The organism is Ancylobacter sp. GW821-FHT10E12 (assembly GCF_058809335.1).
In genome coordinates this window covers 1-111,770 of record NZ_JBXASN010000018.1, presented here as the reverse complement: position 1 = coordinate 111,770, position 111,770 = coordinate 1, and the positions used below count along the sequence as shown (strand labels likewise).

Here is a 111,770-nt window from a genome sequence, read left to right as displayed (position 1 = left end):
TAGGCCGGGTGACGTAAGCTGGATGACTTGCCTGTGATCGATCGCGAATCAGCGCCGTCCGACTGGGACGCGCCGGCCGGCCCGAATCCCGTCGGGCGACTGGTGACGCTGGCCGCCTGGCTGGTGACGGCGGCGCTGGCGCTGCTGCTCGCCGGGTTCCTGGTGTTCCTGCTGCTCATCGCGGGGCCGGAAGACCGCACCGGGCGCACCGCCGACGGCATCGTCGTGCTGACCGGCGGCGCCGACCGGGTGGCGGAGGCCGCCAGCCTGCTCGCCGCCCGCCGCGGGCGCCGGCTGCTGATCACCGGCGTGCACCCGGAGACCACGCTGGTGGAGATCGGCCGCACCGTGCCGGTGGCGCAGGCGGTGCTGGATTGCTGCGCCGAGCTTGGCCGCTCGGCGCTCAACACCCGCGGCAATGCCATCGAGGCGGCGCAGTGGGCGCATCGCCTCGGCTTCCGCTCGCTGATCATCGTCACCTCCGGCTGGCACATGCCGCGGGCGCTGGTGGAGATGGAGCGGGCGATGCCGGGCATCGAGCTGCTGCCCTATCCGGTGGCGGGAACCGTCGCGCGCCCCGGCGCGTGGGGGACGCTCGGCTCGGGAAAGCTGCTGTTCCTCGAATATGTGAAATATCTCGCCGCCTGGATCGGCGTGCGGCCGTGGCCGGCGACCACCGACGAACTGGCGGTCAATTCCTGAGCGTCGCCGTCCAGGCCTCGGCGTCTCGGGCATCGCCGTCCCGAGGGTCACTCGCCGAAATCGACGACCTGGTCGTTCAGCGGCAGCGTTTGCGTCTGCGGGCCGGCAAGACGGCTGGTGTCGATCGCCAGCGGCCGGCCGCTCTCGATGGCGTCGTCCTCCTCCGGCGGCAGCACGCCCTGCCCGGTGAAGCGCTCGAACACATAGGGGCGGCCGTCGGCGTCGAGCGGGGAGGAGCCGTCCATCACATGGAAATGCAGGTGCGGGGCGCTCGAGTTGCCGGTATTGCCGAGCAGGCCGATCACCTCGCCGGCCTTGACCCTGTCGCCGAGCTTCGCCCGGAGGCTGCCGCGCTGCAAATGGGCGTAGAAGGCGAAATTGCCGCCGCCGATGTCGGTCACCAGCATGTTGCCGCCGATATTGGCGGTGGTGATGCCCGTGGCCGGCCGGCCGGGCACCTGCTCCTGCGCGTCGTCATAGAGATTGACCACCGTGCCATCCGCCACCGCGTGGATCGGCGCGCCGTAATAGGCGTAGCTGCCGAGCGCGCCCGGCTCGCCCTTGAACAGGCGGCCCTCGGCGTCGAGCTTCACCCAGTCGATGGCGAACCGCTCCGGCACGCGCAGCAGCCCGTTCACCGCCATCACTGCCCCGCGATGCGAGGTGATGGCGTCGCAGCAGCCATTGACCGCCACCCAGCCCTTGCCGCGCAGCGGCGGCCGGATCACCACCGCCTCCTTGCCGACGGCCACCGCGGCGGTGGTGAAGCCGTAGCGGGCCGGCACCGGTGAATCGGCCGGGATCGGCACCGGCTTGCCGTCCGCGTCGGCCGCCTGCCGGGTGGCGCCGATCCTCGCCGCGATCTGCGCCGGCACCGGCGCGCCGGACGGCAGGCTGGCATCGATGAATACCGTGGCGGTGGTGCCGGGGGCGAGGGTGGGGCCGGTGCCGCCGAAGCGCTGCATCATCGCTACGAGCCGCTCGCCCTCAAGCGTGGCGAGGCCGGCGCCGTCGGGCGAGATCGCCTCGACCTTGTCGAGCGTGACGAAGAGGCGGGTCGGATTGGCGACCAACAGCTCATAGGCGAGATGGATGCGTCCGTCGGCTCCGCGCACCGGATGCGGCGTGGCGACCGGCGCCACGCTGATCGAGCTCAGGGTCTCGCCCTCTCGCAGCGACTGGGCCGCCGCCGGCACCGCGACAGCGAGGAGCGGGACGAGAACGACCGCAGCGATGCGCGACATGGAGGCACTCCGGCGCTGACCAAGCGTCACCCTCGCGCAACGCCGGTGCGACGGCAAGATTGCCGGCCGGTGCCTATCTCCCCGCGAGCTCGCCGAACCGTGCCGGCCGAACCCCGGCGGCCGCGAGGTCGTCGCCACATTCGCGCGAGGCGAGATAGGCGAGCTCGCGCTCGCGCGGCGCGGTGAGCGGATCGAGTGCCAGCAGCTCGGCGTCGACCCGGCCGGGGTGGCAATGCACCAGCACCCGCCCGCCGGAAGCGGCGCCGGCGAGACTGCCGCGGAACACCTCGCCATAGGGTACGCGGTCGGAGAAATCATAGAAGCCGCGGAAGCTGTCATTGGTGGCGATGCCGGCACGCGCCGCTGCGCGGCGCAGGCCGAGATCGAAGGCGCCGACCGCTGCCGCCTTGGCAAAGCCGATGCGCCGCCGCGCCATGAGGTGCAGCTTTTCGCCGCAGGAGCGCAGCCAGGGCCGCGTCGGGTAGCGGCGGGCAAGCTCTTCCAGCACCACGCCGCGTATGCCCGGCAGGATATGGGCGTGCTGGTGGCCGTCGAGGAAGTCGGGCGGTGCGCCGCGCACATCCTCGAAGGCGTCGAGCTGGGCGTTGAGCTCGGCCCGTACCGCCTCCAGCGGCAGCGTGCGGGTCAGCGCCGCCACGGTGAGCGCGCCGATGCCCGGCAGGCGGTCATTGCTGGCAAAGCCATGCGCGGCGGTAAGCGGGCGCTGCCCGGTGAGGGTAAGGTGCAGCCCGATGTCGGCCGGGTGAGCGCGCACCAGGCCGGCGAGTCCCGCTCCGCGCCGGCGCCAGCCCGGCATGCCGCTCATCGCCCCGGTGGCGGAGAGGCGTCCGAGGACGATGAGTTCCTCGATGGCGTCGGATACGCCATCGCTGAGGCCGTAGTCGTCGGCGCAGATGACTATAGGTGAAGGTTGGATGACGGCCATTTCTTGAGCCCAAAAAATATCGCAATTAATTTATACTTTACCTGAGAATGAGGACCAAATAAGTACCCCTCAATCTATTTGAGTTTCGCGCCGGAAATTCCCCAGATGATGCACAGCACCCTAGCAAGCACGGCGGAGAAGCGGGTCGCCCGGCGGATATCGCTCGTCATTCCGGTCTATAATGAAGCGGGCAACCTCGAGGAACTGCATCGGCGGATATGCCGGGCGCTCGACGTCTATCCCGATCTCGCCCGCGAATTCGTCTTTGTCGACGACGGCAGCCGCGACGACAGCTTTGCGCGCATCGCCGCGATCGGGGCGGGGGACGCCGGCGTGCGCGGCCTGCGATTCGCCCGCAATTTCGGCAAGGAAGCGGCCATGGCCGCCGGGCTGCGCGCCGCCACCGGCGATATCGTGGTGCTGATGGATTCCGACCTCCAGCATCCGCCGGAAGTGGTGCCGCAACTGGTCGAGGCCTGGAGCCAGGGTGCGCAGATGGTGACGGCGGTGCGTCGCTCGCGCCGTACCGACCCGCTCGCCCGGCGCCTGTTCAGCCAGGGCTTCTACCAGTTCTTCAAGCTGATGTGCGAAGTCGACATCCCGGAGGGAGCCGGCGATTTCCGGCTGTTCGACCGGCGCGTGGTCGACGCCATCAACGCGCTGCCGGAGCGCAACCGCTTCATGAAGGGCATCACCGCCTGGGTCGGCTTCCGCCAGCAGGAGATCGACTTCGAGGTGGCCGAGCGCTCGAGCGGGGTGAGCTCCTTCTCCTTCATCCGGCTGCTGCGCTATGCGGTGGACGGGCTTTCGTCCTTCTCCATGGTGCCGCTGCGCGTGTGGTCGCTGATCGGCGTCGGCCTCGCCGCGCTGTCGGCTCTCTACGGCCTCTATCTGATCGGCGACGCGCTGTTCTTCGGCGTCAAGACGCCGGGCTTCGCCACCATCATGGTCAGCACGCTGTTCCTGTCCGGGGTGCAGCTCATCAGCCTCGGGGTGATGGGCGAATATATCGGCCGCATCTTCACCGAAGTGAAACAGCGGCCGCTCTACATTGTCGCCGACGAGGTCGGCCATTCCCAGATAGCCTCGCTTTCCGCTCCTCTCCTTCCCCTGGTCGAGACGCACTCGTGACCCTTGCCGCTTCCGAACCGATGCCGGCTTCTTTCGTCGGTCGCGTCGGCGTGCTCGCCGCGCGCGCCTGGCATTCGCCGACGCTGGTGCGCGTTGCCAGCATCGCGCTGTTCGCCGGGCTGGCCGCCTGGGTGCTCGTGGTGTTCCGCGACTACGGCATCAGCAATGACGAGCCGGTGCAGCATACCTACGGACAGCTGCTCTGGCAGTGGTACGGCAGCGGGTTCAAGGACGACCGCGCCTTCCACTACATCAACCTCTATCTCTATGGCGGCCTGTTCGACCTGATCGCCGCCGGGCTGGAGCCCTATGTAAGCCTGCCGGTCTACGACCTGCGCCACCTGCTCTCGGCCGGCTTCGGCCTTGCCGGGCTGTTCGCGGTGTGGCGCTGGGCGAAGCTGCTGGGCGGCGAGAGGACCGCGATCCTCGCGGTCGCCCTGCTGGCCGTCACCGGCATGTATGGCGGGGCGATGTTCACCCATACCAAGGATGTGCCCTTCGCCGCCGCGATGGCGTGGAGCCTGTATTTCGTCACCTGCGTGGCGGCCGCCCTGCCGGGCCTGCCGGGCTGGCGCACCGTGGCCGGGCTCGGCCTTGCCGTCGGCTGCGCGCTGGGGCTGCGGGTCGGCGGCGTGTTCGCGGTCGCCTATCTCGGCGTGACCATGCTCGCCGCCGGCGCGATCCATCGCGATATCCGGCTGATGATGCGGCTGGTGCTGCGGCTCATCCCGGCCGGGCTGCTCGCCGTGGCGGTGACGGCGCTGGCCTGGCCGTGGTCGCTGCTGCCGCCGACCAATCTCGTCGCGGCGATGAACGCCTTCAGCCATTTCAGCTTCGACCTGTCCACGCTGATCAATGGCAAGGATGTGCCGATCGGCGAGGTGCCGGGCACCTATATGAGCGAATACCTGCTCATCAAGCTGCCGGAAATCTCGCTGGCCGGCCTCGTCGCGGCGCTGCCTTTCGCCATCCTTGCCCTGGTGCGCGCCGACGCGGAAGCACGGCGGCGGGCGCTGGTCTTCCTGCCGCTGGTGCTGGCGCTCGCCGTGCCGGTCGTCTTCACGCTCGCCGAGCATCCGCCGCTCTATAACGGCATCCGCCACTTCCTGTTCGTGCTGCCGCCGGCGAGCCTCGCCGCCGCGCTCGGCCTTGCGGCGCTGTGGCGGGCGGCGCAGCGGACCTCGCCGGCGCTCGGCCTCGCGGTGGCGGGGGTGGCCGGCAGCCTGTTCGCCTTCGACGCGGCGACCTTCGTGGCGCTGCATCCCTACGAATATGTCGGCTACAACCAGCTGGTCGGCGGCCTTGCCGGGGCCAATGGGCGCTTCGAGGGCGACTACTGGTCGTCGAGCATGCGCGAGGCGGCCAATGCACTGCGCACCGGCATCGCCGTGCATCCGCCGGCCAAGCCCTACAAGGTGGCGATCTGCTCCGAGGACGGCCAGGTGCAGCCCTTCCTCGGTCCCAATCTCGAAATCACCGAAAGCTGGGACGACGCCGACTTCCTACTCACCGCCCGCAATATCGGCTGCGACGATCTGGTGCCCGGCCTGACCTACCGCACCATCAGCCGGCTCGGCGTGCCGCTCGCCATGGTGGTGGACCTGCGCGCGCGCCATATGCCGGTGGCCGAGCCGCTGCCCTGGGACGACGATGCCGACCCGGAAACGCCGGCGGTCTCCTTCAACGGGCCGGGCTCGGTGACCGTGGCCCGCAGGGCACCGTGAGGAGTTCGCCGTGACGATGCCCCTCGCAGCGACACCGATGGCGGCCCGGCTGCGGCATTTCCTGCTGTTCGCGGCGCTCGGCGCGCTCGGCACGCTGGCGCAATATGCGGTGCTGGTGGCACTGGCGAGCGGGGCGGGCATCGATCCGGTCGTCGCTTCGACCTGCGGCTTCCTGACCGGCGGCGTGGTGAACTACCTGCTCGCCCGCCGCATCGCCTTCCGCAGCGACCGCCCGCACCGGGAGGCGGCGCCGCGCTTCTTCCTGGTGGCCGGTTGCGGGCTGGTGCTGAACGCGCTGATGATGACGGGCCTCACCCGCGGGCTCGGCCTGCCCTACCTGCCGGCGCAGCTGATCTCGACCGGGCTTCTGGTGCTCTGGCACTATGCCGGCAATCTGCTCTGGACCTTCCGGCCCGCCCGACCCTGATCCCGCGAACGAGGGGAGCGGCGTACCGCTCTCCCTCTCGGCATGGCCGAATGCCGCGAGCCCCGCTCAGTGGCAGCAGGATTTGTCGCCGGCCTTGTCCGCGGCATCGCCGGCTTCCGGCTGGTCGCGGTTGTCGCGGGAATGGGCGTTCCTCTCGGGCGGCAGGTCCATGGCGATGTTGGAGGCGAAGAAGCCGTTCGGCTTCAGCATGAACCCGGCATATTCCACCGGCATGATCGGGAAGTCCTCCGGCTTGCACACATGGGTGTGGCCGAACGAGTGCCACAGCACCAGGTCGGCATTCTCGATCGGCCGATCCTGCTGCACATAGCGGGGCAGGCCGTCACCACCGGCATTGACGTTCGGATAGTCGCCGCTGGCATATTTTTCGGCGGGGTCGAAGGCGGTGACCCAGATGTGCTTCCGGGCGAAGCCGCCGCGTTGGGCGACGGTCGATTCTTCCTGCGCCAGCATCAGCGGCGAGGCCGAGACGATCATCTTGTAGCCCGGCGGCTTGCCGACGCTGTTGGCGACGTTGGGATTGGAGACCTTCCAGTAGCGGCCGGTCTCGCCATTGGCGAGCGCCGCCGCCTCGCTCTCTCGCGCGAGCACGCGTGTCCTGGTATCGAAGACATTGCCGTAGGGATTGTCGGCGCCGAACGGGCGCGGGGCGAATTCGTGCTCGGTCACGGTATTGCCGCCGCCGTCGACATCCATATGAAGCCGCGCGTTGAAGAAATGCTGGTGGGTCGGGCCGCCGAGCCCGTCATCCACCATGCCGCCCCACGGATAGGTCTCGCCGGGGGTGACGGCGGCGGTCTGGATGATGCCGGTGAGCTTGGCTTCCAGCTGGATGGTGCCGTCCTGGTAGAGATACCAGTAGAAGCCGTAATCGTAATTGCCGACGGTGGCGAAGAAGGAGATCACCAGCCGACGCGAGCGGCGCACCTCGAAGATGCCGTTGCGGAACTCGTAATGCTTCCAGAGGATGCCGTAATCCTCCTCATGCATGCAGATGGCGTTCTTCATCACCATGGGCTGGCCGAGATCGTCCGCCGCCGGCACGTCGAAATAATGGATGTGGCCGAGGCAGTCGCAGCCGAGCTCCAGGCAATTGGCCAGCCGGCCGAGGCCGTATTCGCCGGCATCGAAGGCGCTCTTCCAGTAATGGTTGGCGGTCGGGTCGGCATAGGGCACCACCATCTCGGTGACGCTGGCGCGGAAGATGATCGGCCGCAGCCGGCCCTGGTCCTCGATGCCGAGCTCGTGCAGCACCAGCCCCTCGCGCGGGGTGAAGCCGACGCGGAAGCTCCAGTTCTGCCACTCGACCTTCCAGCCGTCGACGGTGAAGCCCGGTCCCTCGGGTTGCACGATATGCAGCGGCTTCACGCCTTCGCGGGTCGCGGGGAAGGCCTCGCGGCCGTAATTGCGCTTCTTCCTCGGCACCGGGATGATCTTCTCGTCGTCGACGAGGTCGACCACCCGGTTCTCGACGAGGTCGACCACCGCCACCACGCCCTCGATGGGGTGGGCGTAGCCGTTGTCGCGGATGTCCTCGCGCCAGTAGGCGACGGCGCGGACGATGCGCTTGCCCCGCTCGAACTCGCGGCCGAAATAGCCGGAGGAGAACGGGTCGATCTGCACCATCGGGATGTCTTCCTCGGTGAGGCCGCGCTTCTTCACCGCCGCGCGCCAGCGGGGGTCGTTCTTGACGATCTCGTCGGCGCGCAGGAATTCCTCGATCATGATCGGCGGCTGGCCATGGGGCAGCTCGTCGGTCGGCAGGCGCTCGAAGGCGGCGACGCTTCTGGCCGAGAGGTCGACGATGGCCTCGAAGCTCGCGCCGCTGGTGATGTCCAGCGCCAGCAGGAAGGCGCGGCGCGGCACCGAGGCGCCGGCGTGCCAGGCCCTGATCTCGGCCTTGGCCGGCTCCTCCAGCCGCACGATCGGGAAGCGGATGGTCTCGCCCAATGCCTTTGCTGCCTTGAGGATGGCGACGGCGGCGGCGATCTCGTCGAGGCTCAGCGGATCGAGCGGGTAGGTGAGGGTGACTTTGGCGTCCATGGGATATGTCTCCGGAGAAGGGAGCCGTTCACGGCGTGAGGGCTTGGCCGCAGATCGGGCCCGGCATGAAGGCCGACGGCGTGTGAGCGGACGCCATGGCGTCGTGCCCGTGGATGCAGAAGATCGAGCAGATGAGGTGCGCCTCGCTCGCCGCCGCGAGGGCGAGGAGGATGGCGAGAGCAGGCAGCAGCATGCTGGCCGCCCGGCGGTTCGGGAAGGGAAGGGCGAGCATGGTCATTCGAACACCGTTCCAAGCGTGGCGTAGAGGTCCGGGCGGCGGCGCTTGATCGCCAGCGCAAATAGTGCGCCAGCCACCCCGACAAGCGCCATGCCATAGGGGAAGGCGGCGACGATGGCGCTCTCGCTGCCGGTGAGCAGGGCGAGGTTGGAGATGACGAGCGCCAGCGCGCCGATGAGGCCGGCCAGGCCGAGCGCCGGGGCGATGGTCGTGGTCCAGACGCCGTGGCGGGTCGGCGTGCGGCGGAAGAAGCGGATCACCGCGATGGAGACCAGCACCTGCACGGCGAGGATGCCGATGACGGCGAGCGCCGACATGAAGGAGAACACCACGGTATAGGGATCGGCGCCGCCGGCGATGAAGCCGGTGAGCACGGCCGCCGCCGTGGCGCTCTGCACATAGCCGGCGATATGCGGCGAGCCGTGCGTCTCGTGCACCGTGCCGAGCGCGCGCAGCGCCAGCCCCTCGCGGCCCAGCGCGAAGAAATAGCGGTTCAGCGTGTTGTGGAACGACAGGATGCAGGCGAACAGGCTGGTGATCAGCAGCAGGCTCATCACCTGCACCGACCAGTCGCCGAGCACCGCGCCGGCGGCGTTGAAATAGAAGCTCTCCAGTCCCTTCTCGGCGACGGCCTGCACCTGCGAGGGGCCGTAGAACTGCACCGCCGCCCAGGTCGAGAAGGCGTAGAACAGGGTGATCAGCAGCACCGCCACATAGGTGGCGCGCGGAATGGTCTTCTCCGGTTTCTCCGCCTCCTCGCCGAAGATGGCGGTGGCCTCGAAGCCGATGAAGGAGCCGATCACGAACACCAGCGCCACGCCGAGGCCGGGGGCGAACACCGAGGACGGGGCGAAGGAGGAAAAGCCGATGCCCTCCGGCCCGCCGCCATGCAGCAGGATGCCGATGTCGAGCAGCAGCAGGATGGCGATCTCCGCCACCATGCACACGCCGAGAATGGCGCCGGAAAAGGCGATGTTGCGCTGGCCGCACACCATCACCACCAGCAGCGCCACGAAGGCCCAGACCCACCAGGGCAGGGCGATGCCGAACGGGGCGAGCGCGCCGGCGACGAAGACTCCGAACAGCGCGTAGACCGCGATCTGTACCGCGCTGTAGGTGACCAGCGCCATCATCGCCCCGCCCACTCCGGCGGGCCGGCCGAGGCCCTGGGCGATATAGGTGTAGAAGGCCCCGGCGCCGCCGATATGCCGGCTCATCGCCGCGAAGCCCACCGAGAACACCAGATAGAGCAGGCCGGCCAGCACGAAGGCGCCCGGCACCCCGGCGCCGTTGCCAAAGGCGAAGGCGGCGGGCGAGGCGCCGACCACCGCGGTCAGCGGCGCGGCGGCCGCGACGACGAAGAACACGATATGGGCGAGCCCGATGGAATTCCTCGCCAGGCGGTCGGATGCCGCGCGGTCGGAGGCCGCCATGGGCACTGCGTCATTCACGGACATGTTGGACCCCTCGGTGATGGTGACGATTTATTTCCTGAGAGGAATATCGGGATGCCGATGGTCCCTGAATTGCTTGACATGCCTAGAATTCGATAAATCGCGCCAGCGACGGCACGGGAGATGGCGAAGGGGGCAGATGCATTGAATTTGAACCGCCGCGTGCCTGAAATCGCTGCAATCCGCGCCTCTGTTCTCCTCAGCGTGGTGCAGCAACTGGACCGTGTGAGCGGCAAGACCGACATGCTGCTCGCCGGCCACGGCATTCTGCGCTCGCAATTGGCGGATCCCTACGCGCTGGTGCCGATGGCGCGCTACATCGCCGTATTCGAGGACGCCGCGCTTCACACCGGCGATCCGACCTTCGGTGCCCGGCTCGGCGCCGAATTCCGCCCGGCCGATATCGGGCCGATGGGCATGTTGTTCTCGCTGTCGGCGACGCTGAAGGCCGCTTTCCAGCGCATGGCGAAATTCATGAACGTGGTGCAGGGCGCCACCGATATCGGCCTCGCCGAGGAGGGCGAGTTCCTGCACTGGAGCTACCGGCTGACCGATCCGACGCTGTGGCCGCGCCGGCAGGACAGCGAATACACCCTCGCCGCCTCCTGCCAGATGGTACGCAGCTCCTTCGGCGCCGGCTGGAATCCGGTCGAGGTGCATTTCGAGCATGGCTCCCCGCCCGATGCCGCTGCCCTCAGGCGCATCTTCCGCTGTCCGCTGCTGTTCGACCAGCCGGCCAATCGCCTCGTGGTGGCGCTGGCGGATGCGACCCGCGTCTATCACCGCGAGGACCAGGACCTTATCGCCATCCTGGAGCGGCACATCGCCGACCTTGCCGCGCGCACCGGTCATCCGCCCGGCATCAAGGAACAGGTGCGGGCGCTGATCGGCATCTATCTCGGCCACAAGCCGATCAATCTCGCCGACATCGCCCGCGAGCTCGGCCTGCCGCCGCGCACCCTGCAGCGCCGGCTGGCGCAGGAGGGCGCCTCGCTGCGCGAGCTGGTGCGCGAGCATCGGCAGAGCATCGCCGAGTATCAGCTCGCCGGTGCGGCGACGCCGAAATCGAGGCTGGCCGAGACGCTGGGCTATGCCGACAGCACGGTGTTCTGGCGTGCCCGCAAGTCCTGGGCCCGCCGCGCCGGCTCCTGAAGGCGCGGCGCGCCATGCGGGCGGCCACGCGGCCGGCCTGCTCGTGATCGTTAAGTCAGGCTAACAAGTCGGACTGACTTTCTAAATGGAACTAACGGACGTCCGGTCCTATGGTCCGTGTCGAGCAGCACGACAGATCGCTGCCGCGCCGAGAGCCCCGGGGACATCCCGCGGTTCAGGGCGGAGGACAAACGCCGCTTCGAACCAACCCGCACCGTCCCCGACGCCGGCCCCACGGCCGCGCGTGGCCGTGATCGACGCCTCATGCGCCGCCTCCCGAACGGGTTGCCGCGCCGGCGCGACCCCATGGCCCGCGCCGACCCCGGCCGGACGCCAGTGACAACAGGACCGCATCTGAGGATCGCACGATGAATCTCTCGACCTTGCTTCAAGCCCGCGCCTCCAAGGGCCGTCCGGTCCGGGCCGGCCTGATCGGCGCCGGCAAATTCGGCTCGATGGTGCTCGCGCAGGCGCAGCGCATCGAGGGACTGCAGATCGTCGCCATCGCCGACCTCAATGTCGGCAAGGCGCGTGAATCGCTGGCCCGCGTCGGCTGGGCGGCGGAGCGTTATACGGCGACCAGCGCCGGCGACGCGGTGAAGACCGGCAAGACCTTCGTCACCGACGACGTGGCGGCGATGCTGGCCTGCGACGAGATCGAATGCGTCATCGAGGCCACCGGCCATCCCATCGCCGGCACCCGCCACGCGCTCGCCGCCATCGACGCCGGCAAGCACGTGGTGATGGTGAATGTCGAAGCCGACGTCATGGTCGGCCCGATCCTCGCCGAGCGCGCCCGTAAGAAGGGCGTCATCTATTCCATGGCCTATGGCGACCAGCCGGCGCTGATCTGCGAACTGGTCGACTGGGCGCGCGCCACCGGCTTCGAGATCACCGCCGCCGGCAAGGGCATGAATTTCGAGCCGCGCTACCGCTATTCGACGCCCGATACCGTGTGGGGCTTCTTCGGCTGGACCGAGGAGGAGGTGAAGGCCGGTGACTTCAATCCCAAGATGTACAATTCCTTCACCGACGGCACCAAGGCGGCGATCGAGATGGCGGCGGTCGCCAACGGCACCGGCCTCGATTGCCCCGATGACGGCCTCACCTTCCCGCCGGCCGGCCTGCACGACCTCGCCAAGGTGTTCCGCCCGGCGGCGGATGGCGGGCGCATGGCGCGCTCCGGCCTCGTCGACATCGCCGCCAGCCAGGAGCCGGACGGGCGCGAGGTCTACAACAACATCCGCTACGGCGTGTTCGTCACCTTCAAGGCGCATAACGAATATGCCCGCGCCTGCTTCAAGCAATATGGCCTGCTCACCGATCCGTCGGGCTGGTACGCCTCGATGTGGCGGCCCTTCCACATCATCGGGCTGGAAACCTCGGTGAGCGTGCTCTCGGCCTGCCTGCGCAACGAGCCGACCGGCTGCTCCAGGGAGTTCCGCGGCGATGCCGTCGCCACCGCCAAGAAGGACATGCAGCCCGGCGAGATGCTGGACGGCGAGGGCGGCTATGCGGTGTGGGCCAATGCCATTCCGGCGACGCGCAGCCTCGATCTCCGGGCGCTGCCGATCGGCCTCGCGCACAATGTCAAGCTGAAGCGGCCGATCAGGAAGGACCAGATCGTCAGCGTCGACGATGTCGAGCTCACCGCCGATCTCGACGTGGTGAAGCTGCGCCGCGAGATGGAAGACCGCTTCCGGCCCGGCACCAGCGTAGCCGCCGAGTGATAATAAGGCTGGGGCGGCGCGTCTGCCGCCCCAGCCTTCGATGAGGAGCACGACATGACCCAAGCCAAAGGCGAGCCCTTCGTCGTCATCGCCGAATTCCGGGTGAAGCCCGGCGCGCTGGCCGCCTTCCTCGCCGCCGCCAAGGACGACGCCAGCCACTCGCTCGCCGACGAGCCGGGCTGCCGCCAGTTCGACGTGGTGATACCGCAGGGCGAGGACAGCGTCCTGTTCTACGAGGTCTATGACAGTCGCGCCGCCTTCGACGCCCATCTGGAAACGCCGCATCTGGCACGGTTCCGCGAGGCGTTTCCGTCGCTGATCGTCGAGGAACGGCCGGTGCGCTTCGGCGCGCGGCAGCATCCGTGACGACCGACCCAAGGGGAGAGATCACCATGCAGGCCACGCTCCGCCAGATCGGCTTCATCGGCACCGGTATCATGGGCGGCCACATGGCCCGCCGCCTCGCCCGCGCCGGCTTTGCGGTGCGCGCCTGGAACCGCACGGCCTCGAAGTCGGAGGCGCTCGCCGCCGACGGCGTCGAGATCGCGCCCTCGGCCAAGGCAGCGGCTTCCGGCGCCGATGCGGTGGTGTGCATGCTCTCCTCCGGCCCGGTCTGCGATGCCGTGCTCGGCGGGCCGGAGGGAGGCATCGCCGCCATGCGCACCGGCGCGGCGCTGGTGGTGATGAGCTCGATCCCGGTCGAGACCGCCCGCGCCCAGGCCGATGCCTGCGCCCGGCGCGGGCTGCGCTACCTCGACGCCCCGGTCTCCGGCGGCGAGAGCGGTGCGCGCGAAGGCACGCTTGCCATCATGGCCGGCGGCGAGGCCCGCACGGTCGCCGATCTCGCCCCGCTGTTCGAACCGCTCGGCCGCGTCACCCATGTCGGGCCGGCGGGGTCGGGCGAACTCGCCAAGCTCGCCAACCAGCTGATCGTCGCCTCGAATATCTGCGCGGTGGCGGAAGCGCTGCTGCTCGCCGAGCGCGGCGGCGCGGATCCGGCGCGGGTGCGCGAGGCGCTGCTCGGCGGCTTCGCCGATTCCGCCGTGCTGCGCCAGCATGGCGAGCGCATGGTGAGGAGCGACTTCACGCCGGGCGGCCCGGCCAAGTACCAGGTGAAGGACACGTCGACGGCGCTGCGCTTCGCCCGTTCGCACGGCCTCACCTTGCCGGTCGCCGCCGCGGTCGACCTGCTGTTCCAGCGCCTCGTCGACCATGGCGGCGGCGACCTCGATCACAGCGCGGTTCTCGTCGAGATGCGCCGCGCCAACCAGCCGGCGGAGGCCCGCGCCGACGCCTGACACTCTCAAGCCGCCGGCGAAGGCCCGCGCCGACGCCTCATACCCTCAAGCAACGTCTGAAAACCGGGACATAGAATCCCGTTACGGAGGAAACGACATGAACGCCTTCTCGATCCGCGGCCTCCTGGTCGCCGCCTCGCTCGCCCTCGCGGTTCCCGCCGGCGCCGAGACGCTCACTCTGTCCACGCCGGACGCCGACACGTCGGAAATCACCCTCGCCGCCAAGCATTTCGCCGAAGTGGTGAAGCAGAAGACCAATGGCGAACTCGAGATCAAGGTGTTCGCCAACGGTACCCTGTATGGCGGCGACCCGGCGGCCGGCGTGAAGCAGCTGGCGGGCGGCTCGCTCGACATGCTGCTCAACGCCACCTCGCTCTACTCGACCTTCAATCCGAAGTTCACCGCCATCGCGGTGCCCTACCTGTTCGACAATGTCGACCAGCTGCGCGCCTATCTCGACAGCGAGCTCGGCGAGGAATTGCGCGGCGATCTCTCCAAGATCGGCATTGTCGGCCTCGACCTGTGGTCGCGCCCGCTGCGGCAGATCACCAATTCCAAGCGGCCGATCGCCTCGCCGGACGACCTCAAGGGCATGAAGCTGCGGGTGCCGAACAACCCGCTCTGGGTGAAGTTCTTCGGCGCCATGGGCGCGGCCCCGACGCCGATGGCCTTTGCCGAGGTCTATAACGCGCTGCAGCTCGGCGTGGTCGACGGGCAGGAGAACCCGGTCAACGTGCCGGTGAGCGCCCGCCTCTACGAGGTGCAGAAATACCTCACCATCTCCAACCACATCGCCGACGCCTGGGTGCTCGGCATGAACCCGCGCCGCTACCAGGCGCTGCCGGACAAGTACAAGGCCGCGCTTGCCGAGGCGGCGAAGGAGACCGAGGACTGGAAGGCGAAGAACGACGCCGCCGACATCGCCGCCTCCATCGCGCTGCTGGAGAAGAACGGGATGAAGACCAACGTGCTGACCCAGGAGCAGCGTGCCGGCTTCGTCGCGGTGTCGAAGAGCCTCTACCCGGTGTTCGAGGGACTGGTGAAGGATCCGTCCTTCTTCCAGCGTACCACCTCCTTCGCCGGCAAGAGCTGACGCGGGCGAGCCGAACCCCGGCGGCGGCCCGGTGGCCGCCGCTCCCCCCTTCGCGGATACGTGGTGTTCTCATGTCCTCGCCCGATACGCCCCCGGCCGATACGTCTCGGTCCGATACGGCTCCCCGCGGCTTCTCGCTCGGCCGGCTGGTCGAGGTGGTCGCCGACTATGCGGCGGGCCTTGCCTGCGGCGGCATCCTCGTCGTGGTGCTGATGCAGGTGGTGAGCCGGCTTATCGGCTATCCGCTTCCGTGGACCGAGGAAGCGGTGCGCTTCCTGTTCATCTGGATGGTGTTCCTCGGCCTCGCGGCAGGGTTCCGCACGGTGGAGAGCGCCCGCGTGGTGGTGTTCCTCGCCATGCTGCCGAACCTGTCGCGGCGCATCGCCGTGCCGATCTATGTCGTGTTCTCGGTCGGCTTCTTCCTGCTGGTGGGCTGGACCGGCATCACCCTCGTCCAGCAGCAGATCATGATGAACGAGGAAGCGGCGACGCTGCCGCTGCCGATGTGGGCGGTCGGCCTCGTCATGCCGGTCTCCTCGGCCATCGCCATCCTCGCCATCATCGATTCGCTGCGCCGCCGGCGCGACCTGATCGCGCTGCCGGAAATGGGCCTGCCGCCGGACGAGATCGTCCATGCCGACGTCTCGATGACCGGCGGTCATCACGTCACCGGCGGCCACACCGTCACGGGAGCGCACTACCAATGATGAGCGTCATCCTCTTCACCATCTTCTGCGTGCTGAGCGCGCTCGGCGTGCCGCTCGCCATCGGCCTCGGTCTCGCCGGCGTCGCGACGCTGCTGATGTTCACGCCGATGCCGCTCGACCTGCTCACCCAGACGATGTTCTCCTCGATGAACTCGTTCCTGCTGGTGGCGGTGCCGCTGTTCATCCTGGTCGGCGCGGTGATGGAGCGCGGACGGGTCGCCGAGCGCATCTTCGACTTCGCCGAATCCATGGTCGGCTGGATGCCGGGCGGGCTCGGCCATGTGAACGTGCTGTCCTCGGTGATCTTCTCCGGCGTCTCCGGCTCCTCGGTAGCCGACATCGCCTCGGTCGGCGCCATCGAGATCAAGGCGATGGAGCGCCACGGCTTCCCCAAGGGCTATGCGGTGGGCATGACGCTGTGCACCGCCACGCTGTCCTCGATCATCCCGCCCTCGATCCTGATCGTCATCGCCGGCTCCATCGCCAACGTGTCGATCGGCACGCTGCTGGTCGCCGGCCTGGTGCCGGGCCTGTTCATCGCCTTCGCCTTCATGGTGTTCAACCACTTCTATTCGATACGCTACGGCTATAATCCGCCCTCGCCGTTCAACCTGCGCCTGGTGGTCGTCACCGGGCTGCGCGCCATCCTGCCGATGCTGACCCCGCTGATCCTGGTCATCGGCATCGCCTCGGGGGTGTTCACCCCGACCGAGGCGGCGGCGATCGCGGTGATGTATGTGCTGATGCTCGGCGTGGTGGTCTACCGCACCATTCCGCTCGCCGAGGTGCCGGAGATCCTGGTCTCGACGGCGCGCATCTCGGGAACCATCCTGTTCATCGCCGCCACCTCGCAGATCGCCGCCTGGGTGTTCACCTATGAGGGGCTGCCGGAAAAGCTGACCGGGCTGCTCGCCGGGATGAATCTCGGGCCGACCTCCGGCCTGCTGGTGATCTTCGTCTTCCTGCTGCTGATCGGCATCTTCATGGAGGCGATCCCGGCGATGTTCATCCTCATCCCGGTGCTGATGCCGCCGGTGGCGGCGCTCGGCATCGACCCGATCCACTTCCTGATCGTCACGGTGATGACGCTCACCCTCGGCCTCGTCACGCCGCCGGTGGGGGTCTGCCTCTTTGCTGCGGCGCAGGTCTCTGGCATGAGTGTGGACGAAGTGGTGAAGGGCTCGCTGGCGCCGATGACGGTGCTGACGCTGGCGATCTTCGCGCTGGTGCTGTTCCCGGTGCTCACGCTCGGGCCGCTGCACCTGCTCGGGCTCTATTGAGGAATTGCCGATGGCGTTGCCGGATTTCGTGGTGGTGATGGGCGTGTCGGGCGCCGGCAAGAGCGCCATCGCCGAACAGCTCGCCGGCGCCCTCGGTGCCGCCTTCATCGAGGCCGACCTCCTGCACGGCCCGGAGAATGTCGCGCTGATGAGCCGGGGCGTCGGGCTCACCGACGCCCAGCGCTGGCCCTGGCTGGAGGCGGTGTGCGCGGCGGCGAATCTGGAGCCGCGCCGGCCGGTGGTGATCGCCTGCTCGGCGCTGCGCCGCGCCTATCGCGACTTCCTGCGCGAACGGCTCGCCGGCGTGCGCTTCGTGTTCCTCGACGGGCCGCGCGAGCTGATCGCCGAGCGCCTGCGCGCGCGGCCCGGCCATTTCGCCGGCATCACGCTGCTCGACAGCCAGCTGGCGACGCTGGAGCCGCCCGAGGCCGAGGAGGGCGCGGTCACGGTGTCGCTGACGCTGGGCCTCGACGCCATCGTCGCCGCGGCGCTGCGCGATCTGGCGACGGAGAATTTCCCGGCCTGAGCGTCAGTCGGCCGGCGCGGGCCTGCGGGCGCCGGCGCGCTGGGCCATCGCCTCGGCGGTGGCGCGGGCGTTGCGGCGGCGGGCCTCCCATCCGGCCCGCTCGGCGCGCAGCCAGTCGAGAAACAGCCGAACCTTGCGCTGGCGCAGATGCTCGTGCGGGCAGACGATCCACTGCGTCACCAGGCGGATGGGCGGCGGATCGGCGACCGGGCAGATCAGGCGGCCGGTCTCCAGCTCGCGCTCCATCATCAGCGTGCTTTCCAGCGCGATGCCCATGCCGCCGGCTGCGGCGTCGATCGCCATGTGGCTGCGGTCGAACAGCACCCGCGCCCAGCGCTCCGCCGACGGGACGCCGGCAAGCGCGAACCAGCGCGGCCATTGCGCCTGCGACTTCACCGAGTGGATCAGCCGGAAGCGCGGCAGCTCGGCGGCGGCGAGGCTCTCCGGCGGCGCATAGTCGGGTGAGCAGGCGGGCAGGAAATCCTCCTCCGCCATGCCCTCGACGAACAGGCCGGGCCAGCGGCCGTCGCCGTGGCGGATCTCGACATCCACCACCTCGCGCTTGAAGGCGGTCGGCTCGTTGGTGCCGTCGAGGCGCACCTCGAGATCGGGATGGCGGTCGAGAAAGGCGCCGAGCCGCGGCAGCAGCCATTTATTGGACAGGGTCGGGGTGGCGCGCACCGTGAGGGTGGTGACCGAGCGATAGCCGCGGATCAGGTTGGTCGCCTCGGCGATGCGCTCCATCTCGTCGGTGATGGTGGCGAAATAGCGCTCGCCGGCCTCGGTGAGCACCACGCGGCGCCCCACCTTGCTCATCAGGGCGAGGCCGAGCTGCACTTCCAGCGCCTGCACCTGCTGGCTCACCGCCGAGGGGGTGACGGCCAGCTCCTCCGCCGCCTTGGAGATGCTGCCGAGGCGGGCGACGGTGTGGAAGACGAGGATGGCGCGGATCGGGAGCTGCATCGCACACCGTCGGTTCGGGGAGGTTTCCCGCGGCGGGCATCATAGGAGCGGGCGGGCGCCCGCAGCAATCGCGTCCGGTGCGGGGAACCGGCCGATGCGGCCCGCTACCCCGCGAGGCTCACGGCAGCGGCTTTTTCTCCAGCTTGCGGGCCAGCGTGCGCCGGTGCAGCCCGAGCCGCCGGGCGGTCTCGGATATGTTGAAATCGGTATCGACCAGCGTCTCGTGGATGCACTCCCATTCCAGCGTCTTCAGCGAGGTCGGACGTGCCGCCACCGCGATCGATGAATCGCCGTCGGCGCGCTCGAAGGCCGCCTCGATGTCGTCGGTATTGGCCGGTTTAGCGAGGTAGTGGCAGGCGCCGAGTTTGATCGCCTCCACGGCGGTGGCGATGCTGGCGAAGCCGGTGAGCACCACGATCTTCATCGCGGGATCGCCGGCGTGCAGCATCTTCACGCATTCGAGCCCGGAGCCGCCGGCGAGCTTGAGGTCGACCACCGCATAGCCGGGCGACGCGCCCTCCAGCGCCGCCTCGACGCCTTCCACGCTCTGGCTGATGCGCACGACATAACCCCGGCGCTCGAAGGAGCGGTGCAGCGCCTTGGCGAAGGCGGCGTCGTCCTCGACGATCAGCAGCAGCTTCTCGTCCATGTCTGTGCCTCGACTCATGCTTCGACCGAAAGCGATTCCAGCGGCAGCGTGAGCGTCACGCGGGCGCCCTGCGCCTCGTTCGCCGCCTCTACGCCGCCGCCGAGCTTGCGGACCACGTTCACGACCAGGAAAAGCCCGAGCCCGCCTCCCGCCCGACCCTTGCTCGAGCGATAGGGGGTACCGAACGCGGCGAGCATTTCCTTGGTAAAGCCGGGTCCGCGGTCGCGCACCTCCAGCCGGATCACGTTGTCGTGTCGCCGGATCGACACGCCCACCCAGCCGGGCGAGGCCTCCAGCGCATTGTCGAGCAGGTTGAAGATGACCTGCTTCAGCGCGATGTCGGAGATGATCGCCTCGTCCTCGTCGAACGCCCGGTCATAGTCGAGGCGTTGCGGCGAGCGGCTGGCCTGCCATTCCGCCATCAGCTCGTCGAAGAAGGCGGCGGCGGTGGTGCGCATCGTGCCCTCGCCGCGCGCCTCGCCGGAGGACATCAGGATGCCGGAGACGATCGCCTTGCAGCGCTCCAGCTCGCGCTGCATCTCGGCGATCTCCCCGGCGAGGTCGGGATTGTCGGTGAACAGCTTCATCCGCCGCCAGTCGCTGAGGATCACCGAGAGCGTGGCCAGCGGGGTGCCGAGCTCATGCGCCGCGCCGGAGGCGAGCAGGCCCATGCGCACGATATGGTCCTCTTCCGCCGATTGCTGGCGCAGCGCCGCGAGCCTTGCGTCGCTGTCGCGCAGGTTGCGGCCGATGCGGGTGATGAACAGCACCAGCAGCATGGCGGCGAGGACGAAGCAGATGAAGGTGCCGCTGATATGCAGGCTGAACAGGTCGCCATGCAGCGCTTCCGACAGCGGCAGCGGCCGGAACTTCCACATCATCGCCACGAAGCAGCCGGTCACCACGCTCGCCAGCACCCAGGCCGACCAGCTCTGCAGCAGCACCGCGGCGAGCGCCACCTGCAGCAGGTAGAGCGAGATGAAGGGATTGGCGGCACCGCCGGCGAGATAGAGCTGGATGGTCAGCGCGGCGGCGTCGAGCAACAGTTCGAGGAACAGCTCGGTATTGGTGATGGCCACCCGCCGGGAGTGATAGAGCAGGCTGGCGAGGTTGAGCACCACCAGGAAGCCGAGCACCGCGCCCATCTCGCGAAGCGGCAATTCGATGCCGAGCCCGTATTGCACCACGAGGACGGTGACGATCTGGCCGACCACCGCCAGCCAGCGCAGCTGCACCAGCAGGAACAGGTTCTTCTTGTTGGCGCTGTCGCCGATCGCCGTACTCACGAGGTGCCGGCTCCCGACGCTTCCATGCCCGGCCGGCGCCACAGCACCCGGAGCGCCGCCGCGCTCATGCCGGCAAGCGCGAACCAGGTCAGCGCATAGACGAGATGGTTGTTGGAAAACCGCACCACGGTGAGGCCGCCGACGGGAAAGCCGCCTTCATTGGCCGTGGCGTCGGCATCGACGAAATAGGGGGCGACCGGGCCAAGGTCGCGCGCGGCGGCGATGGCGGCGACGTCGCGGGAGAACCAGCGCCCGCCGGCGGGGTCGTTGGCACGCAGGAAACCGCCGCCGGGCTCGGCGAGGCGGAGGAGGCCGACCAGCGTCGTCGGTCCATCGACCAGCCCGGCGGCGCGGCTCGCGGGATCGCGGCGCTCGGGCGGGACGAAGCCGCGATTGACCAATATGGTGACGCCGTCGCCGGTGACGAAGGGCGTCACCACCCAGAAGCCGCCGCCGAGCTCGGTGACCGCCTGCACCAGGGTTTCGCGGTCGTTGAGGAAGCGGCCGTCGAGCCGCACGCGGCGGTATTCGTCCGCGGGCGAGAAGGCGGCGGGCCGCGGCGCGGCCACCGGATCGGCATGGATGCGCGTCTCCACCCGCTCGATCAGGTCGAGCTTCCAGGCGAGGCGCTTCAGCTGCCAGATGCCGAGGGCCGAGAAGCCGGCGACCAGCACGGCGCAGGCCAGGATCAGCGCCGTCCGCGCCGGGCGGCGGGCCTTTGCCGGAGACGGCTCTCCGCCGGCCCCGGCCGTGGGGGACGCTGCCGCGCCAGCCTTGGCCGCATGGGACGGTGCCGCGCCGGCCTTGGCCGCATGGGACGCTGCCCCGCCGGCCTTGGCCGCATGGGACGCTGCCGCGCCGGCCTTGGCCGGCGGCGAGATCACAGCATCTGCCTCATGTCGTGGCCGGGCATCATGTTGGTGTTGAGGTGGTACATGACCCAGAACGAGCCGGCGAGCGCGATCACCACGATGATGATGGTGAACACCAGCGCCAGCATGCTCCAGCCGCCTTCCGAGCGCACGTTCATGTGCAGGAAGTAGATCATGTGCACCACGATCTGCACCACCGCGAACGCCATGATCGCCGCGGCGGTCAGCGTGGCGCTTCCGAGCACGCCGCTCATCACCAGCCAGAACGGAATGGCGGTGAGGATGACCGACAGGATGAAGCCGGTCATGTAGCTGCGCAGCGAGCCATGCGCCTCGCCGGAATCATGGGTGTCGTGACCGCCATGCCCATGCGGGTCGGGAATGGCGGCGGTGGGCGTGACGGCGGTCGGGGTAGTCGCGCTCATCGCAGCATTCCCATCAGATAGACGAAGGTGAACACGCCGATCCACACCACGTCGAGGAAGTGCCAGAACATGGAAAGGCACATCAGCCGGCGGCGATTGGCGGCGACCAGCCCGCGCTGGTGCACCTGCACCATCAGCGTCACCAGCCAGACGATGCCGAAGGTGACGTGCAGGCCGTGGGTGCCGACCAGCGTGAAGAAGGCCGAGAGGAAGGCGCTGCGCTGCGGGCCGGCGCCCTCGGCGATCATGTGGTGGAACTCGTAGAGCTCGATCGACAGGAAGGCGAGGCCGAACAGGCCGGTGATCACCAGCCAGAGCTGGGTCTGGGCGCGGCGGTCCTTCTCCATCGCCAGCATGGCGAAGCCGTAGGTGATGGAGGACAGCAGCAGCATGGAGGTGTTGAGCGCCACCAGCGGCAGGTCGAACAGGTCGCGCGGGCCGGGGCCGGCGGCGAAATTGCTGCCGAGCACGCCGAAGGTGGCGAACAGCACCGCGAAGATGAGGCAGTCGCTCATCAGGTAGATCCAGAAGCCCAGCGCGGTGCTGTGGCCCTCGGGATGCGGGTGCTCGTCGACTTCGTAGAAGACGGGCGCCTCGGAGAGGGAAGCCGCGCCTTGGGTCATCACGGTCGTGTTCATGCGTTCACCTGCGCGACGAGGAGGCGGGTCCGCTCCTCCTCGGTGCGGACGACCTCGTCGGCGGGGATGTCGAAGTCGCGGTTGTAGTTGAAGGTGTGGTGGATCGCGACGGCGAGCAGCGCGATGAAGGCGAGCGCGGCCAGCCACCAGATGTACCAGATCAGCGCGAAGCCGAGCACGAAGCTGATGCCGGCGAGGATCGGGCCGGTACCGCTGTTGCGCGGCATGTGGATGGGCTTGAAGCCGCCGAGCGGACGCACATAGCCGCGCGCCTTCATGTCCCACCAGGCGTCGCTGTCGTGGATCACCGGCGTGAAGGCGAAATTATAGGCCGGCGGCGGCGAGGAGGTCGCCCATTCCAGCGTGCGGGCGTTCCACGGGTCGCCGGTGGTGTCGCGCAGCTTGTCGCGGTTCTTGATGCTGACGGCGATCTGGATCAGGAACGAGGCGATGCCGAGTGCGATCAGGAAGGCGCCGAAGGCGGCGATGATGAACCAGATGTGCAGCGAGGGGTCGTCGAACACGCGCAGGCGGCGGGTCACGCCCATCAGGCCGAGCACATAAAGCGGCAGGAAGGCGAAGTAGAAGCCCACCACCCAGAACCAGAACGACATCTTGCCCCAGAACGGGTCGAGCCGGAAGCCGAACGCCTTGGGGAACCAGAAGGCGATGCCGGCAAACAGGCCGAACACCACGCCGCCGATGATGACGTTATGGAAATGCGCGACCAGGAACAGGCTGTTGTGCAGGATGAAGTCGGCCGGCGGCACCGCCAGCAGCACGCCGGTCATGCCGCCGATCACGAAGGTCAGCATGAAGGCCATCGTGTACATCATCGGCAGCTCGAACCGGATGCGGCCGCGATACATGGTGAACAGCCAGTTGAACATCTTCGCGCCCGTCGGGATCGAGATGATCATGGTGGTGATCCCGAAGAACGAGTTCACGCTGGCGCCCGAGCCCATGGTGAAGAAGTGGTGCAGCCACACCAGGTAGGACAGGATGGTGATCACCACGGTGGCGTAGACCATCGAGGTGTAGCCGAACAGCTTCTTGCCGGAGAAGGTGGAGGTCACCTCGGAGAAGATGCCGAAGGCCGGCAGGATCAGGATGTAGACCTCCGGGTGGCCCCAGATCCAGATCAGGTTCACGTACATCATCGGGTTGCCCCCGAAGTCGTTCGTGAAGAAGTTGAAGCCGAGATAGCGGTCGAGCGACAGCAGCAGCAGGGTGGCGGTCAGCACCGGGAAGACCGCCACGATGAGCACGTTGGTGCAGAGCGCGGTCCAGGTGAAGATCGGCATCTTCATCATGGTCATGCCGGGGGCGCGCATCTTCACGATGGTGCATATCAGGTTGACGCCCGACAGCAGCGTCCCGACGCCGGCGACCTGCAGCCCCCATATGTAATAGTCGACGCCGACATAGGGACTGTAGCCGATGCCCGACAGCGGCGGGTAGGCGAGCCAGCCGGTCTTGGCGAATTCGCCGACGAACAGCGAGGTCATCACCAGCAGCGCGCCGCTCACCGTCATCCAGAACGAGAAATTGTTCAGGAACGGGAAGGACACGTCGCGGGCGCCGATCTGCAGCGGCACCACGAAGTTCATCAGGCCGGTGACCAGCGGCATCGCCACGAAGAAGATCATGATCACGCCATGGGCGGTGAACACCTGGTCGTAGTGATGCGGCGGCAGGTAGCCCTCGCTGCCGCCGAAGGCCCAGACCTGCTGCAGGCGCATCATGATGGCGTCGGAGAAGCCGCGCAGCAGCATGATGATGCCGAGCACCATGTACATGACGCCGATCTTCTTGTGGTCCACCGAGGTGAACCATTCGCGCCACAGATAGCCCCACAGCCGGAAATAGGTGAGGGCGCCCAGCAGCGCGATGCCGCCCAGCGCGACCACGGCGAAGGTCCCGACCAGGATCGGCTCATGATAGGGAATCGCCTCCAGGGTGAGGCGGCCCAGCAGGAAGTTCGGTTCGATCACGGGAGATTCGTTCATGGGGCCCGTCAGGAGTTGGAGGGCCGGCGCGGGCCGCTGACGGCCTCGCTCGACGGCAGAAGGATCGGCGTGAAGGCCGGCGACAGTGTCGGCATGGGCAGGCCGGCGCCGAGGATCGGGCCGGATTCGCCGGCGCGCGCCGGTGCGGCCGAGAGGGTCAGCGCGGTGGCGAGCTCTTCCGGCGTGCAGATGCCGACCACGTAGGACGGCTTGCCGCCGAACACCGTGCCGCGCCGCGCGTGCTTGTCATAGGTCAGCGGCAGTACGTTGGCGGTGGCGCTTTCCTTGCCGGCGCCGCCCCTGGCGTCGATGGCCATCATCTCGCGCATGCACATCTTGCCCGGCTCGACGCACATGTTGAGGATGGCGTCGAACAGCGTCGGGTCGATTTCGCTGAAGAAGGTCGCCGGCACCGCCTCGCTCGGCTTTTCGAGGTCGAGATAGGTCTGGCGGCTGAGCGGGTCGGGGCTCTCCTTGGCCTCGCGAACCCAGGCGGTGAACTCGGAATCGGACATCGCCTTGAAGGCGAAGAACATCTTGGAGAAGCCGGCGCCACTGTAATTGGCGGAGAAGCCGCGCGATTCGGTGCGCTGGTTGGCCACCGCGTGCAACTGCGTCTCCATGGCCGGCATGGCGTAGATCATGCCGGCGAGCGTGGGAACGTAGAAGGCGTTCATCACCGATGACGAGGTGATGCGGAAATGGATCGGCCGGTCGACCGGCACCGCTAGTTCGTTGACGGTGGCGACGCCTTCCTCGGGATAGATGAACAGCCATTTCCAATCGAGCGCGACGACCTGGACCTCGAGCGGCTTGTCATCGGCCGGCAGCACCGTACCGCTGGCGATGCGGTCCAGCGGGCGGTAGGGATCGAGCAGATGCGTGCCCATCCAGGTCAGCGCGCCGAGGCAGATGATGATCAGCAGCGGCGCCGACCAGATCACCAGTTCCAGCTGGGTGGAGTGGTGCCAGTCCGGCTCGTAGGTCGCTCCCGTGTTGGACTGCCGGTACTTCCAGGCGAAGAATATCGTCAGCGCCATCACCGGGATGATGATCAGCAGCATCAGCAGCGTGGAGACCACCAAGAGATCGCGCTGTTGCGCTGCGATATCGCCGGTCGGGGCCAGCACCTCGAATTTGCAGCCGCCGAGCGCGGCCATCAACGGGAGCAGGACGATGAGATGGAGGCGGCGCAATGGAAAACCTGCTATGGTTCTTGCCAGAAGGCGAACGGTTAGCTGCGGTGCAGCAAAGCGGCTATTGGACAATTTGTCCAATGCCGGCTTGCTGCATCGCACGCAATAAACGGCATCATGCGGATCGGGTAGCCTCAAGCGCCCGGGACGTTACCACCTATCCTATCCGGTTCTGATTTGAGTGAGAACGATGGCGCTACCCACGTCGACCCTTGAACGCGACGCGCGGCACATTCACGCCGACGGCCACCAGCCCGAACAGGTGGACCCCGGCGAGATCGCGGTCGGCGTCGTCATCGGCCGGGCGTCGGAATTCTTCGACTTCTTCGTCTACGCCATCGCCTCGGTGGTGGTGTTCCCGAAGCTGGTCTTCCCCTATGTCGATCCGCTCACCGGCACGCTGTATTCCTTCGGCATCTTCGCGCTCGCCTTCATCGCGCGGCCGTTCGGCACCGCGCTGTTCATGGCGATTGATCGCCGGCACGGGCGCAGCGCCAAGCTGACCATCGCCCTGTTCCTGCTCGGCACCTCGACGGTGGCGATCGCCTTCCTGCCCAGCTACGACCGGATCGGGGCGGCGGTGATCTGGCTGCTGGCGGCGCTGCGCATCGGCCAGGGCCTCGCCTGGGGCGGCACCTGGGACGGGCTGGCGCCGCTGCTCGCCATCAACGCGCCGGAACAGCGCCGCGGCTGGTATGCCGCGCTGCCGCAGCTCGGCGCGCCGATCGGCCTCATCGTGGCGAGCGCGCTGTTCGCCTTCTTCATCGGCAACCTGTCCTCGGCGGATTTCTTCAGCTGGGGCTGGCGCTATCCGTTCTTCGTCGCCTTCGCCATCAACGTGGTGGCGCTGTTCGCCCGCCTGCGCATGGCGGTGACGCCGGAATATGTCGAGCTGTTCGAGCGCGGCGACCTGCAGCCGGCGCCGGTGAGCGAGACGCTGCGCGCCGAGGGCAAGGGCATCGTCGTCGGCGCCTTCGCGCCGCTCGCCACCTTCGCGCTGTTCCACATGGTCACGGTGTTCCCGCTGTCCTGGGTGTTCCTGTTCACCTCGGAAGGGCCGACGCGCTTCCTGCTGATCGAGGCGATCGCCGCCTTCTGCGGCCTTGCCGCGGTGTTTGCCTCCGGCGTGGTGGCCGACAAGATCGGCCGGCGCAACCTGCTCGGCGGCTCGGCGGTGGCGATCGCGGTGTTCAGCGGCTTCGCCCCGCAGCTGCTGAACGGCGGCTTCATCGGCGAGGCGGTGTTCATGATCCTCGCCTTCACCCTGCTCGGCATTTCCTTCGGCCAGTCCTCGGGCGTCGTCGCCTCGAATTTCGCCCCGAAATACCGCTACACCGCCTCGGCGCTGACCAATGATTTCGCCTGGCTGTTCGGCGCCGGCTTCGCGCCGCTGGCCGCGCTGCTGCTGTCCAGCCATTTCGGCCTGCTCGCCGCCGGCGCCTACCTGCTCTCCGGCGCGGTGTGCACGCTGCTGGCGCTGCGCTTCAACAAGCGGCTGGAAATGGCGACGTCCGGCTGAACCGACCGCCTCCGCCCAATCCGCCGGCTTCCCGGAAACGCGCCGATCCGCTTGCGCCGCAAGCCGGTCGGCGCGTTTTTCTTTTCAGCGACCCGGCTCGGCCCCGCCGGGCTGTGGGCCCGCCGGCCGATGCCGCGCCGCCCGCCGCGGCGCCCATGGGATTCGCCTCCCGGTTCCAGCACCTGTCCGCCATCTGCCATGCCGGCGCTGCGACGCTGCGGCGCAGCATCGAATTACGCTTGCAATGTTGAGCGATCGCGACATAACTAAACATAAAACTAAACGCGCTCGGACAATGAACCGTGACGCGGACATCAATTGAGGGGGCATTCGACCCGCCTCGTTCTCTGGGAGGAGAGCATGCAGAAGAAGTGGATATCCCTCTTCGGAATGGCGGCCGTGTGTGCGGCCGTATCGGTGCCGCAGGCGGCCAAGGCCGAGCAGCTGACCCTGTGCTGGGCGGCGTGGGACCCGGCCAACGCGTTGGTCGAACTGTCCAAGGACTTCACCGCCAACACCAAGATCGACATGAAGTTCGAGTTCGTCCCGTGGACGAGCTATGCCGACCGGTTCCTCAACGAGCTCAATTCGCACGGCAAGCTGTGCGACCTGATCATCGGCGACAGCCAGTGGGTCGGCGGCTCGGCGGAGAACGGCCATTACGTGAAGCTGAACGACTTCTTCGCCAAGGAAGGCATCAAGATGGATGACTTCGTGCCGGCGACGGTGGTCGGCTATTCCGAATGGCCGAAGAACACGCCGAACTACTGGGCGCTGCCGGCGATGGGCGACGTGGTGGGCTGGACCTATCGCAAGGACTGGTTCGAGCGGCCGGAGCTGCAGAAGGAATTCAAGGCCAAATACGGCTGGGACCTCGCCGCGCCGAAGACCTATGACCAGCTCAAGCAGATCGCCGAGTTCTTCCAGAAGCGGCAGATCGACGGCAAGACCGTCTACGGTGCCTCGATCTATACCGAGCGCGGCTCGGAAGGCATCACCATGGGCGTGACCAACGTCCTCTATGACTGGGGCTTCCAGTACGAGAACCCGAAGAAGCCCTATGAGATGCAGGGCTTCGTGAATTCGCCGGACGCCATCAAGGGCCTCGAATTCTACAAGGCGCTCTATGATTGCTGCACCCCGCCCGGCAGCTCCAACGTCTACATGGTCGAATCCGCCGACGCCTTCAAATCCGGGCAGGTGGCGATGCAGATGAACTTCGCCTTCACCTGGCCCGGCCTCTACAAGGACGAGAAGGTCGGCGGCAAGCGCATCGGCTTCTTCGCCAATCCGGCCGAGAAGTTTCACTTCGCCCAGCTCGGCGGCCAGGGCATCTCGGTGGTGTCCTATTCGGAAAAGCGCGACGCGGCGCTGAAATACATCAAGTGGTTCGCCCAGCCGGAGGTGCAGGCCAAGTGGTGGCAGCTCGGCGGCTATTCCTGCCTGAAGGCGGTGGTGGACGCGCCCTCCTTCAAGACCAGCCAGCCCTATGCCCCGGCCTTCCTCGAATCCATGGCGATCGTGAAGGATTTCTGGGCCGAGCCGAGCTATGCCGAGCTGCTGCAGGCGATGCAGAAGCGCGTCCATGACTACGTCATCGCCGGCAAGGGCACGGCGAAGGACGCGCTCGACGGCCTGGTGAAGGACTGGACCGAGGTCTTCAAGGACGAAGGCAAGATCTGAGACCCGACGATCGAGGGGTGCCCTCCCGGTTCCCCTTTCCTCTCCCCGTCGGGGAGAGGTGACTTGCCCACGGGTCTTGCCTTCGGCGAGCCCGGGGACAGGCTCCGCGGGTCGGCGAGGGGAGGCGCCGGGGGCAACGCTCTCGCGGAGCGCCGGAAGCCCCTCGCCCCATTCCTCTCCCCCGGCGGGGGAGAGGAAGCTGCCGGAACCGGACGCGTCCGGCTTCTCCTGCCGGGTCCCGGCCCTCGCAGCCCGCCCTCGGCTCCGAGCCGGCCCCATCGCTCATCAACTCGGGTGTGCCAGTGACCACTTCCAACAACACTTTTGCCGACAAGGCGGTCCAGCGGGCGGCCGACGCCGCCGCCCGCTCGACCCCGGAACCGCTGGCCGTCCGGGTGCGGGGTCTGTCGGACCGTGCCATCGCCTGGCTGTTCATCGCGCCGACCATCGTGCTGCTGCTGGCGATCAACATCTTCCCGCTGTTCTGGGCGATCTACCTGTCCTTCACCAATTTCCGCGCCAATCGGCCCAATGCGGTGGTGCAGAATGTGGGCCTGAGCAATTATTCCCGCATGCTGAACGATCCCGACATCTGGGTCGCGATGCAGACCACGGCGCATTTCGTGTTCTGGACCATCGTGCTGCAGACGCTGATCGGCTTCACGCTCGCCTATCTCATCGACCGCAAGTTCCGCGGCCACGCCTTCTGGACCACGCTCATCCTCATCCCGATGATGCTGTCGCCCGCCGTGGTCGGCAATTTCTGGCGCTTCCTCTACGAGCCGCAGATCGGGCTGTTCGCCTATGCGGTGTCCTTCGTCTCCGGCATCCCGACCTCCGACATCCAGATGCTCGGCAGCGTCAAGCTGGCGCCCTGGGCCATCGTCATCGTCGATACCTGGATGTGGACGCCCTATGTGATGCTGATCTGCCTCGCCGGGCTGCGCTCCATCCCCGACTACATCTACGAGGCGGCCGAGGTCGACCGCGCCTCCAACTGGCGGCAGTTCTGGTCGATCACCGTGCCGATGGCGCTGCCCTTCATCATGCTGGCGGTGCTGTTCCGCGGCATCGAGAACTTCAAGATGTTCGACATGGTCAACCTGCTCACCGGCGGCGGGCCCGGCTCGACCACCGAGGTGGCCTCGATCGCGCTCAAGCGCGAGGCCTTCGAGGCCTGGGCGACCGGGCGCTCCTCGGCCTTCGCCATCGTGCTGTTCGTCGCGGTGTTCGGCCTCGCCAACATCTACGTCAAGGCCCTCAACAAGGTGAAGCAGAGATGAGCGCCGCCAAGACCACGTCCATGACCGCCGCCCATTCGGTCGTCGAGCCGAGCTCCACCTCCAAGCGGGTGGCCGGCGCCATCGTCATCGTCTACGCGCTGATCACCCTGGTGCCGCTCGCCTGGATCTTCCTCACCAGCATCAAGTCGCCGCCGGACTCGATCTCCTATCCGCCGAAGATCCTGTTCACCCCGTCGCTGGAGGGCTACTGCAACCTGTTCACCACCCGCACGCGGCAGACGCCGGAATACATCGCCGCGCTGCCGGCGCCGGACGGGGTGTGCGACGCGGTCACCCGCGAGCGCAACATGGTGATCGCCGGCCCCTCCAACTTCCTGCCGCGCTTCGCCAATTCGCTGATCATCGCCTTCGGCTCGACCTTCCTCGCGGTGACGCTCGGCACGCTGGCCGCCTATGGATTCTCGCGCTTCAAGGTGCCGCTGGCCGACGACCTGCTGTTCTTCATCCTGTCGACAAGGATGATGCCGCCGATCGCGGTGGCGATCCCGATCTACCTGATGTACCGCCAGCTCGGCCTGTCCGACACGGCGCTGGGCATGATGCTGCTCTACACGGCGGTGAACGTCTCGCTGGCGGTGTGGCTGCTCAAGGGCTTCATCGACGAGATCCCGCGCGAATACGAGGAGGCCGCGATGATCGACGGCTACACCCGCCTGCAGGCGTTCTGGAAAGTGGTGCTGCCGCAGGCGACGACCGGCATCGCCGCGACCGCCATCTTCTGCCTGATCTTCGCCTGGAACGAATATGCCTTCGCGGCGCTGCTCACCTCCGGCAGCGCCCAGACCGCCCCGCCCTTCATCCCGACCATCATCGGCGAGGGCGGGCAGGACTGGCCGGCGGTCGCCGCCGGCACCACCATCTTCCTGGTGCCGATCCTGGTCTTCACCATCCTGCTCCGCAAGCAGCTCTTGCGCGGCATCACCTTCGGGGCGGTGCGCAAATGACCGACCACATCCTCGCCAAGCCCGAGAGTCCCGGCAGGAAGCCGCGGCGGCCGTTCCTGCTGCGCCGCGGGCCGATGGAGAACATCGCCATCACCCTGATCGGCCTCGGCTTCCTGATGCTGTTCCAGTCGGTGGCGCTGGTGCTCTACACCTATTCCTTCATCACCCTTCTCGTCGGTACGCTCATGTTCATGATCGTGTCGAAGTTCCCGGAGTAGGTCATGGCCGAGATCAAGGTCGAAAACCTCCGCAAGGCCTTCGGCGATTTCGTCGCGGTGCAGGATTCGAGCTTCACCGTCGCGGATGGCGAGTTCCTGGCGCTGCTCGGTCCCTCCGGCTGCGGCAAGACCACCACGCTGCGGATGATCGCCGGGCTGGAGCTGCCGACCGGCGGCACCATCCGCCTCGGCGGCGAGGACGTCACCTACAACCGCGCCAGCGAGCGCGACATCGCCTTCGTGTTCCAGCTGTTCGCGCTCTACCCGCACATGAACGTGCGCAAGAATATCGGCTTCCCGCTGCTGTCGCAGGGGGTGGCGAAGGCGGAGATAAGAAAGCGGGTAGAAGAAACCGCGCGCCTCCTGCAGATCGACCATATCCTCGACAAGTCGGTCTCCGGCCTCGCCGGCGGCGACCGCCAGCGGGTGGCGCTCGGCCGCGCCATCGTGCGCCGGCCGAAATGCTTCCTGATGGACGAGCCGCTCGGCACGCTCGACGCCGAGTTCCGCGACGTGATGGTGCGGGAGCTGCGCGAGCTGCACAACCGCATCCACGCCACCACCGTCTACGTCACCCACGACCAGATCGAGGCGATGGCGATGGCGGACAAGATCGCGGTGATGAATCACGGCATCATCGAGCAGTTCGCCACCCCGCGGGAGATCTATAACCGCCCGGCCTCGATGTATGTCGCCGACTTCATCGGCTCGCCGCCGATGAATTTCCTACGCTTCTCCGCCGGGTTGCAGAAGGGCGCGCGCATTGCGCGCATCGGCGGGGCCGACGTGCAGATGCCGGAGCTCCGCGCCGATGTCGCGCCGGGCGAACTGGCGCTGGGCGTGCGGCCCGAGCATGTCCGCTTCTCCGACGCCTCGCCGTTGCGCGGGGCGATCTATGGCAGCGAATATCTCGGCACCAACCAGATCGTCACCGTGGAGACGGGCAGCGGCCTCGTCCGCGCCCGGCTGCCGGCCGATCGCAACTACCATATCGGCGACCGGGTCGGCCTCACCTTCGCCAGCGAGCGCCTGTCGCTGTTCGAGTGCCGCACCGGCCGCGTCATTCCATCCCAGCTTCACGAAGGTGCGGTGATGCAGCGGGACGTGCCACATCTGGAGGCCCATCATGGCTGATGTCACCCTGAAGGGCGTCACCAAGCGCTTCGGCGACAAGCGTGCCGTCGACAGCCTCGATCTTCATATAGCCGACGGCGAGTTCGTGGTGCTGCTCGGGCCGACCGGTGCCGGCAAGACCACGACGCTGCGGCTGATCGCCGGGCTGGAGAGGCCGGATGCCGGCACGGTGAGCATCGGCGGCAGGCCGATGAACGGCCAGGCGCCGGCGAGCCGGGACGTCGCCTTCGTGTTCCAGCAATATTCGCTCTACCCGCATCTCACCGTCTACGAGAACCTCGCCTTCCCGCTGCGCTCGCCGGCGCGGCGCATGGATGCCGCATCCCTCGACGCGCGGGTGCGCGAGGTCGCCCGGATGGTGCGCATCGACCACAAGCTGCAGAACCGCTCGACCCGCCTCTCGGGAGGAGAGATGCAGCGCGTCGCCATCGGCCGGGCGCTGGTGCGCCGCCCCTCGATCTATCTCATGGACGAGCCGCTCTCCTCGCTCGACGCCAAGCTGCGCGGCGAATTGCGCCTCGAACTCAAGCGCATCCAGAAGGAGCTGGGCTCGACGCTGCTCTACGTCACCCATGACCAGATCGAGGCGATGACCATGGCGGACCGCATCGGCATCCTCGCCGACGGCAAGCTGGTGCAGATCGGCACGCCGCGCCAGATCTACAGCGATCCCGCCAATCTCCACGTCGCCGCCCGGCTCGGCCAGCCGCATATCAACCTGCTGCCGGCCGATCTGCTGCCCGGCGGCCCGGTGCCGGCCGGCACGCGCACCGTCGGCGCGCGCACCGAGCATCTGGAGATCGCCCGCGCCGGGGACGGCAATGCCGAGGTCGATTGGGTCGAGCATCTCGGCGACCAGAACCACCTGCACATCAAGGTCGGCGGGCACAAGCTGGTCACGCTCGCCGATCCCGATCTGCCGGTCGGCGCGGGCGACCGCATCAGCCTGGCGCTCAAGCGCCCGCTTTATTTCGGTCAGGACGGGCAGCGGCTGGCGTGACATGAACGGGGCGGCGGCGAAACCGCCGTACCGCGTACAGTGCCGATAGGAATTGGAAGGCAGCGATGAAACATTTCTTCAACCGCCGCGAAAGCATCGTCACCGAGGCGCTGGATGGCCTCATCCGCACCTCGCCGCCGGGCCGGCTGGCGCGGCTCGACACCTATCCCGACATCAAGGTCGTCGTGCGCGCCGACTGGGACAGGTCGAAGGTGGCGGTGGTGTCGGGCGGCGGTGCCGGCCATGAGCCCTCGCATGCCGGCTTCGTCGGCCGCGGCATGCTCACCGCGGCGGTGTCGGGCGAGATCTTCGCCTCGCCGAGCGTCGAGGCGGTGCTCACCGCCATCCGCGCGGTGACCGGCGAGCCGGGCTGCCTGCTCGTGGTGAAGAACTATACCGGCGACCGGCTGAATTTCGGCCTCGCCGCCGAGCGCGCCCGCGCCGAGGGCTTCAAGGTGGAGATGGTGATCGTCGCCGACGATATCGCCCTGCCGGATATCGCCCAGCCGCGCGGCGTCGCCGGCACGCTGTTCGTGCACAAGATCGCCGGCCATCGCGCCGAGGCGGGCGAGGATCTCGCGGCGGTCGCGACCGCAGCCCGCGCGGCCGCCGGCGACATCGCCTCGCTCGGCGTGTCGCTGTCCTCCTGCTCGATCCCCGGCCAGCCCCATGAGGAGCGGCTCGGCGAGAACGAGGGCGAGCTCGGCCTCGGCATCCATGGCGAGCCGGGCGTGGAGCGCATTCCGCTGCAGCCGGCCGACAGCATCGTCGCGCTGATGGCCGAGCGGCTCGGGGCGGAACTCGCGCCCGGTGCCTCCTACGCGCTGCTGATCAACAATCTCGGCGCGGTGCCGCCGCTGGAGATGAGCCTGATCGCCGACAGCGTGCTGCGCTCCCGGCTCGGCCGGCAGGTGAAGCTGGTCATCGGGCCGCAGGCGCTGATGACGGCGCTCAACATGAACGGCTTCTCGCTGTCGCTGCTGCGTCTCGACGCCTCGCGCGAAGCCGCGCTCGCCTCCCCCGTCGAGCCGCTGTCCTGGCGGCCGGTGGTCGTCGCGGGCGAGGTCCAGGTGCTGCCCGCCCCGCCGGCGCCGCGCGAGGCGGCGGTGCCGGCCAGCGCGGATTCGGCGCATGAGGCGGTGATCCGCGCCGTCTGCGCCACGCTGACCGGCCTCGAAGCGGAACTGAACCGCCTCGATGCCCGCGCCGGCGATGGCGATACCGGCTCCACCGTCGCCGCCGGCGCCCGCGCGGTCGAATCGCGGCTGCCCGATCTGCCGCTCGCCGATACCGGCGCCACGCTCAAGGCCATCGGCGAGATGCTCGGCTCGGCAATGGGCGGATCGAGCGGGGTGCTGATGTCGATCTTCTTCACCGCGAGCGCCAAATCGATGCGCGAGACCGGCGACCTGCCCGCCGCGCTGCTGGCCGGCCTCGACCGCATGACCTTCTATGGCGGGGCGACGCCCGGCGCGCGCACCATGGTCGATGCGCTGGATCCGGGCCTCAGGGCGCTGGCGCAGGGGGGCCTCGTGGCGGCGGCCGGCGCCGCGCGCGCCGGGGCGGAAGCCACCAAGGCGATGACCCACGCCCGCGCCGGCCGCGCCTCCTATGTCGCCGCGCGCGAGCTCGAAGGCTCGCCGGACCCCGGTGCGGTGGCGGTGGCGAGCGTGTTCGAGGCGCTGGCGCGGCGGGGATGAGCCCGTCGCGGGCGAGGCAGGGAGACATGCCGATGCAGTTGCGCGCCGCCGATCTCGCCGAGCTGATCGCGCTGTGCCGCGCCGAGATCGACCGGCATGGCGAGCATCTGAGCGTGCTCGACAGCGCCATCGGCGACGGCGACCACGGCGCCAACATGCGCCGCGGCCTGGAGGCGGTGTATCGCGAGCGCGACTCCATCGCCGCCCTGCCGCTGCCGGCGGCGCTGGAGGAAATCGGCCTCGTCCTGGTGATGAATATCGGCGGCGCCGCCGGCCCGCTCTACGGCACGCTGCTGATGGAGCTCGGCCGCGGCCTGGCGGAGGACGCGCAAGCCGATGATTTCGCTGCGACGCTGGAGCGGGCGATCGACGCGGTGGCCCGCCGCGGTCGTTCCGGGCCGGGCGACAAGACGCTGCTCGACGTGCTTTACCCGGTGCAGGCCGAGGTGCTAAGGCGCTCGGCGCCGGATCGCATCGCCGCCTGCGCGCGCGTCGCGGCGCATTCCACCGGGGCGATGCAGGCGCGGCGGGGGCGGGCCTCCTTCCTCGGCCCGCGCTCCATCGGCCATGAGGATCCGGGCGCCTCCAGCTGCGCCCTGCTCACCGCCACCATCTGCCTCTATTTCGAGGAGCATGTCGCTTCATGACCGCAGGCGTCGCTTCGGATGTCGCTTCGGGTGCTGCCGCTTCGGCCGCCAATGTGGGCATCGTGATCGTGTCGCACTCGCCGCTGGTGGCACGGGGGGCGGCCGACATGGTGCGCCAGATGGTCGGCGACTGCGTGCCGCTCGCCTTTGCCGGCGGCAATGCCGAGGGCGGGCTCGGCACCCATGTGGCCGGCATCCAGGCGGCGATCGAGGCAGCGTGGTCGGAGGCCGGGGTCGCGGTATTCGTCGATCTCGGCGGTGCCGAAACCAATAGCGAGATGGCGGTCGAGCGCCTCGGCAAGTCCCGCGCGGCGAAGGTCGCCATCTGCAACGCGCCGCTGGTGGAAGGCGCGGTGGTGGCGGCGGCCGAGGCGTCGGGCGGCTCCAGCCTCGCCAAGGTGGTGGCGACGGCCGAGGAGCTGTCGCCCTGATGAGCGAGCTCCGGCCCCCATTCCCGCGCGAGCGCGCCGGCAAGAGCTGGCAGACCGAGGTCGAGGTGACGCACGGTATCGGCCTGCATGCGCGGCCTTCCGTCACCTTCACCCGGCTCGCCAAGAGCTTTCCCTGTTCCATCGAGGTGGCGGTGGACGGCTCGTCGGAATGGCTGAACGGCAAGAGCATCGTCAAGATCATGGGCGCCCGCATCCGCCGCGGCATGCGGCTGCGCATCCGGGCGGAAGGCTCGCGGGCGGAGGAGGCGATCGTCGCGCTCGGCGAGCTCGTCCGGCGCAATTTCGACGAGGACCGCAAATATGGCCGCGCCGATGGCCGGCCCGGTTGAATCCCGCCCGCGCGAGCCGCGCGGGCTGAAGGACGTGCGCGGCCGGCCCGCCTCGCCCGGCCGGGCGCTGGGCCCGGCCTTCTGCGCGCGCGATCCCGATGCCGCTCCCGCCGGCCCGGCGCAGGGCGACGCGCGCGGCGCCCTCGCGGCGGCGGTGGCGCTGGCGGTCGACGAGCTCCGGGCGCTGTCGGTGCGGGCGGATGCGCAGAGCGCCGGCGTGCTCGACTTCCAGATCGAGATGCTGCTCGACGCGGAGATCCTGACCCCGGCCTTGGAGCGTATCGCGCGCGGCGAGGGGGCGGCGCTGGCCTGGGCCGGCGCGATGAACGCCTATATCGACGCCTTCGCCAACGATGCCCATGCCGCTTCCGGCGACATGGCCGGCGACGATGCCTTCGCGGTGAAGGCCGCCGACCTGTCCGACCTGAAGAACCGGGTGCTCGACGCGCTGGCCGGCCGTTCCCGCGTCGATTTCCCGGCAGGGTCGGTCTATGTCGGGCGCGACATGCCGCCGAGCCTGTTCCTCGCCCATGACTGGTCGAAGGGCGGCGCCATCGCGCTCGCCGCCGGCAGCGCGGTCAGCCATGTCGCCATGCTGGCGCGTGCGCGGGGGGTGCCGATGGTCATCGGCCTCGGTGCGCTGCCGGCGACGGGCGGGCAGGTGCTGCTCGTCGACGGCGGCGAGGGCCTCGTGCGGCTGGATCCGGTCGAGCCGGCCCCGACCCCACCAGTTCTCGCCCCGCCGATCTTCGCCCTCCCGTCGCCCACCGCCGCGCCGTCTTGCCCGCCGGAGCCGGGCGCGGGCGGGAAGCTGCGGCTCTGCGTCAATCTCAACAGCCTGTCCGACCTCGAAACGGTCGATCCCGCCGCGGTGGACGGCGTCGGGCTGGTGCGCACCGAGTTCATGTTCCTGTCGCCGGCCGAGGCGCTGAACGAGGAGCGGCATCTCGACTGCTACCGGCGCATCGTCACCCGGCTCGGCGGCCGGCCGGTGACGCTGCGCATGCTCGATCTCGGCGGCGACAAGGCGCTGCCGGGGCTGGTGGACGGCAACCCGTCCTCGTTCCTCGGCCAGCGCGGCATCCGCCTGCTGCTGGCGCATCCCGAGCTCGCCCGCATCCAGGCGCGCGCGCTGATGCGGGCGGCGGTGCTGGGGCCGGTGAGCGTGCTCCTGCCGATGGTCACCCTGCCGGAGGAGGTCGAGGCGATGGCGCTTCTGTTCGAGGAAGAGGCGGCCCGGCTCGCCCGCCTCGGCGTGCCGGCCGTGCGGCCGCCGCTCGGCATCATGGTGGAGGTGCCCGCCGCGGCGCTGACCCTCGACCTGTTCGGCGAGGTGGCGTTCTTTTCGGTGGGGACCAATGATCTGATGCAGTATCTGTCGGCGGCGGCGCGCGACAATCCCGCCGTCGCCCATCTCAACGCGCGATCGGAGACCGCCTTGTTCCGCCTGCTGGACCAGGTCAGCGCCAGCGCCCGCGCGCTCGGCAAGCCGGTATCGGTCTGCGGCGACCTTGCCGGCGACCCGCAGGGCCTCGCCCGGCTGCTCGCGGCCGGGTTCCGCGACTTCTCGGTGGCGCCCTCGCGCCTTGCCGCCGTGCGCGGGATGCTGCGCGCGGGCGGGGCGGAGGGCTAGATATGGCGCGCGAGACCAGCGACGAGGCGGTCATCGCCTACAAGACCATCCTGGCGAGCATCCTCGACAACCGGCCGTCGGGCACCCGCCAGCGGCTGGCGGCGGCGCTGGGCAAGCATCGCAGCTTCGTCACCCAGGTGACCAGCCCGGCCTATGTGACGCCGCTGCCGGCCCGGCACCTGCCGACGATCGTCCGCGTCTGCCATTTCAGCCCGGCGGAGCAGGAGCGCTTCCTCGCAGCCTATGAATCCGCGCATCCGGGCAAGCTGCCGGACATAGGCGGCGGCGAGAAGCTGCGCCCGCTGACGCTGATGGCGCCGGATTTCGGCGACGAGAAGAAGAACCGCCTGTTCGACGATGCCGTCGTCGAGCTGGTGCAGAAGATGGCGGCGCTGGTGAACGCCGGTGAGTGAGAGGATCGCCAGAAGCCGCTTGTTGCGCCGCCTGCCGATGACGGCATTCGCCCGGAGCGCGGGGCGATGAAGAAGATCATGAACGCGCCCGACAGTTTCGTGGCGGAAAGCCTCGCCGGGCTGGTGCGCGCGCATGAGGGTCAGCTCGTCTTCGGCGAGGGGCGGAAATTCGTCCGCCGGCGCGACCTCGTGCCCGGCAAGGTGGCGGTGATCTCCGGCGGCGGCGCCGGCCACGAGCCGCTGCATTCCGGCTTCGTCGGGCCCGGCATGCTGGACGCCGCCTGCACCGGCCATGTCTTCACCTCGCCGACGCCGGACCAGATCGTCGCGGCGATGGACGAGACCGATACCGGCGCCGGCTGCCTGCTCGTGGTGAAGAACTATGACGGCGACGTGATGAATTTCGAGATGGCCGCCGAGATGGCCGCTTCCCGCCATGCCATCGAGACGGTGATCGTCGAGGACGACGCCGCCACCGGGCCGTCGGTGCGCAGCCGCGGGCGGCGCGGGGTGGCGGGCACCGTCGTGGTCGAGAAGCTGATCGGCGCGGCCGCCGAGCGCGGCGCCGGGCTCGCGGCGCTGAAGGCGCTGGGCGACGGCCTCAATACCCGCATCCGTTCCATGGGGGTGGCGCTGCGCGGGGTGACGATGCCCAACAATGCGCGCGAGACCTTCGCCCTCGGGCCGGAGGAGATGGAGATCGGCGTCGGCATCCATGGCGAGCCGGGGCTTCACCGCACCCGGTTCGAAGGCGCCGACGAGATCGTCCGCCTTCTGGGCGAGGCGATCCTGGCCGAGTTCGATCCCGCGATGCCGGGCGCGCCGGGCATCCGGCCGCTCCTCCTGGTCAACGGCTTCGGCGGCACCCCGCCGATCGAGCTCTATCTCGCCTATGGCCTGGCGCGCAGCTTCTTCGAGGCGCGGGGCATCGTGCCGGCGCGCTCGCTCACCGGCACCTTCGTCACCTCGCTCGACATGGCGGGGCTGTCGATCACCCTGGCGCTGCTCGACGAGGCGCAGCTCGAGCTGTGGAACGCGCCGGTCGCGACGCCGACGCTTTCCTGGTGAGCGCCGGCCGGCGTCAGGCGGCGCGCGGCTCCACCTCGACCGTCACATGCGACAGGTCGTGGATATGGGCGAGCTTGGCGCGGTAATAGGCCGGCGGGCGCGGATCGGCGCTGCGCAGCGCCACGATGGCGCCGTGATGGCCGGGGCCGAGCTGCCAGACATGCAGGTCGGTGATTTCGTCGCCATCGGTCTCCACCGCCTCGCGGATCTCCTCCGGCAGGTCCTCGCCCGGCTGGATATAGTCGATCAGCACCCCGCCGGCCGCCTTGATCAGGCCGAAGGACCAGCGGGCGATGACCAGCCCGCCGACGATGCCCATCATCGGGTCGAGCCACAGCCAGCCATACAGGCTGCCGAGCGTCAGCGCGGCGATGGCGAGCACCGAGGTCAGCGCGTCGGCGAGCACGTGCAGGTAGGCGGCGCGCAGGTTCAGGTCGTGCGAACCCTCCCCCTCGTGCGGGTGATGCCCGTGGCCATGGTGGTGATCATGCCCGTGGTGATGCTCCTCGCGCAGCAGGAAGGCGCTGGCGAGGTTCACCGCGAGGCCGAGCACGGCGACCGCGATCGCCTGCGGGAAGTCGATGGCGATCGGGCTGTAGAGCCGCATCAGGCTTTCCCAGCCGATCAGCAGCGCGATGATCGCCAGCACCACCGCGCTGGCGAAGCCGGCGAGGTCGCCGAGCTTGCCGGTGCCGAAGGTGAAGCGCGGATTATGCGTGTTGCGCCGGGCGTAGAAATAGGCGAGGGCGGTGATCAGCATGGCGGCGGCGTGGGTCGCCATGTGCCAGCCGTCGGCGACCAGCGCCATCGAGCCGAAGGCGGAGCCGGCGGCGATCTCTCCCACCATCATGGTGGCGGTGAGGCCGATCACCAGCCAGGTGCGGCGCTCGTTGCGGGCGTGGTTGTCGCCGAGGAAGACATGGTCGTGCGGATTGTTTAGCCGGCTGTCATTCATTTCAGATAGGTCCGTATGACGTCGATCAGCTCCTCCGCGCCCGTCTTGCGGGCGGCAGGGTCCTCGGCGCCGAGCACATGCTCGTGGATATGGTCTTCGATCAATTCGGCGGTCAGGCCGTTGATGGCGCCGCGCACCGAGGCGACCTGGTTCAGCACGTCGGCGCAGGGCGCTTCGGTCTCGATGGCGCGCTCGATCGCCTCCATCTGGCCCTTCAGCCGGCGGATGCGGGCGAGCAGCTTGGTCTTGTTGTGGGCAAGGTGGCTCATAGGGCATAGGGGTATACCCTATATTTCCGCCACGCAAGCCGCTGCCGGACGGAATGCCGGCGCCATCGACCGCCGGCGCGGCGTCGCGCCGAGTTGCGCATGCACGCCGTCCCCGGCCATCATCGGTGCCGGAACACCCATGCAGGGAGACACGCGATGCGGGCGATGGTGCTGCGGGCGCCGGGCGAGCGCCTGGTGCTGGAGGAGCGTGCCGTGCCGGAGCCCGGCCCCGGCGAGATCCGCCTGCGGGTCGAGGCCTGCGCGGTGTGCCGCACCGACCTGCACGTCGTCGACGGCGATCTCAAGCATCCGAAGCTTCCCATCGTGCCCGGCCACGAGATCGTCGGCATCGTCGAGACGGTGGGGGAGGGGGTGACGTCGCCGCTGCCCGGCGCCCGCGTCGGCATCCCCTGGCTCGGGCATACCTGCGGCAGCTGTCCCTATTGCCGCATGCAGCGGGAGAACCTGTGCGACGATCCGCTGTTCACCGGCTATACCCGCGACGGCGGCTTCGCCACCCATGTGGTCGCCGACGCCGCCTATGCCTTTGCGCTGGACGGGTTCGACGACCCGGTCGCCGCCGCGCCGCTGATGTGCGCCGGGCTGATCGGCTGGCGCTCGCTGCGGCTGGCGAGCGAAGGACTGGCCGGCGAGGGGAGCCGCATCGGCCTCTACGGTTTCGGCGCCGCCGCGCATATCCTGGCGCAGGTGCTGCGCTGGCAGGGGCGGCAGGTCTACGCCTTCACCCGCCCCGGCGACGCGCCGGCCGCCGAGCTCGCCCGCGCGCTCGGCGCGGTCTGGGTCGGCGGCTCGGACGAGACCCCGCCGGCGCCGCTCGACGCCGCCATCATCTTCGCCCCCGTCGGCGCGCTGGTGCCGGCGGCGCTGCGCGCGGTGCGCAAGGGCGGGCGCGTGGTGTGCGGCGGCATCCACATGAGCGACATCCCGCAGTTTCCCTACGAGATCCTGTGGGAGGAGCGCGAGCTCATCTCGGTCGCCAATCTCACCCGGCAGGATGCCGTCGATTTTCTCGCCCTGGCGCCGAAGGCGGGGGTCAGGCCGCATACCACCGTCTATCGGCTGGAGCAGGCCAACGAGGCGCTGGACGACCTGCGCGCCGGGCGGCTGCAGGGCGCGGCGGTGCTGGTGCCGTGAGCGCGCGCACGCGACGGCCTGGAGCCTTTTCGGCGAAACGCGGCTCGCCGGGAAGGCGCTAGACGTAATTGCCGCGGCCCACCAGCGCGAAGCGCTGGCCGAGGGCGCGCGTCTCCGCCCCCTGCATCTCGCGCAGCAGCCGGGTCAGCAGCGCCGCGCCCGGCGGCAGCGGCCTGTCCTTCAGCGTCACCAGCGAGAAGATGGTGTCGTAGGCGAGGTCCCCGGCATCGGCCACCTCGACGAAGCGGTGGATCGGCGCCCAGGCCTCGACGAAATGCACCGGCAGGAAGCCGACGAAGCCGCCGCTCGCCAGCAGGGTCGCCACCGCCTCCAGGCCGAAGGCGATCGCCTTGCGCTCCAGCTTCAACTCACGGGCCGCCATCTGGGTGCGCTGGTCGTTGGTGCGCATGACGAGGCCATAGCCCTCGCGGGCGAGGTTGCGCACGCTCGGCGGCGGCCGTCCCTCGCGCGCCAGCGTGTAGAGCCGGAAATCCTCCAGGAACAGCGGCTCGAACACCAGCCGGTCCACCCCCGGCGCGGCGCCGGTCACCCCGAAATGCAGGCTCTTGTCCTGCAGTCCGGTCAGGATGTCGGTCGGCAGCTTGATCGACAGGTTCACCGTCACGTCGGGCGCCAGTTCGCGGAAGCGGGTCAGCGCCGCTGCGAAGGCCGAGCGCGGGTTGGACAGACAATTGTCGGCAATGCCGAGCCTCAGCTCGCCGGTCATCACATGGCGGGCGAGGTTCAGCTCGTGGCGGATGGCTTCGAACGCCTCGGAGGCGGTCACCGCCGCGTCGAGCGCCCGCCGGCCGAATTCGGTCAGCTCGAAGCCGCCGGGCCCGCGCAGGCAAAGCCGCGCGCCCAGCCGAAGCTCCAGCGTCTGCAGGTGCCGGCTGATGGTGGAGCGCTCCATGCCGAGCGCGGTCTCCGCAGCGGTCAGCCCGCCGGCCTCGGCGACGCTGCGGAAAATGCGCAGCAGCCGCAGATCGCTCTCGGTGAGCGGGGGGACCGAGGAGGAAGCGCGGGCGGGCGGGGTATCGGCGTTCATGTTGCACATTATACAAGCATGGTTTCGCTCTGCGACATTTTTAATCCGGGAAGGCTCGCCTAGCGTGATGCCGCGCACAAATCCGGTGCCGCATTCAGGTTTCGCAGTTCAGGGTCCGTCGTCGACGCCCCGAGGCGCCGGCCCGGCCCCATAGGAGGTCGCATGGTCCTGCCGCTCACCGTAGAGCCGTCCAAGGCGCATCAGAGCTTGCTCTACGCGCCGATCTCGACGGATCTCGACGCGCTCGACGCCCATATCGCCTTTCTCGGCATTCCCTACGGCAGCGCCTATCACGCCGGCGCCATCACCAACGACCAGACCAGGGCGCCCGACGCGGTGCGCTCGGTCACCGACCGCATCACCCGCCACCTCCAGCGCCACGATTTCGACGTCGGCGGCCCGATCTACGACAACAGGGCGATCAAGGCGGTGGATGTCGGCAACGTGCCGGCCGACATGACCGACCTCACCAGCCACTATGTCCGCGCCGAGGCGGCGGTGCGCAAGATCCTCAAGGCCGGCGCCATGCCGATCACCCTCGGCGGCGACCACGGCATCCCGATCCCGATCCTGCGGGCCTATGAGGACGAGGGCCCGATCACCCTCGTGCAGGTCGACGCCCATATCGACTGGCGCGACCATGTGAACGGCGTGCATGACGGCCTGTCCAGCCCGATCCGCCGGGCATCGGAAATGCCGCATATCAAGGAGATCTTCCAGATCGGCATTCGCGCGCAGGGCTCGGGCCGGCCTCAGGAGGTTGAGGCGGCGCTCGCCTACGGCGCCAACATCATCCCGGCCTTCGAGGTGCACGACAGCGGCATCGAGGCGGTGCTCGCCCGCATCCCCGACGGCGGCAAGTATTACATCACCATCGATGCCGACGGCCTCGATCCCTCGGTGATGCCGGCGGTGGAAGGGCCGGCGCCGGGCGGGCTGACCTTCCACCAGGTGCGCAAGCTCATCCACGGCCTGGTCGGCAAGGGCCGGGTCGTCGGCATGGACATCGTCGAGATCACCCCCGCGGCCGACGTCAACATGATCAGCTGCATCACCGCCGGACGGCTGATCGTCAACCTGATCGGCGCGGCGGTGCGGGCCGATTACTGGGACGCGCCGAAGATCGATCCGTCCACCATCGACGCCCCGTAGGCCTGAGATCCGGGTCTTCGGCCCCAGGTCTTCGACCGGAGCGTCCGGCGCCGGAGTTCCCCCGGACTCTGGCGCCACCTTTCTTAAAAACGAATTGAAAACCAGAGGGTTGCTGCCATGACACCGATGTGCCGGAGACTGATCGTTCTCGCCGCGGGCGCCGCCTGCGTCGCTTCCCTTGCCCTGCCCGCACGCGCCGAGACCACGCTGGAGAAGATCAAGCGCACCGGCGAGGTCACCGTCGGCACCGAGGCCGCCTTCCCGCCGTTCGAATTCGTCAAGGACGGCAAGATCGTCGGCTACGGCTCCGACATCCTCGCCGTCGTGGTCGAGGACCTCGGCGTGAAGAAGCTCAACCAGCTCGACCTGCCCTGGCAGGGCATCCTGCCCGGCGTGCTGGCCGGCAAGTTCGACTTCGTCGCCACCACGGTCGGCATCAACGAGGAGCGCGCCAAGCGCTACGCCTACACGTTCCCGATCGCCGACGGCATGCCCTACACGATGAAGCGCAAGGGCGAGGCGATTACCAAGATCGAGGACTTCAACGGCAAGGTGATGGCGACCCAGCTCGCCTCCTCCACCGAGCCGGTGGCCCGCGCGCTCGACGAGAAGCTGAAGGCCGCCGGCGGCACCGGCTTCAAGGAGCTCAAGCTGTTCACCGCCTTCCCCGAGGCCTATGTCGCGCTCGCCAATGGCGAGGTCGACGCGGTGATGCAGTCGCTGCCGGCGCTGGCGGTGACGGTGAAGGAAAAGCCGGACCTGTTCGAGCTCGCCGTCGCCACCCCCAAGGACGGCGGCTATCCCTATCTCGCCTGGGTCACCCGCCCCGACGACAAGGACCTGCGCGACGCCATCTCGGCGACCATCAGGAAGATGCGCGACGATGGCCGCCTCAAAGCCCTGCAGATGAAGTGGTTCGGCTTCGAGATGAAGATCCCGGATGCCGGCTACCTGCCGCCGGGTGCCGAATGATCGGCACGGAGTGATCGGCGCCGAGTGACGCGCCGAGCGCAATCCGCATAGGCCCCCGCTCCGTTCCCTCTCCCCGGCGGGAGGGGGCCGGTCGTCCCGACGGCAGGCTCGCTTCCCACCGGCCCCGACCAACGAAGAGGAGACCATCGGCCTTGAAGTTCAATTTCGACTATCTCCTCTCCGTGCTGCCGCGCCTTGCCGACGCGTCGCTGATCAATATCCGCCTCGCCCTGATCATCATGGCGCTGTCGGTGCTGCTCGGCACCGCGCTTACCGTGCTGCGCGCGGCGAAGCTTCCGGTGGTGAACGAGGTGATCGCCGTCGTCATCAGCTTCGTGCGCGGCACGCCGCTGCTGATCCAGATCTTCATCGCCTATTACGTGCTCCCCGCGATCGGGCTCGACATGCGGCCGGAAGTGGCCGGCGTCGCCGCCATCGCCTTCAATTCGATGATCTTCGTCTCGGAGACGCTGCGCGGCGGGCTCTCCACCCTCGATCCCGGCCAGATCGAGGCGGCGACCGCGCTCGGCCTGAAGCCGCGCGCCATCTGGCAGAAGGTCGTGCTGCCGCAGCTGTTCCGCCGCGTCATCCCGGTGCTGATCAACGAGGCGACCATCGTGGTGAAGGGCACCGCGCTGCTCTCGGTCATCACCGTCGTCGAGGTGCTGCGCACCGCCCAGCAGATTTCCGCCGCCAGCTACCGTCCCTTCGAGACGCTGGTCGGCGCCGCGCTGCTCTTCCTGGCGATCAACCTCGTTCTCAGCCTCGCCGGCAAATTCGCCGAGGCCCGTTTCTCCGTGGCGAGGGCCTGACCATGCGCTTCGATCCGTGGATGCTGCTCGATTACTGGGACATCCTGCTGCTCGGCGCCTGGCTCACCGTGCGCGTCACCTTCATGGCGCTGGTGCTGGGCTATGTGCTCGGCATCGCGGTCGCCCTGCTCGCCCTCGCCCCGGCGCGGCCGCTGAAGCTGATCGCCGGCACCTATGTCGAGGTGCTGCGCAACATCCCGTTCATCATCATCCTGTTCCTGGTCTATTACGGGCTGCCGTTCTCCGGCATCCGGCTGCCGGCGATGTTCGCCGGCACGCTGGCGCTCTCGCTGTTCGTCAGCGCCTATTATGCCGAGATCGTGCGCGCGGCGATCCTCGCCTTGCCGCGCGGCCAGTTCGAGAGCGCCCGCGCCATCGGCATGTCGCCGGCGCAGGCGATGTGGAACGTGGTGGCGCCGCAGATCCTGCGCACCGTCATCCCGCCCTCGACCAACATGACGCTGACCATGATGAAGGAAAGCGCCGTGCTCTCCTCCATCACCGTGCCGGAGCTCACCTATCAGAGCCTCGTCGTGCAGGGGAACACCTTCGCCCCCTTCGAGGTGTTCGCGGCGGTGACGCTGATCTACTGGCTGATCGCGGCGGTGATCGCTGAAATCTCCCGCCGGCTGGAGACGCGCGTCGGCCTCGCCCAGCGCCAGAACGTGGTCCGCAATCCCATCGCCGACCGCTATCTCTCGCTTGAGCGGAGGCCCGCGCGATGAGCACGACACCCGCCTTGAAGGTCGAGGGCCTCACCAAGAATTTCCGCGCCACCACCGCGCTGGATTCCGTCTATCTGGAGATCGCGCAAGGCGAGATCGTCGCGCTGATCGGCCCGTCCGGCTGCGGCAAGAGCACGTTCCTGCGCTGCCTCACCTGGCTTGAGCAGCCGGACGACGGCTTCATCGAGGTCGCCGGCCAGCCCTTCGGCCGCGAGCGCGTCGGCGCCGTGGTGCGCCGGCAGAGCGCCCGCGAGATCGACCGCATCCGCCCCAGGATCGGGCTGGTGTTCCAGCAGCTGAACCTCTGGCCGCACCTCACCGCGCTGGAGAACATCGTCCGCCCGCAGATGGTGGTGCTGAAGCGCCCGCGCGAGGACGCCGCCCGCCGCGCCCGCGACCTGCTCGCCCGCCTCGGCCTCGCCGACCGGGCGGAGCGCTACCCGCATGCGCTGTCCGGCGGCCAGAAGCAGCGCGTCGCCATCGCCCGCGCGCTCGCCATGGACCCGGCCCTGATGCTGTTCGACGAGCCGACCTCGGCGCTCGATCCCGAACTGGTCGGCGAGGTGCTCGCCGTGCTGCGCCAACTCGCCGAGGCCGGCACCACCATGCTGGTGGTCACGCATGAGATCGGCTTCGCCGCCAATGTGGCGGACCGCATCGCCTTCATGGATCGTGGCCGCGTCGTCGAGGAGGGGCCGGCGCGCCAGCTCATCGAGGCGCCGCGCGATCCGCGCCTGAAGGGCTTCCTCGACCTCGTGCTGTCGCATCGCGACACGCCTCATTCCTGACGGAGCCTGCTCACATGTCCCGCGTCAACCGCCCCTATGTCGGCATTCCGAGCTTCCTGCGCGCGCGCATCGTCGAGGACCTCTCGGCCCTCGATGCCGACATCGCCGTGCTCGGCGTGCCCTTCGACGAGGGCTCGCCCTTCCTTCCCGGCTCGCGCATGGCGCCCCGCGCGCTGCGCGAGCATTCGCTGCGCTTCGCCGCCACCGGCATCTACGATCCCGAGACGAAGAAGAGCTACCTCGTCGAGGAGCTGACCCAGGGCCGTATCGTCGATTGCGGCGACGTCGACGTGCAGCCGACCCGTGTCGAGGGCACCTTCGACAACATCACCGCCGACGTGAAGGCGATCCTGGCTTCCGGGGCGATGCCGGTGGTGCTCGGCGGCGACCATTCCATCACCTATCCGATCTTCCGGGCGCTTGAGGAGCCGGTGCATGTGCTGCATTTCGACGCCCATAGCGACTATGCCGATTTCGACGACGGCCTGCGCCATACCAACGGCCACGCCTTCCGGCATATCAACGCCATGCCGACCAAGCTCAGCCTCACCCAGATCGGCATCCGCAGCCTGCGCTCGGCGCGCCCGATGATGGAAGACGTCGAGGCGGACGGCAACCGCATCATCCCGATGGGCGAGTTCCGCGCCCTCGGCCCGGCCGGCATCGGCGCGCTGTTGCCGAAGGAGGCGAAGGTCTATGTCTCCATCGACGTCGACGCGCTCGACATGTCGCTGGTGCCCGGCTGCGTCTCCGCCGAGCCCAACGGCATGACCTATCCCGAGCTGCGCGACAGCCTGAAGGCCATCGCCGAGAATTATGAGGTCGTCGCCTTCGACTTCGTCGAGGTCAATCCGCCGCTCGATGTCGGCACCGGCGTCACCGCCTATCTCGGCGCCGTCACCGTCATCGAGTTCCTTGCCCATATCTGCGATCAGCCGCGCTGGGCCGCGCGGCGTCGCGCCCGCGTTGCCTGAGGTATTGAAGACATGTCGCTCGAACTCATCCCTGCCCGTCACGGCAAGGCCGTGCATCTGAAGGCCGGCCAGGTCATCGAGGTGATCAACACCCATGGCACGCAGGTGGTCGACACCTGGGCGTTCTGCCCCGAGGACCTCAGCCATTTCATGTCGATGGAGCATACCCGCGTCGAGAACGGCCGGCTGATGCCGGCGGTCGGCCACACGCTGTTCACCAATCGTCGCGAACCGATCCTGGTGCTGGAGGCCGACACGTCCTCGGGCATCCACGACACCATCATGGCCGCCTGCGACCGCTGGCGCTACGAGCATCTCGGCTGCAAGGAGTACCACCGCAACTGCGCCGACAACATGGTGGAGGCGCTGGCGGAGCTGGGGGTCGACTTCCACCACATCCCGCAACCGCTCAACCTGTTCATGAACATCCCCATCGAGGGGGATTTCAGGCTGGTGCAGGGCGCCCCGCCGTCCAGGGCCGGCGACAAGGTGGCGCTGCGCGCGGCGCGCGACTGCATCGTGGTGTTCTCCGCCTGCCCGCAGGACATCACCCCGATCAATGGCGGCAAGCCGGTGGACGCGCATTACGCCGTGACCGGCTGAGCGCCTTCGGCTCCGGTTTTCGGGCGGGCGTCGCGAATCTCTCCTATGCTGGCGGCGGGGCGCTCCTTGCGCTGCCGCCAGCATCCGTGAGCCTGTCGAGACGCCTTTCGATGACCCATTGCGATCCCGAGGGCGCGGCGCCCTCCGCCCGCCGTCCGAATATTCTCCTCATCACCGCCGACCAGTGGCGTGGCGACCTGATGGGCGCCGGCCGGCCCTTCGGCAGCTTCACCCCCCATCTCGACGCGCTGGCCAGGGCGGGCACCTCCTTCGCCAGCCATTACTGCCAAGTCTATCCCTGCGGGCCGTCGCGGGCCTCGCTCTATACCGGCCTCTATGCCCACAAGCACCGCTCGGTCGCCAACGGCATGCCGCTCGATGCCCGGCATCCGACGCTGTTCAGGGAATTGCGCCGGGCCGGCTACCTGCCGACCCTGTTCGGCTATACCGACACCACGCTCGACCCGCGCGGCAAGCCGCCGCTCGACCCCGACAACGGCACCTATGAGAATCTCGCCCCCGGCATCGTCGCCGGCACGGTGCTCACCGAGCGCGCCACCCCCTGGCTCGCGCATCTGAAGGCGAACGGCTACCGGGTGGACGACCCCGATGCCGGCCGCGAGGCGATCTTCGCCCAGCGCCGCTTCGGCGAGCCGGCGGTGTTTGCCGCCGAGCATTCGGAAACCGCCTTCCTCACCGACCGCTTCCTCGACTGGCTCGGCGTGGTCGGCAAGGCGCCCTTCTGCGCCCATCTCTCCTACATCGCCCCGCACCCTCCCTTCGGTGCGGCCGACCCCTATCACCGGCTGATCGACCCCGCCGACATGCCGCCGCCGGTGCGCGGCGCCGACCCCTCGGTCGAGGCGGGCCAGAGCCCGCTGATCGCCGCTCTGATCGCCAGGATCGGGCTCACTGCACACCTCATCGGTCTGACTGGACAGGCGGCCTCGGCCGACGAAAACCTCGTCCGGCGCATGCGCGCCATCTATGCCGGCCTCGCCCATGAGGTGGATCACCATCTCGGCCGCATCTTCCGGGCGCTGCAGGAACAGGGGCTCTGGAACGACACAATCATCGTCTTCACCGCCGATCACGGCGAGCAGCTCGGCGACCATTGGATGCTGGGGAAGACCGGCTATTACGACCAGTCCGCCCATATCCCCTTGATAATCCACGATCCTCGTCCGAGCGCCGATGGCGGGCGTGGCAAAAGCGTCGACCTGTTCACCGAGTCGATCGACCTCATGCCGACGCTTCTCGATGGTGCCGGCCTGCCGGTGCCGCGCAATTGCGACGGGAGCAGCCTGTTGCGGCTCTGCGCGGGCGAGACCCCGCCCGATTGGCGCGACGAGGTGCATTGGAGCTTCCATTTCGGCGACATTGTCACCGGGCAGATGGAGCAGGCGCTCGGCCTGCCGACCCGCCTCTGCAACCTGCAGGTCGTGCGAACCAAGTCATTGAAATATATTCATTTTGCGGGCTTTTCGCCCGTCGTTTTCGACCTTGGCGTCGATCCCGGCGAGCTGGAAAATCGCGCCGGCGACCCGTCGGCGGCGGTGCTGCGGCTGGAAGGCGCGGAGCGGCTGCTCGCCTTCCGCCAGCGCCACGAGGAGGAGACGCTTACCGGACATCTTGCGCGGGACGGGAAATTCCATGTGCAGGCATAGATCATATTGGAATGATTAAAAGATGATATCGGACCGAAATCCAAGACTATCTCTTAAATAGAACAATTAAAAACTTAGCATTACTAATTGTTTAGTTGACATGGATGGCTCAGCCAACGGATAGGCAACACTGTTTTCGCTCTGCCGGTGAAGCTGATCCATGCCCGTCTCGACGACGCCGTATCGTATCTTGCCCTGCCGCCGTGATGTTCTCGGCGCGCTCGCGCTGACCTTGGTTGGCGGGATCGCCATCCCTCGGCCCGCGGCGGCGCAGGTCTCACTGAAGGACGTCACCGGGCGCGAAATCGGGCTGGCGAAGCCGGCGAGCCGCATCGTCATCGGCGATGGCCGCTTCCTGCTGGCACTGGCCTCGATCCACCCCGATCCGGTGTCGCTGCTCGCCGGCTGGCCGCGCGACATCAACCGCATCGGGCGGTCGGCCTATGACGACTATCGGAAAAAATTCCCTGCTCTCAACGACTTGCCGCAGACCTCCTCCGCCAATGCGGCGATCTCGGTGGAGCGGATCATCGCCGCCCGGCCGGACCTCGCGGTATTCTCGCTCGGCGCGCAGCCCTCGGATGAGGAGCGGTCGCGGCTGGAGGCGGCCGGCATTCCGGTCGCCATCGTCGATTTCTTCGTCCGGCCGCTGGACAATATGGAGGCGAGCCTGCGCCTGCTCGGCCTGGCGACAGGGAGCACGGCGCAGGCCGAGGATTTCATCGCCTTCCGCCGCGCGCATTTCGAGGCGGTGCGCACCCGCGTGGCCGGCCTCGCGGCGACGCAGAAGCCGCGGCTGTTCTTCGAGGCGCATGCGGCGATGACCGCCGATTGCTGCAATTCGCCGGGGCGCGGCAATATCGGCGAGACGATCGAGGCGGTGGGCGCGATCAATATCGGCGCGCCGGTGATTTCCGGTGCCTTCGGCAAGCTTAATCTCGAATATGCCATCGCCCAGGATCCGCAGATCTATGTCGCGACCGGCGGCAGCCACATGGAAGGCACGGCCGGCCTGCTGATCGGACCGGAATACAGTGTGGAACGGGCGCGGGAAACGCTGGCCGGGCTCGTCCGCCGGCCCGGCTTCGAGGGCATGAGCGCGGTGCGCGACCGCCGCGTCTACGGCCTCGCCCACCAGATGCTCAACTCGCCGCTCGACGTGCTGACGCTCGAGGTCATAGCGCGCTGGGCGCATCCCGAGCTGTTCGCCGATCTCGATCCCGACGCCACCCTCGCCGAGATCAACCGCCGCTTCCTCGCCGTGCCCGTCGCCGGGCCGAACTGGATCGCGCTCGACTGAGCCGCCCGCATTCCAAAAGCCTGCATGCCATGAAACGGAGACTTCCCATGCGCCTCGCCGCCCGGATTGAAAGGCCCTTCGCCGTCCCCTCGCTGCGGACGCTGCTGCTGGGCGCAACGCTGCTGCTGGCCCCGGTCTGCGCGCAGGCGGAGCCGGAATTCCTGCGCATGGTGAAGCCGGGTCCCGGCGTCTACGAACTGGTGTTCAGCGGCCCGATGAACCGGCTCTACGTGGCGTCCGCGGGCACGCGCGGCTCCACCGAGGCCAAGGTGCTGGCGCTCGATCCGGCGACGCTGGAGACCCGGGAGACCATCGATTTCGGCTCGGAAGCCGCCTTCGGCCTCGGCATCAACAACAAGACCAAGATGCTCTATGCCACCCAGACCCGCATCGGCTCGGTCGCGGTGGTCGACCTCTCCACCGGCAAGGTGGTCGCCAATCTGAAGAAGGGCGACAAGGCGCATGTGCGCGAGGCGGTCGCCGACGAGGTGAATAACCGCGTCTATGTCAGCGTCATGGGCCGCGGCGAGGTGCCGAGCTCGATCTGGGTGATCGACGGCGCGACGAACACGCTGGCCGGCAGCATCGACGGCCTGCCCGGCTCCGTTACCGGCATCGCGGTGGATGGCAAGAACGGCCGGCTGTTCGCGTCGGTCATGGACCGCAACGAGGTGCTGGTGATCGATCCGGTCGCCGGGAAGGTGCTGAAGACTTTTCCGTCGGGCGGCGACAACGCGATCAACCTCGCCTATGACCCGAACGGCAACCAGCTGTTCGTCGCGCATCAGGGGTCCGGCGAGGTCGTGATCCTCGATGCCGGCGACGGTCGCCTGGTCAAGAAGATCCCCACCGGCGAGAGCGCCCTGGGCGTCGCCGTCGATCCGGCGCGCAGCCTGGCCTATGTCGCCAACCGCCGCGCCGGCTATGTCACGCTGATCGACACCAAGACGCTGGACGTGTTGGCCAATGTGGTGACCGGCTCCATGCCGAATACCGTCGCGATCGATCCGGCGACCGGCAACGCCTATGTCACCAACAAGTCGAAGATGGGTCCGCGCCCGCCGCGTCCGCCCCAGCCCGCCGCCGGCGCCGCGCCCGCGGGTGGCGAGACGGCGGCTGCCGCGCCGCCGGCCGGTCCCGCGCCCGGCGGACGGTCGGCGCCGATGATCGATCCGTTCGGCGACACCGTCGCGCTGATCAAGCCGTGACACCTGTGCCGTGACCAAAGCGCTGATGATGAAGACGACCGAGATGGCCGGCTGCGGGGAGGCCGTATCCGCGGCATCCCCCGCCGAGACGTCACCCTTCGTCCTCGTCGGGTCGAGGGAAACCGTGGTGGCGCGGGGCTGCCGACCTGTTCCGGCGGCTGGCGACACCACGCTCGGCCAGCGGCTGGCCGACGCCCTGCGCCCAGGCGAAGGCGGCGCGCCGGCGCTGGTCGGCGCCCTGCCTTATGATCGCACGCGCCCGGCCCATCTCCTGCGGCCGCAGCATTGGTCGCGTCGCGACGGACGCGCTTCCGCCCTGCCGGCATTCGGCGCGCCGGCACTGGTGCGCGCCGGCGAGGGGCCGCGGTGGCAGGTGACGGCCGAACCGCCGCTCGCCGCCTATCGCATGGCGGTCGCCGAGGCGCTGGCACGGATGCAGCGGCAGCCGGAACTGCGCAAGGTGGTGCTCGCCCGCGCGCTGCGGCTGGGCGGCGACCGGCCGATAGATGCCGGCGCATTGCTTGGCCGGCTTGCCGAGGACCCCGCGGCCACGGCCTTTTGCGTGCCGCTGCCGACGGAAACCGGGGCTCCGCGCCTGCTGGTCGGCGCCACGCCGGAACTGCTGGTGTCGCGAAAGGGCGACGAGGTCGTCTCCGCTCCGCTTGCCGGATCGGCCCGGCGTTCGGCCGATGCGATCGCCGACCGCGCCGCCGCCGAGCAATTGGTGGCCTCGGACAAGGACCGGCGCGAACATGGCGAAGTCGTCACCGCCATCCTCGACGAGCTGGCGCCGTTCTGCCGGGATCTCGGCACGCCGGAGGGGACGCGCCTCGTCTCCACCGCCAGCATGTGGCATCTCGGCACGCGGATCGTCGGGCGGCTGCGCCATTCCTCGCCGTCCAGCATCGAGCTCGCCGCGCTGCTGCATCCGACGCCGGCCGTCTGCGGCACGCCGCGGGCGGCTGCCGCGCAGGTCATCGCCGAGCTCGAAGGCCATGATCGGGGCTTCTATGCCGGCGCCGTCGGCTGGTGCGACGCGCAGGGCGACGGTGCCTGGTACGTCGCCCTGCGCTGTGCCGAGATCGCCGGCTGCGCGGCGCGGCTGCATGCTGGTGCCGGCATCGTGCCGGGCTCCGATCCGGCCGCGGAGGGCGAGGAGACGGCGGCGAAATTCGCCGCGATGCTGCGCGCCCTCGGCCTCGACGAGGCGATCGCCTTCGAGGAGGCACTCGCATGATTCCGCTGATCCAGCCCTTCCCGTCCGCCTTCGCTGCGCGTTACCGGCAGGCCGGCTATTGGCGCGGCGAGACCTTTCCCGGCATGCTGCGCGATCTTGCCATACGCCACGCCGACCGGATCGCGGTGGTCGGCGGCGCGCAGCGCTGGAGCTATGCCGAACTCGCCGACCGGGCCGAGCGGGCGGCGGCCGGCTTGCTGGCGCTGGGGCTGCGGCCCGGCGACCGGGTGGTGGTGCAACTGCCGAACATTCCCGAATTCCTGTCGGTGGTGTTCGGCCTGTTCCGTGCCGGGCTCATCCCGGTCTACGCGCTGTCGGCGCATCGGGCGGTCGAGATCGTGCATTTCGCCCGCACCGCGGAAGCGCGGGCCTATGTCATCGCCGAACGGCACGAAGGGTTCGACTATCGCGGCCTCGCCGAAGACGTATGCCGGGAGGTGCCGGCGATCGAGCGGGTGATCGTGGTCGGCGAGGCCGGCCGGTTCACGCCGTTCGAGACGCTCGCCGGCGATCCGGCCGCGCTGCCGGGCGACCCCGATCCCTCGCAGGTTGCCTTCCTGCAGATTTCCGGCGGCAGCACCGGCCTGTCCAAGCTCATCCCGCGCACCCATGACGACTATATCTACAGCTTCCGGGCCAGCGCCGAGATCTGCGGCCTCTCCCCGGAGAGCGTCTATCTCGCCGCCCTGCCGGTGGCGCATAATTTCCCGATGAGCTCGCCCGGCGCGTTCGGCGTGCTCCATGCCGGCGGGTGCGTGGTGATGGCGCCTTCGCCGAGCCCGGAGGCGGCCTTCCCGCTGATCGAGCGCGAGAAGGTGACGATCACCGGCCTGGTGCCGCCGCTGGCGCTGTTATGGATGCAGGCCGCGCCCGCGAGCCGGCATGACCTGTCGAGCCTTCAGGTGCTGCAGGTCGGCGGCGCCAAGTTCATGCCGGAGGCGGCGCGGCGGGTGCGCCCGACGCTCGGCTGCACGCTGCAGCAGGTGTTCGGCATGGCCGAGGGCCTCGTCAACTACACCCGCCTCGACGACCCGGAGGAGGTCATCGTCGGCACGCAGGGCCGGCCGATCAGCCCGGACGACGAGGTGCTGATCCTGGACGACGCGGGCCGGCCGGTGACGAAGAGCGAGGTCGGCCACCTGCTGACCCGCGGCCCCTACACGATCCGCGCCTATCACAATAATGAGGGTGCCAATGCCCGCTCCTTCACCGCCGACGGCTTCTACCGCACCGGCGACATGGTCCGACGCACGCCGGATGGCTGTCTCGTCGTCCAGGGACGGGCGAGCGACCACATCAACCGCGCCGGCGAGAAGATCTCCGCCGAGGAGATCGAGGACCATCTGCTCGGCCATCCGAACGTGTTCGATGCCGCGGTGGTCTCGCTGCCGGACGCGTTTCTCGGCGAGCGCAGCTGTGCCTTCGTGATCGCGCAGGGCGAACAGCCGAAGGCGGCGGCGCTGAAGGCGTTCATGCGCACGCGCGGCCTTGCCGACTTCAAGGTGCCGGACCAGATCGTCTTCGTGCCGGCCTTCGAGACCACGGCGGTGGGCAAGGTCAGCCGCAAGGAACTGCGTGCGTCGCTGCGCCGGCAGTTCCTTGCCGCCCAGCCGGGAGACTGATCCATGGTACAGAAGGCGGGATTGCCGCGCATCGCCCCCTATCCGTTGCCCGCGCCGGCCGAATTGCCGGCCTCGCGCGCACCCTGGCGGCTCGCGCGCGAGCGGGCGGCGCTGCTGGTCCACGACATGCAGGGCTATTTCGTCGGCGCCTTCGCGCCCGGCGGGGCGCCGATCGCTCCCGCCATCGCCAATATCGCCGCGCTGGCCGCCGCCGCCCGCGCCGCCGGGGTTCCGGTGTTCTACACCGCGCAGGAGGGCGACCAGGACCGGCGCGACCGCGGCCTGCAGGCCGACCTGTGGGGGCCGGGCATGAGCTGGTCACCCGATCACCAGTCGATCATACCCGAGCTGACGCCGAAGCCGGGCGACCTGGTGCTGGTGAAGCATCGCTACAGCGCCTTCCAGCGCTCCAATCTGGAGACCCTGATGCGTGCACGCGGGCGCGACCAGCTGATCGTGAGCGGCATCTACGCCCATATCGGCTGCCAGCTCACCGTTGCCGATGCGTTCATGCGCGATATCGAGCCGTTCTTCGTCGCCGATGCGCTCGCCGATTTCTCGCGCGAGAAGCACGACGGCGCTCTCGCCTATGTCGCCGCCACCTGCGGCGTCGTCACCGCCACCGCCGATCTCATGGAGGCGCTCCGATGATCGAGCCCGCCGATATCCGCCGGCTCGCCGAGCCGCGCGAGACGCTGACCCTGGAGCGGATGCGCCGCGACATTGCTGTCATGCTGCACGAGGACCCGTCCGAGATCGGCGAGGCTGACAGCCTGATCGATCTCGGCCTCGATTCGATGCGGGCGATGAATCTCGTGCTGCAATGGAGCGAGGGCGGGCTCGACCTCGAATTCTCCGAATTTGCCGAGGATCCGACGCTTGCCGGCTGGTGGGGCATCGTCGCGCGCCAGCAGGCGCGGCGCGGCTGATCGCCATGACCGACCCGTCCGCTGCTCCCGACTTTTGGCCGCTGACCGAGGCGCAGAGTGGCTTGTGGTATGCGCAGCGGCTCGACCCGGCCAACCCGCTGTTCAATACCGGCCAATATATCGAACTGAAGGGCGACCTCGATTTCGATGGCTTCGGCGCGGCCGTGGCTCAGGCAGTGGGGGAGGCGCAGGCGCTCTCGTTGCGCATGATCGACGCTGTCGGCGGTCCCCGGCAGTGCCTCGATCCCGCCCGTCGTCCGCGGCTGCAGGTGATCGACGTGTCGGGCGCGGCCGATCCGCTTGCGGCCGCGCAGGCCGACATCGCCCGCGACATGGCAACCGCCATCGATCCCGTGGCCGCCCCGCTTGCCGCCGAGCGGCTGTTCCGGCTCGGCCCGGCGCATCATGTCTGGCAGCAGCGCATCCACCACCTCGCCATCGACGGCTACGGCATGATCCTGCTGACCCAGCGGGTAGCCGACATCTATAACGCCCGGCGGCGCGCGGATGCGCCGGGGCTCATGCTGCCGGGGCTCGATGCGGTGCTGGCCGAGGACGCCGCCTATCGTGCATCGGATAAGCGTATCGCCGACGCCGCCCATTGGCGGGAGGCGTTCGCCGATCAGCCCGAGATTGCCAGTCTCGCGGCCGGGGCGCCGGTGAGCGCCTTCAGCTTCCACCGGCGGGCGACGGAGCTCGGCGCCGGCACCGTCGCGAACCTGCGCAGGCTGGCGCAGCGCGTTGCCATTCCCTGGCCGGACATCCTCACCGCCCTGTGCGCGGCTTATTGCCAGCGTCATGCCGGCACGCCGGAAGTGGTGCTCGGCGTACCGCATATGGGCCGGCTCGGCAGCCGCGCGGCGCGGGTGCCGGCCATGCTGATGAACGTGCTGCCGCTGCGGGTGGCGCCTCGCCCCGGCGAGCCGCTCGCCGATTTCCTTGCCACGGTCGCGCGTTCCCTGGTGCGCGCGCGCCGCCACGGACGCTATCGCAGCGAACAATTGCGGCGTGACCTCAAGCTGATCGGCCGCCAGCGGCGGCTGTACGGTCCGCTGGTCAATGTGCTGCCCTTCGACGAGGCGCCAGGCTTCGACGGGCTGGAGTCGCGGCTGGAGGTGCTGAGCGCCGGACCGGTCGACGACATCACCTTCACCTTTCGCGTTCATGGCGCCGACGGCCTGCGGCTGGAAGTCGACGCCAATCCCGACCTTTATGCCGCCGACGAGACCCTGGCCCATGCCCGCCGGCTCGACGCCTTCATCGCCGCCGCGCTGACGGCCGAGCGGCTCGACGAGGTGCCCACCGCCACCGCGGCGGAAGCGCATCGCCATATCGTGGTGATGAACGCCACCGCGCATCCGGTGCCGGACGTCACCCTTGCCGCGCTGATCGAGGCGCAGATGCGCGCACGCCCGCAGGCGTCGGCGGTGCGGTTCGAGGGGATGGAGCTTTCCTATGGCGAACTCGACCGCCGGAGCGCGGCGCTCGCGTCGCGGCTGGTCGCGGGCGGGGCGGGCCCCGATGCCATCGTCGCGGTGGCGCTGCCGCGTTCGCTGGAGCTGATCGTCGCGCTGGTGGCGGTGCTGCGGGCGGGCGCGGCCTATCTGCCGCTCGACCTCGCCCATCCCGACGAGCGGCTGGCCCGCGTCCTCGCCTCCGCCAAGCCCTGTCTCGCCCTTGTCCTGGCGGCGGATGCCGGCCGGTTGGCGCCGCATGTACCGGTGCTGGCGCCGCCGGACTGGCCGGCGGAACCCGTGGGGGCTGCGCCGAGCGGGCCGGCGCCCGAAGATGCCGCCTATGTCATCTACACCTCGGGCTCGACCGGCGAGCCCAAGGGAGTGGTCATCGAGCACCGCGCCATCGTCAACCGGCTGGAATGGATGCGCGTCCACTACGCCATCGGGCCGGACGAGCGCATCGTGCAGAAGACGCCGGCGGGTTTCGACGTCTCGGTATGGGAGTTCTTCCTGCCGCTGATTGCCGGTGCGGTGCTGGTGGTGGCCTCGCCCGAGGCGCATCGCGATCCGGTGGCGCTGGCCGCCCTGTTTCGTGCCGAGGCCGTCACGACCGCGCATTTCGTGCCCTCCATGCTTGCCGCCTTCCTCGCCGAGCCGGCCGTGCGCGGCCTCAGCCTGCGCCGCGTCTTCTGCTCGGGCGAGGAATTGCCGGCCGATCTGCGCGACCGCTTCCACCGCATGCTCACGGCCGAGCTGCACAATCTCTACGGTCCGACCGAGGCGGCGGTAGATGTGAGCTTCTGGCCGGCCGGCCCGGACGACCGCTCCCGGCCGGTGCCGATCGGCTTTCCGGTGTGGAACACAAGGCTCTACGTGCTCGACGAGGCGATGCGCCCGCAGCCGCCCGGCGTCCCCGGCCATCTCTTTCTCGCCGGCATGCAGCTGGCACGCGGCTATCTCGGTCGGCCGGATCTTACCGCCGAGCGCTTCCTGGCCGATCCCTTCGTGCCGGGCGAGCGCATGTATCGCTCCGGCGACCTCGCCTTCCATCGGCCGGACGGGGCGGTGGTGTTCCTCGGTCGCTCCGACCATCAGGTCAAGATCCGCGGCCTGCGCGTCGAGCTCGGCGAGATCGAGGCGGCGATCATGCAAAGCGGCCTTGCCCGCCAATGCGCCGTGCTCGCCCGCCGCGACGCTGTCGGAGCCCAGCGGATCGCCGCCTACGTCGTGGGCGCCACCGATGTGGCGGCGCTGCGCGACCGGCTGGCGACACGGCTGCCGGACTATATGGTGCCGTCCGCCATCGTGCCGCTCGAGGCGCTGCCGGTCACCTCGAACGGCAAGCTCGACCGTGCTGCCTTGCCGGAGCCGGACGTCGGCGGCGGGCAGGGGCGAGCGCCCGGCACGCCGAGCGAGCGGTTGATCGCCGCGCTGTTCCGGGAGGTGCTGGGGGTCGAAGCGGAACTGTCGGCGGAGGACGATTTCTTCGCGCTGGGCGGGGATTCGCTGCAGGCGGTGGCGCTGCTGCTGCGGCTGCGGCAGGATTCCGGCCGCGATCCCGGCCTCGGCGCGCTGTTCGCCGCCCCCACCGTCGCCGGGCTGGCGGCGGCGCTTGACGAGGACGCCGCCTCGGCCGCCTTCGGGCTGGAGCCGGTCATCCGGCTGGCGGAGGGCGAACCGGAATTGCCGCCACTGTTTGCGATCCATCCTGCCGGCGGGCTCGCCTGGTGCTATGGCGGGCTTGCACGGGCGCTGACGCCGCGCCGTGCCGTCCATGGCCTTCAGGCGCCGGCGCTGTCGCCCCACGCGCTCCTGCCGTCGAGCCTCGATGCGCTGGCGGCGGATTATGCGCGACGCATCCGCACCCTCGCGCCAAACGGACCGTATCACCTCCTCGGCTGGTCGGTCGGCGGCATCATCGCCCAGGCAGTGGCGGTGGAACTGCGCCGTCAGGGCGCATCGGTCGGCATGGTGGCGTTGCTCGATGCCTATCCGAGCGATTGCTGGCGCGCCGAGCCGGAGCCGTCGCCCGAGGCGGCGCTGAAGGCGCTGCTCGCCATCGCCGGCCACGATCCCGACCGCCTGCCCGGCCTCGCCCTGGATCGTGCCTCGGTCGTCGCCTTCCTGCGGGCGAGCGACAGCCCGCTGGGCACCCTGCCGGAAGCCGCCCTCGACGGCGTGGTCCGGGTGGTCTCCGCCAACAACCGGCTGGTGCGCGGGCATTTCCACGCGCGCTATGAGGGGCCGCTCACCTTCTTCCGCGCCGCGCTGGATCATGTGGGGCGCGATCTCCACCCGTCGGCATGGGCACCCTATGCCGGCCGCATCGACGTCACCGAGATTGCCAGCCTGCACGCGCACCTCACTGGCCGCGAGGCGGTCGCCGCCATCGCGCCGGTGCTGTGCGAGGCGATGGCCGCATGTGAGCGAACAGAGGAAACCCCATGCGCGAGACCGGACTGCGTGGACGCATCGCCTTCGTCACCGGAGCGGGCGGAGGCATAGGCCAGGCCGTGGTCCGGCTGCTGGCGGAGGAGGGCGCGCGCGTCGTCGCCACCGATCGCGATGCCGACATGCTGGCGCCCATCGCCGCCGAATTCGGCGCCCGCGTGCGGACCGAAGTGCTCGACGTGCGATCCACCGAAGCGGTGGAGAACGTGGTCGCCCGCATCGAGGCGGAGGAAGGGCCGATCGATTGCGGGGCCAGCGTCGCCGGGGTGCTGTCGCACCAGACGGTGCTGGAAACCGACGATGCCGAGTGGGACCGGGTGTTCGACATCAACGCCAAGGGGGTGTTCCGGGTCGGGCGGGCGCTCGGCCGGCGCATGCAGCCGCGCGGACGTGGCGCGCTGGTCACCGTCGCCTCCAACGCCGCCGGGGTTCCGCGCCACGCCATGGCCGCCTACGCGGCGTCCAAGGCGGCCGCGGCGATGTTCACCCGCTGCCTCGGGCTGGAGCTCGCCCCGCACGGCATACGCTGCAACATCGTGGCACCAGGCTCGACGCTCACGCCGATGCAGACCGGGATGTGGGCGGACGAACAGGGTGCGGCGCGGGTGATCGAGGGCTCGCCGGCCGCCTTCAAGGCGGGCATTCCGCTCGGCAAGCTGGCAACCCCGGAGGACGTGGCGGAGGCGGTGGTGTTCCTGCTCTCCGACCGCGCCGGGCACATCACAATGGCCGACCTCTATGTCGACGGCGGCGCTACCCTGCGGGCGTAGAAGGCTTATTCGCCGAGCGCGCGGTCGACCATCACCTGCACGAAGCCGCGCGAGCAGCGCTCGACGCGGGCCTCGACGCTATAGACCCGCGCCAGCATGTCCGGGGTGATCGCCGCCTCCGGCGTGCCGTCCGCTGCGGGATGTCCTTGTGAAAGAACGATAATTCGTTGGCACCACCGTGCCGCCAGGGGGATGTCGTGGAGCACGACCACGACGATCATGCCGCGTTCCCGCGCCACCTCGCGCACCAGCTTCATCACCGTCAGCTGGTGGTGGATGTCGAGGGCGCTGGTCGGCTCGTCGAGGAGCAGTACTTTCGGCTCGCGCACCAGGCACTGGGCGAGGCTGGCGAGCTGGCGCTGGCCGCCGGACAGTTCGTCGAGCCCGCGCATGGCGAGGTCGGCGATGCCGAGACGGCGCAGGATATCGAGGGATTTCTTTTCCGTCGCAATATCTTGGCGGGAAAGGCCCGACCGGAGCGCGCTCAAGGTCGCCTCGAAGACGGACAGCGAGACGCGCGGCGGCAGCGATTGCGGCATATAGGCGACCCGGCTCGCATAGGCGGCGGGATCGAGGCCCATGAGCTCGCTTCCGTCGAGGCGGATCGAGCCGCGCGCCGGAACCAGCCCGGCGATCGCGCGCAGCAACGTGGTCTTGCCGGCGGCGTTCGGTCCGACCAGTGCGGTGACCGATGAGCCCGAAATCGCGCTGAGGTCCAGCCCGTCGATGATCCGGCGGGACCCGTAGCCGACCGAGAGGCCGGCAATGTCGAGGCGCGCGTCGTGCGTCACAGCCGCTCCCGCCGCGAGAGGATCAGTACCATGAAGAACGGTACCCCGATGAGGGCGGTGACGATGCCGACCGGGATGAGGGCGCCGGGTACGATGAGCTTGCTCGCCACCGAGGACAGCGACATCAGCCCGGCGCCGGTGAGGGCGCTGGCCGGCAGGTAGAAGCGGTGGTCCTCGCCGACCAGCAGCCGGGCGATGTGCGGGGCGACCAGCCCGATGAAGCCGATGGTGCCGACAAAGGCGACGCAGGTGCCGGCGAGCAGGCTGACCCGCAGCAGCGAGGCGAAGCGCAGCCGCCCGAGCGCGATGCCGAAGCTGCGGGCGCGGTCCTCGCCGAGGCGCAGCGCCGTCATCCGCCAGGAATCGCGCAGCGCGAAGGGCACGACGACGGCGAGGACGGTGGCCAGCACCCCGAGCTTGCCCCAGGTGGCGCGGGCGAGGCTGCCCATCGACCAGAAGACCAGCTGCTGCAGCGCCTCCTGGCTGGCGACGAACTGCACCAGCGCCACCAGCGCATTGAAGGTAAACACCATGGCGATGCCGAACAGCACCAGCGTCTCGACCCCGGTGCCGCGCAGCCGCGCCAGCGCCTGCAGCAGCAGCACCGAGCCGAAGGCGAAGGCGAAGGCGAAGACCGGCAGGTTCCAACCTCCCGGCAGGCCGGGCACGGCGAGGCCGAGCACGATGGAAAGCGCGGCGCCGAACGAGGCGGCCGAGGAGACGCCGAGGGTGAACGGGCTCGCCAGCGGATTGTTGAGGATGGTCTGCATCTCCGCGCCGGCGAGCGCCAGCGCCGCGCCGACCAGCACCGCCATCAGCGCCGCCGGCAGCCGCACCTCCCAGACGATGACGCGGATGCCGGCATCGGCGCCGGCCGGATCGAGGAGGGTGCGCAACACCTGGCCGAGCGGCAGGCCGGAGGGGCCGGTGGCGATGTCGACGAGCATGCCGGCGGCCATGACCGCCAGCAGCACCGCCAGCAGCGCCATCCGCCGGCGCTGGCGGCTTGCATAGGCGGCGAGGGGGGACACGGCCGGTTCCGGCGAATTGCCCCGCTCCGACGACAACCTCCGCTCCGGCGACACGCCCGGCTTCGGCAACAGGCCCGGCGTTGAAGATGCTGGCGGCGACGGTTCGGTCACTTCCGTCCCCTGCGGGCGCGCCCTGCGGGCGGCCGGACTTGCTGAGCGGCGAACCGGGTTCTTGCCCGAGACGCCCGCGTCGGTCAAGTTTTTGATCCTGCTCAATAATTTAGAATCGTTTCAGTCTGTTCCGCCTCGCTTGCATTGCTGCGGCTCTGGTTTAGATGCGAGCGGATACAGCGGAGGCGCAGGACGGATGGAACCTATCGTCATTGACGGCACCGCATGGTTCGATCTCGCGCCTCGCGCCGGCGGGGCGCCCTACCGCATTTTCCTCGCCATTCCCCCTGCGGCGCCGCCGCCGCAGGGGTTCGCGGCGGTCTATCTGCTCGACGCCAATGCCGGCTTCGCGACCCTGGTGGAGGCGCAAAGGCGGGGCGCCGAACGGCCGGCCGGCACCGGCATCGGCCCGGCGGTTCTGGTCGGCATCGGCACCCCCGCCGGCGGACTCTATGACCGCGACCGGCGGACCCTTGACTACACCGCCGGGCCGAGCGTGGAGGCGGCCGCCCCAAGCCCGACCGACCCTCCTTCGACCGGCGGGCGCGATGCCTTCCTCGCCTTCCTCAAGACGGAGCTGAAACCGGCGGTGGCCGCGCGGGTGCCGATCGATCGGCAACGCCAGACGCTGGTCGGCCATTCGCTGGCCGGCGGCTTCGTGCTCGACGTGTTCGGCCGCGACAGCGACTGTTTCTCCGCCTATGTCGCCATCAGTCCCTCGATCTGGTGGGACGAGGCGCGGCTCGTCGACGGCCTGTCGCATCTCGCCGGGGCGCCGCGCCTGCGCCTGATCGTCGGCGAATGGGAGCAGGCGCTCGCGCCCTGGCAGGTTGGCCGGCCGGGGTCGGCCGAGATCGCCGCCCGCCGTGCCGGCCGGGCGATGGCCGGGCGGGCGCGGGCCTTTGCCGAACGGGCACGGGCGGCGCTCGGCGCCGGCGGCGACGTGCGCTTCGAACTGCTGGCGGGCGAGGACCATGCTTCCGTGGTCGCGCCGGCGCTGACGCGGGCGCTGCGGCTCGCCGGCGCCTACCCCGATATGTGAATTGGAGGCCGCCCGGCCAGGGTCTATGGCTGTGCGCCCGACCGTTTGCGGAAGCTCCACCATGGCATCGTCCTTCCCGACCCCTTCGCCCGAAACCTTGCGCAGCCCGGCGGCGTGCGCGGCGCTGATCGTCGCGGCCGGCGCGGCGGCGACCCTCGCCGGTGCCTGGTTCTTCCAGCTGGTGGTCGGGCTGGCGCCGTGCCCGCTCTGCCTCGAACAGCGGCTGCCCTATTATGCGGCGGTGCCGCTCGGCCTCGTCGTGGCGATGACGGCGCGAATCGGCCATCCGCGGCTGGCGCGCGGGGGCGTGGCGCTGCTGGCGCTGCTCATGCTGGGCGCCTTCGGGCTGGCGCTCTACCATACCGGCGTCGAGTGGCGCTGGTGGGCGGGGCCGACCGCCTGCTCCGGCGGCGCGCCGGCGACCTCCGCCAATCTGCTGCAGGATCTGCAACAGGCGCATGTGGTGCGCTGCGACGAGGCGGCGTGGCGCTTTCTCGGCCTGTCGCTTGCCGGCTGGAACACGCTGATCGCCGCACTGCTGACGCTGGTGGCCCTCTCCGGGCTGCGCCGGCGGGGGTGAGGGCTTGCAGGGCTGAGGGCTTTCCAGGGAGCCGTCCCGGCTTCTCAAGGATCGAGTTCGGTATCCCAGTAGAGATAGTCGACCCAGCTCTCGTGCAGGTAGTTCGGCGGGAAATGCCGGCCGTTCTGGTGCAGGTCGAAGACGTTCGGCTGGAACGGCTTCTGCCGCGGCAGCATGCGCGCCTCGGCCGGCATCATGCCGCCCTTGCGCAGATTGCAGGGCGAGCAGGCGGCCACCACGTTCTCCCACGTCGTCTGGCCGCCGCGGGAACGGGGAATCACGTGGTCGAAGGTGAGGTCGTCGCGCGAATCGCAATATTGGCAGGTGAAGCGGTCGCGCAGGAACACGTTGAAGCGGGTGAAGGCCGGCTGGCGCGCCGGGCGGATGAAGGTCTTGAGCGACACCACGCTCGGCAGCCGCATCTGGAACTGCGCGCTGGAAACCTGCCGCTCGTAATATTCGACGATGTTCACCCGATCGAGAAACACCGCCTTGATGGCGTCCTGCCACGACCAGACCGAGAGGGGGTAATAGCTCAACGGGCGGTAATCCGCATTGAGCACCAGAGCGGGCCACGAGCCTGGAGACAAAGTCGCCGACAAGCACTTGCTCCTTTACCGGAGCGTCCCACGACTATCGGCGCCGTGAGACGCACGCCGATACTCTATATGTAGCGTGTCAGTCTTGTGAAGCATCGCGATGCGGCGGCGGCATCACGATTTCCGCCTCAGCGGACGGGCGCCGCCGGGGCGAGGCATTCCGCGAGGAAGCCGCTGCCGAGCACCAGTCCCTCGGTGTCGATGCCGTGGCCGAGGCCGCGGCTCATATGCCCGCGCACCGGCACGCCGGCCGCTTCCAGGCTGGCCAGCGAGCGGGGGAGCGCCTGCGGCGGGATCACCTCGTCGCGGTCGCCATGGATCAACAGCACCGGCGGGCGGCTGACGACCAGCGGCGCGACGGGGTCGGCAGCGCGGCCGTCGGGCGTCACATGCAGGCCGGAATAGCCGAGGATGCCGGCGAGCGGCGCCGGGCGCTTGAGGCCGGTATGCAGCGCCATCATGGTGCCCTGGCTGAAGCCGACCAGCGCCAGCCGTCCGGGAGGCAGGGAGTGGCGGGCGAGCTCGGCATCGAGGAAGCCGTCGAGCGCGGCCTGGGCGGCCTGAACCCCGATCCAGCGCTCGCGGTCGGTGCGCTCGACATAGCCGAACCATTGCCGGCCGACCGGCGCCATCGCGCAGGGCTCGGGAGCGTGCGGGGCGACGAAGGCGGCGCCGGGAAGCTTGTCGGCCCAGAGCTCGCCGAGGTCGATCAGGTCGCGCCCGTCGGCGCCGTAGCCGTGCAGCAGCACGACCAGCGCGTCGGTCGGGAGGCCGGAGCGGGGGGAAAGGCGCGGGCCGTCGAGCATGGGGCGATCCACCGGCCGGTCAGTTGGTGTCGTCGCCGCCGCCACCGCCGTTGCCGGCGACCTTGGGGCTGGCGCTGTGGTTGAGCAGCGTGTCGACGCGGGTGCGCTCGGTCTCGAAATCGGCGAGGATCTTGCCATCGAGGGCGCGGCCGCGCGGCAGGCGCACGCGCATCGGGTCGACGAAGCGGTTATTGACCAGCACCTCGTAGTGCAGGTGCGGGCCGGTCGAGAGGCCGGAGGAGCCGAGATAGCCGATGAGCTGGCCCTGGCGGACCCGCACGCCGTCGCGGATGCCCTTGGCGAAGCCAGACTGGTGCGAATAGGTGGTCACATAGCCGTTGGCGTGCTGGATCTCGGTGCGGCGGCCATAGCCGGAGGTCCAGGCCGCCTTGCGGATGACGCCGTTGCCGGCGGCATAGATCGGCGTGCCGACGCGGTCGGCCCAGTCGACGCCGGAATGCATGCGGGTGAAGCCGAGGATCGGGTGGCGGCGCATGCCGAAGCCGGAGCGCAGGGTGCCGCCGGAAACCGGCTTGCGGACCAGGAACTTCTTCGCGCTCTTGCCGGTCTCGTCATAGAAGTCGACGAGATTGTCGTCCGGGGTCTGGTAGCGGTAATAGCGCCGCTCCTCGCCGCCGACGGTGAGGCCGGCATAGAGCACGCCGCTGGCGCTGCCGCTCTCCTCCGGGTCGAACAGCACCTCGAAGCTGTCGCCGGCGCGCACCCGGCGCTGGAAGTCGACGTCGAAGGAATAGATGCGGACCAGGTTCTCGATGACCGGGCGCGGCACGTCGTGGCGCAGCGCCGTCTCCCAGATGCTCTCGTAGAGCGTGATGCCGCCGCGGCCGCCGCCATCCTCGTCGCCGTCGTCGGAGGGCAGGTCGGCGACCTGCACGTCGTTGGGCTCCTGCACCGGCAGGAAGGTGCCCATGTCGGACAGGGCGATGGTGCCCTCGTGGCCGTCGTCGCTGAACACCCCGACGCGCAGCGGCACCGTGGCGCCGCCCGAGGGGTCGAGCAGCACTTTCAGCCGGAGGCCGGGGGCGAGCGGGCCGCGCAGCTCCGGCGTGGCGAAGGCGGCGGCCGCCGCCTTGGCGGAGACCTCCGCAACGCCGAGATCCATCAGGATGGAGGCGATGCTGTCGCCCTTCTTGGCGACGACGGCGCGCTCGCTCCAGTCGTTGCCGCCGGAGGCGTCGCCGGCCGACTTGCCGAAGGCGCTCATATTGTCCGGTGCGCCGGAGGCGGCGGTGGGGTCGGCCGCCGCATTGGCGGGCGCATAGCCGAGCGCGCCGCCGCCGAAGCTCGCCAGCGCCGCCGGCATGGTGGCGTCGGTGAGCGGCATGCTGAACTCGGCGGTCTCGCGCACCTTCATCAGCACGTCTTCCATCGGCAGCTCGGCCGCGAACTTGGTGCTCGGCGGCAGGCTGGCGATGTCGCGCACCACCAGGGTCAGCTCGCCGGTCGGCTCGGCCTGCGGGGCGGCGTCGTCATCGGCGTCGGACGTGTCGGCGATCAGCTTGGCCGGGTTGAAGCGCGGCACGTCGGCCGAGGCGGAGGTGACCGACTGGGCGAGATTGGTGTTGACGCGGGTCACCGCCCGCACGCGGATGACCTCGCGGTCGCCGACCTTGGAGGTGGTCGACAGGCGCAGCGTCTGCCGGGCGTTGAAGCTTTCGTTGATGATCGACATGCGGTCGCCCTTGCGGGCGACGTTGGAGGGCCGCTCGCCGGCGGCAAGCGCGCCGCGCAGGGCCGAGCGCACGGTCTCGGGCGACTGGGCGAAGCGGTATTCGTTGTCGAGCGCCGCATAGACGGCCCCGCCCATCAGCGCGGCGCCGCAGATGCCGGTGAGCAGCGTCGCCATCAGCCAGCGGATGGAGATGCGGCGGCGGTTGATCGGTTCCTCGGTATCGCCGTCGACGCCCAGCGGAGGCTCGTCGCCGAGATCGAACGCCGCGCCGCGCCAGCGTCGCAGGCCGTTTGGTCCGAGCCGACTCTCCAACAGACCCTGTCCTCATGTCTCGCGGCGCCCACGCAAGGAGCCTCGCCGCCTATAAACCCTTGCGCCCGTTGGCTCGGGCGTCGGCGAACGGCCTGAGGGCCGCGGCGCGCCGGACGATGCCGTCCCGCAGCCGCAACGTCAACCCGGCGCGGGCGCGCAACCCGCTGCTTCGACACGCAGAGGGATGTAAATCGCCGCCTCGCGGCGAAACCAAGGCAGGGGCGCTCGAACGGCGTCGGGCGCTACTCGGCGCTGGCGGATTTGCGGCGCAGCGGCGAGGCCATCGGCAGCGGCACGCTGGCGAGCGCCGTGGTGCCGACCTGCGACAGACCTGCCGGCGCGGGACCCGCCAGTACCGCGCCCGCCTGTGCCGGGCCCGCCTGCGCCGCGCCCGCCGGCCGCAGCGGCAGCGGGCCGGACAGGGTGCGGGAGGCGGAGGCCTGCGGCGCGGGCATCGCCTGGGCGGGGTTTTCCGCGGCGGGCTTGGCCGGGGCGGCGGCCATGATCCCCGCCGGTGCAACGCCGGGCAGGGTCGGGGTGCCGAAGCGCTTGAAGAACGACCAGATCTCCTGCGGCGCGTCGATGCCGCTGCGGCGTGGGCCGAGCAGCAGCGCGGCGAGCGCGTCGCCGGCGCCGGTCGACTGGGCGGGCGGCTGGTGGCCGCCGGCGATCTCGTAATAGGCGACCGCGGCGCCGCCGGCGCACTGCTCCCAGCGCAGGATGCGGGTATTGGGGGCCTCGGCCGCCTCCGGCGCGCCGCACTGGTCGATGCGGGCGAACAGTTCGACGCCCTCGTTCGCCGACATCAGCCGGGCGCCGGGGGTCGGGCGGCCGAACATCGGCACGATCGGGTCATAGGTGCCGTTCATCATCAGGATCGGCACCGGGCGCGAGGGCTTGCAGGATTCGGCATAGCCGACCGGCACCGTCATCATCATGGTGGCGAAGGCGGCGAAGCGGTCGGCATAGCGGCAGGCGACGAAGGCGGTGAGGAAGCCGCCATTCGAGAAGCCCATGAGATAGGAGCGGCCGGGATCGGCGAGGCCCTCGGCGACCAGCTCGTCGCGCACCGCCAGCACGAAGCCGGCATCGTCGCGCGCGTGCAGGATCGGGATGAAGCCGGCGACCGAGGCGCGCCCGTCATTCCAGATCAGGTTGATGCCCTTGGGATAGGCGACGACGAACCCCTCGCGGTCGGCGACGGCGTCGAGGTCGAGATAGCGCTGCATGACGCTCGCCGGCTGCAGGGCGCCGTGCAGGGCGATGACCAGCGGCAGCGGGCCGGGCGGGGCGTTTCTGGGGACGTGCAGGATGTAGTCGCGCGTCGCGCCCTGGAAGGCGATGGAGCGGGTCTGCGCCTCGGCGCGGGCGAACGGCCCGACGACCGCCGGCCCGAGGATCAGCGCCATCACCGCGCAGACCAGCCAGCCGATTCGCGCAATCCGGTCCCGTGTCAGCCGCATAGGTCGTGCACGCCGCATAGCGGGCCTCGTCACGCAGTTACATAGCGGCGTTTGACAACGCCATTCCGTCAATTAGATGGCGAAGATGGTTAATCGACCGTGACCATCGCTATTGCCTCCTGACAAGATTCGCCAGGGAGGCTAGGTTGCCCTTGCTGCGACGCACCCAAAAACCTATAGACGTCGCCTTTGGAATGATTGCGAACTGCAATCGTTTCCGCTACGCACACCGCATCGAGTGAAGGACCTTCCCATGTCCGACTTGCACGGCGCTGCCCGACGGCCGCTTTCGCCGCATCTTCAGATCTACCGGCCGATGCTGACGATGATGATGTCCATCGTCCATCGCATCACCGGCGTGGCGCTGTATTTCGGCACCTTCCTGCTGATCGTGTGGCTGGTGGCGGCGGCGAGCTCCGACGCCGCCTTCGAGACGGTGAACGCCGTCTATGGCAGCTGGATCGGGCTGATCATGCTGTTCGGCTTCAGCTGGGCGATGCTCCACCACATGCTCGGCGGCATGCGCCACTTCATCTGGGATACCGGCCACGGCTTCGGGCCGGAGGCGCGCGAGCTGCTCGCCAAGCTGACCATCGGCGGTTCGGTGGCGCTGACCGTGCTGCTCTGGATCGTCATCTTTGTGGTGAAAGGTTGAGCCGATGAGTGAGTTTTCCGGCTCGTCCCTGCGCACGCCGCGCCGCCGCGTCGCCGGCCTCGGCTCCGCCCGCTCCGGTACCGGCCATTTCTGGCTGCAGCGGGTGACCGCGCTCGCCAACGTGCCGCTGACGCTCGCCTTTCTCGGCGTGCTGATCTGCGTCGCCGGTGAAAGCCCGGCGCGGGTGCTGGCCACGCTCGGCCACCCGGTGGTCGCCATCATCCTCATCCTCGCGATCGTCTCCATCACCGTGCACATGCGGCTCGGCATGCAGGTGGTGATCGAGGACTACGTGCATTCGGAGGGCACCAAGGTGCTCGCACTCGTCGCCAACACCTTCTTCTGCGCCGCCATGGGCTGCGCGGGGGTGTTCGCGATCCTCAAGATCAGCTTCGGAGGCTGAGTTACCCAATGGCCGAGACCTCTTCCGCCAACGGCACCGCCCCGAACAACGCGCATCTGGCGAGCGCCTATCCGATCACCGACCACACCTATGACGTGGTGGTGGTGGGAGCCGGCGGCGCCGGGCTGCGCGCCGTGGTCGGCTGCTCGGAAGCCGGGCTGCGCACCGCCTGCATCACCAAGGTGTTCCCGACCCGCTCGCATACCGTCGCCGCCCAGGGCGGCATCGCCGCCTCGCTCGGCAACATGGGCACGGACGACTGGCGCTACCACATGTACGACACCGTCAAGGGGTCGGACTGGCTGGGCGACCAGGACGCCATCGAATATCTGGTGCGCCACGCGCCCGCCGCCGTCTACGAGCTCGAGCATTGGGGCGTGCCGTTCTCGCGCACCGAGGCCGGCAAGATCTACCAGCGCCCGTTCGGCGGCATGACCATCGACTACGGCAAGAGCCCGGCGCAGCGCACCTGCGCCGCCGCCGACCGCACCGGCCACGCCATCCTGCACACGCTGTACGGCGCGGCGCTGAAGCACGACGCCGAGTTTTTCATCGAGTATTTCGCCCTCGACCTGATCATGGACGAGGAAGGACGCTGCCGTGGCCTCGTCGCCCTGAAGATGGACGACGGCACCATTCACCGCTTCCGGGCGCATATGGTCATCCTCGCCACCGGCGGCTACGGCCGGGCCTATTTCTCGGCGACCAGCGCCCATACCTGCACCGGCGACGGCAACGCCATGGTGCTGCGCGCCGGCCTGCCGCTGCAGGACATGGAATTCGTGCAGTTCCACCCGACCGGCATCTACGGCTCGGGCTGCCTGATCACCGAGGGCGCGCGCGGCGAGGGCGGCTACCTCACCAATTCCGAGGGCGAGCGCTTCATGGAGCGCTATGCGCCCTCCGCCAAGGACCTCGCCTCGCGCGACGTCGTCTCGCGCTCCATGACCATGGAGATCCGCGAGGGCCGCGGCGTCGGCAAGAACAAGGACCACATCTTCCTGCATCTCGACCATCTCGACCCGGCGATCCTCGCCGAGCGGTTGCCGGGCATTTCCGAGAGCGCGAAGATCTTCGCCGGCGTCGACGTCACCAAGGAGCCGATCCCGGTGCTGCCGACCGTGCACTACAACATGGGCGGCATCCCGACCAATTTCCACGGCGAGGTGGTGACCAAGAAGGCCGGTAATCCCGACCATGTGGTGCCCGGCCTGATGGCGGTGGGCGAATGCGCCTGCGTGTCGATCCACGGCGCCAACCGGCTCGGCTCCAACTCGCTGACCGACCTCGTGGTGTTCGGCCGCGCCGCGGCGCTGCGCTGCGCCGACATCGTCACCGCCGGCGAGAAGCACCCCGAACTGCCGCAGGGCTCGGCGGACCTGGCGCTTTCGCGCCTCGACAGCTTCCGCAACGCCTCGGGCGGCACGCCCACGGCCGAGCTGCGGCTGGCCATGCAGAAGGTGATGCAGAACAATTGCGCCGTCTACCGCACCGGCGAGGTGCTGGAGGAGGGCCGCAAGCTGATCGCCGACGTGTTCGCCGGCACCGACGACATCGACGTCACCGACCGCTCGCTGGTGTGGAATTCCGATCTCATCGAGACGCTGGAATATGACAACCTGATCGGCCTCGCCACCGTGACCATGGAAAGCGCGGCGGCCCGCACCGAGAGCCGCGGCGCCCATGCGCGCGAGGATTATCCCGAGCGCGACGACGCCGTCTGGATGAAGCACACGCTGGCCTTCGTCGATTTCGACACGCGTTCGGTGAAGCTCGACGACCGGCCGGTGCATACCTACACGCTCTCGAACGACATCCAGTACATCGAGCCGCGCAAGCGCGTTTATTGATAAGGCCGGCGGCATCGGCCGCAGGCGAGGATGAAGGCCGACATGGTCCAGCTGACGCTTCCCAAGAACTCCCAGCTCGTCGACGGCACGGTGTGGCCGAAGCCGGAAGGCACCAACCGGCTGACGGAGTACCGGATCTATCGCTGGAACCCGGATGACGGGAAGAACCCGCATGTCGACACCTATTATGTCGACCGCGACGATTGCGGGCCGATGGTGCTGGACGGCCTCATCTGGATCAAGAACAAGGTCGACCCGACGCTGACCTTCCGCCGCTCGTGCCGCGAGGGCATCTGCGGTTCCTGCGCGATGAACATCGACGGCACCAACACGCTGGCCTGCCTCAAGAGCATGGACGACGTGACGGCCAAGAGCGTCAACATCTACCCGCTGCCGCATATGCCGGTGGTGAAGGACCTGGTGCCTGACCTCACCCAGTTCTACGCCCAGCATGCCTCGGTGGAGCCGTGGCTGCACACCAAGACCCCGGCGCCGGAGCGCGAATGGCCGCAGGCGCGGCAGGACCGCGAGAAGCTTGACGGGCTGTACGAGTGCATCCTGTGCGCCTGCTGCTCGACCTCCTGCCCGAGCTACTGGTGGAACGGCGACCGTTATCTCGGCCCCGCGGCGCTGCTGCAGGCCTATCGCTGGCTGATCGATTCACGCGACGAGGCGACCGGCGAGCGGCTCGACGACCTCGAGGATCCGTTCCGGCTCTATCGCTGCCACACCATCATGAACTGCGCCAAGGCGTGCCCGAAGGGCCTCAACCCGGCCAAGGCGATCGCCGAAATCAAGAAGATGATGGTCGCCCGCCAGTATTGAGGCGGCCTTTCCTGCGCTACACAGGCGGGCGATGACCGCGCCCGCCCCGCCCATCCTCCGTTTCGCGCCGAGCCCGAACGGGCTGCTGCATCTCGGCCATGCGCGCTCGGCGCTGCTGAACGCCGCGATGGCGCGCGCGCTGGGCGGGCGCCTGCTGCTGCGCATCGAGGATATCGATGCCGCACGCTGCCGGCCGGAATTCGAGGCGGCGATCCAAGAGGACCTCGCCTGGCTCGGCCTCGAATGGCAAGGGCCGGTGCGCCGGCAGTCCGAACACATGGGCGACTATGCCGCCGCGCTCGCCCGGCTGGAGGCCATGGGCCTCGTCTATGCCAGCTTCGAGAGCCGCGCCGAGATCCGCCGGGCGGTGGCGGCGCGGCCGGACTGGCCGGCGGATCCCGATGGCGCGCCGCTGTTTCCGTTTTCCCGCGACGCGATGGGCGAGGACGAGCGGCGCGCGCGGCAGTCGCGGGGCGAGCCCTATGCGCTGCGGCTCGACATGGCGCGCGCGGCGGCGCTGGCCGGGCAGGGACTGGCTGAGCAGGGACTGACCTGGTGGGAATGCGGCGAGCCGGAGCCGGCGGTCGCCGACCCGCTCGCCTGGGGCGACGTCGTCATCGCCCGCAAGGAGACGCCGACCAGCTATCACCTCTCCGTCGTGGTCGACGATGCCTTGCAGGCGGTGACGCATGTGGTGCGCGGCACCGACCTGAAAGCCGCCACCTCGGTGCATCGCCTGCTCCAGCGGCTCTTGGGCCTGCCCGAGCCGGCCTACCGGCACCATCCGCTGGTGCGGGATGCGGAGGGGCGAAAGCTGTCGAAATCGATCGGTTCGGAGAGCCTGCGCGCGCTGCGGGCCTGCGGCGTCACGCCGGCGGAGGTCCGGCGGCTGGCATTGGAGGGAGAAAGCCTCGCCTAGCGTCAAAGCGGTGTCACCGGCGTCGGCTATCGCTGCGCCGACCGCCGCCCCGACCGCAAGGGAACCCGTCATGCCGAGCCTCTCGTCGATCCGCCTGCCGATCGCCGCGATAGCCTTGTCGCTGTCGTTCGCCGCTCCCGTCGCCGCGCAGGATGTTAGCCGGCTTGCCGATATCGGCCCGCGTCCCTTCCATCTCGTCGACCAGATGAAGGAGGGCCCGCTCAAGCAGCAGCTGGCGCAGTGCAAGGGCCCCTTCACGACGAAGAATTTCTCGATCTCGCATCGCGGCGCGCCGCTGCAGTTTCCCGAGCACACGCGCGAAGGCTATCTCGCCGCCGCGCAGATGGGCGCCGGCGTGATCGAATGCGACGTTGCCTTCACCAAGGACCGCGAGCTGGTGTGCCGCCACGCGCAGTGCGACCTGCACACCACCACCGACATCCTCGCCCGGCCGGAACTGGCCTCGAAATGCTCGCAGGGCTTCCAGCCGGCCGATCCGGCCACCGGCCGCAAGGCGAGCGCGAAATGCTGCACCAGCGACCTGACGCTGGCCGAGTTCAAGTCGCTGCACCCGAAGATGGACGCCGGCAACCCGAACGCCACCAATGTCGCCGACTACATGAACGCGACGCCGCGCTGGCGCACCGACCTCTATGTCGACCGCGCGACGCTGATGAGCCACAAGGAATATATCGCGCTGGTCAAATCGCTCGGCCGGAAGTTCACGCCGGAGCTGAAGGCGCCGGAAGTGGCGATGCCCTTCGACGGCGACTACACGCAGGCCCGCTATGCCCAGCAGATGATCGACGAGTACAAGGCGGCCGGCGTCGACGCCAAGGATGTCTATGCCCAGTCGTTCCAGCTCGAGGACGTGCTCTACTGGTTGAAGGCGGAGCCGGAATTCGGCGCCCAGGCGGTCTATCTCGACGGGCGCGACGAGACCGAGACGGGCTTCGACAACATGAAGCCGGAGACCTGGAAGCCCTCCATGCAGGAGCTGGCCGACAAGGGGGTGAAGATCCTCGCCCCGCCGCTGTGGATGCTGGTCACCGCGAAGGACGGCGGGATCGTGCCCTCCGCCTATGCCGAGGCGGCGAAGAAGGCCGGGCTCGGGCTGATCTCCTGGTCGCTGGAACGCTCCGGCCCGCTGAAGGACGGCGGCGGGTACTACTACCAGTCGATCAAGTCGGTGACCGACCGCGACGGCGACACGCTGGCGCTGCTCGACGTGCTGGCACGCGATATCGGCGTCATCGGCGTGTTCTCCGACTGGCCGGCGACCACCACCTTCTACGCCAATTGCATGAAGCTGAACTGAGCGCGGCAAGCTCGGCGAGGCGAGGCGAGGCAAGCCGCCGCCGTCCGGCGTCCGCTCCGCCGGCGGCGGGCCTTGGCCCTTTCCGATCCGGTGGGCTCAGCCCACCCCGAGAATCAGGAACCACACCGATACGGTGAACAGGCTCAGCGCCGTCGACAGCGAGACCGCGCTCGCCGAGGCGGTGACGCCGACGCGGTAGCGCTGGGCCAGCAGATAGGCGTTGATGCCGCTCGGCATGGCGGCGAACACCACCGCGACATCGGCCCAGACCGGCGGCATGGGAAGGACGCGGGTCAGCGCGTAGACGATGGCCGGGTGCACGATCAGCTTGAGCGCGGTGATCATCACCGCCGGGCCGAGATCGCCGCGGATCGGGTAGCGATGCAGGGCGAGGCCGAGCGAGATCAGCGCGCAGGGCGAGGCGGAAGCGGCGAGCATGTCGAGCGTCTGCTTGAACAGCCCGTCCGGCACGTAGCCGACCACCTTGGCGATCCCGCCGGCATAGATGCCGAGCAGGATCGGGTTGAAGGCCAGCATGCGGCCGAGCTTCCTCAGGCCGGTGAACGACAGGCCGGTGGTGGCGCCCTCGGTGAGCACGGTGGCGACCACCATCATCACCGGCAGGTGGATGGCGATCAGCAGGAACAGCGGCACCGCTCCCTCCGGCCCGAAGGCCTGCAGGATGAGCGGCACGCCGACGAAGACGGTGTTGGCCTGGCCGGAGGTGAAGCCCTGGATCACCGCCTCGGTATGGCCACGCCCGAACAGACGCCGCGCCGCCAGCATGCCGAGCGCGAAGACGGCGAAGGCGCCGGTGAAATAGGCGATCCAGTAGCCCCAGGGCTGGCCTTCCGCCGGCAGGCCGGCCTCGGCCAGCGTCTTGAAGATCAGCACCGGCACGGCGAGGCCGAACACGTATTCGGACAGGCCTTCGGCCGCCCGCTCGCGCAGCAGGCCGCTGAGGCTCGACACATAGCCGATGCCGATCAGCCCGAAGACCGGCGCCACGATGAAGGCGATGGCGCCGAGCTGCGCGAGCATGGATGCCTCAGGCCGCCGCTTCCGACGACGCCGTCGAGACGAGATGGGAGGACCGCACGGGGACCATCACGTCGATGCGCGACCACAGGCGATCGGCGACCTCGACGGAGGCCACGAAGGCGATCTCGGCCCGCATATGGCCAAGATTGGCGGGATCGATCACGCCGTCGGCGGGACCGTCCATGCGCACCCGCGTCGGCTGCACGTCATGGACGGCGAAGGGCTCGAGCAGGCGGAGCATGAGATTGGGATGGGCATCGGCCTCGACGACGAGGCGATGACGGAGAAGACCATGGGTCATGGGAACAGTCCACGAATGACGAGGAAGGGCAGGCGCGCGTCAGAACTCCCGGCCGATCCTGTCGGCCGGGCGACGAATTCGCCGCCCTGCGCAAAAGCGCTCTCTCATGTTCATGGTCGTCATGGTGGCGAAGCTAGGCGCCCGGCGGCCCGGCGTCAATATGGCGTTCGTGTGGGCCGGGCGCTCACGGCACGGCCGGGCGGGAAGGCAGCAGCTCGTAGCCGACCGGATTGTCCGGGCACAGGCCGGCGCCGCATTCCAGCACCGTCGAGACGCCATTGCCGAGCGCCAGCGCGGCGGCGAGGAGGAGCGAGGCGAGGGCGAGGCCGCTCGTCGGCCGCGGGCGCGGCGTCGCGCGGTTGAACTGCCGGTCGAACAGCAGCAGCACGGCGCAGCCGGCGATGATGACGATGTAGAGCACCAGCGCCCAGGTGTAGAAATGCAGGCCGAGCAGGGCGTCGCCATAGGTGCCGGTACCGGGCACGATATGCAGCAGCACCTGCCGCGCCGAGACGAGGCCACCGGCCATCGCCGACAGGACCGCGATGCCGTAATGGCTCGGCTGGGTGCCGAATCGCACATTCAGCGCCAGGCCGAAGCCCACCCCGACGAAGCCGACCCGCTGCAGGATGCAGAGCGGGCACGGCAGATCGCCGCGCAAAAACTGGTCGAGAAAGGCAAAGGCCAGCACCAGCGAGACGGCGAGCAGGCCGAGCTCGTTGAGGAGGCGGGAGCCTTCGGGGCCGATCGGGCCGGCAGGGCGGGGCGCGGGGCTCACGGTCGCCGCCTCACAGCACGATGTTCAGCATGTCGCTGGCATGCTCGCGGAACAGCACCGCCAGCACGCCCATGGACAGCGCCCATGCCACCATGGCCGGCCGGCGATGGCCGGTGCCGGCGAGGACCAGCGCCGCGAACAGGCCGAAGAAGGGAAGGCTCATCATCGGCGCGGCCTCGTCGCGGGAGTAAGAGAACGTGACCACAGCAGGATTCGCCCGCCCTGTCACGATGCCGCGATGAGGCCGGCGTCGCGACGAGGCCGGCGTCGTGGCGGGGCCGGGCACCTTCGCGCGGCGGTCACAGGAAGCTCTGCGGGTCGATGTCGATCTCCACCTTCACATTGCCCTTCGGTCGCGGCGCCGCCTGCATCCACGCCCTGACATAGGCGGAGAGGTCGAACGCGCGCGGGGAACGTGCCAGCAGGCGCAGTCGGTGGCGGCCGCGCAGCAGCGAGATCGGCGCCTCGGCCGGGCCGAGTATGCGCACGCCCTCGACGATCGGGGCGGAGGCGGCGAGCGCCTGCGCGTGGCGCTGCGCCTCGGGCTGCTCGCCCGCCGAGACCACCAGGGCGCAGAAGCGGGCGAAGGGCGGCAGGGCGGCTTCCTCGCGCACGCCGATCTCGCGGTCGTAGAAGGCGGCGCGGTCGCCGGCGATCAGCGCCTGCATCACCGGGTGCTCGGGCATATAGGTCTGCAGGAAGGCGCGGCCCTCGACGCTGTGGCGGCCGGCGCGGCCGGCGACCTGGTGCAGCAGCTGGAAGGTGCGCTCGGCCGCGCGCGGGTCGCCGTGCCCGAGCCCGACATCGGCGTCCACAACGCCGACCAGCGCCAGCCCGGGGAAATTATGGCCCTTTGCAACCAGTTGGGTGCCGACGACGACATCGACCTCGCCGTCCTCGATGGCCTTCAGCTCGGCGCGCAGCCGCTCGACGCCGCCGGCAAGGTCGGAGGAGAGCACCTGCACGCGCGCTCCGGGCATCAGCGCCGCGATTTCCTCGTGCAGCCGCTCGACGCCGGGTCCGCAGGGGATGAGCGCATTCGGCTCATGGCAGGAGGGGCAGGCCTCCGGCACCGGTGTCGCATAGCCGCATTGATGGCATTCGAGCCGGCGGCGGAAACGGTGCTCGACCAGCCAGGACGAGCAGGAGGGGCAGCGGATGCGGTGGCCACAGGAGCGGCACAATGTCAGCGGGGCATAGCCGCGCCGGTTGAGGAACAGCAGCGCCTGCCCGCCGCCCTCGACGGTGCGGGTGATGTCCTCGACCAGGCCGGGAGCGATCCAGCGGCCCTTGGGCGGACCCTGCCGGCGCATGTCGATGGGCTCCAGCCGCGGCACCCTGGTGCCGGCGAAGCGTTCCGGCAGCGCGAGGCGGGCATAGCGGCCGCGCCGTGCGTTCACCTCGGTCTCGATGGAGGGCGTCGCCGAGGCCAGCACCACCGGCGCATCGTTGAGCCGGGCGCGCACCACCGCCATGTCGCGGGCATGGTAATGCACGCCGTCCTCCTGCTTGTAGGCGGAATCGTGCTCCTCATCGACGATGACGAGGCCGAGATCCCGGAACGGCAGGAACAGCGCCGAGCGGGCGCCGGCGACCACGCTGACCTCGCCCGAGGCGACGCCGGCGAACACGCGGGCGCGGCGCTTGGTGCCCACCGCCGAATGCCATTGCGCCGGCACCACGCCGAAGCGCCTGGCGAAGCGGTCGAGAAACGCCTGCGTCAGCGCGATTTCCGGCATCAGGATAAGGGTTTGGCGGCCATCGCGGATCGCCTGCGCCACCGCCTCGAAATAGGTCTCGGTCTTGCCGGAGCCGGTGACGCCGTCGAGCAGGTGCACGCGGAACTCATGCGCGGCCACCGCCTCGCGCAGCACGGAAGCGGCCGCCGCCTGGCCGGGCAGCAGCTCCGGCGCGTCATGGTCGGGATCCGGCGGCTCGGCGGCCGGTTCGGGAGGGAGGGTGACGGTCTCGATCACGCCCTCGTCGATCAGCCCGTCCACCACCGAGGGCGAGACGCCGGCCTCGCGGGCGGCATCTCCCTTGGGCCGCAGGAAGCCGTCGGCCAGCGCCTCGATCAGCCGTTCGCGGGCGGCGGTGCGGCGTTCCGGTCGGCGCTCGGTGAGCCGCACCCCGACCCGCTCGCGCGCCGGGCCGGCGCTCTCGTCATGGCGCAAGGCGAGGCGCAGCACCATGCCGGGCGGGGTGACGGTGTAGTCCGCCACCCAGCGAATGAAGGCGATCATCTCCACCGACAGCGGGGGAACAGCGTATTTCCTGTGCACCGGCTTGAGCTTGGCCGGATCGACCGGCTTGCCCTCGGCGCCCGGCTCGCGCGGCCAGACGCAGCCGAGAATGCGCCGCGTGCCGAGCGGCACCACCACGATGTCGCCGGGCGCTAGGTCCATGCCCTCGGGCACCCGATAGGAATAGGCGGCGCCGATGGCGACGGGCAGCAGCACGTCGACCGTGGCGGGCGGGGCGTCGAACATGGAGAGAATCGGAGCTTTCATTAAGCCACATATGGCACCATAGCAGGGGAACGGGGAGGGCCGGATGGCGAGCAGCGACGCACAGAAGGCGGACCGGGCGGAGACGGTGCTGCTGGCCGGCGCGAGCCCGGACGTGGCGGCGGCGCTTGCCGCCTGGCTGGCGCGGCTCGGCCATGAGCGCCGGCTCTCGCCCAAGACGCGCGAGGCCTATGCCCGCGATATGACGAGCTTTCTCAATCACTTGACCGTCCATCTCGGTGCACGTCCCGACCTCGCCGCCTTCCAGACGCTGACCCCGCGCGACGTCAGGGCGGTGATCGCCGCCCGGCGGGCGGAGGGCATCGAGCCGCGCACGCAAATGCGCTTCCTCGCCGCCGCCCGCTCCTTCGGCCGGCATCTGGAGCGCGAGGGGCTGGGTAAGGTCGGGGCGCTGACCGCGGTGCGGGCGCCGCGCATTCCCCGATCGCTGCCGCGCCCGGTCTCGGTGGCGGATGCGAGGAAGCTCGCCGATCCCGGCATCCGCGCCGGGGAGGCGCGCGAGACCTGGGTGCTGCTGCGCGACGCCGCGGTGCTGGCGCTGCTCTACGGATCCGGGTTGCGCATTTCCGAGGCGCTGGGGCTGCGCCGGCGCGACATGCCGGCACCCGGGGAGGGCGACCACATCGTCGTCACCGGCAAGGGCGGCAAGACCCGCATGGTGCCGGTGCTGCCCAACGTCTTGAAATCCATCGACGAATATGTCCGCGCCTGCCCGATCTACCTCGAGCTCGGCGGGCCGCTCTTCGTCGGCGAGAAGGGCGGGCCGCTGTCGCCGCGGGTGATCCAGCGCACGGTGGAGCAGCTGCGCGGGGCGCTCGGGCTGCCGGATTCGGCGACGCCGCATGCGCTGCGGCACTCCTTCGCCACCCATCTGCTGGCGCGGGGCGGCGACCTGCGCTCGATCCAGGAACTTCTCGGCCATGCCTCGCTTTCCACCACGCAGATCTACGCCGCCGTCGACGCCACCGCGCTGATGGCGACCTGGCGGGCGGCGCATCCGCGGGCGCGGATCGGCATCGATCGGTCCGGCTCGTCAGGTGTATGATCAGTGCAGTGGGGTGTACGATGAGACCGATCAGGCCGGTGATCGAGCACATGTCGATCGGCGTCGCCGATTTCGACCGGGCGGTGGCGTTCTACGACGCGGTGCTGGCGCCGCTCGACCTGGTCCGGGTCGCCTTCCACGCCGAAGAGGAAGGCGCGTCCGCCTGCTGGGGACCGGCCGGGGAGGCGCCTTCACCGGAGGGCACGCCGGGGGCGGCGCCATTCTGGGTGCAGCACCGCAGCACGGCCGTGACGCCGCCGCCGGGCTTCCACCTGTGCTTCATGGCGCCCGACCGGGAGGCGGTGCACAGCTTCCATGCCGCCGGGCTCACCCATGGCGGCACCGATGCCGGCGCGCCGGGGCTGCGGCCGCATTACGGCGAGGGGTATTATGCGGCCTTCCTGCTCGACCCGGACGGCTGGAAGATCGAGGCGGTGACCTACACGGGTGCGTGAGGCGAGGGCTTTTGTCTTCCGTCAGGTGACGGGCCACCGCTGGCGCGCTTTTCATCGTGCCTGTCCGGCGTACACTGGTCGCCATCCGAAGCAGACAGAGGAGACCCTGCATGAAAAAGATCGTGATGGCCCTGTGTGCCCTGTCCTTCACCGCCGCGCTTTCGGGCGCCGCGCTCGCCGATTGCTATCAGGGCCACGCGTCGGCCAAGCCCCCGGTGGCGACCGACAGCAAGGGCAGCTGATCCTTCCCGAATTCCCCTGCTGAAACGCGACGGCCCGGAGAGCGATCTCCGGGCCGTCGTCGTTTCCAGCGGAGGTGACGCGCCGCCGCTCGCTCACATGTGGATGGCGCGCTTTTCCACCGCCATCGCGGCTTCCTTCACCGCTTCCGAGCGGGTCGGGTGGGCGTGGCAGGTGCGGGCGAGGTCCTCGGACGAGCCGCCGAACTCCATCAGCACCGCGCATTCGTGGATCAGTTCGCCGGCTTCGATGCCGATAATGTGCACGCCCAGCACCCGGTCGGTGGCGGCGTCCGCCAGCACCTTCACGAAGCCCTCGGTCTCGTTGTTGGCCTTGGCGCGGCCATTGGCGAGGAAGGGGAACTTGCCGACCTTGTAGGCGATGCCGGCTTCCTTCAGCTCTTCCTCGCTCTTGCCGACCGCGGCGACTTCCGGCGCGGTGTAGACGACGCCGGGAATGACGTCGTAATTCACATGGCCGGCCTGGCCGGCGAGCAGCTCGGCGATCGCCACGCCCTCGTCCTCGGCCTTGTGGGCCAGCATCGGCCCGGCAATGGCGTCGCCGATGGCGAAGATGCCCGGCACGCTGGTGCGGTAATAATGGTCGGTGACGACGCGGCCGCGCTTGTCCTTCTCGACGCCCAGCGCCTCCAGGCCGAGGCCTTCCGTGTAGGCGACGCGGCCGATGGCGACCAGCACCACGTCGGCCTCCAGCGTCTCGGCGGCGCCGCCGGCGGCGGGTTCCACCGAGACCTTGAGCGTGGCGCCCGACGAATCGACCCCGGTGACCTTGGCGCCGAGCCTGAACTCGAAACCCTGCTTCTGCAGGATGCGCTGGAACGACTTCGCCACCTCCAGGTCCATGCCCGGCAGGATGCGGTCGAGATATTCGACCACGGTGACCTGCGCGCCGAGGCGGCGCCACACGCTGCCGAGCTCCAGCCCGATGACGCCGGCGCCGACCACGATCAGCTTGCCCGGCACCTTCTCCAGCGCAATCGCGCCGGTGGAGGAGACGATGCGGGTCTCGTCGATCTCGATGCCCGGCAGCTTCGCCACGTCCGAGCCGGTGGCGATGACGATGGCCTTGGTCTCCAGCGCCTGCTGCGAGCCGTCCGCCATCGCGACATCCACCTTGCCCGGCGCCGCGATGGTGGCGGTGCCGTGATAGGTGTCGATCTTGTTCTTCTTCATCAGGAAGGCGACACCCTTGGTGTTGCCCTCGACCGCCTGGTCCTTGAAGCCGAGCAGCGCCGCGTGGTCGAGCTTCGGCTTGTCGACGAGGATGCCCATGTTGGGGAAGGCGTGCGCGGCTTCCTCGAACAGGTGCGAGGCGTGCAGCAGCGCCTTGGAGGGGATGCAGCCGATATTGAGGCAGGTGCCGCCGAAGGTGGCGCGCTTCTCGACCACCGCGACCTTGAGGCCGAGCTGGGAGGCGCGGATAGCACAGACATAGCCGCCCGGGCCGGTGCCGATGACGATCAGGTCGTAGGACATGGAGGCTTCCTTGAATGCCGAAAGTGATCAGCCGGCCCGTTGGACGGCGAGGCGCAGGCCGAGCAGCACGAAGGTCGCCCCGGTGACCCGGTTGAACCAGCGGCCCCCGGCCGCGAAGCGTGCCCGCACGGCGGGATTGGTGAAGAACAGCGTGACGCCGGCGAACCAGGCGATCAGCGCCGTCGCCATGCCGATGCCATACAGGAAGGTGACGGCGGCCGACGTCTCGTGGCTCACCAGCGCCGAGAACAGCGACAGGAAGAACAGCACCGGCTTGGGATTCAGCGCATTGGTGAGGAAGCCCATGCCGAAGCACCCCGGCAGCGACGGAGGGCGGGCCGCCCCGGCTTCGCCGGCCAGCGAGGCTTCGTCGAGGCTGAACGGCTTCTCGAAGAAGGAGCGGACGCCGAGATAGACGAGATAGGCGACGCCGCACCACTTGATCAGCGCGAACAGCGCCAGCGACTGCGAGACCACGAGCCCGATGCCGAGAAGGGTGTAGCTGATGTGGAACAGCAGCGAGGCGCCGATGCCGAAGCTGGTCACCAGCGCCGCCTTGCGGCCATGCACCACGCTCTGGCGCACGACGAGGGCGAAGTCCGCCCCCGGCGCCACGATCACCACCGCGAACACGGCCATGATGGCCGCGAATTCGCCGAGATAGCTCAACGCCCCCTCCGCCTCAGATGGTTGCGATCACAGATCCAGCACGAGGCGGGTCGGGTCTTCGAGCGCTTCCTTGACGCGGACCAGGAAGGTCACCGCGCCCTTGCCGTCGACGATGCGGTGGTCGTAGCTCAGCGCCAGGTACATCATCGGGCGGATGACGACCTGGCCCTTCACCGCGACCGGGCGCTCCTCGATGCGGTGCATGCCGAGAATGCCGGACTGCGGCGCGTTGAGGATCGGGGTCGACATCAGCGAGCCGTAGATGCCGCCATTGGTGATGGTGAAGGTGCCGCCCTGCATGTCCTCGATGCCGAGCTTGCCGTCGCGCGCCTTGCGGCCGAGGCCGGCAATGGTCTTCTCGATGCCGGCAATGGACAATTCGTCGGCGTTGCGCACCACCGGGACCACCAGGCCCTTGTCGGTGCCGACCGCGATGCCGACGTGGTAATAGTTCTTGTAGACGAGGTCCTGCCCGTCGATCTCGGCATTCACCTCCGGCACGTCCTTCAGCGCCTGGATGACCGCCTTGGTGAAGAAGCCCATGAAGCCGAGCTTCACGCCGTGCTTCTTCTCGAATACGTCCTTGTACTGGGCGCGCAGGCTCATCACCGCCGACATGTCGACGTCGTTGAAGGTGGTGAGCATGGCGGCGCTGTTCTGCGCGTCCTTCAGCCGCCGGGCGATGGTCTGGCGCAGCTTGGTCATCTTCACGCGCTCTTCGCGCGAGGCGTCGTCCGCCGGGGAGGGCGCGCGGGCGACGACCGGGGCGGCGGGCGCCTGGACGGCGGGAGCCGCGGCCGGCGGATTGGCCAGCGCCGCGAGCATGTCGCCCTTGGTGACGCGGCCGTCCTTGCCGGAGCCGGCGAGCATGGCCGGGTTGATGCCGGTCTCGGCGGCGAGCTTGGCGACCGCCGGGCCGTTGCTCCCGGAGGCTGCGGTTGCAGCGGCGGGCGCGGCGGCCTTCGGGGTTTCGGCCTTCACAGCTTCGGCCTTGGCAGCTTCGGCCTTGGCGGGAACGGCGGCCGGGGCGGCCTGTGCGCCCGAGCCGGCGCCGATGGAGCCGAGCAGGGCGCCGACGCCGACCGTCTCGCCGTCCTTGGCGACGATTTCCGACAGCACGCCGGCGGCGGGGGCCGGGACCTCGATCGTCACCTTGTCGGTCTCAAGCTCGACGATGGGCTCGTCGGCGGCGACGGCATCGCCGGCCTTCTTGAACCACTTGCCGATGGTCGCCTCGGTGACCGATTCGCCCAGCGTCGGAACGCGGATCTCGGTGGCCATGCTCGTTTTCCCTTACCCTAGCTTAGGCCGGCAGCCGCCGGCGCTCCGTTCGGTTCGTCAGTGGTTCGTCAATTCCGCGCGTGTCAGTCAGGCACCTGTCGGTCAGGCGCGTGCCTGTCGCGCGCGTCCGCCGGGGGCGCGTCAGTCGAGTGCATCCTGGAGGAACGCCTTGAGCTGGGCGAGATGCTTGGACATGAGGCCGGTGGCGGTCGCCGCCGAGGCGGGACGGCCGGCATAGCGCGGCCGCGCCGAGGCGGCGCCGATCTGCTCCAGCACCCATTCGAGATAAGGCTGCACGAAGGCCCAGGCGCCCTGGTTCTTCGGCTCCTCCTGGCACCAGACGATCTCCGCCTTCTTGAAGCGCGAGAGCTCCTGCACCAGCGTCTTGAGCGGGAACGGGAACAGCTGCTCGACGCGCATCAGGTAGATGTCGTCGATGCCGCGGCGCTCGCGTTCCTCGAACAGGTCGTAATAGACCTTGCCGGTGCACAGCACGACGCGGCGGATCTTGTCGTCGCTCTTGAGCGTGACCGATTCCGGCCCCTTGGCCACCGTCTCGTTCTGGGCATCGTCCCACAGCACGCGGTGGAAGGTGGTGCCAGCGGCGAACTGCGACAGCGCCGAGACGGCGCGCTTGTGGCGCAGCAGGCTCTTCGGCGTCATCAGGATCAGCGGCTTGCGGAAGTCGCGCTTCAGCTGCCGGCGCAGGATGTGGAAATAGTTCGCCGGCGTCGTGCAGTTGGCGACCTGCATGTTGTCCTCGGCGCACATCTGCAGGAAGCGCTCGAGGCGGGCCGAGGAATGCTCGGGACCCTGGCCCTCATAGCCGTGCGGCAGCAGGCAGACGAGGCCGGACATGCGCAGCCACTTGCGCTCGCCGGAGGACAGGAACTGGTCGAAGATCACCTGCGCGCCATTGGCGAAGTCGCCGAACTGGGCTTCCCACAGCGTCAGCGCGTTGGGCTCGGACAGCGAGTAGCCGTATTCGAAGCCCAGCACCGCCTCTTCCGAGAGCATCGAGTTGATGACCTCGTAGCGGCACTGGCCCTCCTCCAGATGATTGAAGGGGGTGTAGCGGTCCTCGGTCTGCTGGTCGATCAGCACCGAATGGCGCGACGAGAACGTGCCGCGCTCGCTGTCCTGGCCGGACAGGCGGACCGGGTGGCCGTCGAGCAGCAGCGTCGAGAAGGCGAGCGCCTCCGCCGTCGACCAATCGATGCCGACGCCGTCGGCGATCGCCTTGGCGCGGGCGTCGAGGAAGCGCTGGATGGTGCGGTGGACCTGGAAGCCCTCCGGCACGGTGGTGATCTTGCGGCCGATCTCGCGCAGTTCGCCGATGTCGACGCCGGTATTGCCGCGGCGCGGGTCGTCGGCATCCGCCGCCGCCTTGAGGCCGGCCCAGCGGCCGTCGAGCCAGTCGGCCTTGTTCGGCTTGTAGGCCTGGCCGGCGTCGTATTCGCCGTCGAGGCGGGCGCGCCAGTCGGCCTTCATCCTGTCGAACTCGGCGGCGTCGACGACGCCCTCGGCTTCGAGCTTCTTGGAATAGATCTCCAGCGTGGTCGGGTGCTGCTTGATCGCCTTGTACATCAGCGGCTGGGTGAAGGCGGGCTCGTCGCCTTCATTGTGGCCGAAGCGGCGGTAGCAGAACATGTCGACCACCACCGGCTTGCGGAAGCGCTGGCGGAACTCGGTGGCGATCTTGGCGGCGAAGGTCACCGCCTCGGGGTCGTCGCCGTTCACGTGGAAGATCGGCGCCTCGATGGTCTTGGCGACGTCCGACGGATAGGGCGATGAGCGCGAGAAGCGCGGATAGGTGGTGAAGCCGATCTGGTTGTTGATGATGAAATGGATCGAGCCGCCGGTGCGGTGACCCTTCAGGCCGGACAGGCCGAGGCATTCGGCCACCACGCCCTGGCCGGCGAAGGCGGCGTCGCCGTGCAGCAGCAGCGGCATCACCTGCACGCGCTCGGTGTCGCCGAGCAGGTCCTGCTTGGCGCGGCACTTGCCGAGCACCACCGGGTCGACGATCTCCAGATGCGACGGGTTGGCGGTGAGCGACAGATGCACCTTGTTGCCGTCGAACTCGCGGTCCGAGGAGGCGCCGAGATGGTACTTCACGTCGCCGGAGCCCTCGACCTCGTCGGGAGCCCAGGAGCCGCCCTTGAACTCGTGGAACAGCGCGCGGTGCGGCTTGCCCATGACCTGGGTCAGCACGTTGAGCCGGCCGCGATGGGCCATGCCGAACACGATCTCCTGCACGCCGAGATTGCCGCCGCGCTTGATGATCTGTTCGAGCGCCGGGATCAGGCTCTCGCCGCCGTCGAGGCCGAAGCGCTTGGTGCCGGTGTAGCGCACGTCGAGGAACTTCTCGAAGCCCTCGGCTTCGATCAGCTTGTTGAGGATCGCCTTCTTGCCCTCGGGGGTGAAGGAGATCTCCTTGTCGACGCCCTCGATGCGCTCCTGGATCCACGCCTTCTCCTCGGGCGAGGAAATGTGCATGAACTCGACGCCGAGCGTCTGGCAATAGGTGCGCTGCAGGATCGCCACCATCTGGCGGACGGTGGCGAATTCGAGCCCGAGCACGTGGTCGATGAAGATCGGGCGGTCGAGATCGGCCTCGCGGAAGCCGTAGGAGACAGGGTCGAGCTCGGGGGCGGGGTGCACCGGCTCCAGGCCCAGCGGGTCGAGCTTGGCGTGGAGATGGCCGCGCATGCGATAGGCGCGGATCATCATCAGCGCCTTGACCGAGTCGCGGGTGGCCTGCTGCACGTCGGCGGAGGTGAGCTCGACGCCGGCCTTCTGCGCCTTCTCGGCGACCTTGGCCTCGACCTTCCTGCCGACCGTCTTCTCCACCTCGATCCAGTCGCCGTCGAGGGCGGAGACCAGCTCGCCATTGGCGTGCAGCGGCCAGTTGTCCTTCTTCCAGGAGGCGCCGCGGGCGCTCTTCTCGACGTCGGCCGGGGAGTCCTTCAGCGCGCCGAAGAAGTCGCGCCATTCCGCGTCCACCGAGGACGGGTCGGCCTCGTAGCGGGCGTAGAGATTCTCGATCCAGGTGGCATTGGCGCCGTCGAGGAAGGATGTGTTCAGGAAAGCTTCGTTCGTGTGCGCGCGCGACATTGTCGGCTCCCGAGGGACCTTTCCGGTCCGGTGGAGACGCTTTGCTGCCGGATCGGCCGCGCCGCTGGGCGGCGGATGGCCGGTCCGGTGCCCCGCTCGCGGGGCGAAAGCTCTGATCCCAGTCTATTCAGGCTCGATATATAAGGCTTTTGTTGACGTCATGAATGCCGCGAGATTGCGGCACCGGCCTGCAAAAAAAGATGATCTCGCCGGTTGAGGACGGATCGTCGCGTTCCGCGGCCTGCGTCGATACAGGCAAGATCGGCACCAGAGCGAGCCCCGGCCGCACCGTCAGGTGCCGCCGGAGACCCGACTTTCGTCTCACGCGCCGAGGGCGGGCACGATCTTCTGGCACTCGGCCACCAGTTCCTTCACCGAGGCGACCGACTTGTCGAGCATCGCCTGCTCGCCGGCATCGAGCGAGATCTCGACGATGCGCTCGACGCCGCCGGCGCCGATGATCACCGGCACGCCGAGATAGAGGTCGCTGAGGCCGTATTCGCCCGACAGGAAGGCGGCGGCCGGCAGCAGCCGCTTCTTGTCGCGCAGGTAGGAAGTCGCCATCTCGATGGCCGAGGCGGCCGGGGCGTAGAAGGCCGAGCCGGTCTTGAGCAGGTTGACGATCTCGCCGCCGCCCTTGCGGGTGCGGTCGACGATGGCGTCGACCTTCGCCTGGGTAGTCCAGCCCATCTTGACGAGGTCCGGCAGCGGGATGCCGGCGACGCCGGAATAGCGCACCAGCGGCACCATGTCGTCGCCATGGCCGCCGAGCACGAAGGCGGTGACGTCTTCCACCGAGACCTTGAACTCGTCGGCGAGGAAGTAGCGGAAGCGCGCCGAATCCAGCACGCCGGCCATGCCGACGACCTTGTGGGTCGGCAGGCCGGAGGCCTTCTGCAGCGCCCATACCATGGCGTCGAGCGGATTGGTGATGCAGATCACGAAGGCGTCGGGGGCGTGCTCGGCAATGCCGGCGCCGACCTGCTGCATGACCTTCAGGTTGATGTCGAGGAGATCGGAACGGCTCATGCCCGGCTTGCGCGGCACGCCGGCGGTGACGATGATCACGTCGGCCCCGGCAATGCCCTCATAGCCGCTGGTGCCGGCATAGGCGGCGTCGAAGCCGAGCACCGGGGTGGCTTCGGCGATGTCGAGGCTTTTGCCCTGCGGAACGCCATCGACGACATCGAACAGCACGATGTCGCCAAGTTCCTTGAGACCCGCGAGAAGGGCGAGCGTGCCGCCGATCTGGCCGGCCCCGATCAGTGCAATCTTTGCTCGAGCCATGAGATTTCCTGACATTCCGTGGGAATAGGGCGGCGATCTGCCGCGCGGGCTTCCGATAACGCTTCTCGCCGGACGGTTCAAGCGAGGATGGCCGATAGTGTAAACATTGCAGTCTACGACTTTACGACGATGATCGTGGCATATGGCATGCTGAATACCTGAGATATGTTTCGTCGGCGAAGCGTCAGGCCCGGCGGCATCTGGATCCGGCGGGGCGACACGCGCGGTCCCGCGCCTGCCCGGCCGGCGAGGGGACGGTCAGCGGCGGCGCTCCAGCAATTCCTCCATCAGCTCGATCTGGATCGACTGTATCTTGGCGAGCCGCTCCCACTGCTGGTTCAGCATGTGGTCGATCTTCTCGTGCAGGTGGCGGATTTCCAGCTCCGCCTTGAGGTTGACCCGGTAGTCGTTCTCCGAGCGCAGCCGGTCCTTCGCCTCCTGCCGCTTCTGGCTCATCATGATCACCGGCGCCTGCAGGGCGGCGATGCAGGACAGCACCAGGTTGAGCAGGATGAACGGGTAGGGATCGAACGCCCCGGTCCGCAGGAACCAGGCGTTGATCATCATCCACACCACCAGCAGCACCATGAAGCTGATGATGAAGGTCCAGCTGCCGCCGAAGCTGGCGATGAGGTCGGCGCAGCGCTCGCCGAAGGTGCGCTTCTCGTCCAGCTCCTCCTCGACATTCTCGGCGAGGGTCTCGTTGCGGGCGAGGCTGCTTATGACGTCGCGCTCGATGTCGGAGAGGTCGCCGCGCTCGGCGGTCAGTGCCTCGGCGACGAGGTTGGCCCGCTCGGCGGCCAGCGCGCCGTGCGAGATCCAGGCATCGTCGGCGATGTCGGGATGGGCGGCGCGGATATGGGCGGCGAGCGAGGGGCGCAGCGTGCCGAGCCGCACGCCGGTGCGGTCCGAGACGACGGCGCCGGTCAGCGCACAGACGTGCTGGTGCGGGGTATGGGCAGGCGGCTGGCTCTTCATGCACGCACTCCCTGCGATCCGCCGCGTCTTGTGCGCCGATCGCGCTCAGGTCTCCACCAGGCCGGTGGTGTCGCCGCTGGCATGCGAATCGCCGCGCCCGTGCGGGCGGGCGAGATAGTCCATCGAGCGCATCTCGTGCAGGCGCGAGACGGTGCGGGCCCATTCGAACGCTTCGGCGCCCTGGGTGCCGAGATAGAGGCCGTCCGGCTCGGCGGCGGCGGAGGCCAGCACCTTGACGCCCTTGTCGTAGAGCTCGTCGATGAGGGTGATGAAGCGCTTGGCCTCGTTGCGCCGGTCCTGGTCCAGCACCGGGACGTGCTCGATCAGGAGGGTGTGATAGGCGCGGGCGAGGCGCAGATAGTCCGAGGCGCCGAGCGGGGCCTCGCACAGGTCGGCGAAGGAGAAGCGCGCCGCGCCGCCGCCGGCCTTCGGCACCCGGATGGTGCGGCCGCCCGAGACCACCGAGGCCGGCGCGCCGCCATCGGCGCCGGCGATGCGGCGCCAGACCTTGTCGATCTCGCGGTCGACCTCGGCCGGGGTGCCGTGCACGCCGGGCACGTACCAGGTGCGCACGCCGTCGAGCTTCTCCATGCGGTAGTCGGTGGGGGAATCGATGCGCACCACGTCCATGTGCTCTTCGATCATCTTGATGAAGGGCAGGAACAGCGCGCGGTTGAGGCCGCCCTCGTAGAGGTTCTCCGGCGCCACGTTGGAGGTGGCGACGATGACGACGCCGCAGGCGAACAGCTTCTCGAACAGCCGGCCGAGGATCATCGCGTCGGTGATGTCGGTGACGTGGAACTCGTCGAAGCACAGCAGCCACGCCTCCTCCGCCAGCGCCTTGGCGACGGTGGCGATGGGGTCGGCCTCCTTGAGCGTGCCCGCCTTCATGTCGCCGCGCACCTTGAAGATGCGGGCGTGCACGTCGGCCATGAACTCGTGGAAATGCACCCGCCGCTTGCGCTTGCGCACCGCGACGCATTCGTAGAACAGGTCGACCAGCATGGTCTTGCCGCGGCCGACCGAGCCGTGGATGTAGAGCCCGCGCGGCGGCGGCTGCTGGATGTCGCGCTTGGCGAACAGCCAGCCCAGCGCCGAGGACTTGCGGGCGAGGCGCCGCGTGGCGATGCGCTGCTCGAGCTGGGCGAGGGCCGCCACCACCTTGGCCTGGCCGGCATCGGGGGCGATGTCGCCGGCGGCCATGCGGGCGACATAGCGCGCCGCAAGCACCGACCCGCCCGCTTCTGCCGCAACCTCCATCTGGCCGAACTCCTCAGATTGTGCCGTGCACAACTAGCGAGCGCCGGCCCGTGCAGCAAGCCGCCGCCGCATCCTATAGGACGAAGGTTCGGGATATTTCGTGCGCACGCGCAATCATCCATGCGTCTTTCGTAGGAATATCGGGACAATTCGCAAGGTGGCGCCGCTGCCGGGGGCTCTGGCGCCGAATGCGCAACCTTACCGACTTGACCGGGCCGGTGGCGGCTCCACTATGCGCTCGGACGGCGGGTGCCCTGACGGCTCCCGCGGCGGCGTCGCGCCTGTGCCTGAGGCGGTGCATCGCCACCTCCGGCTCGCGCGACCTGCATGCGAGCCATGCAGGGCTGTCGGTTGTGTCATGCTGCGGTGCGCATATTTATGTGGCACCGCAACAAGGCGGTGGAAGCCCAATGCCCGATGCACCGATGATCGATACATCTTCCGTCACGAACACCGCAGGCGACGTGCGGACTGCCCGCACGGACCCCGCCGAGGGCGTGATCCGCAAGATCGTGCCCGCCGAGCGGCAGGCGTTTCTCGACCATCTGCTGCGCCTCGATCCGCTGAGCCGCTTCATGCGCTTCGGCGGCGTGGTGTCCGACGCCGCGCTCGCCCGCCACAGCATCCGGGCGATGGACGGGCGCAACACGCTGGTCGGCTATTTCGTCGACGGCGAGCTGCGCGCCGCCGCCGAGCTGCATCCGCTGCCGCGCAAGGCCGGCAAGCCGGCGGGCGCCGAGGCCGCCTTCAGCGTCGAGCGCGACTGGCAGGGCAAGGGCATCGGCTCGGCGCTGATGCGCCATCTGGTGCTGCTGGCGCAGAATCGCGGCATCCAGGACCTCGAAGTGATGTTCCTGCCCAATAACGGGCGGATGAAGGCCATCGCGCTGCACCACGCCGCCGATTTCTCCTTCGACGAGACCGAGATGATCGGCCATATGCGGGCGCCGCGCGCCACGCCGTTCTCGTGGATGCGCGAGATGCTGGGCGACGTCTTCGCGGTGTTCTCCTCGGCCTACGAGCTGCAGGACCGGCTGCTGCCGAAGCCGGAGCGCGGCAATTGAGGCCGACGGCGCACACGCCGTCGCCCCGACATCGCCCCGATATCGCTGTCGCCTTCCTCCTCCGCCGGCTCGCATCGGCCCCGGCGTGACGAACACGCTTTGACGAACCCCGCTTGACCAGGTGGTCTTGAAGCGCTCGCCTTGAATCGCTCGCCTTGACTTGGCCGCGTTCGGGCGTGAGACAGGTCCCTCCTTCAGGTCCGTCTCATCGAATCCGTCCGTGTTCATGGCCCCCTATCGTCGCCTTGCCCCTGACGTCGCGACCGGCGCGCTGCGTGCCGTCCTGGCGGCGCTGTTCTTCGTGCTGCTCGTGGCCGGCGGCGTCGCCCATGCGCAGGGAACGCCCGACGCCAAGGGGGTGCACGACCGGCTGGAGGGGCAGCGGGCCATCGTCGACAGCGTCGAGGCCGGCCTCGGCCGCGACGGCCTGCGCTCGCAGGACCTCGACGAATTGCGCTCCCGCCTCGACCCGGTGCGCACCGCCCTGACCGGGGCGCTCGCCGTGCTCGACCCGTTGCTGGCGGATGTAAACCACCGCATCCAGGAGATCGGCCCGAAGCCGGCGGCCGACGCGCCGCCGGAGAGCCCCTCCATCACCTCCGACCGCGACGACCTGATCGCCCGCGCCGCCGAGATCGACGGCATCACCAAGCAGGTGCGGCTGCTGAACTCGCGCGCCGACCAGATGTCGGACCGCATCATCAGCCGCCGTCGCGCGCTGTTCACCGACACGCTGCTGGCGCGCTCCTATTCGATTCTCGATCCCGAGCTGTGGACCTCGACCGTCAGCGCCATGGCGATGGAGGCGCGCGGCGTGCGTTACCTGCTCGGCGACTGGCAGGTCTATGCCGACGGCCGCATGGCGCTGTGGGGACAGATCGCGCTGGCGATCGGCGTCGGCCTGATCATCGCCCTGACCGTCTGCCTGCGCCGGCTGCTGCGGCGGCCGCTGGAGCGGATGCGGATGGAAAGCGACGGCGAGCCGATGCCGCGGCTGCGCGCCTGCTCCGCCTCGGTGCTCACCGGCGTCATCGCCATTTTCCCGCCGATCCTCGCCGCCCTTGCCGCCCTGGCGCTGCTCGACGGCTTCGACGTGCTGCCGCCGCGCATCGTCGAGGTGGGGCAGGGCGTCGTGCTCGCGGTGGCGATCTTCGCCGTCGGGCGCGGCATGCTGCTGGCCTCGCTGGCCCCGGACGAACCGCAGCGGCGGGTGGTGCCGCTGAACGACGGCATCGCCCGGCTGCTCTACCGCAACCTGTCGATCGGCGTGTGGGCGCTGTCGGCCGCCGCCTTCCTCAACAATCTGCACCGCGCGCTGGTGATGCCGGTGGCGCTGACCGTCTCCAACAATGCGCTGCTGGCGCTGGCGCTGGCGCTGCTGGCGATCGTGACCCTCCGGGCGCTTGCCGGCGACGGCGCGGACGACGACGAGGAGACGGAGGCCGCCCCGGCCCCGGCACCGGCTGTTGCTGCGGCTACTGCGGCGGCGGGCAGGGCAGAGCCGGAAACCACGCTGACGGAGGCCGGCTTCGCGGCGCTGCAATGGAGCCGGTTCCCGTTCTGGATCCTCAACTTCGTCGTGCTCGGCGCGCTTCTCGCCGGCTATGTCAGCCTGGCGAGCTTCCTCGCCACGCGCGCCTTCCTGGCCGTGGTGTTCTCGCTCACCGTCTATATCGCCATCGCGCTGGTGAACGCCTTCTTCGTCGACGGCATGGCGCATCGCCACCGCGTGCGCGCCGCCGCCCGCACCCTCGGCGTGCGCCCGGCGAGCCTCGAACTCATCGGCGTGCTGGTTGCCGGCGTGCTGAAGGTGGTGGTCGTGCTGCTGGCGGTGATCGTCGTCATCGGCACCTGGGGCACCTCCACCGCCGACATGCGGGATTTCGCCAGCCGCATCACCTTCGGCTTCACCATCGGCACCTCGACGGTGACGGTAGGCGACATCCTCTACGCCATCCTGTTCCTGGTGGTCGGCATCGTCGTCGCCCGCGCCATCCAGCGCTGGTTCTCGGTGGCGATCCTGCCGCGCACCGCCTTCGATCCCGGCCTGCAGAACTCCATCGCCACCATTATCGGCTATGTGGTCTCCATCGCGGTGATCGCCGTGGCGGCGGGGCAGATCGGGCTCAACCTGCAGAATTTCGCGCTGGTGGCCGGCGCGCTCTCGGTCGGCATCGGCTTCGGCCTGCAGTCGATCGTGTCGAATTTCGTCTCCGGCCTGATCCTGCTCGCCGAGCGGCCGATCCGGGTCGGCGACACCATCTCGGTGAAGGGCGAGGAAGGCTATGTCCGGCGCATCTCGGTGCGCGCCACCGAGATCGAGACCTTCGACCGCGCGGCGGTGCTGATCCCCAATTCCGACCTCATCACCGGGCTGGTCAAGAACTACACCCACGCCAACACCACCGGCCGCGTCATCCTGCAGATCAACGTCGCCTACGATGCCGACGCCGAGGAGGTGCGCGACCTGCTGATCGGCGTCGCCTGCGACCATCCGCAGGTGCTGCGCTCGCCGCCGCCGCGGGTGTTCCTGGTGAAGTTCGGCGACAGCTACCTGCAATTCGAGCTGCGCTGCGTGGTCGCCAATGTCGACTATGCGCTGACGGTGAAGAGCGACCTGCATTTCGCCGTGCTCGACCGCATGAAGGCGGCGCGCATCGGCATCCCCTTCACGCCGTGGAGCATCTACCGCGGCGGTTCGCTCGAGGCGAAGGATGCGGCCACCGGCGAGGACGGCTGACCCGATCCCGGCTTGCACCCCGTCCCGCCCGGCCTCGCCTCGCGCGGTGACTGGTCTCGCGGGGCGCCCGACCGTCCTGCGGCGGCGGCTGTTTCTTCTTCCGAAAGTTCTCTGCTCCAAAGTCTTCCGCTCCCGATTCTCCGCTCCAGATTCTCCGCTCCAGTTCTCCTGCCCGTGAGGCGACCATGCCGGCTCCTTCGATCTCGCGCTTCGCCGCCGCGGCGCTGCTGCTGCCGCTCGCTCTGGCCGGCTGCGCCGCGCCGCCGCCGCTGGCGACCGACCCGACCTTCTATGCCGACCTCTCCAAGGGCGGCCAGCTCGACCCGGAGGCCGCCGCCTCGCTGGTGAGCGACTATCGGCGCGGTCGCGGCCTGCCGGCGGTCAGCGTCGATCCGGTGCTGACGCAGGTGGCCTTGCAGCAGGCGCGGGCGATGGCGGTGGCCGACGAGCTCTCGCATTCGGTGGGCGGGCGCAGCTTCGCCGCCCGGCTGAAGGCGGCGGGATGGACCGGGCTGACGGCGGTGGAGAATGTCGGCGCCGGCTACCACACGCTGGCGGAGGCGTTTTCCGGCTGGCGGGATTCGCCCTCGCACAACAAGAACATGCTGACGCCGGGCGCGACCCGGATCGGCATCGCGGCGGTGACGGCGCCGAAGAGCCGCTACCGCGTCTACTGGGCGATGGTTCTGGGCACGCCGGACCCGAAGCTGGAAGCCGCGGCCGTCGCGGCGGCGCAGGGGGCTCAGCCGGCCCCGGCGGCGCCGGGCGCGACGACCGTGACGTTCGGCGGGGCGCCACTGCCGGGGCAGTGAGCGCACCTGGCGGAGATGCCTCCTGCGTCCTTCGAGGCCCGGCTGCGCCGGGCACCTCAGGATGACGGGGGTTGTATCGGCAGTTGGAAGTCCCCTTCGTCATGCTGAGGAGCGGGGCAAGGCCCCGCGTCTCGAAGCACGCAGGGCCGGCCTACCACGCATGCAGGCCGACGTCGTGTCCGGCTCCGACTTTCAGCGCCGCCGCCCTCAGCGCCGCAGCGTCGCCGGGGCGAGCGGGTTGTCGGTGAGCGCCGTGCCGTCCGGCTGGTCCGGGCCCGGCAGGCCCATGAAGGCGTCGAACAGCCGGCGGATCACCGCCGGCTCGACATCGCGCACGATCATCACGAGGCGGGTGCGCCGGTCCTCGTCCGGCCAGCCCGCGAGCTGGCTCGGCGGATGCAGCACCTGCTGCACCGCATGCAGCACCAGCGGGTGCTCCGGGTCCTCGGCGAGCTTCACGATGCCCTTGAGGCGCAGGAGCTTGTCGCCGTGCATGCCGCGCACCAGCTCCAGGAACATGTCGAGCGCCGCCGCCGGCACCGCCGCCTCGGTGGCGACGGTGAAGGCGCGGATGCGGTCGTCATGCCGGTTGGCGTCGTGCCGGTGCCCGCGCTGCGCCGCCTCCGCCGCGTCGATCGCTTCGGCCCGCAGCCAGTTGGCCACGTCGGGGATCTTCGCCGCCGGATTGTAGAGCCCGGCATCGAGCAGCGCCGCCGGTGTCGCCTCGCCCTTCGCCGCGTCGAGGCGCACCGCGCCGGGGGCGAGGGCGTCGAGCCGCTCATTGAGGGCGCGGAAGCCGGCTTCGCGCTCCGGTGTATCCAGGAGATCGGTCTTGGTGAGCACGATGCGGTCGGCGATCGCCGCCTGCCGCACCGCTTCCGGGTGGGCGTCCAGCGTCGCGAGGCCGTTCACCGCGTCGATCACGCTCACCACCCCGTCGAGGCGGAAGCGCAGGACGAGATAGGGGTGCATCATCAGCACGTGCAGGATCGGCGCCGGGTCGGCGAGGCCGGTGGTCTCGATCATCACCCGCCGGAACGGCGGGATGGCGCCGTTATCCATGCGGCGCAGCAGATGCTCCAGCCCCTCGACCAGGTCGCCGCGCACCGTGCAGCACAGGCAGCCGGAGGCGAGCAGCACGGTGGAATCGTCGAAATGCTGCACCAGCAGATGGTCGAGCCCGATCTCGCCGAACTCGTTGATCAGCACGGCGGTGTCGGTGAGGCCGGGATCGGACAGCAGCCGGTTGAGCAGCGTGGTCTTGCCGGCGCCCAGGAAGCCGGTGAGCAGCGTGACCGGTATCGGCTCCGGCGGCCGTCGCGGCTGGTCGTTCATGATGTGCTCCGCCCGGCCTATTGCGGCGCCGGGACGGGATTGGGCATCGGCACCGGGGCATAGATGATGGTCGGCTGCGCCGCCGACGGGGCCGCCGGCTTCTTGGCGGCGGGCTTGGCGGCCGGCTTAGCCGTGGGCTTGGCCGCCGAGGCGGTGGTGCCGGCCGGTTTCGCGGCGGGCTTGGCCGCAGGTTTGGCGGTCGCCGGCTTCGGCGCGGCGGCCGGGTCGGCGGGATCGGTCGCGGTGGCAGGATCGGCGGAGGCGGTCGCTGACGCACCCGCCGGCGGCTTGGCCGCGGGTTTCGCGGGCTTGGCCGGGGAGACGGGAATGGCGACCTGCTTGGCGCCGATGATCTTCTTGTCCTTGGCCGGGGCCTTCTTCTCCGGCGGCGGCGGATAGGCGGCGGCAAGCGCCTCGGCGCTGGGATAGGGGCCGACGAACACCTCGACCGGCGTCATCGAGGGCGGCAGCTTCTGCAGCAGGCTGGCGCCGGTCACCTTGTCGCCGAGGCCGGCCATGCCGGCGGCGACGAAGCCGGTCGGCGCCGGGCCGCTGTCGTCGTCGGCCTCCGAGGCGGTGTTCTTGCGCTTGCCGCCGCAGACCTGCGCCCGCATGTCGGCGGGCGGCCCGCCCTCGTTGCGCAGCGAATCCAGCGTCGGGGCGACGGCGCCGAAGATCTGCCAGGAATGGTTGAAGCCCTTCTCCAGCAGCAGCGCCGCCTGCTCGGTGCGGTCCTTGCCGGAATTGGTGCCGAGCACCACCGCGATCAGCCGCTTGTCGCCGCGATGGGCGCTCGCCACCAGGTTGAAGCCGGAGGCGCAGATGAAGCCGGTCTTCATGCCGTCGGCGCCGGGATAGCGGTCGATCAGCTTGTTGTAGCTGCGGATCACCGCCGGGCCGATCTTCATCGCCGGGATGCGAAACATCTCATCGTATTCGGGATATTCCAGCAGCAGGGCGCGGGCGAGCACGGCGAGGTCGCGCGCGGTGGTGACGTTGTCGGGATCGGGCAGGCCGTTCGGATTGGCGAAATGCGAGCCGGTCATGCCGAGCTCGCGGGCGGCCTGGTTCATCTCCCCGACGAAGGCCGGCACCGAGCCGCCAACGCCCTCGGCGAGGACGACGGCGATGTCGTTGGCCGACTTCACCAGCATCATCTTCAGCGCGTTGTCGACGGTGACCTGCGTGCCCGGCACGAAGCCCATCTTGGAGGGCTGCTGCGAGGCGGCATTCGCCGAGACGGTGATGAGGGTCTGCGGCGTCAGCCGGCCGGCGCGCAGGGCCTGGAAGGTGACATAGGCGGTCATCAGCTTGGTGATCGAGGCCGGATACCACGGCTTGGTGGCCTCCTCGGCCAGCAGCACCTTGCCGCTCTCGACCTCGACCACCAGCGAGGGCGTCGCCTGCGCCGCCGAGGAGGCGACCCACGGCGCCAGCGCGGCCAGGATGCCGGCAAGCGCGAGCGACGGGATGCGGGTGCGGCGGGAGAAGAGGTTCAACACGCGGCGCGATCCGTTTTGCTGGCGAGGAAAGGTCCGAAGCGCCCTTCCATACCCCGTCCGTCGTCCGGGATCAAAAGGCGCGGGCGCGGCGGCGGGCGGGAAGCGGCATCCTGCCGGTGCGAAACGGCGGGAATCGGGCAGTCGCGGCCTGCAGGGTCACGCTTTGCGGCCGCCATGCAATCTTCATCGCCGCTGCGTTAATATCGAGGAAATGACCGATTCGATCCGCCGTCTTCACGAGGCCGTGAGCGCGACGCGCAGGGGACATCTTCCCTCGCCGCGCACGGCCAAGCTGTTCGCCCGCGGGCGCTCCTTCATCGCCAAGAAAGTGGCGGAGGAAGCGGTGGAGGTGGCGCTGGACGGCGCGGTCGGCGATGCGCCGGGCGTGGTGCGCGAGAGCGCCGACCTTCTCTACAACCTGGTAGTGCTCTGGGTCGATCTCGGCATCGCGCCCGAGGACGTGTGGGCGGAGATGCGCCGGCGCGAGCAGATGCTGGGCATGGCCGAGAAGCTGCCCAAGCCGGGCAAGCGGGCAAAGGCGGGCGGATGGGGCGACGCCGACCAATTGCCGCTGCGCAACCGTGACAGCGCCGGCCATTCCGGCTATCCGGTGCTCTCCGACATCGTCGCGGCGCATGCCGGCGATGCGGGCGAGGATGCGACGGCCGACGCCGCGCCGGGCGCCGCCGCGCTCGCCGGCCCGCCGCCGGCACCACGCCCGCGCCGCCGGCCGGGCTGAGGCGAGGTCCCCGTTCCCAGGCCGGCCCCGAGCGGAGCCGCGCCGGTGCTGCCGGAGCCCGCATGCTGCGCCGCCTCTATCAATGGGTCATCGATCTGGCCGAGCGTCCCTCGGCGACCTGGATGCTTGCCGGCGTCTCGGCGGCGGAAAGCTCGTTCTTCCCGGTGCCGCCCGACATCATGCTGGTGCCGATGTGCGTCGCCCGCCCGGACAAGGCGTGGTGGTATGCCTTCGTGTGCACGCTGGCCTCGGTGCTGGGCGGCCTGGTCGGCTATGCGATCGGCCTGCTGCTCTACGACACCGTCGGCCTGTTCCTGATCCAGCTCTACGGCTATGGCGGCAAGGTCGACGCCTTCGCCAAGGCCTATGCCGAATACGGGCACTGGATCATCCTGATCAAGGGGCTGACGCCGATCCCCTACAAGGTGGTGACCATCACCTCCGGCTTCGCGCATTACAGCCTGTTCTGGTTCGTCGTGCTGTCGGTGATCACCCGCGGGATGCGGTTCTTCCTGGTGGCGGGCCTGCTGTACTGGATCGGGCCGTCGGCGCGCAGCTTCATCGAGGAGCGGCTGGGCCTCGTTACCGCCATCGCCGCCGTGGTGATCGTCGCCGGCTTCATCGGGGCGATCTACCTGTTCTGAGGACGAGGCTTCGGGGCGGTGCTTCGGGGTGGTGCCTGGGGGGCGATGCTTTTGGGGCGGACGTGCTGCGTCCTTCGAGGCCCGGCGGTGCCGGGCGCCTCAGGATGACGAGGGCGGAAAGAGCCGGCCGCCACATGGCAACCCCGTCATGCTGAGGAGCGGGGCACGGCCCCGCGTCTCGAAGCATGCACCCGCCTGTCCGCTTCGCCGCGTCTTCACTGCCCGCCGCGCTGGCGGCAGAGGCCTGGCTCACTGCCCGCCGCGCTGGCGGCGGGAGTGGACGCGGCTTTCCAGCACCGTCTTGGCGAACAGGGTGACGATGGCGAGGAAGGCCAGCAGCGAGGCGACCGCGAAGGACGCCTGGAACTGGTACTCGTTGTAGAGGATCTCGACCTGCAGCGGGATGGTGTTGGTCTCGCCGCGCACATGGCCCGACACCACCGAGACGGCGCCGAACTCGCCCATGGCGCGGGCATTGCACAGCAGGATGCCGTAGAGCAGCGCCCATTTGATGTTGGGCAGGGTGACGCGGGAGAACACCCGCCAGCCCGAGGCGCCGAGCGTCACCGCCGCCTCCTCCTCGCTGGTGCCCTGCTCCTGCATCAGCGGGATCAGCTCGCGCGCCACGAAGGGGAAGGTGACGAAGATGGTGGCGAGCGCGATACCCGGCCAGGCGAAGATGATCTTCCAGCCGTTCTCGATCAGCCACGGGCCGAAATAGCCCTGGGCGCCGAACAGCAGCACGAAGACGAGGCCGGCCACCACCGGCGACACCGAGAAGGGCAGGTCGATCAGGGTGATGAGGAAGCTCTTGCCGGGGAAGCTGAACTTGGTGATCGCCCAGGCCATGACGAGACCCATCACTGTATTGGCGGTGATCGAGATGGCGGAGACGATCAGCGTCAGCTCGATGGCGGCGAGCGCGTCGGGCTCGACCAGGGCGGTGGCATAGGCCTCCCAGCCCTTCGCGAAGGCCTGGGCGAAGACGTTGATCAGCGGCAGCACGATGAACACGCCGATGAACAGCGTCGCCACCGCGATGACGGTCCACCGGACCGCCGGCGTCTCGCTGCGGACCGGTTCCGGCCTCATCCGAGCCTCCCGGTGCGGGTCTGCGACCAGCGCTGCAGGCCGTTGATGACGAAGAGCAGCGCGAAGGAGGCCACCAGCATGGTGGCGGCGATGGTGGTGGCGTCGGCGTAGCGGAACTCCTCGAGCCGGATGACGATGAGGAGCGGGGCGATTTCCGACACGTTGGGCAGGTTGCCGGCGATGAAGATCACCGAGCCGTACTCGCCGACCGCGCGGGCGAAGGCGAGGGCGAAGCCGGTGAGGAAGGCCGGCAGCACGGTGGGCAGCACCACCCGGCGTATCGTGGTGAAGCGGCTGGCGCCGAGCGTGGCGGCGGCCTCCTCCAACTCATGGTCGAGGTCCTCCAGCACCGGCTGCACCGTGCGCACCACGAAGGGCAGGCCGATGAAGATGAGCGCCACCAGGATGCCGAGCGGGGTGAAGGACACCTTGACGCCGAACGGCACCAGCAGCGAGCCGAGCCAGCCGTTCTCGGCATAGAGCGTGGTCAGCGCGATGCCGGCCACCGCGGTGGGGAGGGCGAAGGGGATGTCGACCAGCGCGTCGAGCAGCCGCCGGCCGGGAAAATCGTAGCGCACCAGCGCCCAGACCACGACGGCACCGAGCACCAGATTGACCGCGGCGGCGATCAGCGACAGGCCGAAGGAGATCTTCAGCGCGTTCAGCGTGCGGGTGGCGGAGAGGATGGCGAAGATGCGCTGCGGCGTCAGCTCCGCCGTCTTCAGGAACAGCCCGGCGAGCGGGATGAGGACGATGAGCGAGAGCCACAGGATGGTCAGCCCCATCGTCAGGCCGAATCCCGGAATCACGCCGCGCTGGCGCGCCGCTGCCGTCGCTGTACTCGCTACTGTGTCCGTCACGTATCCGCTCCCCGCGGCGGGCATCATAAGAGCAACGCCGGGCCTTGAGAAAGGTCCGGCGTGAAGCTTTCGATGGAAGGGGCGGCGAGGCGGGTCGCGGCCCGCCCGCCGGAGGGCTCAGTTGGCGTAGATCTGGTCGAAGACGCCGCCATCGTCGAAATGCGTCTTCTGCGCCTTGCGCCAGCCGCCGAACTGCGGATCGTCGATGGTGACGAGGTCGACCTTCGGGAACACCTTGGCGTATTGCGCGGCGATTTCCGGGTCGCGCGGGCGGTAGAAATTCTCCGCGGCGAGCTTCTGGCCTTCCTTGCTGTAGAGGAGCTTCAGGTAGCTCTCGGCGGTCGCGCGGGTGCCCTTGCGGTCCACCACCTTGTCGACCACCGTGACCGGCGGCTCGGCGAGGATGGAGAGCGAGGGCACGACGATGTCGAACTTGTCGTCGCCGAATTCCTTCTTCGACAGGAAGGCCTCGTTCTCCCAGGCCAGCAGCACGTCGCCGACGCCGCGCTCGGTGAAGGTGACGGTGGAGCCGCGCGCGCCGGTATCGAGCACCGGCACGTTCTTGAACAGCGAGGCGAGATAGGCCTTCGCCTTGTCCTCGGAGCCGTATTTCTTCAGCGCATAGGCCCAGCCGGCGAGGTAGTTCCAGCGGGCGCCGCCGGAGGTCTTCGGATTGGGGGTGATGACCTGCACGCCCGGCTTCACCAGGTCGTCCCAGTCCTTGATGCCCTTCGGGTTGCCCTTGCGCACCAGGAACACGATGGTCGAGGTGTAGGGCGAGGAATTGTCGGGCAGGCGCGCCTGCCAGTCCTTGGCGAGGAAGCCCTTGTCGGAGATGGCGTCGATGTCATAGGCGAGCGCCAGCGTCACCACGTCGGCCTCCAGCCCGTCGATCACCGAGCGGGCCTGCTTGCCGGAGCCGCCATGCGACTGCTTGATCTCGACGGTCTTGCCGCTCTCGGCCTTCAGCTTCTCGGCAAAGAGCTTGTTGAACTGCGCGTAGAACTCGCGTGTCGGGTCGTAGGACACGTTGAGCAGGGTGATGTCGGCGGCGCGGACCGGAGCCGGCGCGGCGAGCGGGGCGATCAGTGCAGCGACGACGCCGGCCGCCGCGAGATGTTTGAAGCGCAAGGACATGGTCGTTCTCTCCCAACGGCGCCGGATGGCCGTTTCTGCAACTCCAGGGAGCGTTCCACGAGAGCTGGAACCGGTCAACTATAAAAATACAGAAAATATAGAAAATTAGAAACAAAAACGGCGCACCCCTGTAATTAGGGCGCGCCGTCGAGTTTCGCCTGGCCTTGCGTGGGAACGAAGGCCGTCGCGGGAGGAACTCAGTGAGAGGAAACCAGGGTGTGGATGCCGCACTCGGTCTTGGCGCGGCCGCGCCAGCGACCGGCGCGCTGGTCCTCGCCCGGCGCGACGCGGCTGGTGCAGGGCAGGCAGCCGACCGAGGGGAAACCCTTGGCCGCCAGCGGATGCGCCGGCAGGTTGAAGCGCGCATGCGCGGCCTCGACGTCGGCGCGATCGAGGCTGGCGAGCGGGTTGAACTTCAGCCGCGCGCCGTCGCGCTCGGCGACGGGGATGGCGACGCGGGCGCCGCCCTGGTAGCGCTTGCGCCCGTTCAACCAGCCGCAGAAGCCGGACAGCGACCTCGCCAGCGGCTCGACCTTGCGGATGCGGCAGCAGGCATCGGGGTCCGAATACCACAGGTCGTTGCCGGGATCCTGCAAGGACAGCCGGTCGGCATCCGGGTGGATCGAGCGGATATCGGTGAGGCCGAGCTGGGCCTGGAGCGTGTCGCGATAGGCCAGCGTCTCCTCGAACAGCCAGCCGGTATCGAGGAACACCACCGGGATGTCGCGGTCGACCTGCGCCGCGAAGGCGAGCAGCACGGCGGATTCGGTGCCGAAGGACGAGACGAGGCACAGCCGGTCGCGCCCGATGATGGTCTGGGCGGCGGCGATGATCTCGGTCGGCGAGGCGCCCTCGAGGGTACGGGCGATCTCCTCCACCTCGTCGAGCGGGGCGAGGCCCTCGGCGCAGAGGGCGAAGTCGGAACGCAGGGCGGACGTCATGCGGCCTCCTCCCGCTCCCGCGTCGCCGAACGGCCCAGCCGCGCGCGCAGCAGGCTTTTGCGCCCGTCGCCGGTCGGCTGGTAGAACACGGTGTAGCTGTGAATGGCGGCGTCGAAGGCTTCGAAATCGGCGGCCTTGGACGGCACGATCTGGTCGAAGCCGGAGCGCGACATGATGAGGAACTGGTCGCGCAGCACGTTGCCGACCGCGCGCAGCGGCCCGCGCCAGCCCAGCCGCTCGCGCAGGATGCGGGCCTGGCTGTAGGCGCGCCCGTCGCGGAAGGTCGGGAAGTTGAGCGCGATCAGCGCCAGGTGCGGCAGGTAGGGCGCGATCTCGGCGACCGGCCTGTTGTTCGGCCACACGATCCCGACCGGGGTGCCGGCGGCGTGCAGCGCCTCGGCTTCCACGAGATAGCGGTCGAGGCTCAGCAGCACCGGGCGGCCTTCCGGCAGCGCCTCGTCGTCGGCGACGCGGATGAAGCGGTCGGAGGCGGGCTTGCCGTTTTCAATGAGAGGCATAGACGCGTTCCTTGAAGGGTTCGACGCCGAGGCGGGCGACGGTGTCGACGAACAGTTCCGCGGGGGAGCTGCGCAGCTCGAGATAGGAATCGACGATGTCCTCGATCAGGCCGGGAACCTGCTCGTAGGAGACGGCCGGGCCGAGCAGCGTGCCCAGCTGGGCCTGCTCGTCGGCGCGCCCGCCGAGGGTGATCTGGTAGAATTCCTGGCCGTTCTTCTCGACGCCGAGAATGCCGATATGGCCGACATGGTGGTGGCCGCAGGCATTGATGCAGCCGGAAATGTTGATGTGCAGCCGGCCGACGCCGCGGGCGCGGTCGAGATCGGCGAAGCGCTTGGAGATCTCCTGCGCCACCGGGATGGCGCGGGCATTGGCCAGCGCGCAATAATCCAGCCCCGGGCAGGCGATGATGTCGCTGACCAGGTTGATGTTCGGGGTGGAAAGCCCGGCCGCGTCCAGCTGGCGCCACAGCTCCGGCAGGTCGCGCTGCGCCACGTTGGGCAGGCAGAGATTCTGCTCGTGGCCGACGCGGATCTCGCCGAAGGCGTAGGCGTCGGCGAGGTCGGCGACGAGGTCCATCTGCTCGGCGGTGGCGTCGCCGGGCGGGCCGCCCACCGGCTTCAGCGAGATGGTGACGATGGAATAGCCGGGCGCCTTATGCCGGTGCACCGAATTGCGGTACCAGGTGGCGAAGCGCGGGTCGGCGAGCGCCGCCTTCAGCTCCGCCGGCTCGTCGGCGACCTTCTCGAAGCGGGGATAGACGAAGCGGGCGCGGATATCGTCGATGATCTCGTCGGTGAGCTTCAGCGCGCCGTCGCGGATATTGGCCCACTCGGCCTCGACCGCCTGCGAGAACGCCTCGGCGCCGATCTCGTGCACCAGGATCTTGATGCGCGCCTTGTAGATGTTGTCGCGCCGGCCGAACTGATTGTACACGCGCATGATCGCTTCGATGTAGCTGAGCAGGTGCCGCACCGGCAGGAACGGGCGGATGCTCTTGCCGACGAAGGGCGTGCGGCCGAGGCCGCCGCCGACCAGCACCTCGAAGCCGAGCTCGCCGGCTTCGTTGCGATGCAGGCGCAGGCCGACATCGTGCACCTTGGTGGCGGCACGGTCATGCGCCGCTGCGGTGATGGCGATCTTGAACTTGCGCGGCAGGTAGGTGAATTCCGGGTGGAAGGTGGAGTACTGGCGCAGGATCTCCGCCCAGATGCGGGGGTCTTCGCACTCTTCCGGCGTCGCCCCGGCCCACTGGTCGGTGGTGACGTTGCGGATGCAATTGCCCGAGGTCTGGATGCCGTGCACGCCGACCTCGGCGAGATCAGCCATGGCCTGCGGCAGGTCCTCCAGCTTGATCCAGTTGAACTGGATGTTCTGGCGGGTGGTGAAATGGCCGTAGCCGCGGTCATAGACGCGGGCGACATGCGCCATGCGGCGCAGCTGGTCCGACGACAGCGTGCCATAGGGGATGGCGACGCGCAGCATATAGGCGTGAAGCTGGAGATAGACGCCGTTCATCAGCCGCAGCGGCTTGAACTCGTCCTCGGTCAGCGCGCCCGACAGGCGGCGCTCGACCTGGTCGCGGAAATCGGCGACCCGTTCGGCGAGGAAGGCGCGGTCGAATTCGTCGTAGACGTACATGATGCTCGTTTCGGTCGAAAGACGCGGCTCAGGCCGCAGGCAGCTCGAAGGTGGGCAGCTCGAAAGTGGGGCCCGCGACGCGGATGCGCTCGCGCAGATTGCCGGGAAGCACGGCGCCGTCCTCGGCGATCACCACCGGGGCGACATAGGCGCCGACGGCATCGGTATCGCGCTTGTGGGCGGCCTCCAGCAGTGCGATCGCCTCCGGCGCGGTGGTGACGATCGCGGCGTCGGCAAGCTGCGTCGACCAGTCGGCACGGGCGGTGCGCCACACCACGGCGCCGTCGGTGAGACGGTTGGCGGTGACGGCGACGGGCCCGTTGACCTTCAATTTCTGCTGCTGCGGCGCGGCCATTTCCGGCAATTCCCTGTATTTAGTGCGTAGCCACTACATAACACGAATTTAGAACGTGCAAAATTAATTAATGCACATGCGACGTGTGTGTTATTAGTATTTTACAGATTTTGTGGACTATTAAGCCTGGATCCACATGGGCAGGCCCTCGTCGTCGCGCTCGGGCACCGGCGGGAAGCCGATGGCGGTGCCGCCGGCGATGCGCCGGGCCGTCCAGGCGGCGGCGCAGGCGTCGATAAGGTCATCCTCGCCGACGTGCAAGGCGCGGGCGCGGGCCGGTGAGAGCACCGCCTCGCCGAAGCCTTGCGCCTCAAGCAGTCGCCGCCGCAGCGCGAGGCCCGGCTTGTGCGGAGCGTGCCTCACCTTCTTGGCGATATCGAGCGGGTGCTCGCCGTTCATCGCCCAGAAGCTAACCTCCGGGTGGCATTCATGGATGCGCCGGGCGAGGGCGGGATGCCCGCGCAGCAGGCGGTCGATCTCGACGATCTTCGGGAAGATGTGGAAGGCCTGCCTGGCGATGGCTCGCGGCGGATCCGAGGTTGCGCGGGCGACAGTGCAGGCATGCCGATAGCGCTGGTCTTCGGCGACGGCTTCATCCAGCGCGGCATGGACGGCGGCGCGGGAGGGGATCGAGAACACGCTCGACTGCCGCCCGCCCAGCCTGGGGCGCACCAGCCGCTCCGGCGCGCGACCCTTCGGCCCGACCGACCCCGGCAGGCCGATCGGCATGTCGACGGCGACGATCGCGGGCGGGTGCGGCCGGTCGAACAGCTCGTCGAGCCGGGTCAGGCGCTCGGCGGTCATCGCGCCGCCGGGCTCGATGAGGACGGCGACCCAGCCGCCGGATCCATCGGGAAGGCGGCGGCAGCCGTCGACGCCGGCGACGCGAATCGGTTCCACGTTCAGATGATGTTCAATTCGGCATGCGGGCGGCCGGCGAGGATGCGCTCATAGCCGAACACGCCGAGGTCGAGCGAGAGGGAGCGGCCATGCACGATCCATTCGGCGATGGCGCGGCCGGCGGCGGGCGCCTGCTGCAGGCCGTGGCCGGAGAAGCCGTTCAGGAAAAAGAAGTTCGCCACCTCGGGGTGCGGGCCGATCACCGCATTGTGGTCGAGCAGGTTCATCTCGTAATGGCCGGCCCAGGCGCGCACCAGCTTCACCTCTTCCATCGCCGGGATGCGGAAGGCGAGGTTCGGCCAGATCTCCTGCTCGAACAGCGCCCAGTCGACCTCGAAATCGCCGTCGGCATCCGGGTCCTGGTCTTCCGGCGGCGGGGCGCCGCAAATCTGGTAGGCGCCTTCCGGGCGGATATAGAAGCCGCTGGGGTCGACCAGCAGCGGCAGGCGCGCCAGCTCGCTGCGGCAGTGCAGGACATAGACGCAGCGCTTCCGTCCCTCGACCGGCAGCGCGATGCCCGCCATGCCGGCGACGCGCCCGGCGCGCGGTCCGGCGGCGTTGACGAGGCAGCCGCAGGCGATTCGCCGCCCGTCGGCCAACGTGACGCCCGCGACGCGCCCGCCCTCGCGCGCGATCTCCACCACCTCGCCGGCGATCAGATGCGCGCCCTGCGCCCTCGCCGCCCTGCGCACGCAGCCGAGCAGCGCATGGGCGTCGAACCAGCCCTCGCCGGAGCGGCCATAGGCGCCGGCGGCCAGCCCCTCGACATTCAGCCAGGGAAAGGCGGCCTTGAGCGCGTCGGGCGCCATCAGGTCGATATCGGCGCCTTCGGCCTTCTGCACCGCGTGATTGGCAGCGAGCAGCGGCAGGCCCTGCTCGCTGGCGAGGATGAGATAGCCGCCCTCGTGCCAGGCAAGATCCGTCTCCACCCCGAACCGCTCCTTCGCCGAGCGCAGGAAGTCCAGCCCGAACAGCGACATGCGGATATTCTCGGGGATGGAGAACTGCTGGCGCAGCGAGGCGGCCGACAGCGTGGTCGAGGATTGCGCGAAGCTGGCGTCGCGCTCGATCACCGCGACCGTGCCGGTGAAGGCCGGGTCGCGCGTGAGAAAATAGGCGGTCATCGCCCCCATGATCGCGCCGCCGACGATCACGACGTCGAAGCTTTCCTCGGCTGCCATGCCCTTCACCCCGATAAAACGTTGCGCGGCGCCCGTGCCTCGCGCAAGAAAGCTGCGGAGCCGCACGAGGCGAAAAGACCTGCCGGCGCGGTTGGTTTGTCGCCGCCTGCCGGGATAGGCTCGAACCGCGACCTTGCCAACCTAGCCGAGCGAATCATGTCCCCTCCCGTCCGTCCCCGCCGCAGCGTGCTCTACATGCCCGGCGCCAATGCCCGCGCGCTCGACAAGGCGCGCAGCCTGTCCGCCGACGGCATCATCATCGATCTCGAGGACGCCGTGGCGCCCGACGCCAAGGCGCAGGCGCGCGACCAGGTGGCCGGCGCGCTGCATGAGGGCGGCTATGGTCATCGCGAGGTGGTGGTGCGGGTGAACGGTGCCGACACGCCGTGGTTCGAGGCCGACCTCGCCCGCTTCGCCGCGGCGTCGGCCGCCGGCAGCGGCCCGGATGCGCTGCTGATCCCGAAGATCGCGGCGGCCGAGACCCTGCGGGTGATCGGCGCCAAGCTCGATGCGCTGGGCGCCCCTTCCTCGCTCAAGCTGTGGGCGATGATCGAGACGCCGCAGGCGGTGCTCGATGTCGGACCGATCGCCGCCGCCGCGCGCGATCCGCTCAGCCGGCTGGCGGTGCTGGTGCTCGGCACCAACGACCTGTCGAAGGAGACCGGCGCGCGCATCCTGCCCGGCCGGGCGCCGATGCAGGCATGGCTGTCCATGTGCGTGCTGGCGGCGCGGGCGGCCGGCATCGAGGTGCTGGACGGGGTGTGGAACGATTTCCGCGATCTCGGCGGCTTGGCGCGGGAATGCCGCGAGGCGGCCGAGATGGGGTTCGACGGCAAGACGCTGATCCACCCGACGCAGCTCGCTCCCTGCAACGCCGCCTTCACCCCGCCGCCGGACGAGGTGGCGACGGCGCGGGCGTTGATCGCGATGTTCGATCTGCCGGAGAATGCCGGTACCGGCGTGCTGCAGATCGACGGGCGCATGTATGAGCGCATGCATGCCGACATTGCCCGCAGGACCGTGGCGCTGGCCGAGGCGGTCGCCGCGCGCGGCTGAACCTATTTCGACAGGAACCTATCCATGAGCGTGACGCAGACGATGAAGCTCTACCGCTATCTCACCGGGGTCGACGACGTGTCCTTCTGCAAGCGCGTCTCGGCGGCGCTGAACAAGGGCTGGCAGCTTTCCGGGAACCCGACGCTGACCTTCGATCCGCTCAAGGGCCGGGTCGTTTGCGGCCAGGCGATCGTCAAGGAAGTCGCGGGCGAATGGTCCGACGACGTGGTGCTGTCCGACCACTGAATTTGCGACCGATTTTCGACCTATCCACAGGGCTGTGGATAGGTCAGGAGGGCTAACCGATTGAAAGGTCAGCCTTTCTTCCCGAGCGACCCGCCGGAGGCCCGATCGTCGTCGCCCTGTCATTTTTTCTGAAACGACCTTGTTGACAGGTCCGGAAGCTCCCCCTATAAACCGGCCCATCGACGGGGCGCGCCGCTGACGGCGGGTTTGGCGCTCCACTGAAACCCCGACATCGGCGAG

Annotated in this window: 106 protein-coding genes; 61 read left to right on the top strand and 45 right to left on the bottom strand. The window is 69.1% G+C overall.

Features of this window, described 5'->3' with window-relative positions:
- Positions 1–33 precede the first annotated feature (33 nt).
- Positions 34–702: a YdcF family protein gene (locus tag AC1RU4_RS21700; RefSeq protein ID WP_492893223.1), complete on the top strand. Its 669-nt coding sequence runs from the start codon at positions 34–36 to the stop codon at positions 700–702.
- 47 nt (positions 703–749) lie between these two features.
- On the opposite strand, the gene AC1RU4_RS21695 is transcribed toward AC1RU4_RS21700, so the two are convergent.
- Positions 750–1,946, bottom strand: a complete 1,197-nt coding sequence (locus tag AC1RU4_RS21695; RefSeq protein ID WP_492893222.1) for a M23 family metallopeptidase — start codon at positions 1,944–1,946, stop codon at positions 750–752.
- 73 nt (positions 1,947–2,019) lie between these two features.
- Positions 2,020–2,892, bottom strand: coding sequence for a ChbG/HpnK family deacetylase (locus AC1RU4_RS21690; RefSeq protein WP_492893221.1), 873 nt, complete (start codon positions 2,890–2,892; stop codon positions 2,020–2,022).
- A gap of 105 nt (positions 2,893–2,997) precedes the next feature.
- Between AC1RU4_RS21690 and AC1RU4_RS21685 the strand changes: the two genes are divergently transcribed.
- From AC1RU4_RS21685 to AC1RU4_RS21675, 3 genes are read left to right on the top strand one after another with little or no spacing between them, the layout of a single operon-like run.
- A complete protein-coding gene (locus tag AC1RU4_RS21685; RefSeq protein ID WP_492893220.1) occupies positions 2,998–4,023 on the top strand; it encodes a glycosyltransferase family 2 protein in 1,026 nt (341 codons plus the stop codon).
- Positions 4,020–5,747, top strand: coding sequence for an ArnT family glycosyltransferase (locus AC1RU4_RS21680; protein ID WP_492893219.1), 1,728 nt, complete (start codon positions 4,020–4,022; stop codon positions 5,745–5,747). The genes AC1RU4_RS21685 and AC1RU4_RS21680 overlap by 4 nt, the downstream gene beginning before the upstream one ends.
- 16 nt (positions 5,748–5,763) lie before the next feature.
- Positions 5,764–6,174: a GtrA family protein gene (locus AC1RU4_RS21675; protein ID WP_492893244.1), complete on the top strand. Its 411-nt coding sequence runs from the start codon at positions 5,764–5,766 to the stop codon at positions 6,172–6,174.
- Positions 6,175–6,240: 66 nt separating this feature from the next.
- Here the strand turns inward: AC1RU4_RS21675 and AC1RU4_RS21670 are convergent, their stop codons facing one another.
- From AC1RU4_RS21670 to AC1RU4_RS21660, 3 genes are read right to left on the bottom strand one after another with little or no spacing between them, the layout of a single operon-like run.
- Entirely contained in the window at positions 6,241–8,238 is a 1,998-nt protein-coding gene (locus tag AC1RU4_RS21670) for a primary-amine oxidase (RefSeq protein WP_492893218.1), read from the bottom strand.
- A gap of 28 nt (positions 8,239–8,266) precedes the next feature.
- Positions 8,267–8,476 (bottom strand): hypothetical protein, encoded by a 210-nt coding sequence (locus AC1RU4_RS21665; protein ID WP_492893217.1) that lies wholly within the window; start codon positions 8,474–8,476, stop codon positions 8,267–8,269.
- Entirely contained in the window at positions 8,473–9,933 is a 1,461-nt protein-coding gene (locus AC1RU4_RS21660; protein WP_492893216.1) for an APC family permease, read from the bottom strand. The genes AC1RU4_RS21665 and AC1RU4_RS21660 overlap by 4 nt, the downstream gene beginning before the upstream one ends.
- Positions 9,934–10,053: 120 nt before the next feature.
- On the opposite strand from AC1RU4_RS21660, the gene AC1RU4_RS21655 reads away from it, so the two are divergent.
- The 8 genes from AC1RU4_RS21655 (at position 10,054) to AC1RU4_RS21620 (ending at position 17,716) form a co-directional block, all read left to right on the top strand.
- Positions 10,054–11,082 (top strand): AraC family transcriptional regulator, encoded by a 1,029-nt coding sequence (locus AC1RU4_RS21655; protein ID WP_492893215.1) that lies wholly within the window; start codon positions 10,054–10,056, stop codon positions 11,080–11,082.
- Between the two features lie 368 nt (positions 11,083–11,450).
- Positions 11,451–12,812, top strand: a complete 1,362-nt coding sequence (locus AC1RU4_RS21650) for an NAD(P)H-dependent oxidoreductase (RefSeq protein ID WP_492893214.1) — start codon at positions 11,451–11,453, stop codon at positions 12,810–12,812.
- 54 nt (positions 12,813–12,866) lie between these two features.
- On the top strand, positions 12,867–13,178 hold the full coding sequence (locus AC1RU4_RS21645; RefSeq protein ID WP_492893213.1) for a putative quinol monooxygenase: 312 nt from the start codon (positions 12,867–12,869) through the stop codon (positions 13,176–13,178).
- Between the two features lie 26 nt (positions 13,179–13,204).
- Positions 13,205–14,110, top strand: coding sequence for an NAD(P)-dependent oxidoreductase (locus AC1RU4_RS21640; protein WP_492893212.1), 906 nt, complete (start codon positions 13,205–13,207; stop codon positions 14,108–14,110).
- 97 nt (positions 14,111–14,207) lie between these two features.
- A complete protein-coding gene (locus tag AC1RU4_RS21635) occupies positions 14,208–15,203 on the top strand; it encodes a DctP family TRAP transporter solute-binding subunit (RefSeq protein ID WP_492893211.1) in 996 nt (331 codons plus the stop codon).
- A gap of 71 nt (positions 15,204–15,274) precedes the next feature.
- The gene (locus tag AC1RU4_RS21630) at positions 15,275–15,910 is read left to right on the top strand and encodes a TRAP transporter small permease (RefSeq protein WP_492893210.1); all 636 of its coding nucleotides are present in this window, start codon (positions 15,275–15,277) and stop codon (positions 15,908–15,910) included.
- Positions 15,910–17,190: a TRAP transporter large permease gene (locus tag AC1RU4_RS21625; protein ID WP_492893243.1), complete on the top strand. Its 1,281-nt coding sequence runs from the start codon at positions 15,910–15,912 to the stop codon at positions 17,188–17,190. Before AC1RU4_RS21630 ends, AC1RU4_RS21625 begins: the two co-directional genes overlap by 1 nt.
- Positions 17,191–17,200: 10 nt before the next feature.
- Positions 17,201–17,716, top strand: coding sequence for a gluconokinase (locus tag AC1RU4_RS21620; RefSeq protein WP_492893209.1), 516 nt, complete (start codon positions 17,201–17,203; stop codon positions 17,714–17,716).
- A gap of 3 nt (positions 17,717–17,719) precedes the next feature.
- Here the strand turns inward: AC1RU4_RS21620 and AC1RU4_RS21615 are convergent, their stop codons facing one another.
- The 8 genes from AC1RU4_RS21615 to cyoA form a co-directional block, all read right to left on the bottom strand.
- On the bottom strand, positions 17,720–18,679 hold the full coding sequence (locus AC1RU4_RS21615; RefSeq protein ID WP_492893208.1) for a LysR substrate-binding domain-containing protein: 960 nt from the start codon (positions 18,677–18,679) through the stop codon (positions 17,720–17,722).
- A gap of 118 nt (positions 18,680–18,797) precedes the next feature.
- Positions 18,798–19,328 (bottom strand): response regulator transcription factor, encoded by a 531-nt coding sequence (locus tag AC1RU4_RS21610; protein WP_492893207.1) that lies wholly within the window; start codon positions 19,326–19,328, stop codon positions 18,798–18,800.
- A 14-nt stretch (positions 19,329–19,342) separates the two neighbouring features.
- Complete coding sequence (locus AC1RU4_RS21605) at positions 19,343–20,614, bottom strand: ATP-binding protein (protein WP_492893206.1); 1,272 nt, start codon at positions 20,612–20,614, stop codon at positions 19,343–19,345.
- Complete coding sequence (locus AC1RU4_RS21600) at positions 20,611–21,498, bottom strand: SURF1 family protein (RefSeq protein WP_492893205.1); 888 nt, start codon at positions 21,496–21,498, stop codon at positions 20,611–20,613. Before AC1RU4_RS21600 ends, AC1RU4_RS21605 begins: the two co-directional genes overlap by 4 nt.
- Complete coding sequence (cyoD, locus tag AC1RU4_RS21595; protein ID WP_492893204.1) at positions 21,495–21,911, bottom strand: cytochrome o ubiquinol oxidase subunit IV; 417 nt, start codon at positions 21,909–21,911, stop codon at positions 21,495–21,497. The genes AC1RU4_RS21600 and cyoD overlap by 4 nt, the downstream gene beginning before the upstream one ends.
- Positions 21,908–22,534 carry a cytochrome o ubiquinol oxidase subunit III gene (gene cyoC / locus AC1RU4_RS21590; protein ID WP_492893242.1) on the bottom strand — a complete coding sequence of 209 codons (627 nt, stop codon included), beginning with the start codon at positions 22,532–22,534 and terminating at the stop codon, positions 21,908–21,910. The genes cyoD and cyoC overlap by 4 nt, the downstream gene beginning before the upstream one ends.
- 11 nt (positions 22,535–22,545) lie before the next feature.
- On the bottom strand, positions 22,546–24,558 hold the full coding sequence (cyoB, locus tag AC1RU4_RS21585) for a cytochrome o ubiquinol oxidase subunit I (protein WP_492893203.1): 2,013 nt from the start codon (positions 24,556–24,558) through the stop codon (positions 22,546–22,548).
- 8 nt (positions 24,559–24,566) lie between these two features.
- The gene (gene cyoA, locus AC1RU4_RS21580) at positions 24,567–25,754 is read right to left on the bottom strand and encodes a ubiquinol oxidase subunit II (RefSeq protein ID WP_492893202.1); all 1,188 of its coding nucleotides are present in this window, start codon (positions 25,752–25,754) and stop codon (positions 24,567–24,569) included.
- Between the two features lie 190 nt (positions 25,755–25,944).
- On the opposite strand from cyoA, the gene AC1RU4_RS21575 reads away from it, so the two are divergent.
- From AC1RU4_RS21575 to AC1RU4_RS21510, 14 genes are all read left to right on the top strand, one after another.
- Positions 25,945–27,273: an MFS transporter gene (locus tag AC1RU4_RS21575; protein WP_492893201.1), complete on the top strand. Its 1,329-nt coding sequence runs from the start codon at positions 25,945–25,947 to the stop codon at positions 27,271–27,273.
- Positions 27,274–27,633: 360 nt separating this feature from the next.
- Positions 27,634–28,956, top strand: coding sequence for an ABC transporter substrate-binding protein (locus tag AC1RU4_RS21570; protein WP_492893200.1), 1,323 nt, complete (start codon positions 27,634–27,636; stop codon positions 28,954–28,956).
- 302 nt (positions 28,957–29,258) lie between these two features.
- On the top strand, positions 29,259–30,239 hold the full coding sequence (locus tag AC1RU4_RS21565) for a carbohydrate ABC transporter permease (protein WP_492893199.1): 981 nt from the start codon (positions 29,259–29,261) through the stop codon (positions 30,237–30,239).
- A complete protein-coding gene (locus tag AC1RU4_RS21560; RefSeq protein WP_492893198.1) occupies positions 30,236–31,204 on the top strand; it encodes a carbohydrate ABC transporter permease in 969 nt (322 codons plus the stop codon). The genes AC1RU4_RS21565 and AC1RU4_RS21560 overlap by 4 nt, the downstream gene beginning before the upstream one ends.
- The gene (locus AC1RU4_RS21555) at positions 31,201–31,422 is read left to right on the top strand and encodes a hypothetical protein (protein WP_492893197.1); all 222 of its coding nucleotides are present in this window, start codon (positions 31,201–31,203) and stop codon (positions 31,420–31,422) included. The genes AC1RU4_RS21560 and AC1RU4_RS21555 overlap by 4 nt, the downstream gene beginning before the upstream one ends.
- 3 nt (positions 31,423–31,425) lie before the next feature.
- A complete protein-coding gene (locus AC1RU4_RS21550; RefSeq protein WP_492893196.1) occupies positions 31,426–32,556 on the top strand; it encodes an ABC transporter ATP-binding protein in 1,131 nt (376 codons plus the stop codon).
- Positions 32,549–33,556: an ABC transporter ATP-binding protein gene (locus tag AC1RU4_RS21545; protein WP_492893195.1), complete on the top strand. Its 1,008-nt coding sequence runs from the start codon at positions 32,549–32,551 to the stop codon at positions 33,554–33,556. Before AC1RU4_RS21550 ends, AC1RU4_RS21545 begins: the two co-directional genes overlap by 8 nt.
- Before the next feature lie 65 nt (positions 33,557–33,621).
- Entirely contained in the window at positions 33,622–35,256 is a 1,635-nt protein-coding gene (locus AC1RU4_RS21540; RefSeq protein WP_492893194.1) for a dihydroxyacetone kinase subunit DhaK, read from the top strand.
- A gap of 32 nt (positions 35,257–35,288) precedes the next feature.
- Positions 35,289–35,903 (top strand): dihydroxyacetone kinase subunit DhaL, encoded by a 615-nt coding sequence (gene dhaL / locus AC1RU4_RS21535; protein WP_492893193.1) that lies wholly within the window; start codon positions 35,289–35,291, stop codon positions 35,901–35,903.
- A complete protein-coding gene (gene dhaM, locus AC1RU4_RS21530) occupies positions 35,900–36,334 on the top strand; it encodes a dihydroxyacetone kinase phosphoryl donor subunit DhaM (protein WP_492893192.1) in 435 nt (144 codons plus the stop codon). Before dhaL ends, dhaM begins: the two co-directional genes overlap by 4 nt.
- Positions 36,334–36,684: an HPr family phosphocarrier protein gene (locus AC1RU4_RS21525; protein ID WP_492893191.1), complete on the top strand. Its 351-nt coding sequence runs from the start codon at positions 36,334–36,336 to the stop codon at positions 36,682–36,684. The genes dhaM and AC1RU4_RS21525 overlap by 1 nt, the downstream gene beginning before the upstream one ends.
- Positions 36,656–38,317: a putative PEP-binding protein gene (locus AC1RU4_RS21520; protein WP_492893190.1), complete on the top strand. Its 1,662-nt coding sequence runs from the start codon at positions 36,656–36,658 to the stop codon at positions 38,315–38,317. Before AC1RU4_RS21525 ends, AC1RU4_RS21520 begins: the two co-directional genes overlap by 29 nt.
- A 2-nt stretch (positions 38,318–38,319) precedes the next feature.
- The gene (locus AC1RU4_RS21515) at positions 38,320–38,730 is read left to right on the top strand and encodes a hypothetical protein (RefSeq protein ID WP_492893189.1); all 411 of its coding nucleotides are present in this window, start codon (positions 38,320–38,322) and stop codon (positions 38,728–38,730) included.
- A 66-nt stretch (positions 38,731–38,796) separates the two neighbouring features.
- Positions 38,797–39,798 carry a dihydroxyacetone kinase subunit DhaK gene (locus AC1RU4_RS21510; RefSeq protein ID WP_492893188.1) on the top strand — a complete coding sequence of 334 codons (1,002 nt, stop codon included), beginning with the start codon at positions 38,797–38,799 and terminating at the stop codon, positions 39,796–39,798.
- A 13-nt stretch (positions 39,799–39,811) separates the two neighbouring features.
- On the opposite strand, the gene dmeF is transcribed toward AC1RU4_RS21510, so the two are convergent.
- Together dmeF and AC1RU4_RS21500 are read right to left on the bottom strand one after the other, a co-directional pair.
- Entirely contained in the window at positions 39,812–40,753 is a 942-nt protein-coding gene (dmeF, locus tag AC1RU4_RS21505; RefSeq protein ID WP_492893187.1) for a CDF family Co(II)/Ni(II) efflux transporter DmeF, read from the bottom strand.
- Entirely contained in the window at positions 40,750–41,022 is a 273-nt protein-coding gene (locus tag AC1RU4_RS21500) for a metal/formaldehyde-sensitive transcriptional repressor (protein ID WP_492893186.1), read from the bottom strand. The genes dmeF and AC1RU4_RS21500 overlap by 4 nt, the downstream gene beginning before the upstream one ends.
- 156 nt (positions 41,023–41,178) lie before the next feature.
- Between AC1RU4_RS21500 and AC1RU4_RS21495 the strand changes: the two genes are divergently transcribed.
- Positions 41,179–42,177, top strand: a complete 999-nt coding sequence (locus tag AC1RU4_RS21495) for a zinc-dependent alcohol dehydrogenase family protein (protein ID WP_492893185.1) — start codon at positions 41,179–41,181, stop codon at positions 42,175–42,177.
- Between the two features lie 58 nt (positions 42,178–42,235).
- On the opposite strand, the gene AC1RU4_RS21490 is transcribed toward AC1RU4_RS21495, so the two are convergent.
- Positions 42,236–43,225, bottom strand: coding sequence for a LysR family transcriptional regulator (locus AC1RU4_RS21490; protein WP_492893184.1), 990 nt, complete (start codon positions 43,223–43,225; stop codon positions 42,236–42,238).
- A gap of 162 nt (positions 43,226–43,387) precedes the next feature.
- Here AC1RU4_RS21490 and AC1RU4_RS21485 point away from each other — a divergent pair, with 162 nt between their 5' ends.
- The 16 genes from AC1RU4_RS21485 to AC1RU4_RS21410 all read left to right on the top strand — a co-directional run bounded on the left by AC1RU4_RS21485 (position 43,388) and on the right by AC1RU4_RS21410 (position 61,892).
- Complete coding sequence (locus AC1RU4_RS21485) at positions 43,388–44,377, top strand: agmatinase (RefSeq protein WP_492893183.1); 990 nt, start codon at positions 43,388–43,390, stop codon at positions 44,375–44,377.
- Positions 44,378–44,494: 117 nt separating this feature from the next.
- Entirely contained in the window at positions 44,495–45,349 is an 855-nt protein-coding gene (locus AC1RU4_RS21480; protein WP_492893182.1) for a transporter substrate-binding domain-containing protein, read from the top strand.
- Between the two features lie 152 nt (positions 45,350–45,501).
- A complete protein-coding gene (locus AC1RU4_RS21475; RefSeq protein ID WP_492893181.1) occupies positions 45,502–46,161 on the top strand; it encodes an amino acid ABC transporter permease in 660 nt (219 codons plus the stop codon).
- A 2-nt stretch (positions 46,162–46,163) separates the two neighbouring features.
- Entirely contained in the window at positions 46,164–46,886 is a 723-nt protein-coding gene (locus AC1RU4_RS21470; RefSeq protein ID WP_492893180.1) for an amino acid ABC transporter permease, read from the top strand.
- Entirely contained in the window at positions 46,883–47,674 is a 792-nt protein-coding gene (locus tag AC1RU4_RS21465) for an amino acid ABC transporter ATP-binding protein (RefSeq protein ID WP_492893179.1), read from the top strand. Before AC1RU4_RS21470 ends, AC1RU4_RS21465 begins: the two co-directional genes overlap by 4 nt.
- Positions 47,675–47,688: 14 nt before the next feature.
- Positions 47,689–48,648: an arginase family protein gene (locus AC1RU4_RS21460; RefSeq protein ID WP_492893178.1), complete on the top strand. Its 960-nt coding sequence runs from the start codon at positions 47,689–47,691 to the stop codon at positions 48,646–48,648.
- A 12-nt stretch (positions 48,649–48,660) separates the two neighbouring features.
- Positions 48,661–49,251 (top strand): DUF1989 domain-containing protein, encoded by a 591-nt coding sequence (locus AC1RU4_RS21455; protein ID WP_492893177.1) that lies wholly within the window; start codon positions 48,661–48,663, stop codon positions 49,249–49,251.
- Positions 49,252–49,361: 110 nt separating this feature from the next.
- Positions 49,362–50,918: an alkaline phosphatase family protein gene (locus AC1RU4_RS21450; protein ID WP_492893176.1), complete on the top strand. Its 1,557-nt coding sequence runs from the start codon at positions 49,362–49,364 to the stop codon at positions 50,916–50,918.
- 160 nt (positions 50,919–51,078) lie between these two features.
- Positions 51,079–52,218 (top strand): ABC transporter substrate-binding protein, encoded by a 1,140-nt coding sequence (locus AC1RU4_RS21445; protein ID WP_492893175.1) that lies wholly within the window; start codon positions 51,079–51,081, stop codon positions 52,216–52,218.
- A gap of 47 nt (positions 52,219–52,265) precedes the next feature.
- On the top strand, positions 52,266–53,426 hold the full coding sequence (locus AC1RU4_RS21440) for a YncE family protein (RefSeq protein WP_492893174.1): 1,161 nt from the start codon (positions 52,266–52,268) through the stop codon (positions 53,424–53,426).
- Between the two features lie 10 nt (positions 53,427–53,436).
- Positions 53,437–54,663 (top strand): isochorismate synthase, encoded by a 1,227-nt coding sequence (locus AC1RU4_RS21435; protein WP_492893173.1) that lies wholly within the window; start codon positions 53,437–53,439, stop codon positions 54,661–54,663.
- On the top strand, positions 54,660–56,285 hold the full coding sequence (locus tag AC1RU4_RS21430) for a (2,3-dihydroxybenzoyl)adenylate synthase (RefSeq protein WP_492893172.1): 1,626 nt from the start codon (positions 54,660–54,662) through the stop codon (positions 56,283–56,285). Before AC1RU4_RS21435 ends, AC1RU4_RS21430 begins: the two co-directional genes overlap by 4 nt.
- 3 nt (positions 56,286–56,288) lie before the next feature.
- Complete coding sequence (locus AC1RU4_RS21425) at positions 56,289–56,936, top strand: isochorismatase family protein (RefSeq protein ID WP_492893171.1); 648 nt, start codon at positions 56,289–56,291, stop codon at positions 56,934–56,936.
- Complete coding sequence (locus AC1RU4_RS21420) at positions 56,933–57,214, top strand: phosphopantetheine-binding protein (protein WP_492893170.1); 282 nt, start codon at positions 56,933–56,935, stop codon at positions 57,212–57,214. Before AC1RU4_RS21425 ends, AC1RU4_RS21420 begins: the two co-directional genes overlap by 4 nt.
- A gap of 5 nt (positions 57,215–57,219) precedes the next feature.
- Positions 57,220–61,176: an amino acid adenylation domain-containing protein gene (locus AC1RU4_RS21415; RefSeq protein ID WP_492893169.1), complete on the top strand. Its 3,957-nt coding sequence runs from the start codon at positions 57,220–57,222 to the stop codon at positions 61,174–61,176.
- On the top strand, positions 61,116–61,892 hold the full coding sequence (locus tag AC1RU4_RS21410) for a 2,3-dihydro-2,3-dihydroxybenzoate dehydrogenase (protein WP_492893168.1): 777 nt from the start codon (positions 61,116–61,118) through the stop codon (positions 61,890–61,892). Before AC1RU4_RS21415 ends, AC1RU4_RS21410 begins: the two co-directional genes overlap by 61 nt.
- Positions 61,893–61,897: 5 nt before the next feature.
- On the opposite strand, the gene AC1RU4_RS21405 is transcribed toward AC1RU4_RS21410, so the two are convergent.
- Both AC1RU4_RS21405 and AC1RU4_RS21400 read right to left on the bottom strand, forming a co-directional pair.
- A complete protein-coding gene (locus AC1RU4_RS21405) occupies positions 61,898–62,683 on the bottom strand; it encodes an ABC transporter ATP-binding protein (protein ID WP_492893167.1) in 786 nt (261 codons plus the stop codon).
- Positions 62,680–63,672, bottom strand: a complete 993-nt coding sequence (locus AC1RU4_RS21400; protein WP_492893241.1) for a FecCD family ABC transporter permease — start codon at positions 63,670–63,672, stop codon at positions 62,680–62,682. The genes AC1RU4_RS21405 and AC1RU4_RS21400 overlap by 4 nt, the downstream gene beginning before the upstream one ends.
- Positions 63,673–64,021: 349 nt before the next feature.
- Between AC1RU4_RS21400 and AC1RU4_RS21395 the strand changes: the two genes are divergently transcribed.
- Together AC1RU4_RS21395 and AC1RU4_RS21390 are read left to right on the top strand one after the other, a co-directional pair.
- Entirely contained in the window at positions 64,022–64,867 is an 846-nt protein-coding gene (locus AC1RU4_RS21395; protein ID WP_492893166.1) for an alpha/beta hydrolase, read from the top strand.
- Between the two features lie 61 nt (positions 64,868–64,928).
- Entirely contained in the window at positions 64,929–65,447 is a 519-nt protein-coding gene (locus AC1RU4_RS21390) for a disulfide bond formation protein B (protein WP_492893165.1), read from the top strand.
- 44 nt (positions 65,448–65,491) lie between these two features.
- On the opposite strand, the gene AC1RU4_RS21385 is transcribed toward AC1RU4_RS21390, so the two are convergent.
- The 4 genes from AC1RU4_RS21385 to AC1RU4_RS21370 all read right to left on the bottom strand — a co-directional run bounded on the left by AC1RU4_RS21385 (position 65,492) and on the right by AC1RU4_RS21370 (position 70,320).
- On the bottom strand, positions 65,492–66,049 hold the full coding sequence (locus AC1RU4_RS21385; protein WP_492893164.1) for an HNH endonuclease: 558 nt from the start codon (positions 66,047–66,049) through the stop codon (positions 65,492–65,494).
- Positions 66,050–66,174: 125 nt separating this feature from the next.
- The gene (locus AC1RU4_RS21380; RefSeq protein ID WP_492893163.1) at positions 66,175–66,852 is read right to left on the bottom strand and encodes an alpha/beta hydrolase; all 678 of its coding nucleotides are present in this window, start codon (positions 66,850–66,852) and stop codon (positions 66,175–66,177) included.
- A gap of 19 nt (positions 66,853–66,871) precedes the next feature.
- Positions 66,872–68,857 (bottom strand): M23 family metallopeptidase, encoded by a 1,986-nt coding sequence (locus AC1RU4_RS21375; protein WP_492893162.1) that lies wholly within the window; start codon positions 68,855–68,857, stop codon positions 66,872–66,874.
- Between the two features lie 242 nt (positions 68,858–69,099).
- Complete coding sequence (locus AC1RU4_RS21370; RefSeq protein WP_492893161.1) at positions 69,100–70,320, bottom strand: CE1 family esterase; 1,221 nt, start codon at positions 70,318–70,320, stop codon at positions 69,100–69,102.
- A gap of 253 nt (positions 70,321–70,573) precedes the next feature.
- Here AC1RU4_RS21370 and sdhC point away from each other — a divergent pair, with 253 nt between their 5' ends.
- From sdhC to AC1RU4_RS21340, 6 genes are all read left to right on the top strand, one after another.
- The gene (gene sdhC / locus AC1RU4_RS21365; RefSeq protein WP_492893160.1) at positions 70,574–70,975 is read left to right on the top strand and encodes a succinate dehydrogenase, cytochrome b556 subunit; all 402 of its coding nucleotides are present in this window, start codon (positions 70,574–70,576) and stop codon (positions 70,973–70,975) included.
- A gap of 4 nt (positions 70,976–70,979) precedes the next feature.
- Positions 70,980–71,378, top strand: a complete 399-nt coding sequence (gene sdhD, locus AC1RU4_RS21360; RefSeq protein ID WP_492893159.1) for a succinate dehydrogenase, hydrophobic membrane anchor protein — start codon at positions 70,980–70,982, stop codon at positions 71,376–71,378.
- A gap of 8 nt (positions 71,379–71,386) precedes the next feature.
- Positions 71,387–73,228, top strand: coding sequence for a succinate dehydrogenase flavoprotein subunit (gene sdhA, locus AC1RU4_RS21355; RefSeq protein ID WP_492893158.1), 1,842 nt, complete (start codon positions 71,387–71,389; stop codon positions 73,226–73,228).
- A gap of 42 nt (positions 73,229–73,270) precedes the next feature.
- Positions 73,271–74,053, top strand: a complete 783-nt coding sequence (locus tag AC1RU4_RS21350) for a succinate dehydrogenase iron-sulfur subunit (protein WP_492893157.1) — start codon at positions 73,271–73,273, stop codon at positions 74,051–74,053.
- 31 nt (positions 74,054–74,084) lie between these two features.
- Positions 74,085–74,972 carry a tRNA glutamyl-Q(34) synthetase GluQRS gene (gene gluQRS, locus AC1RU4_RS21345; protein ID WP_492893156.1) on the top strand — a complete coding sequence of 296 codons (888 nt, stop codon included), beginning with the start codon at positions 74,085–74,087 and terminating at the stop codon, positions 74,970–74,972.
- Between the two features lie 70 nt (positions 74,973–75,042).
- Positions 75,043–76,290, top strand: a complete 1,248-nt coding sequence (locus tag AC1RU4_RS21340) for a glycerophosphodiester phosphodiesterase family protein (RefSeq protein ID WP_492893155.1) — start codon at positions 75,043–75,045, stop codon at positions 76,288–76,290.
- Positions 76,291–76,386: 96 nt separating this feature from the next.
- Here AC1RU4_RS21340 and AC1RU4_RS21335 read toward each other — a convergent pair whose 3' ends face one another.
- From AC1RU4_RS21335 to AC1RU4_RS21315, 5 genes are all read right to left on the bottom strand, one after another.
- On the bottom strand, positions 76,387–77,331 hold the full coding sequence (locus tag AC1RU4_RS21335; protein WP_492893154.1) for an AEC family transporter: 945 nt from the start codon (positions 77,329–77,331) through the stop codon (positions 76,387–76,389).
- Positions 77,332–77,338: 7 nt separating this feature from the next.
- Positions 77,339–77,632: a hypothetical protein gene (locus AC1RU4_RS21330; protein ID WP_492893153.1), complete on the bottom strand. Its 294-nt coding sequence runs from the start codon at positions 77,630–77,632 to the stop codon at positions 77,339–77,341.
- Positions 77,633–77,816: 184 nt separating this feature from the next.
- The gene (locus tag AC1RU4_RS21325; RefSeq protein WP_492893152.1) at positions 77,817–78,410 is read right to left on the bottom strand and encodes a disulfide bond formation protein B; all 594 of its coding nucleotides are present in this window, start codon (positions 78,408–78,410) and stop codon (positions 77,817–77,819) included.
- Positions 78,411–78,420: 10 nt separating this feature from the next.
- The gene (locus AC1RU4_RS21320; RefSeq protein WP_492893151.1) at positions 78,421–78,576 is read right to left on the bottom strand and encodes a DUF5993 family protein; all 156 of its coding nucleotides are present in this window, start codon (positions 78,574–78,576) and stop codon (positions 78,421–78,423) included.
- A gap of 133 nt (positions 78,577–78,709) precedes the next feature.
- Positions 78,710–80,899: a primosomal protein N' gene (locus AC1RU4_RS21315; protein ID WP_492893150.1), complete on the bottom strand. Its 2,190-nt coding sequence runs from the start codon at positions 80,897–80,899 to the stop codon at positions 78,710–78,712.
- 64 nt (positions 80,900–80,963) lie between these two features.
- On the opposite strand from AC1RU4_RS21315, the gene AC1RU4_RS21310 reads away from it, so the two are divergent.
- The 3 genes from AC1RU4_RS21310 (at position 80,964) to AC1RU4_RS21300 (ending at position 82,680) form a co-directional block, all read left to right on the top strand.
- Positions 80,964–81,983 carry a tyrosine recombinase XerC gene (locus AC1RU4_RS21310; RefSeq protein ID WP_492893149.1) on the top strand — a complete coding sequence of 340 codons (1,020 nt, stop codon included), beginning with the start codon at positions 80,964–80,966 and terminating at the stop codon, positions 81,981–81,983.
- A gap of 20 nt (positions 81,984–82,003) precedes the next feature.
- Positions 82,004–82,438 carry a VOC family protein gene (locus AC1RU4_RS21305; RefSeq protein WP_492893148.1) on the top strand — a complete coding sequence of 145 codons (435 nt, stop codon included), beginning with the start codon at positions 82,004–82,006 and terminating at the stop codon, positions 82,436–82,438.
- Positions 82,439–82,548: 110 nt separating this feature from the next.
- Complete coding sequence (locus AC1RU4_RS21300; RefSeq protein ID WP_492893147.1) at positions 82,549–82,680, top strand: hypothetical protein; 132 nt, start codon at positions 82,549–82,551, stop codon at positions 82,678–82,680.
- Between the two features lie 93 nt (positions 82,681–82,773).
- Here the strand turns inward: AC1RU4_RS21300 and lpdA are convergent, their stop codons facing one another.
- The 7 genes from lpdA to zapE form a co-directional block, all read right to left on the bottom strand.
- On the bottom strand, positions 82,774–84,174 hold the full coding sequence (lpdA, locus tag AC1RU4_RS21295) for a dihydrolipoyl dehydrogenase (protein WP_492893146.1): 1,401 nt from the start codon (positions 84,172–84,174) through the stop codon (positions 82,774–82,776).
- Between the two features lie 27 nt (positions 84,175–84,201).
- Positions 84,202–84,843, bottom strand: coding sequence for a LysE family translocator (locus AC1RU4_RS21290; protein ID WP_492893145.1), 642 nt, complete (start codon positions 84,841–84,843; stop codon positions 84,202–84,204).
- A gap of 27 nt (positions 84,844–84,870) precedes the next feature.
- On the bottom strand, positions 84,871–86,124 hold the full coding sequence (gene odhB / locus AC1RU4_RS21285) for a 2-oxoglutarate dehydrogenase complex dihydrolipoyllysine-residue succinyltransferase (protein WP_492893144.1): 1,254 nt from the start codon (positions 86,122–86,124) through the stop codon (positions 84,871–84,873).
- Between the two features lie 141 nt (positions 86,125–86,265).
- Positions 86,266–89,241: a 2-oxoglutarate dehydrogenase E1 component gene (locus tag AC1RU4_RS21280; RefSeq protein ID WP_492893143.1), complete on the bottom strand. Its 2,976-nt coding sequence runs from the start codon at positions 89,239–89,241 to the stop codon at positions 86,266–86,268.
- Positions 89,242–89,562: 321 nt separating this feature from the next.
- A complete protein-coding gene (gene mdh, locus AC1RU4_RS21275; RefSeq protein WP_492893142.1) occupies positions 89,563–90,528 on the bottom strand; it encodes a malate dehydrogenase in 966 nt (321 codons plus the stop codon).
- A 258-nt stretch (positions 90,529–90,786) separates the two neighbouring features.
- The gene (locus AC1RU4_RS21270; RefSeq protein ID WP_492893141.1) at positions 90,787–91,506 is read right to left on the bottom strand and encodes a DUF1003 domain-containing protein; all 720 of its coding nucleotides are present in this window, start codon (positions 91,504–91,506) and stop codon (positions 90,787–90,789) included.
- Positions 91,507–91,551: 45 nt separating this feature from the next.
- Positions 91,552–92,766, bottom strand: a complete 1,215-nt coding sequence (gene zapE, locus AC1RU4_RS21265; RefSeq protein WP_492893140.1) for a cell division protein ZapE — start codon at positions 92,764–92,766, stop codon at positions 91,552–91,554.
- Positions 92,767–93,176: 410 nt separating this feature from the next.
- On the opposite strand from zapE, the gene AC1RU4_RS21260 reads away from it, so the two are divergent.
- The 3 genes from AC1RU4_RS21260 to AC1RU4_RS21250 all read left to right on the top strand — a co-directional run bounded on the left by AC1RU4_RS21260 (position 93,177) and on the right by AC1RU4_RS21250 (position 97,382).
- Positions 93,177–93,830, top strand: coding sequence for a GNAT family N-acetyltransferase (locus AC1RU4_RS21260; RefSeq protein WP_492893139.1), 654 nt, complete (start codon positions 93,177–93,179; stop codon positions 93,828–93,830).
- A gap of 226 nt (positions 93,831–94,056) precedes the next feature.
- On the top strand, positions 94,057–96,570 hold the full coding sequence (locus AC1RU4_RS21255; protein WP_492893138.1) for a DUF3772 domain-containing protein: 2,514 nt from the start codon (positions 94,057–94,059) through the stop codon (positions 96,568–96,570).
- A 185-nt stretch (positions 96,571–96,755) separates the two neighbouring features.
- On the top strand, positions 96,756–97,382 hold the full coding sequence (locus tag AC1RU4_RS21250; protein ID WP_492893137.1) for a CAP domain-containing protein: 627 nt from the start codon (positions 96,756–96,758) through the stop codon (positions 97,380–97,382).
- Positions 97,383–97,589: 207 nt separating this feature from the next.
- Here AC1RU4_RS21250 and AC1RU4_RS21245 read toward each other — a convergent pair whose 3' ends face one another.
- Positions 97,590–98,717: a CobW family GTP-binding protein gene (locus AC1RU4_RS21245; protein ID WP_492893136.1), complete on the bottom strand. Its 1,128-nt coding sequence runs from the start codon at positions 98,715–98,717 to the stop codon at positions 97,590–97,592.
- A 17-nt stretch (positions 98,718–98,734) separates the two neighbouring features.
- Positions 98,735–100,216, bottom strand: a complete 1,482-nt coding sequence (locus AC1RU4_RS21240; RefSeq protein WP_492893240.1) for a D-alanyl-D-alanine carboxypeptidase family protein — start codon at positions 100,214–100,216, stop codon at positions 98,735–98,737.
- A gap of 247 nt (positions 100,217–100,463) precedes the next feature.
- Between AC1RU4_RS21240 and hisE the strand changes: the two genes are divergently transcribed.
- Positions 100,464–100,958, top strand: coding sequence for a phosphoribosyl-ATP diphosphatase (gene hisE / locus AC1RU4_RS21235; protein ID WP_492893135.1), 495 nt, complete (start codon positions 100,464–100,466; stop codon positions 100,956–100,958).
- Positions 100,959–101,020: 62 nt separating this feature from the next.
- Positions 101,021–101,602 (top strand): YqaA family protein, encoded by a 582-nt coding sequence (locus tag AC1RU4_RS21230; protein ID WP_492893134.1) that lies wholly within the window; start codon positions 101,021–101,023, stop codon positions 101,600–101,602.
- A 249-nt stretch (positions 101,603–101,851) separates the two neighbouring features.
- Here the strand turns inward: AC1RU4_RS21230 and cysW are convergent, their stop codons facing one another.
- The 9 genes from cysW to AC1RU4_RS21185 all read right to left on the bottom strand — a co-directional run bounded on the left by cysW (position 101,852) and on the right by AC1RU4_RS21185 (position 110,228).
- Positions 101,852–102,694: a sulfate ABC transporter permease subunit CysW gene (cysW, locus tag AC1RU4_RS21225; protein ID WP_492893133.1), complete on the bottom strand. Its 843-nt coding sequence runs from the start codon at positions 102,692–102,694 to the stop codon at positions 101,852–101,854.
- A complete protein-coding gene (gene cysT, locus AC1RU4_RS21220; protein WP_492893239.1) occupies positions 102,691–103,479 on the bottom strand; it encodes a sulfate ABC transporter permease subunit CysT in 789 nt (262 codons plus the stop codon). The genes cysW and cysT overlap by 4 nt, the downstream gene beginning before the upstream one ends.
- 192 nt (positions 103,480–103,671) lie before the next feature.
- Positions 103,672–104,691 (bottom strand): sulfate ABC transporter substrate-binding protein, encoded by a 1,020-nt coding sequence (locus AC1RU4_RS21215; protein ID WP_492893132.1) that lies wholly within the window; start codon positions 104,689–104,691, stop codon positions 103,672–103,674.
- Between the two features lie 197 nt (positions 104,692–104,888).
- Positions 104,889–105,632 carry a phosphoadenylyl-sulfate reductase gene (locus tag AC1RU4_RS21210; RefSeq protein ID WP_492893131.1) on the bottom strand — a complete coding sequence of 248 codons (744 nt, stop codon included), beginning with the start codon at positions 105,630–105,632 and terminating at the stop codon, positions 104,889–104,891.
- Positions 105,629–106,150 (bottom strand): DUF934 domain-containing protein, encoded by a 522-nt coding sequence (locus AC1RU4_RS21205; RefSeq protein ID WP_492893130.1) that lies wholly within the window; start codon positions 106,148–106,150, stop codon positions 105,629–105,631. The genes AC1RU4_RS21210 and AC1RU4_RS21205 overlap by 4 nt, the downstream gene beginning before the upstream one ends.
- Complete coding sequence (locus AC1RU4_RS21200; RefSeq protein WP_492893129.1) at positions 106,137–107,792, bottom strand: nitrite/sulfite reductase; 1,656 nt, start codon at positions 107,790–107,792, stop codon at positions 106,137–106,139. Before AC1RU4_RS21200 ends, AC1RU4_RS21205 begins: the two co-directional genes overlap by 14 nt.
- 28 nt (positions 107,793–107,820) lie before the next feature.
- Positions 107,821–108,147, bottom strand: a complete 327-nt coding sequence (locus tag AC1RU4_RS21195; RefSeq protein ID WP_492893128.1) for a DUF2849 domain-containing protein — start codon at positions 108,145–108,147, stop codon at positions 107,821–107,823.
- 120 nt (positions 108,148–108,267) lie between these two features.
- Positions 108,268–109,047 (bottom strand): DUF429 domain-containing protein, encoded by a 780-nt coding sequence (locus AC1RU4_RS21190; RefSeq protein WP_492893127.1) that lies wholly within the window; start codon positions 109,045–109,047, stop codon positions 108,268–108,270.
- Positions 109,048–109,049: 2 nt separating this feature from the next.
- Positions 109,050–110,228: an NAD(P)/FAD-dependent oxidoreductase gene (locus AC1RU4_RS21185; protein ID WP_492893126.1), complete on the bottom strand. Its 1,179-nt coding sequence runs from the start codon at positions 110,226–110,228 to the stop codon at positions 109,050–109,052.
- Positions 110,229–110,384: 156 nt separating this feature from the next.
- Between AC1RU4_RS21185 and AC1RU4_RS21180 the strand changes: the two genes are divergently transcribed.
- The gene (locus AC1RU4_RS21180) at positions 110,385–111,284 is read left to right on the top strand and encodes an HpcH/HpaI aldolase/citrate lyase family protein (protein WP_492893125.1); all 900 of its coding nucleotides are present in this window, start codon (positions 110,385–110,387) and stop codon (positions 111,282–111,284) included.
- 42 nt (positions 111,285–111,326) lie between these two features.
- On the top strand, positions 111,327–111,530 hold the full coding sequence (locus AC1RU4_RS21175; RefSeq protein ID WP_492893238.1) for a DUF1737 domain-containing protein: 204 nt from the start codon (positions 111,327–111,329) through the stop codon (positions 111,528–111,530).
- Positions 111,531–111,770: the final 240 nt, after the last annotated feature.

Excerpts from the sequence above, each read along its gene's own strand:
- AC1RU4_RS21695 (WP_492893222.1), bottom strand. The coding sequence starts at position 1,946 with ATGTCGCGCATCGCTGCGGTCGTTCTCGTCCCGCTCCTCGCTGTCGCG.
- AC1RU4_RS21690 (WP_492893221.1), bottom strand. The coding sequence starts at position 2,892 with ATGGCCGTCATCCAACCTTCACCTATAGTCATCTGCGCCGACGACTAC.
- AC1RU4_RS21685 (WP_492893220.1), top strand. The coding sequence starts at position 2,998 with ATGATGCACAGCACCCTAGCAAGCACGGCGGAGAAGCGGGTCGCCCGG.
- AC1RU4_RS21675 (WP_492893244.1), top strand. The coding sequence starts at position 5,764 with ATGCCCCTCGCAGCGACACCGATGGCGGCCCGGCTGCGGCATTTCCTG.
- AC1RU4_RS21670 (WP_492893218.1), bottom strand. The coding sequence starts at position 8,238 with ATGGACGCCAAAGTCACCCTCACCTACCCGCTCGATCCGCTGAGCCTC.
- AC1RU4_RS21665 (WP_492893217.1), bottom strand. The coding sequence starts at position 8,476 with ATGACCATGCTCGCCCTTCCCTTCCCGAACCGCCGGGCGGCCAGCATG.
- AC1RU4_RS21660 (WP_492893216.1), bottom strand. The coding sequence starts at position 9,933 with ATGTCCGTGAATGACGCAGTGCCCATGGCGGCCTCCGACCGCGCGGCA.
- AC1RU4_RS21655 (WP_492893215.1), top strand. The coding sequence starts at position 10,054 with ATGGCGAAGGGGGCAGATGCATTGAATTTGAACCGCCGCGTGCCTGAA.
- AC1RU4_RS21650 (WP_492893214.1), top strand. The coding sequence starts at position 11,451 with ATGAATCTCTCGACCTTGCTTCAAGCCCGCGCCTCCAAGGGCCGTCCG.
- AC1RU4_RS21645 (WP_492893213.1), top strand. The coding sequence starts at position 12,867 with ATGACCCAAGCCAAAGGCGAGCCCTTCGTCGTCATCGCCGAATTCCGG.
- AC1RU4_RS21640 (WP_492893212.1), top strand. The coding sequence starts at position 13,205 with ATGCAGGCCACGCTCCGCCAGATCGGCTTCATCGGCACCGGTATCATG.
- AC1RU4_RS21635 (WP_492893211.1), top strand. The coding sequence starts at position 14,208 with ATGAACGCCTTCTCGATCCGCGGCCTCCTGGTCGCCGCCTCGCTCGCC.
- AC1RU4_RS21630 (WP_492893210.1), top strand. The coding sequence starts at position 15,275 with ATGTCCTCGCCCGATACGCCCCCGGCCGATACGTCTCGGTCCGATACG.
- AC1RU4_RS21625 (WP_492893243.1), top strand. The coding sequence starts at position 15,910 with ATGAGCGTCATCCTCTTCACCATCTTCTGCGTGCTGAGCGCGCTCGGC.
- AC1RU4_RS21620 (WP_492893209.1), top strand. The coding sequence starts at position 17,201 with ATGGCGTTGCCGGATTTCGTGGTGGTGATGGGCGTGTCGGGCGCCGGC.
- AC1RU4_RS21615 (WP_492893208.1), bottom strand. The coding sequence starts at position 18,679 with ATGCAGCTCCCGATCCGCGCCATCCTCGTCTTCCACACCGTCGCCCGC.
- AC1RU4_RS21610 (WP_492893207.1), bottom strand. The coding sequence starts at position 19,328 with ATGGACGAGAAGCTGCTGCTGATCGTCGAGGACGACGCCGCCTTCGCC.
- cyoD (WP_492893204.1), bottom strand. The coding sequence starts at position 21,911 with ATGAGCGCGACTACCCCGACCGCCGTCACGCCCACCGCCGCCATTCCC.
- cyoC (WP_492893242.1), bottom strand. The coding sequence starts at position 22,534 with ATGACCCAAGGCGCGGCTTCCCTCTCCGAGGCGCCCGTCTTCTACGAA.
- cyoB (WP_492893203.1), bottom strand. The coding sequence starts at position 24,558 with ATGAACGAATCTCCCGTGATCGAACCGAACTTCCTGCTGGGCCGCCTC.
- AC1RU4_RS21575 (WP_492893201.1), top strand. The coding sequence starts at position 25,945 with ATGGCGCTACCCACGTCGACCCTTGAACGCGACGCGCGGCACATTCAC.
- AC1RU4_RS21570 (WP_492893200.1), top strand. The coding sequence starts at position 27,634 with ATGCAGAAGAAGTGGATATCCCTCTTCGGAATGGCGGCCGTGTGTGCG.
- AC1RU4_RS21560 (WP_492893198.1), top strand. The coding sequence starts at position 30,236 with ATGAGCGCCGCCAAGACCACGTCCATGACCGCCGCCCATTCGGTCGTC.
- AC1RU4_RS21555 (WP_492893197.1), top strand. The coding sequence starts at position 31,201 with ATGACCGACCACATCCTCGCCAAGCCCGAGAGTCCCGGCAGGAAGCCG.
- AC1RU4_RS21550 (WP_492893196.1), top strand. The coding sequence starts at position 31,426 with ATGGCCGAGATCAAGGTCGAAAACCTCCGCAAGGCCTTCGGCGATTTC.
- AC1RU4_RS21545 (WP_492893195.1), top strand. The coding sequence starts at position 32,549 with ATGGCTGATGTCACCCTGAAGGGCGTCACCAAGCGCTTCGGCGACAAG.
- AC1RU4_RS21540 (WP_492893194.1), top strand. The coding sequence starts at position 33,622 with ATGAAACATTTCTTCAACCGCCGCGAAAGCATCGTCACCGAGGCGCTG.
- dhaL (WP_492893193.1), top strand. The coding sequence starts at position 35,289 with ATGCAGTTGCGCGCCGCCGATCTCGCCGAGCTGATCGCGCTGTGCCGC.
- dhaM (WP_492893192.1), top strand. The coding sequence starts at position 35,900 with ATGACCGCAGGCGTCGCTTCGGATGTCGCTTCGGGTGCTGCCGCTTCG.
- AC1RU4_RS21525 (WP_492893191.1), top strand. The coding sequence starts at position 36,334 with ATGAGCGAGCTCCGGCCCCCATTCCCGCGCGAGCGCGCCGGCAAGAGC.
- AC1RU4_RS21520 (WP_492893190.1), top strand. The coding sequence starts at position 36,656 with ATGGCCGCGCCGATGGCCGGCCCGGTTGAATCCCGCCCGCGCGAGCCG.
- AC1RU4_RS21515 (WP_492893189.1), top strand. The coding sequence starts at position 38,320 with ATGGCGCGCGAGACCAGCGACGAGGCGGTCATCGCCTACAAGACCATC.
- AC1RU4_RS21510 (WP_492893188.1), top strand. The coding sequence starts at position 38,797 with ATGAAGAAGATCATGAACGCGCCCGACAGTTTCGTGGCGGAAAGCCTC.
- dmeF (WP_492893187.1), bottom strand. The coding sequence starts at position 40,753 with ATGAATGACAGCCGGCTAAACAATCCGCACGACCATGTCTTCCTCGGC.
- AC1RU4_RS21500 (WP_492893186.1), bottom strand. The coding sequence starts at position 41,022 with ATGAGCCACCTTGCCCACAACAAGACCAAGCTGCTCGCCCGCATCCGC.
- AC1RU4_RS21495 (WP_492893185.1), top strand. The coding sequence starts at position 41,179 with ATGCGGGCGATGGTGCTGCGGGCGCCGGGCGAGCGCCTGGTGCTGGAG.
- AC1RU4_RS21490 (WP_492893184.1), bottom strand. The coding sequence starts at position 43,225 with ATGAACGCCGATACCCCGCCCGCCCGCGCTTCCTCCTCGGTCCCCCCG.
- AC1RU4_RS21485 (WP_492893183.1), top strand. The coding sequence starts at position 43,388 with ATGGTCCTGCCGCTCACCGTAGAGCCGTCCAAGGCGCATCAGAGCTTG.
- AC1RU4_RS21480 (WP_492893182.1), top strand. The coding sequence starts at position 44,495 with ATGACACCGATGTGCCGGAGACTGATCGTTCTCGCCGCGGGCGCCGCC.
- AC1RU4_RS21470 (WP_492893180.1), top strand. The coding sequence starts at position 46,164 with ATGCGCTTCGATCCGTGGATGCTGCTCGATTACTGGGACATCCTGCTG.
- AC1RU4_RS21465 (WP_492893179.1), top strand. The coding sequence starts at position 46,883 with ATGAGCACGACACCCGCCTTGAAGGTCGAGGGCCTCACCAAGAATTTC.
- AC1RU4_RS21460 (WP_492893178.1), top strand. The coding sequence starts at position 47,689 with ATGTCCCGCGTCAACCGCCCCTATGTCGGCATTCCGAGCTTCCTGCGC.
- AC1RU4_RS21455 (WP_492893177.1), top strand. The coding sequence starts at position 48,661 with ATGTCGCTCGAACTCATCCCTGCCCGTCACGGCAAGGCCGTGCATCTG.
- AC1RU4_RS21450 (WP_492893176.1), top strand. The coding sequence starts at position 49,362 with ATGACCCATTGCGATCCCGAGGGCGCGGCGCCCTCCGCCCGCCGTCCG.
- AC1RU4_RS21445 (WP_492893175.1), top strand. The coding sequence starts at position 51,079 with ATGCCCGTCTCGACGACGCCGTATCGTATCTTGCCCTGCCGCCGTGAT.
- AC1RU4_RS21440 (WP_492893174.1), top strand. The coding sequence starts at position 52,266 with ATGCGCCTCGCCGCCCGGATTGAAAGGCCCTTCGCCGTCCCCTCGCTG.
- AC1RU4_RS21430 (WP_492893172.1), top strand. The coding sequence starts at position 54,660 with ATGATTCCGCTGATCCAGCCCTTCCCGTCCGCCTTCGCTGCGCGTTAC.
- AC1RU4_RS21425 (WP_492893171.1), top strand. The coding sequence starts at position 56,289 with ATGGTACAGAAGGCGGGATTGCCGCGCATCGCCCCCTATCCGTTGCCC.
- AC1RU4_RS21420 (WP_492893170.1), top strand. The coding sequence starts at position 56,933 with ATGATCGAGCCCGCCGATATCCGCCGGCTCGCCGAGCCGCGCGAGACG.
- AC1RU4_RS21415 (WP_492893169.1), top strand. The coding sequence starts at position 57,220 with ATGACCGACCCGTCCGCTGCTCCCGACTTTTGGCCGCTGACCGAGGCG.
- AC1RU4_RS21410 (WP_492893168.1), top strand. The coding sequence starts at position 61,116 with ATGCGCGAGACCGGACTGCGTGGACGCATCGCCTTCGTCACCGGAGCG.
- AC1RU4_RS21400 (WP_492893241.1), bottom strand. The coding sequence starts at position 63,672 with ATGGCGCTGCTGGCGGTGCTGCTGGCGGTCATGGCCGCCGGCATGCTC.
- AC1RU4_RS21395 (WP_492893166.1), top strand. The coding sequence starts at position 64,022 with ATGGAACCTATCGTCATTGACGGCACCGCATGGTTCGATCTCGCGCCT.
- AC1RU4_RS21390 (WP_492893165.1), top strand. The coding sequence starts at position 64,929 with ATGGCATCGTCCTTCCCGACCCCTTCGCCCGAAACCTTGCGCAGCCCG.
- AC1RU4_RS21380 (WP_492893163.1), bottom strand. The coding sequence starts at position 66,852 with ATGCTCGACGGCCCGCGCCTTTCCCCCCGCTCCGGCCTCCCGACCGAC.
- AC1RU4_RS21370 (WP_492893161.1), bottom strand. The coding sequence starts at position 70,320 with ATGCGGCTGACACGGGACCGGATTGCGCGAATCGGCTGGCTGGTCTGC.
- sdhC (WP_492893160.1), top strand. The coding sequence starts at position 70,574 with ATGTCCGACTTGCACGGCGCTGCCCGACGGCCGCTTTCGCCGCATCTT.
- sdhD (WP_492893159.1), top strand. The coding sequence starts at position 70,980 with ATGAGTGAGTTTTCCGGCTCGTCCCTGCGCACGCCGCGCCGCCGCGTC.
- sdhA (WP_492893158.1), top strand. The coding sequence starts at position 71,387 with ATGGCCGAGACCTCTTCCGCCAACGGCACCGCCCCGAACAACGCGCAT.
- AC1RU4_RS21350 (WP_492893157.1), top strand. The coding sequence starts at position 73,271 with ATGGTCCAGCTGACGCTTCCCAAGAACTCCCAGCTCGTCGACGGCACG.
- gluQRS (WP_492893156.1), top strand. The coding sequence starts at position 74,085 with ATGACCGCGCCCGCCCCGCCCATCCTCCGTTTCGCGCCGAGCCCGAAC.
- AC1RU4_RS21340 (WP_492893155.1), top strand. The coding sequence starts at position 75,043 with ATGCCGAGCCTCTCGTCGATCCGCCTGCCGATCGCCGCGATAGCCTTG.
- AC1RU4_RS21335 (WP_492893154.1), bottom strand. The coding sequence starts at position 77,331 with ATGCTCGCGCAGCTCGGCGCCATCGCCTTCATCGTGGCGCCGGTCTTC.
- AC1RU4_RS21330 (WP_492893153.1), bottom strand. The coding sequence starts at position 77,632 with ATGACCCATGGTCTTCTCCGTCATCGCCTCGTCGTCGAGGCCGATGCC.
- AC1RU4_RS21320 (WP_492893151.1), bottom strand. The coding sequence starts at position 78,576 with ATGATGAGCCTTCCCTTCTTCGGCCTGTTCGCGGCGCTGGTCCTCGCC.
- AC1RU4_RS21315 (WP_492893150.1), bottom strand. The coding sequence starts at position 80,899 with ATGTTCGACGCCCCGCCCGCCACGGTCGACGTGCTGCTGCCCGTCGCC.
- AC1RU4_RS21310 (WP_492893149.1), top strand. The coding sequence starts at position 80,964 with ATGGCGAGCAGCGACGCACAGAAGGCGGACCGGGCGGAGACGGTGCTG.
- AC1RU4_RS21305 (WP_492893148.1), top strand. The coding sequence starts at position 82,004 with ATGAGACCGATCAGGCCGGTGATCGAGCACATGTCGATCGGCGTCGCC.
- AC1RU4_RS21300 (WP_492893147.1), top strand. The coding sequence starts at position 82,549 with ATGAAAAAGATCGTGATGGCCCTGTGTGCCCTGTCCTTCACCGCCGCG.
- lpdA (WP_492893146.1), bottom strand. The coding sequence starts at position 84,174 with ATGTCCTACGACCTGATCGTCATCGGCACCGGCCCGGGCGGCTATGTC.
- odhB (WP_492893144.1), bottom strand. The coding sequence starts at position 86,124 with ATGGCCACCGAGATCCGCGTTCCGACGCTGGGCGAATCGGTCACCGAG.
- AC1RU4_RS21280 (WP_492893143.1), bottom strand. The coding sequence starts at position 89,241 with ATGTCGCGCGCGCACACGAACGAAGCTTTCCTGAACACATCCTTCCTC.
- mdh (WP_492893142.1), bottom strand. The coding sequence starts at position 90,528 with ATGGCTCGAGCAAAGATTGCACTGATCGGGGCCGGCCAGATCGGCGGC.
- AC1RU4_RS21270 (WP_492893141.1), bottom strand. The coding sequence starts at position 91,506 with ATGAAGAGCCAGCCGCCTGCCCATACCCCGCACCAGCACGTCTGTGCG.
- zapE (WP_492893140.1), bottom strand. The coding sequence starts at position 92,766 with ATGGAGGTTGCGGCAGAAGCGGGCGGGTCGGTGCTTGCGGCGCGCTAT.
- AC1RU4_RS21260 (WP_492893139.1), top strand. The coding sequence starts at position 93,177 with ATGCCCGATGCACCGATGATCGATACATCTTCCGTCACGAACACCGCA.
- AC1RU4_RS21255 (WP_492893138.1), top strand. The coding sequence starts at position 94,057 with ATGGCCCCCTATCGTCGCCTTGCCCCTGACGTCGCGACCGGCGCGCTG.
- AC1RU4_RS21250 (WP_492893137.1), top strand. The coding sequence starts at position 96,756 with ATGCCGGCTCCTTCGATCTCGCGCTTCGCCGCCGCGGCGCTGCTGCTG.
- AC1RU4_RS21245 (WP_492893136.1), bottom strand. The coding sequence starts at position 98,717 with ATGAACGACCAGCCGCGACGGCCGCCGGAGCCGATACCGGTCACGCTG.
- AC1RU4_RS21230 (WP_492893134.1), top strand. The coding sequence starts at position 101,021 with ATGCTGCGCCGCCTCTATCAATGGGTCATCGATCTGGCCGAGCGTCCC.
- cysW (WP_492893133.1), bottom strand. The coding sequence starts at position 102,694 with ATGAGGCCGGAACCGGTCCGCAGCGAGACGCCGGCGGTCCGGTGGACC.
- cysT (WP_492893239.1), bottom strand. The coding sequence starts at position 103,479 with ATGGGGCTGACCATCCTGTGGCTCTCGCTCATCGTCCTCATCCCGCTC.
- AC1RU4_RS21215 (WP_492893132.1), bottom strand. The coding sequence starts at position 104,691 with ATGTCCTTGCGCTTCAAACATCTCGCGGCGGCCGGCGTCGTCGCTGCA.
- AC1RU4_RS21210 (WP_492893131.1), bottom strand. The coding sequence starts at position 105,632 with ATGACGTCCGCCCTGCGTTCCGACTTCGCCCTCTGCGCCGAGGGCCTC.
- AC1RU4_RS21205 (WP_492893130.1), bottom strand. The coding sequence starts at position 106,150 with ATGCCTCTCATTGAAAACGGCAAGCCCGCCTCCGACCGCTTCATCCGC.
- AC1RU4_RS21200 (WP_492893129.1), bottom strand. The coding sequence starts at position 107,792 with ATGTACGTCTACGACGAATTCGACCGCGCCTTCCTCGCCGAACGGGTC.
- AC1RU4_RS21195 (WP_492893128.1), bottom strand. The coding sequence starts at position 108,147 with ATGGCCGCGCCGCAGCAGCAGAAATTGAAGGTCAACGGGCCCGTCGCC.
- AC1RU4_RS21185 (WP_492893126.1), bottom strand. The coding sequence starts at position 110,228 with ATGGCAGCCGAGGAAAGCTTCGACGTCGTGATCGTCGGCGGCGCGATC.
- AC1RU4_RS21180 (WP_492893125.1), top strand. The coding sequence starts at position 110,385 with ATGTCCCCTCCCGTCCGTCCCCGCCGCAGCGTGCTCTACATGCCCGGC.
- AC1RU4_RS21175 (WP_492893238.1), top strand. The coding sequence starts at position 111,327 with ATGAAGCTCTACCGCTATCTCACCGGGGTCGACGACGTGTCCTTCTGC.